This is a genomic window from Shewanella sp. (genome assembly GCF_013214165.1).
Lineage (GTDB): Bacteria > Pseudomonadota > Gammaproteobacteria > Enterobacterales > Shewanellaceae > Shewanella.
Map to the genome: position 1 here is coordinate 1 of NZ_JABSSM010000021.1, position 115343 is coordinate 115343.

General features: G+C 46.1%; 97 protein-coding genes, 1 pseudogene and 1 other annotated feature. Of the genes and pseudogenes, 37 read left to right on the forward strand and 61 right to left on the reverse strand.

From position 1 onward, the window contains the following. Window positions 1-82: 82 nt before the first annotated feature. Window positions 83-1063: a transposase gene (locus HRU42_RS07470; RefSeq protein ID WP_295029943.1), complete on the forward strand. Its 981-nt coding sequence runs from the start codon at window positions 83-85 to the stop codon at window positions 1061-1063. Between the two features lie 233 nt (window positions 1064-1296). Here HRU42_RS07470 and HRU42_RS07475 read toward each other — a convergent pair whose 3' ends face one another. Together HRU42_RS07475 and HRU42_RS07480 are read right to left on the reverse strand one after the other, a co-directional pair. Further along, window positions 1297-1752: a hypothetical protein gene (locus tag HRU42_RS07475; protein WP_295029945.1), complete on the reverse strand. Its 456-nt coding sequence runs from the start codon at window positions 1750-1752 to the stop codon at window positions 1297-1299. 999 nt (window positions 1753-2751) lie between these two features. Beyond that, window positions 2752-3279 carry an HPP family protein gene (locus tag HRU42_RS07480; RefSeq protein WP_295029946.1) on the reverse strand — a complete coding sequence of 176 codons (528 nt, stop codon included), beginning with the start codon at window positions 3277-3279 and terminating at the stop codon, window positions 2752-2754. 176 nt (window positions 3280-3455) lie between these two features. Here HRU42_RS07480 and HRU42_RS07485 point away from each other — a divergent pair, with 176 nt between their 5' ends. Continuing rightward, window positions 3456-4016 (forward strand): TetR/AcrR family transcriptional regulator, encoded by a 561-nt coding sequence (locus HRU42_RS07485; protein WP_295029947.1) that lies wholly within the window; start codon window positions 3456-3458, stop codon window positions 4014-4016. A gap of 302 nt (window positions 4017-4318) precedes the next feature. Here HRU42_RS07485 and HRU42_RS07490 read toward each other — a convergent pair whose 3' ends face one another. The 4 genes from HRU42_RS07490 to HRU42_RS07505 all read right to left on the reverse strand — a co-directional run bounded on the left by HRU42_RS07490 (window position 4319) and on the right by HRU42_RS07505 (window position 8700). After that, window positions 4319-4546 carry a hypothetical protein gene (locus HRU42_RS07490; RefSeq protein ID WP_295029949.1) on the reverse strand — a complete coding sequence of 76 codons (228 nt, stop codon included), beginning with the start codon at window positions 4544-4546 and terminating at the stop codon, window positions 4319-4321. Between the two features lie 114 nt (window positions 4547-4660). Then, window positions 4661-5050, reverse strand: a complete 390-nt coding sequence (locus HRU42_RS07495) for a hypothetical protein (protein WP_295029950.1) — start codon at window positions 5048-5050, stop codon at window positions 4661-4663. Window positions 5051-6356: 1306 nt separating this feature from the next. Continuing rightward, window positions 6357-7133 carry a peroxide stress protein YaaA gene (yaaA, locus tag HRU42_RS07500; protein ID WP_295029952.1) on the reverse strand — a complete coding sequence of 259 codons (777 nt, stop codon included), beginning with the start codon at window positions 7131-7133 and terminating at the stop codon, window positions 6357-6359. Between the two features lie 124 nt (window positions 7134-7257). Further along, a complete protein-coding gene (locus HRU42_RS07505; protein ID WP_295029953.1) occupies window positions 7258-8700 on the reverse strand; it encodes a sodium:alanine symporter family protein in 1443 nt (480 codons plus the stop codon). A gap of 425 nt (window positions 8701-9125) precedes the next feature. Between HRU42_RS07505 and HRU42_RS07510 the strand changes: the two genes are divergently transcribed. The 5 genes from HRU42_RS07510 to HRU42_RS07530 all read left to right on the forward strand — a co-directional run bounded on the left by HRU42_RS07510 (window position 9126) and on the right by HRU42_RS07530 (window position 16252). Continuing rightward, window positions 9126-11492, forward strand: coding sequence for a phosphoketolase family protein (locus HRU42_RS07510; protein WP_295029954.1), 2367 nt, complete (start codon window positions 9126-9128; stop codon window positions 11490-11492). 256 nt (window positions 11493-11748) lie between these two features. Continuing rightward, window positions 11749-12840, forward strand: coding sequence for an OmpA family protein (locus HRU42_RS07515; protein WP_295029955.1), 1092 nt, complete (start codon window positions 11749-11751; stop codon window positions 12838-12840). Between the two features lie 383 nt (window positions 12841-13223). Then, window positions 13224-14180, forward strand: coding sequence for a transaldolase (gene tal / locus HRU42_RS07520; protein WP_295029957.1), 957 nt, complete (start codon window positions 13224-13226; stop codon window positions 14178-14180). A 14-nt stretch (window positions 14181-14194) separates the two neighbouring features. After that, window positions 14195-15832 carry a glucose-6-phosphate isomerase gene (gene pgi / locus HRU42_RS07525; RefSeq protein WP_295029959.1) on the forward strand — a complete coding sequence of 546 codons (1638 nt, stop codon included), beginning with the start codon at window positions 14195-14197 and terminating at the stop codon, window positions 15830-15832. A 234-nt stretch (window positions 15833-16066) separates the two neighbouring features. Beyond that, window positions 16067-16252, forward strand: coding sequence for a DUF3545 family protein (locus tag HRU42_RS07530; protein WP_144047688.1), 186 nt, complete (start codon window positions 16067-16069; stop codon window positions 16250-16252). Window positions 16253-16442: 190 nt separating this feature from the next. Here HRU42_RS07530 and HRU42_RS07535 read toward each other — a convergent pair whose 3' ends face one another. The 7 genes from HRU42_RS07535 to thrA all read right to left on the reverse strand — a co-directional run bounded on the left by HRU42_RS07535 (window position 16443) and on the right by thrA (window position 26169). Continuing rightward, a complete protein-coding gene (locus HRU42_RS07535; protein ID WP_295029962.1) occupies window positions 16443-16979 on the reverse strand; it encodes a hemerythrin domain-containing protein in 537 nt (178 codons plus the stop codon). A 157-nt stretch (window positions 16980-17136) separates the two neighbouring features. After that, window positions 17137-18234: a response regulator transcription factor gene (locus HRU42_RS07540; RefSeq protein WP_295029964.1), complete on the reverse strand. Its 1098-nt coding sequence runs from the start codon at window positions 18232-18234 to the stop codon at window positions 17137-17139. Between the two features lie 122 nt (window positions 18235-18356). Further along, the gene (locus HRU42_RS07545; protein WP_295029966.1) at window positions 18357-20405 is read right to left on the reverse strand and encodes an ATP-binding protein; all 2049 of its coding nucleotides are present in this window, start codon (window positions 20403-20405) and stop codon (window positions 18357-18359) included. A gap of 368 nt (window positions 20406-20773) precedes the next feature. Beyond that, window positions 20774-21070 (reverse strand): hypothetical protein, encoded by a 297-nt coding sequence (locus HRU42_RS07550; RefSeq protein ID WP_295029967.1) that lies wholly within the window; start codon window positions 21068-21070, stop codon window positions 20774-20776. 260 nt (window positions 21071-21330) lie between these two features. Then, complete coding sequence (gene thrC, locus HRU42_RS07555) at window positions 21331-22611, reverse strand: threonine synthase (protein WP_295029969.1); 1281 nt, start codon at window positions 22609-22611, stop codon at window positions 21331-21333. Between the two features lie 11 nt (window positions 22612-22622). Continuing rightward, window positions 22623-23627, reverse strand: coding sequence for a homoserine kinase (gene thrB / locus HRU42_RS07560; protein WP_295029971.1), 1005 nt, complete (start codon window positions 23625-23627; stop codon window positions 22623-22625). Window positions 23628-23703: 76 nt separating this feature from the next. Further along, complete coding sequence (gene thrA, locus HRU42_RS07565; RefSeq protein ID WP_295029973.1) at window positions 23704-26169, reverse strand: bifunctional aspartate kinase/homoserine dehydrogenase I; 2466 nt, start codon at window positions 26167-26169, stop codon at window positions 23704-23706. A gap of 712 nt (window positions 26170-26881) precedes the next feature. Here thrA and slyD point away from each other — a divergent pair. After that, complete coding sequence (gene slyD / locus HRU42_RS07570) at window positions 26882-27499, forward strand: peptidylprolyl isomerase (protein WP_295029975.1); 618 nt, start codon at window positions 26882-26884, stop codon at window positions 27497-27499. A gap of 128 nt (window positions 27500-27627) precedes the next feature. After that, entirely contained in the window at window positions 27628-28014 is a 387-nt protein-coding gene (locus HRU42_RS07575; RefSeq protein ID WP_295029976.1) for a hypothetical protein, read from the forward strand. 11 nt (window positions 28015-28025) lie between these two features. Here HRU42_RS07575 and trpR read toward each other — a convergent pair whose 3' ends face one another. Then, window positions 28026-28304 (reverse strand): trp operon repressor, encoded by a 279-nt coding sequence (gene trpR, locus HRU42_RS07580; RefSeq protein ID WP_295029977.1) that lies wholly within the window; start codon window positions 28302-28304, stop codon window positions 28026-28028. Window positions 28305-28589: 285 nt separating this feature from the next. On the opposite strand from trpR, the gene HRU42_RS07585 reads away from it, so the two are divergent. Further along, window positions 28590-29051: a cytochrome c gene (locus HRU42_RS07585; RefSeq protein ID WP_295029978.1), complete on the forward strand. Its 462-nt coding sequence runs from the start codon at window positions 28590-28592 to the stop codon at window positions 29049-29051. A gap of 93 nt (window positions 29052-29144) precedes the next feature. Here HRU42_RS07585 and HRU42_RS07590 read toward each other — a convergent pair whose 3' ends face one another. Continuing rightward, entirely contained in the window at window positions 29145-29813 is a 669-nt protein-coding gene (locus HRU42_RS07590) for a cytochrome b/b6 domain-containing protein (protein ID WP_295029979.1), read from the reverse strand. Between the two features lie 301 nt (window positions 29814-30114). Here HRU42_RS07590 and raiA point away from each other — a divergent pair, with 301 nt between their 5' ends. Together raiA and HRU42_RS07600 are read left to right on the forward strand one after the other, a co-directional pair. Continuing rightward, complete coding sequence (gene raiA / locus HRU42_RS07595) at window positions 30115-30477, forward strand: ribosome-associated translation inhibitor RaiA (protein ID WP_295029980.1); 363 nt, start codon at window positions 30115-30117, stop codon at window positions 30475-30477. A gap of 1105 nt (window positions 30478-31582) precedes the next feature. Then, window positions 31583-31703, forward strand: a sequence feature (Phe leader region). A 33-nt stretch (window positions 31704-31736) separates the two neighbouring features. Beyond that, window positions 31737-33719 carry a chorismate mutase gene (locus tag HRU42_RS07600; protein WP_295029981.1) on the forward strand — a complete coding sequence of 661 codons (1983 nt, stop codon included), beginning with the start codon at window positions 31737-31739 and terminating at the stop codon, window positions 33717-33719. Window positions 33720-33807: 88 nt separating this feature from the next. Here the strand turns inward: HRU42_RS07600 and HRU42_RS07605 are convergent, their stop codons facing one another. The 10 genes from HRU42_RS07605 to ffh form a co-directional block, all read right to left on the reverse strand. After that, window positions 33808-34143 carry a hypothetical protein gene (locus HRU42_RS07605; RefSeq protein ID WP_295029983.1) on the reverse strand — a complete coding sequence of 112 codons (336 nt, stop codon included), beginning with the start codon at window positions 34141-34143 and terminating at the stop codon, window positions 33808-33810. 147 nt (window positions 34144-34290) lie between these two features. Then, window positions 34291-35394: a hybrid-cluster NAD(P)-dependent oxidoreductase gene (locus tag HRU42_RS07610; RefSeq protein ID WP_295029985.1), complete on the reverse strand. Its 1104-nt coding sequence runs from the start codon at window positions 35392-35394 to the stop codon at window positions 34291-34293. A gap of 75 nt (window positions 35395-35469) precedes the next feature. Then, window positions 35470-37128 (reverse strand): hydroxylamine reductase, encoded by a 1659-nt coding sequence (gene hcp / locus HRU42_RS07615; protein ID WP_295029987.1) that lies wholly within the window; start codon window positions 37126-37128, stop codon window positions 35470-35472. A gap of 225 nt (window positions 37129-37353) precedes the next feature. Next, window positions 37354-38493, reverse strand: a complete 1140-nt coding sequence (gene tyrA, locus HRU42_RS07620) for a bifunctional chorismate mutase/prephenate dehydrogenase (RefSeq protein WP_295029988.1) — start codon at window positions 38491-38493, stop codon at window positions 37354-37356. A gap of 74 nt (window positions 38494-38567) precedes the next feature. After that, entirely contained in the window at window positions 38568-39659 is a 1092-nt protein-coding gene (locus HRU42_RS07625) for a 3-deoxy-7-phosphoheptulonate synthase (RefSeq protein ID WP_295029989.1), read from the reverse strand. A gap of 495 nt (window positions 39660-40154) precedes the next feature. Then, window positions 40155-40508: a 50S ribosomal protein L19 gene (rplS, locus tag HRU42_RS07630; protein WP_013050241.1), complete on the reverse strand. Its 354-nt coding sequence runs from the start codon at window positions 40506-40508 to the stop codon at window positions 40155-40157. Window positions 40509-40561: 53 nt separating this feature from the next. Continuing rightward, on the reverse strand, window positions 40562-41290 hold the full coding sequence (gene trmD / locus HRU42_RS07635) for a tRNA (guanosine(37)-N1)-methyltransferase TrmD (protein WP_295029992.1): 729 nt from the start codon (window positions 41288-41290) through the stop codon (window positions 40562-40564). Window positions 41291-41305: 15 nt separating this feature from the next. Next, on the reverse strand, window positions 41306-41836 hold the full coding sequence (gene rimM / locus HRU42_RS07640) for a ribosome maturation factor RimM (protein ID WP_295029994.1): 531 nt from the start codon (window positions 41834-41836) through the stop codon (window positions 41306-41308). A gap of 20 nt (window positions 41837-41856) precedes the next feature. After that, entirely contained in the window at window positions 41857-42108 is a 252-nt protein-coding gene (gene rpsP / locus HRU42_RS07645; RefSeq protein ID WP_295029996.1) for a 30S ribosomal protein S16, read from the reverse strand. Between the two features lie 277 nt (window positions 42109-42385). Then, window positions 42386-43759, reverse strand: coding sequence for a signal recognition particle protein (gene ffh, locus HRU42_RS07650; protein ID WP_295029998.1), 1374 nt, complete (start codon window positions 43757-43759; stop codon window positions 42386-42388). A gap of 304 nt (window positions 43760-44063) precedes the next feature. On the opposite strand from ffh, the gene HRU42_RS07655 reads away from it, so the two are divergent. Both HRU42_RS07655 and HRU42_RS07660 read left to right on the forward strand, forming a co-directional pair. Then, window positions 44064-44852, forward strand: a complete 789-nt coding sequence (locus HRU42_RS07655) for an inner membrane protein YpjD (RefSeq protein ID WP_295030000.1) — start codon at window positions 44064-44066, stop codon at window positions 44850-44852. 220 nt (window positions 44853-45072) lie between these two features. After that, window positions 45073-46350 carry a CNNM domain-containing protein gene (locus HRU42_RS07660; protein WP_295030001.1) on the forward strand — a complete coding sequence of 426 codons (1278 nt, stop codon included), beginning with the start codon at window positions 45073-45075 and terminating at the stop codon, window positions 46348-46350. Window positions 46351-46525: 175 nt separating this feature from the next. Here HRU42_RS07660 and HRU42_RS07665 read toward each other — a convergent pair whose 3' ends face one another. After that, window positions 46526-47071, reverse strand: coding sequence for a DUF962 domain-containing protein (locus HRU42_RS07665; protein WP_295030003.1), 546 nt, complete (start codon window positions 47069-47071; stop codon window positions 46526-46528). A gap of 518 nt (window positions 47072-47589) precedes the next feature. On the opposite strand from HRU42_RS07665, the gene HRU42_RS07670 reads away from it, so the two are divergent. Further along, window positions 47590-48876 carry an acetyl-CoA hydrolase/transferase C-terminal domain-containing protein gene (locus HRU42_RS07670; RefSeq protein ID WP_295030005.1) on the forward strand — a complete coding sequence of 429 codons (1287 nt, stop codon included), beginning with the start codon at window positions 47590-47592 and terminating at the stop codon, window positions 48874-48876. Between the two features lie 299 nt (window positions 48877-49175). On the opposite strand, the gene dsdC is transcribed toward HRU42_RS07670, so the two are convergent. The 13 genes from dsdC to rpoE all read right to left on the reverse strand — a co-directional run bounded on the left by dsdC (window position 49176) and on the right by rpoE (window position 62197). Next, on the reverse strand, window positions 49176-50132 hold the full coding sequence (gene dsdC / locus HRU42_RS07675; RefSeq protein ID WP_295030007.1) for a DNA-binding transcriptional regulator DsdC: 957 nt from the start codon (window positions 50130-50132) through the stop codon (window positions 49176-49178). A gap of 48 nt (window positions 50133-50180) precedes the next feature. Continuing rightward, window positions 50181-51524, reverse strand: coding sequence for a D-serine ammonia-lyase (locus HRU42_RS07680; RefSeq protein ID WP_295030009.1), 1344 nt, complete (start codon window positions 51522-51524; stop codon window positions 50181-50183). 948 nt (window positions 51525-52472) lie between these two features. Next, window positions 52473-52871, reverse strand: a complete 399-nt coding sequence (gene acpS / locus HRU42_RS07685; protein WP_295030010.1) for a holo-ACP synthase — start codon at window positions 52869-52871, stop codon at window positions 52473-52475. Window positions 52872-52963: 92 nt separating this feature from the next. Then, window positions 52964-53701, reverse strand: a complete 738-nt coding sequence (gene pdxJ, locus HRU42_RS07690; protein WP_295030011.1) for a pyridoxine 5'-phosphate synthase — start codon at window positions 53699-53701, stop codon at window positions 52964-52966. A gap of 230 nt (window positions 53702-53931) precedes the next feature. After that, entirely contained in the window at window positions 53932-54624 is a 693-nt protein-coding gene (recO, locus tag HRU42_RS07695) for a DNA repair protein RecO (protein WP_295030013.1), read from the reverse strand. A 162-nt stretch (window positions 54625-54786) separates the two neighbouring features. Then, window positions 54787-55794, reverse strand: a complete 1008-nt coding sequence (era, locus tag HRU42_RS07700) for a GTPase Era (protein WP_295030015.1) — start codon at window positions 55792-55794, stop codon at window positions 54787-54789. Next, the gene (rnc, locus tag HRU42_RS07705) at window positions 55791-56468 is read right to left on the reverse strand and encodes a ribonuclease III (RefSeq protein WP_295030017.1); all 678 of its coding nucleotides are present in this window, start codon (window positions 56466-56468) and stop codon (window positions 55791-55793) included. The genes era and rnc overlap by 4 nt, the downstream gene beginning before the upstream one ends. A gap of 1 nt (window position 56469) precedes the next feature. Then, complete coding sequence (lepB, locus tag HRU42_RS07710) at window positions 56470-57387, reverse strand: signal peptidase I (RefSeq protein WP_295030018.1); 918 nt, start codon at window positions 57385-57387, stop codon at window positions 56470-56472. Window positions 57388-57543: 156 nt separating this feature from the next. After that, window positions 57544-59334: a translation elongation factor 4 gene (gene lepA, locus HRU42_RS07715; protein ID WP_295030109.1), complete on the reverse strand. Its 1791-nt coding sequence runs from the start codon at window positions 59332-59334 to the stop codon at window positions 57544-57546. A gap of 150 nt (window positions 59335-59484) precedes the next feature. Continuing rightward, window positions 59485-59940: a SoxR reducing system RseC family protein gene (locus HRU42_RS07720; RefSeq protein WP_295030020.1), complete on the reverse strand. Its 456-nt coding sequence runs from the start codon at window positions 59938-59940 to the stop codon at window positions 59485-59487. Window positions 59941-59992: 52 nt separating this feature from the next. Next, a complete protein-coding gene (locus HRU42_RS07725) occupies window positions 59993-60925 on the reverse strand; it encodes a MucB/RseB C-terminal domain-containing protein (protein WP_295030021.1) in 933 nt (310 codons plus the stop codon). A 31-nt stretch (window positions 60926-60956) separates the two neighbouring features. After that, on the reverse strand, window positions 60957-61568 hold the full coding sequence (locus tag HRU42_RS07730; RefSeq protein WP_295030023.1) for an anti sigma-E factor RseA C-terminal domain-containing protein: 612 nt from the start codon (window positions 61566-61568) through the stop codon (window positions 60957-60959). A gap of 50 nt (window positions 61569-61618) precedes the next feature. Then, window positions 61619-62197, reverse strand: a complete 579-nt coding sequence (gene rpoE / locus HRU42_RS07735; RefSeq protein ID WP_295030026.1) for an RNA polymerase sigma factor RpoE — start codon at window positions 62195-62197, stop codon at window positions 61619-61621. A gap of 200 nt (window positions 62198-62397) precedes the next feature. Between rpoE and nadB the strand changes: the two genes are divergently transcribed. Beyond that, window positions 62398-64011, forward strand: coding sequence for an L-aspartate oxidase (nadB, locus tag HRU42_RS07740; RefSeq protein WP_295030027.1), 1614 nt, complete (start codon window positions 62398-62400; stop codon window positions 64009-64011). A gap of 7 nt (window positions 64012-64018) precedes the next feature. Here nadB and HRU42_RS07745 read toward each other — a convergent pair whose 3' ends face one another. The 9 genes from HRU42_RS07745 to rppH form a co-directional block, all read right to left on the reverse strand. After that, the gene (locus HRU42_RS07745; RefSeq protein WP_295030029.1) at window positions 64019-64477 is read right to left on the reverse strand and encodes a protein YgfX; all 459 of its coding nucleotides are present in this window, start codon (window positions 64475-64477) and stop codon (window positions 64019-64021) included. Beyond that, window positions 64458-64697: a succinate dehydrogenase assembly factor 2 gene (locus HRU42_RS07750; protein ID WP_295030111.1), complete on the reverse strand. Its 240-nt coding sequence runs from the start codon at window positions 64695-64697 to the stop codon at window positions 64458-64460. Before HRU42_RS07750 ends, HRU42_RS07745 begins: the two co-directional genes overlap by 20 nt. A gap of 179 nt (window positions 64698-64876) precedes the next feature. Further along, window positions 64877-65788: a transcriptional activator NhaR gene (gene nhaR, locus HRU42_RS07755; protein ID WP_295030031.1), complete on the reverse strand. Its 912-nt coding sequence runs from the start codon at window positions 65786-65788 to the stop codon at window positions 64877-64879. A 52-nt stretch (window positions 65789-65840) separates the two neighbouring features. Further along, window positions 65841-66224 (reverse strand): hypothetical protein, encoded by a 384-nt coding sequence (locus HRU42_RS07760; RefSeq protein ID WP_295030033.1) that lies wholly within the window; start codon window positions 66222-66224, stop codon window positions 65841-65843. Between the two features lie 28 nt (window positions 66225-66252). Next, window positions 66253-67434, reverse strand: coding sequence for a Na+/H+ antiporter NhaA (nhaA, locus tag HRU42_RS07765; protein WP_295030035.1), 1182 nt, complete (start codon window positions 67432-67434; stop codon window positions 66253-66255). A 323-nt stretch (window positions 67435-67757) separates the two neighbouring features. Next, window positions 67758-68609 (reverse strand): thymidylate synthase, encoded by an 852-nt coding sequence (locus HRU42_RS07770; RefSeq protein WP_295030036.1) that lies wholly within the window; start codon window positions 68607-68609, stop codon window positions 67758-67760. A 100-nt stretch (window positions 68610-68709) separates the two neighbouring features. After that, complete coding sequence (locus HRU42_RS07775; protein ID WP_295030037.1) at window positions 68710-69513, reverse strand: sulfite exporter TauE/SafE family protein; 804 nt, start codon at window positions 69511-69513, stop codon at window positions 68710-68712. A gap of 118 nt (window positions 69514-69631) precedes the next feature. Beyond that, window positions 69632-71857 (reverse strand): phosphoenolpyruvate--protein phosphotransferase, encoded by a 2226-nt coding sequence (gene ptsP / locus HRU42_RS07780; protein WP_295030039.1) that lies wholly within the window; start codon window positions 71855-71857, stop codon window positions 69632-69634. 58 nt (window positions 71858-71915) lie between these two features. Next, window positions 71916-72452 (reverse strand): RNA pyrophosphohydrolase, encoded by a 537-nt coding sequence (gene rppH / locus HRU42_RS07785; RefSeq protein WP_295030041.1) that lies wholly within the window; start codon window positions 72450-72452, stop codon window positions 71916-71918. A 702-nt stretch (window positions 72453-73154) separates the two neighbouring features. Between rppH and mutH the strand changes: the two genes are divergently transcribed. Then, complete coding sequence (mutH, locus tag HRU42_RS07790) at window positions 73155-73829, forward strand: DNA mismatch repair endonuclease MutH (protein ID WP_295030043.1); 675 nt, start codon at window positions 73155-73157, stop codon at window positions 73827-73829. A 152-nt stretch (window positions 73830-73981) separates the two neighbouring features. Beyond that, the gene (locus tag HRU42_RS07795; RefSeq protein WP_295030045.1) at window positions 73982-75061 is read left to right on the forward strand and encodes an adenylate/guanylate cyclase domain-containing protein; all 1080 of its coding nucleotides are present in this window, start codon (window positions 73982-73984) and stop codon (window positions 75059-75061) included. A gap of 51 nt (window positions 75062-75112) precedes the next feature. Here HRU42_RS07795 and oxyR read toward each other — a convergent pair whose 3' ends face one another. After that, on the reverse strand, window positions 75113-76024 hold the full coding sequence (gene oxyR / locus HRU42_RS07800) for a hydrogen peroxide-inducible genes transcriptional activator OxyR (RefSeq protein ID WP_295030046.1): 912 nt from the start codon (window positions 76022-76024) through the stop codon (window positions 75113-75115). A gap of 555 nt (window positions 76025-76579) precedes the next feature. Then, entirely contained in the window at window positions 76580-76945 is a 366-nt protein-coding gene (locus tag HRU42_RS07805; RefSeq protein ID WP_005502146.1) for an Hpt domain-containing protein, read from the reverse strand. Window positions 76946-77847: 902 nt separating this feature from the next. Between HRU42_RS07805 and gltB the strand changes: the two genes are divergently transcribed. The 9 genes from gltB (at window position 77848) to HRU42_RS07850 (ending at window position 91388) form a co-directional block, all read left to right on the forward strand. Next, window positions 77848-82296 carry a glutamate synthase large subunit gene (gene gltB / locus HRU42_RS07810; protein ID WP_295030048.1) on the forward strand — a complete coding sequence of 1483 codons (4449 nt, stop codon included), beginning with the start codon at window positions 77848-77850 and terminating at the stop codon, window positions 82294-82296. Between the two features lie 85 nt (window positions 82297-82381). Beyond that, the gene (locus tag HRU42_RS07815) at window positions 82382-83788 is read left to right on the forward strand and encodes an FAD-dependent oxidoreductase (protein WP_295030050.1); all 1407 of its coding nucleotides are present in this window, start codon (window positions 82382-82384) and stop codon (window positions 83786-83788) included. A 577-nt stretch (window positions 83789-84365) separates the two neighbouring features. Continuing rightward, window positions 84366-85430: a hypothetical protein gene (locus HRU42_RS07820; RefSeq protein WP_295030051.1), complete on the forward strand. Its 1065-nt coding sequence runs from the start codon at window positions 84366-84368 to the stop codon at window positions 85428-85430. 346 nt (window positions 85431-85776) lie between these two features. Further along, complete coding sequence (mtnN, locus tag HRU42_RS07825) at window positions 85777-86469, forward strand: 5'-methylthioadenosine/S-adenosylhomocysteine nucleosidase (RefSeq protein WP_295030053.1); 693 nt, start codon at window positions 85777-85779, stop codon at window positions 86467-86469. Between the two features lie 67 nt (window positions 86470-86536). After that, window positions 86537-87520 carry a cobalamin biosynthesis protein gene (locus tag HRU42_RS07830; RefSeq protein ID WP_295030055.1) on the forward strand — a complete coding sequence of 328 codons (984 nt, stop codon included), beginning with the start codon at window positions 86537-86539 and terminating at the stop codon, window positions 87518-87520. A gap of 95 nt (window positions 87521-87615) precedes the next feature. Beyond that, on the forward strand, window positions 87616-87993 hold the full coding sequence (locus HRU42_RS07835) for a DUF2721 domain-containing protein (RefSeq protein ID WP_295030113.1): 378 nt from the start codon (window positions 87616-87618) through the stop codon (window positions 87991-87993). After that, entirely contained in the window at window positions 87990-88610 is a 621-nt protein-coding gene (locus tag HRU42_RS07840) for a trimeric intracellular cation channel family protein (protein WP_295030056.1), read from the forward strand. The genes HRU42_RS07835 and HRU42_RS07840 overlap by 4 nt, the downstream gene beginning before the upstream one ends. Window positions 88611-88621: 11 nt before the next feature. Beyond that, the gene (locus tag HRU42_RS07845; protein ID WP_295030058.1) at window positions 88622-89104 is read left to right on the forward strand and encodes a nuclear transport factor 2 family protein; all 483 of its coding nucleotides are present in this window, start codon (window positions 88622-88624) and stop codon (window positions 89102-89104) included. A 649-nt stretch (window positions 89105-89753) separates the two neighbouring features. Then, on the forward strand, window positions 89754-91388 hold the full coding sequence (locus tag HRU42_RS07850; protein WP_295030115.1) for a peptide MFS transporter: 1635 nt from the start codon (window positions 89754-89756) through the stop codon (window positions 91386-91388). Window positions 91389-91517: 129 nt separating this feature from the next. Here the strand turns inward: HRU42_RS07850 and tyrS are convergent, their stop codons facing one another. After that, window positions 91518-92714 carry a tyrosine--tRNA ligase gene (gene tyrS / locus HRU42_RS07855; RefSeq protein ID WP_295030060.1) on the reverse strand — a complete coding sequence of 399 codons (1197 nt, stop codon included), beginning with the start codon at window positions 92712-92714 and terminating at the stop codon, window positions 91518-91520. Window positions 92715-92851: 137 nt separating this feature from the next. Between tyrS and HRU42_RS07860 the strand changes: the two genes are divergently transcribed. From HRU42_RS07860 to HRU42_RS07875, 4 genes are all read left to right on the forward strand, one after another. Beyond that, on the forward strand, window positions 92852-94291 hold the full coding sequence (locus HRU42_RS07860) for a peptidoglycan DD-metalloendopeptidase family protein (RefSeq protein WP_295030061.1): 1440 nt from the start codon (window positions 92852-92854) through the stop codon (window positions 94289-94291). Window positions 94292-94380: 89 nt separating this feature from the next. Continuing rightward, window positions 94381-95502 carry an anhydro-N-acetylmuramic acid kinase gene (locus HRU42_RS07865; protein ID WP_295030063.1) on the forward strand — a complete coding sequence of 374 codons (1122 nt, stop codon included), beginning with the start codon at window positions 94381-94383 and terminating at the stop codon, window positions 95500-95502. A gap of 468 nt (window positions 95503-95970) precedes the next feature. Next, the gene (locus HRU42_RS07870) at window positions 95971-96342 is read left to right on the forward strand and encodes a DUF2750 domain-containing protein (protein ID WP_295030064.1); all 372 of its coding nucleotides are present in this window, start codon (window positions 95971-95973) and stop codon (window positions 96340-96342) included. Between the two features lie 142 nt (window positions 96343-96484). After that, window positions 96485-96898, forward strand: a complete 414-nt coding sequence (locus HRU42_RS07875) for a hypothetical protein (protein ID WP_295030117.1) — start codon at window positions 96485-96487, stop codon at window positions 96896-96898. Window positions 96899-97019: 121 nt separating this feature from the next. Here HRU42_RS07875 and erpA read toward each other — a convergent pair whose 3' ends face one another. Further along, a complete protein-coding gene (gene erpA, locus HRU42_RS07880; RefSeq protein ID WP_295030066.1) occupies window positions 97020-97391 on the reverse strand; it encodes an iron-sulfur cluster insertion protein ErpA in 372 nt (123 codons plus the stop codon). A 94-nt stretch (window positions 97392-97485) separates the two neighbouring features. Further along, on the reverse strand, window positions 97486-98268 hold the full coding sequence (locus HRU42_RS07885) for a DUF6776 family protein (protein ID WP_295030067.1): 783 nt from the start codon (window positions 98266-98268) through the stop codon (window positions 97486-97488). Between the two features lie 125 nt (window positions 98269-98393). Here HRU42_RS07885 and HRU42_RS07890 point away from each other — a divergent pair, with 125 nt between their 5' ends. From HRU42_RS07890 to HRU42_RS07900, 3 genes are all read left to right on the forward strand, one after another. Further along, a complete protein-coding gene (locus tag HRU42_RS07890; protein ID WP_295030119.1) occupies window positions 98394-100064 on the forward strand; it encodes a chloride channel protein in 1671 nt (556 codons plus the stop codon). 268 nt (window positions 100065-100332) lie between these two features. Beyond that, window positions 100333-100881 carry a hypothetical protein gene (locus tag HRU42_RS07895; RefSeq protein WP_295030068.1) on the forward strand — a complete coding sequence of 183 codons (549 nt, stop codon included), beginning with the start codon at window positions 100333-100335 and terminating at the stop codon, window positions 100879-100881. 698 nt (window positions 100882-101579) lie between these two features. Then, the gene (locus HRU42_RS07900; protein ID WP_295030070.1) at window positions 101580-101705 is read left to right on the forward strand and encodes a hypothetical protein; all 126 of its coding nucleotides are present in this window, start codon (window positions 101580-101582) and stop codon (window positions 101703-101705) included. 381 nt (window positions 101706-102086) lie between these two features. Here the strand turns inward: HRU42_RS07900 and HRU42_RS07905 are convergent, their stop codons facing one another. The 6 genes from HRU42_RS07905 to HRU42_RS07930 form a co-directional block, all read right to left on the reverse strand. Continuing rightward, the gene (locus HRU42_RS07905; RefSeq protein ID WP_295030072.1) at window positions 102087-102875 is read right to left on the reverse strand and encodes an SPOR domain-containing protein; all 789 of its coding nucleotides are present in this window, start codon (window positions 102873-102875) and stop codon (window positions 102087-102089) included. 214 nt (window positions 102876-103089) lie between these two features. Continuing rightward, window positions 103090-106092 carry a sporulation protein gene (locus HRU42_RS07910; RefSeq protein ID WP_295030073.1) on the reverse strand — a complete coding sequence of 1001 codons (3003 nt, stop codon included), beginning with the start codon at window positions 106090-106092 and terminating at the stop codon, window positions 103090-103092. Window positions 106093-106278: 186 nt separating this feature from the next. Next, a complete protein-coding gene (locus tag HRU42_RS07915; protein WP_295030074.1) occupies window positions 106279-107121 on the reverse strand; it encodes a molecular chaperone in 843 nt (280 codons plus the stop codon). Window positions 107122-107252: 131 nt separating this feature from the next. Beyond that, a complete protein-coding gene (locus HRU42_RS07920; RefSeq protein ID WP_295030075.1) occupies window positions 107253-107729 on the reverse strand; it encodes a DUF4402 domain-containing protein in 477 nt (158 codons plus the stop codon). Between the two features lie 71 nt (window positions 107730-107800). Next, window positions 107801-108421 carry a DUF4402 domain-containing protein gene (locus tag HRU42_RS07925; protein ID WP_295030076.1) on the reverse strand — a complete coding sequence of 207 codons (621 nt, stop codon included), beginning with the start codon at window positions 108419-108421 and terminating at the stop codon, window positions 107801-107803. 123 nt (window positions 108422-108544) lie between these two features. Then, window positions 108545-109303: an SPOR domain-containing protein gene (locus HRU42_RS07930; RefSeq protein WP_295030078.1), complete on the reverse strand. Its 759-nt coding sequence runs from the start codon at window positions 109301-109303 to the stop codon at window positions 108545-108547. A 700-nt stretch (window positions 109304-110003) separates the two neighbouring features. Here HRU42_RS07930 and HRU42_RS21160 point away from each other — a divergent pair. Further along, window positions 110004-110176, forward strand: a pseudogene (locus HRU42_RS21160) (aspartate carbamoyltransferase); the annotation flags it as partial. A gap of 108 nt (window positions 110177-110284) precedes the next feature. Beyond that, on the forward strand, window positions 110285-111571 hold the full coding sequence (hemL, locus tag HRU42_RS07935) for a glutamate-1-semialdehyde 2,1-aminomutase (protein WP_295030079.1): 1287 nt from the start codon (window positions 110285-110287) through the stop codon (window positions 111569-111571). 229 nt (window positions 111572-111800) lie between these two features. Here the strand turns inward: hemL and HRU42_RS07940 are convergent, their stop codons facing one another. Beyond that, entirely contained in the window at window positions 111801-112001 is a 201-nt protein-coding gene (locus HRU42_RS07940) for a hypothetical protein (RefSeq protein WP_295030081.1), read from the reverse strand. Window positions 112002-112535: 534 nt separating this feature from the next. On the opposite strand from HRU42_RS07940, the gene nhaD reads away from it, so the two are divergent. Further along, window positions 112536-113783 carry a sodium:proton antiporter NhaD gene (gene nhaD, locus HRU42_RS07945; protein ID WP_295030083.1) on the forward strand — a complete coding sequence of 416 codons (1248 nt, stop codon included), beginning with the start codon at window positions 112536-112538 and terminating at the stop codon, window positions 113781-113783. A gap of 345 nt (window positions 113784-114128) precedes the next feature. Here nhaD and HRU42_RS07950 read toward each other — a convergent pair whose 3' ends face one another. Next, complete coding sequence (locus tag HRU42_RS07950; RefSeq protein WP_295030085.1) at window positions 114129-115109, reverse strand: transposase; 981 nt, start codon at window positions 115107-115109, stop codon at window positions 114129-114131. Window positions 115110-115343: the final 234 nt, after the last annotated feature.

A 115343-nucleotide genomic window follows, 5' to 3' on the forward strand; every position in this document is an offset into this window, starting at 1 on the left:
TTAATGGTGCCAGCCATAGTAAAAGGCTAAAAATTTGTTCTCCTACTAAGCTTTAATTATTGGTTATAGTAGGAGAGCCGTTATGCCGCGTCCCAGAAGAACTCAAATCAGTATTGAAGACACTTCCTGGTACCATTGCTGCTCACGTGTTTGCCGGCGTGCATTGTTGATGGGAGATGATAATCTTACAGGAAAAAACTACGACCATCGACGTGCCTGGGTTGAATCACAACTGCTGACATTAACCAGTGCTTTTGCCATCGATGTTGCAGCCTATGCAGTGATGTCTAACCATTTACACCTTGTGTTGAATGTTGATATTTATCAGTCTAATCGTTGGACTGACAGAGAGGTTATTGAGCATTGGCATCAACTGTTTAAAGGGACTGAAATCACTCAAAAATTTGTGCAAGGTGAAATAATAGAAAGCGATGAAATCACCGCCCTCAAACATTCAATAGCCCAGTATCGCAGTCGATTAAGTGACATAAGTTGGTTTATGCGGGCATTAAACGAGCCCATAGCTAGAAAAGCCAATATCGAGGATAATTGTACGGGTCACTTCTGGGAGGGTAGGTTCAAGTCACAAGCCCTGCTCGATGAAGCGGCAGTGCTGGCCTGTATGGCCTATGTAGACCTTAATCCTATTCGAGCCAAAATGGCTGATACGCCAGAACAGTCAGATTACACCAGTCTTAAATTACGAGTAAAAGCGGCTTTAAAAGGCAAACAACCAAAAAGACTGCTGCCTTTTATTGGCAATGAATGCCTAAACCAACCTAAAGGCATCAACTTCTCACTAAAAGAGTACCTTGAATTAGTCGATGAAACTGGCCGAATAATTCGTAATGATAAACGAGGTGCTATCTCTTCGAATACGGCTAAGATATTAACCAGATTAAATATTCCCAGTGATATATGGATCAGAATCATCTCAGAATTTGGCAAGTTATTTCATGGGCCAGTGGGGACACTGCAAGAACTCACCAGCTACTGTGATCATTTAGAGAAACGACGACGGCATTTCTCTAGCTGTTGTCAGTATTTTCAAGCTGGCGAATAGTTCCAATCATTTATTTTGATAACGAGCTCAATATAAATTGGGTTAAATAGTGCCGTTTAAATTTCCTCATTTCCCCCATTAAATCCTCTTTTTGCAGCAATGCTGACTTTGAATATGTCATTCCCCTATGCGAATGGGTTTTTGGGTAAATATTATTGATTATTTATGCTCTAGACTGGATTTGTTATTGATTAGCAATGGGTGGCTATATTTTTTTGATTAGCAATGGGTGGCTATATTTTTTTATCAGCAAAATCACTATCGCCGAAGGTGGCTCGTCGATTAGCGGATAATTGGATGCTTCCTATCACAGGTTGCCCAGCTGTGGCACCAATAGCAATATCAAAATATTTAATGAAGACTCGGTCTAATCCCATATTATCTAACAGATCAGGATCACTGTTATCACCATGCTTATCGCCGTCGCTGTCTAGCCATTCTTGAGCATCATTCGGGAAGGCATCGCCGTTATTACCTTGCTTATCGCCGTCGCTATCAAGCCATTCTTGAGCATCATTCTGAAAGGCATCGTCGTTATCGCCATAGTTATCGCCGTCGCTATCAAGCCATTCTTTAGGCACAGCACTTGTATTTGAATCAGCACTTGAGTCAGTGCTTGAATCATTACAACCAAAGAGTGAAAACATGAGTAAAATCGCCGATAATAATTTATTAAATGTGTTGTGCATATAGAGAATGTATCCCAAGTTAAATCATCGCCACACTTTGACAATAATTTATCGATAATTGATGTTTTTGTTACTGCCAACAATTTGTTATTATAAGCGTTTTGAGCATTTACAATTTAAGAATTTCAATACTTGATGCCTCACTACTAATAGTGACCGTGTGTTGTACCGGCACCCGAAACCTAAACTAAAATCATGTTACTCAACAGCATTAACTACAATACAGTACAGAGTAATTTGTTAATTAGTGCATAAAAATTATTTATGACTAGTTAAGGCGCCAAGCAAAACATTATAGTCTTATAAGCAGTATGAAAAAAGAATTTTATTACATTTCCATATAAAAATACGGACCCAAACAATATCGATTGATAAAAACCAAAAGCCACAAGCTAAATAACAATGAATTACATAATATTATTTACAAACAATGAAACGACTTTAAATGACAAAATAAAGATCTTTATTGATAGAATACGCGTTAATAACTTAAGTAGATAACGACAAAATATTAATAAGTACTAAAATATAGATGGAGCACTACATTAAATGAAGTATACTGATATTCAATTTAGTTCTCTGCGGCTGCTGAAGGTGATCTTTGTCCAAATTCCATGACAAATTCTGTTATAAGATAGGCACAAGTCAAACAATCATCGGATCACTCACACCCCAACATTTCAATTTTCGCGTAATAAACAAACGGGCTAGCGGCCCTCTAAGATGACCCTTACCATTAACGAGTAGAGGGTCGCCTCATGAGTTTATCTATTTTACTCTTCAGTAGCTTCTGAGACTGAACACGAATAGCCTAGCGGCAGTGCGGCTTATCCAATACCGATTATAATGGGAAAAATTTATCTTAAACTAGGCAACTGTTACCAATCTGATGCGATTAAAAATAAAATTAAATCTTGGGATAAATAAATTGACAGCAGCTGTGATTTCATAAAGTAGCTAGGAAACCCTAGCTAATTCCCACACACTGCGGCATGGTGATTATTCTTTCTTACGACCGATGTCATACCAGTACATTGGCCAGCTATTTTGAGCACCCAAGTTATTGATCACTGAGGCGATCAAAACCAGCATAGTACTGCCGAGTAATACCGGCGTTATCAGATAGTCGAATCCCACTAGGCTCTGGCCCGCAAGAATTATCACCACAGGGTTGGCACCCGCTGGCGGATGTACCGCGCGAAAGTACTGCATCAACATAATGGACACACCGACGGCTAACGACATCACGATAATGGAGTCACCTAACGCGTGCAAGGCAATTAGGCCAACTGTTGAGGTGATTAAGTGACCCAAGATGACATTTCTAGGCTGCGCCAAGGGCGAAGTTGGCGCGGCAAAAAGCAGTACACAGGTGGCACCGAAAGGAGCCATCAGCCAAGGTACTCCGGTGGACAGCCCTAGTAAACTAAGCACCCAGATCCCGAGAAAGCCGCCGACCAGTCCTTTCATCAATTGAATAAATGTTGGTTTTGGTGGTAACGCGCCGCCAGCTCTTAGTTTGTTCATTATGTTATTTCCCTTAGAAAACGAGGCAATATCATGCAACCAATCGAGTTAGACTCGATCTGAGTTCTGCTAGATTTCGGCCTGAGTGTACAAGTCTGTACACTTTCATTTGAATAATACAGATCTGTACACAGAAAACAATATCCAATACCTTAAAAAGTGGATAACATATCCTGATGAATAAAAAAGAACATGTTATGGATATCGCCGAGGCCCTGTTTAACGACTTTGGCTATATCGCTGTTGGAGTAGATTTAATCCGCGATAAGGCGAGCGTCTCTAAAACGTCCATGTACCGATATTTCGGTTCAAAAAATAAATTGATTGAAGCCGTGCTGATACGCAGGCACCAGCGTTTTGAGGAAGAGCTAAACGCCACAGCACCAATCAAGGAAGACGCCAACAACAGGTTAGATGCGATCTTAGACTGGCACTTTAGCTGGTTCCGAAGCGTTAATTTTAAGGGATGCTTATTCATACACGCCTTAGCCGAATTCAAAGGAAAAGACGAGGCCATAGTACAGCAGGCATTACAGCATAAGGCTTGGCTTAAATCTAAGTTGTACTCTGTGTTCGAACCTGGACAAAAAGACATTGAAACTAAAACTGAAGCTATAATGACCTTTCTAGAAGGCATGATTATCAGGGCGGAATTTGGAGATGTTAGCGAGCACGAGGATATTTATAGGCAAGGAATCAAGGCTTTAGCCATAATTAATTTCCCGCACTCCCTCTAATATGGATGGCACTATCATTCTAATTTGAGAGGTTTAATCATGACTGGCACCATGCATTCGCTACGTTGAACTTGAGGGAAGTTAAAGTATCAAAAATCTTATGGGTGTCCACTTATCACGGTTACATCAAACTCATCGCCTTGATACTTTAAGTTAAAATAAATCATCGCCTTATATGCCATTTAGCACTCACAATGTCAGTACTGGCATGTGGTCAATGGCTTCATTTTTATGATGGGTGGCTCGATAAAGCCTTTGTGGTCAATGGCTTCATTTTTATGATGGGTGGCTCGATAAAGCCTTTATCCTAAAAAGGTATGAGCTTCCGCGACACCATATATATTATTAGATTTATCTAAATCTGTTAGAGCCTCCAACCCTAATTTCTCTGCTGCCAGCCCTCTACCTTCTGTATTCATTAGCTGATATGCATAATCAAGCTTTGTCATAGGATCACTGGTATAAGGGACTCCCGCGGCAGCACAGCCAAGTAAAAGAATAGAGATTAGTGAAATAACGGTTAGCTTCATGCTGGATTATCCTTAGGTGTATAACGTTCGCATATGGGGCGGATTATACGTAGTGAGGAACGAACGAAGTGTAAGCCGTCCCAGCAGCCGCAGGCTGCGATCATGATGCGCTTGTTAACTGCTTTTTTCATTCAGGACACCCATTTCTAATTCAAACCTATCAGCTGTAACAAACCACTCATACCATGGGATTGTCTCTTTAAAACCATCGAAGTGAAAAACTCCATTCTCGAATTTGGCATGCATAATTTCATCTAATGGCATATCCGGATCCGGATGTACTTTCGGTGATTTAGTATCATCCCAGAACTTTGCCTCTTCACCAGAAACACCAAGAAGCTTCAGAGTAGCAACATCAAAAGTCCAATCCTTTCCTTGTGACCACGGATGCTCTCGACTCACGAAAACACCGCATAGTTTAACGATAATACTATCGTTCTTTCTCTCGATGCTTTCGATACTCGCATCATGAAAGCTAAGATTCTCAAAATTTGTAGAAATCATAATAGGCAGCTAACAGCTTATTGATTAGCAGCAGGATAACGTTCCTGTCTGCTTATTAACTTTCCGCCAGCCTATCACCGCTAAGTGGTTGTTGTAAATTCGTTATTTCATAACTCACAGATAGAATACCGTAAATAATCAGATAAAAAAGATGCGCGGGTGTTTACGAGGTCTGCATAACGCTTTTCACCACATTATAACCTATTGATAAGGTTTGATTAATATTTTTACATTCGTGTTATCGATGCATTAACCCAGCGATTTATGCATCTTTTTTATAGTAATTATCTCAACCCCAGTTATACCTGAATATAAACACAGTAGACTAATGAGGTGACGACTATGGAGAAGTTAACATTTCTGGAGGCTATACGGACCGAGATCAGGGGGAGATAGGAAATGTCTAATGTATGTCTGGAACATACAAGACCCTGCACGGCACCACGGCAAGTGATAGATAGCCATGAAGGAGCGACCTCAAACGCACTCCTCAATACCAACTCAGCCAGAAGCTAAACCAGAAAATGTGATCCGCCTTCATTCCAAGTCCAGCACGCTTTGGGCCAGAAATGAGTTAGCTACCCTCCAACAAAACCTAAATCGAAGAGATGAATAAAAGGTGTGAACGCGGCTGTGACCTTCGACAGCAGGGTGAGGTTTCACTGCGTGAAACTATCCGAGCGAGAGATAGGGATAACGAACTGGCTGTTAAACACGGACGTTGTTTGATGTCGCAGAGGCTATAGGGACCCTTCCGTCAATTAGAGAGGGTGCCGTGTCACAGAAGTGTTTACATATTAGGGTCGTTCATTCACATCCATGTGAGCACGACATTGGTGCATCCTGCACGGCACCGCCGCAGGCTATAAATTACAATGAAGGAACGATCTCAAACACACTTCCCAATACCAAATAAGCCAAAAGATAAACCAAAAAATGTAATCTAGCTTCATTCCAAGGCTAGCCAAACCGCTGGATCCCCGCCCACACGCATTGCGGGAAAGACGAGTGTTGAATTGCTATCCCATATAGAGGTTCAACAAACAAATAACCTGCTTTGATAAATTCAGGTGTAGATGCGGCTACGAGCTTCGGTTTCAGGGATGAAATCGCAGAGCGTATAGGGATGACTCTTATAAAATCAAGAGCCGGCGTCTCGTAGAACCTTCTCAAAGTAAAGAGTGCACATTCGCCCAGGGCAGGCGATAGATAACCATGAAGGAACGACCTTCAAAAAATATCCCAATACCAACTCAGCCAGAAGCTAAACCACTTAAATGTAATCAAGCTTCATTCGAAGGCTTGCCTAAAGCTGTTCTTCGCGCAGGAAGACGGGAGAAGCATCGGTAGATTCAGCTTCACAGTAATGGTATCCCGCGCAGTCAAACTTGATCAGCTCAGCAAGGGTACTCACCTTGTGATCTAGGATATAGCGCACCATCATGCCGCGGGCTTTCTTAGCGAAGAAACTGATCACCTTGTACTGACCATTTTTACGATCTTTAAACACCGGCGTAATGATACTGCCCTTCACCAGCTTGGGCTTAACCGCCTTGAAGTATTCGTTCGAAGCCAGGTTGATAAGTATGTCATCGCCCTGCTCTTCCAGCGCTAGATTCACCTCATCGGTAATGGTGTTGCCCCAGAATTGATACAGGTTAGTGCCCTTGTCATTCGCTAAGCGGGTGCCCATCTCTAAACGATATGCCTGCATCAAGTCCAGAGGACGCAAGAGACCATATAAGCCTGAGAGTATTCTAAGATGCTTCTGTGCACGTGCGATGCCTTCTGCGGGCAAAGAGTCGGCATCTAGGCCGGTATACACATCACCGCGAAATGCATACAAGGCTTGTTTGGCATTTTCGGTAGTGAAGTGTGGGCTCCAGGTGCCGAAACGCGCCGCATTCAAACCAGCAATTTTATCACTCACCTTCATCAAGGAAGCGATTTCTGCCGGCGTCAATTTACGGCACTGTTCGATTAACTGAGCGCTGAAGTCGACAAGCTTAGGCAAGGTATATTCAGCCGTCCCTGCGGGGTTGTCATAGTCTAATGTTTTTGCTGGTGAAACTAAAACTAACATAGCCGATCCTTACACATCTTTGATGCGACCATCATACTGATGCACACATAAAAAAACCACGCTAATAAGCGTGGTTTTTTAGATTGTGCTAATTCATTCTAGCGAATCAATGCGCTCAAACAATTTATGCTTCTGACTCGGCCGCTTTCTTACCGCTCCACTCACTGGTTTCTATGCCATTAATTTCAGGGAATTTACTGGCATCGAAGGTGGGTGTCTGGCCTGCTTTAAGCTGACGTTCATAATCTTTAATTACCGCAAAGGCGACTTTCGATAACATGACAATGGCTGCTATGTTAACCAGTGCCATCAGTCCCATAGAGACATCGGCAAAGTTCCATACTAGCTGTAGCGATGCTACTGAGCCTGCCATCACCATGGCTAACACGGCGCCGCGGAAGATAAACAAGACCTTCTTACTCTTAGTAAGGAACATGATGTTGCTCTCTGCATAGCTATAGTTAGCAATGATTGAAGAGAAACAGAAAAGTAAAATAGCAAAAGAGATGAAATACGCTGACCAGCCACCTAACTCATTGGACAGAGCCAACTGTAACAGTCCAATCCCCTGCTGTTCCCCTGGGTTGTCTAACACACCAGATAGCAAGATAATCGCAGCCGATGCGGTACAGATCACAATCGTATCGACAAAAACGCCGATCATCTGCACGAAGCCTTGAGACGCAGGGTGGTTTGGATTGGGCGTGGCCGAAGCCGCAATATTGGCCGCGCTGCCCATGCCCGCTTCGTTAGAAAACAGACCGCGAGCGATACCCGCCATCATAGCGCCCATCGCGCCACCAGCAGCCTCTTCCCAACCAAATGCACTCTTAACGATCAAGCTCAATGCTGCGGGCACCTGGTCAATATTCAATACCAGCACAAGCATGGCAATCGATAGGTAAGCCACTGCCATCACAGGTACTATCAGCTCGGAAGCACGAGCGACCTTCTTAAGGCCACCACAGATGATATAAGCAGAGGCGAGTACGATACCGAGTCCGACAATCGTCTTATCGAAACCGAAGGCATTATTGAGGGCGTCAGTAATGGTATTGGCTTGAGCCGCATTGAACGCGAAGCCAAAAGCGATAATAAGTAAGATGGAGAACAAGGTGCCCATCCAACGCTTACCTAGGCCTTTTTCCATGTAATAGGCAGGACCGCCACGAAACTGACCTTCGCTGTCTTTTTCTTTATAGACTTGAGCTAAGGTTGACTCAATGAAGGATGTCGCCATGCCTAATAATGCGATTAACCACATCCAAAAAATAGCACCCGCACCACCCACTGTGATCGCGACGGCAACACCGGCCATATTTCCGGTACCGACACGAGCCGCCATCGAGGTACAGAAAACTTGGAATGACGAAATTCCATCGACCTTTTCACGGCCTTGAATGACCAGTTTTACACCATGGCCAAATAAACGAAACTGAATAAAACTCAGACGAAGTGTAAAAAATACACCCGCAGCGACCAGTACGTATATAAGCACGCTGCCCCATAACATGCCATTAATGGCATTCACTACAGATTCAACCGCACTAATTAATGATTCAAACATAATTATTACTCTATCCCTATGATAATCAAGTAGCTTATACTATCAGCCCCTAGACTAACGTGTTTTAGTTTTCTTCCATCTATTCGATAAAAATTGGTAACTTTCTTTTAGAGTTTTGCTTTCGTGAATATATTACATCACACTCACCAATTTTCCCTGCGGCAAAATAGCATACCATCAAAAATATCTCGCGTGACCCGGGTCACAATTAATCATTTACATAACACGAGTATCACACGCTAAAACGTATTCCAGTCAGCTTAGCAACCGTTCACACACGTTTTTCACCAGAAAATCGCAACAAAATTAAAATGTTATGACTTTACAAAAACAAGATGCAGGACACATTCTTGTAATAAAATTACAAATATAGTGGCTGGCATAAGCTTTGATTAAATTTTTGCCTACTATAGATGGGGTTATTTATGTCACAACAGCAAGAGATCGGCGCATTAAAGAAATTTGTAAGAGCGACTAATTTTCTAGCGACATCGCAAATTTATCTAAAGAAGAACGTACTGCATAAGCGTTCACTCGAACACACAGATATTAAGCCTAGGCTATTAGGCCACTGGGGCACTTGCCCGGGGATCAACTTTGTTTACGCTAACATCAACCGTCTTATCGTTAAAAACAACCGCTCATTCGTCTACCTTGTAGGCCCAGGTCACGGTTTCCCCGCAGTACAAGCCAACCTATTCATGGAAGGTTCTCTGAGTCACTATTACCCTGAAACTATTCCATACAATGAAGCTGGTATCACAGATATCTGTCAGAAGTTCTCAGCAGCTTATGGTTACCCTTCACACGCTAACCCGGAAGCACCCGGACAAATCCTTGAAGGTGGCGAACTCGGTTACTCACTTTCTGTGGCCTGGGGGGCAGTGTTAGATAATCCAGACCTTATTGCAGCATGTCTGATTGGCGATGGCGAATCAGAAACCGGTCCTCTGGCCGCTTCTTGGTATGCCAACCGTTTAGTAGACCCTGCCACTAACGGTGCGGTACTCCCCATCGTTCATATCAATGGTTACAAGATCTCGGGTCCGACGCGTATGGGCCGCATGAGCCACGAAGAGTTAGATCTTGAATTCCGTGGCCTAGGTTACCAGCCGATCATAGTTGACGATGAGCTCGAACAAGACGTCTATGTGCAGATGATTAACGCCATGGATAAGTCATATGAGATGATCACCGACATTCAGAAACGCGCCCGCAGCGGTGAAGATGTTGTTAAGCCACGCTGGCCTGTCATCTTGATGCGTACCGCTAAAGGTTGGACAGGTACTGCGCAGTACAACGGCAAGAAGCTTGAAGGTAACTGCGAATCTCATCAGGTTATCGTCAATAAGTGTGCTACCGATAAGGGACACCTAGATGCACTCGATACCTGGTTAGCCAGTTATAAGTTCAATGAGCTTTATTCGATTAACGATAAAGGCGAGCTCATCTTCGATGAAGCGATCCAGAGCCTACTCCCACCTAAGCAGCTAACTTGTGGTCAGCAACACTTAAGCTACGGTGGTGAGGTGGTTCGCGCACTGACTAACCCAGATCTAACTAAACTAGCCTACGGTCCAGAGACACCTCGTGGTACACGTGGTCACTCCATGTACAAGATGGGTGAATGGATGCGTGATGCGATGAAACTCAACCGCGATCAACGTAATCTGCGTATCTTTAGCCCTGATGAAACTTACTCGAACCAGCTTCAAGCCGTATTCGAAGAGACTGACAGAGCATGGCAGTGGCCCATCGAAGAGTGGGATACCGACATGGCCCGTGACGGTCGCGTCATCGAGCTATTATCCGAGAACTTGCTCTTCGGAATGATGCATGGATACACAGTGACGGGGCGTCACGCCATGTTCCCTACTTACGAGGCATTCTCACAAGTTGTCTCCTCGATGGCTGACCAATACTGTAAGTATGTCTATGCTAGCCAAAGCGTTCACTTCCGCAAGCCGGTGCCAGCTTGTAACGTGGTGCTCTCTTCGCTGCTAGAACGCCAAGATCACAACGGTTACTCGCATCAGAACCCTTCATTCTTAGGCGCCATGCTTGAGAAGCATCCGAAGATCATCTCAGCTTATCTGCCGGCAGATGGTAACACCACTCTGGTTTACACCGAGCGTGCCTACGCGGGTCGAGATAAGTTGAACATCATAGTTGCCGGCAAGAAAGACTTGCCACAATGGCTATCACTCGATGAAGCACGCGCACAGGCGAAAAATGGTGTCATGGTTTGGGACTTCGCTTCCGATGAAAACCCTGATGTCGTCCTGGTCGGTTGTGGTGATTACGTCACCCAAGAAGCCATGGCAGCTCTGGTATTGATCAGAGAAATCTTGCCTCGCGTTCGTATTCGTTTCGTCAGTGTCACCGAACTCACCAGTAGTGGTCTTGGTAGCTTAGACTTCCAGAGCAAGCCTTGGTTGATGGATGAAGTATTCACGGCCGATAAGGGCGTTATCTTTAACTACCATGGCTACCCGAACACCATCAAGAAACTGGTATTCGATTATAAAGGCAATGACAGATTCAGAATCAAGGGCTATGAAGAGGAAGGCTCTACCACGACACCATTCGATATGGGTGTCAGAAACGGGACCTCGCGTTACCATCTCGTTATCGACATGGCTTACAAGCTGTTCCAGCAAGGTGTTATCGATGAGACACAACATGTCACCATCACCACAGATATGCTCCAGCGTCTGGTGGAACACAGAAATTATATCAAGGAAAACGGTGTCGACCCCATCAGCCTAGATAACTGGATCTGGACCCGATAGCAACAACAAAATCAACATCTTAAAAATATATTAACCAGATAACTAGGTGCATTTTTTTTAGAATGCACCTTTTTTTATGCTTTAAAACTATAATTTGAATGTTCTAAATCATATTAATACCTAGGGACGCCTATAATTTAATCAACAATAATACCCGCTAGCGATTAAACCCCATATTTCCCTACAGAGGTGCTGGCACCGTTTCACCAAGAGGTGAAACACTATTAGGGAAAGGAACAGTCACTAAGGATTTGAAATGATGAACAATACATTGAAAGCTATTCTGTTGACTTCAATGCTCCCTTTCGCTGCTAACGCGGCTCAAGAACTCACCCCCTGGTATGTCGGCGGCGGTCTTGGCGTAAATAATTACCAGCCAAATTGCGACATGAAGACCATGAAGAGCTGTGGCAAAGATGATCCTTACGCATGGGATGTGTTTGCGGGTTACCTCTTCAACGACTATTTCGGTGTTGAATTAGGTTATCGCGATCTTGGCCGTGCCGAGTGGATAGATTATGCCAATAAAATGAATGATGTTGGCGCTAAAGGCTTGAGCTTGGGAGTCGTAGGTTTCTGGCCAATTGCTGACCGCTGGAGCCTATCGGCTGAAGCCGGTGCGATGAACTACACGCTGTCGAACAATAAAGAATATGGCAGTGAGTATTACAGTGACAGCGGTATTGCACCTTACATTGGGGCTGGTATTGGTTATAACATCACCGAAAATCTAAAGCTTCAGGCCAAATATCGTCGTTACGAAAACCTAGATGATGACAAGTGGAACACACTGGCTATGGAAAGCAACTACTGGGGCCTAGAGCTTAGCTATCGTTTCGGTACTCCAGCTACTGTTATTGTTGCCGCTGTTGTTGTCGATTCTGATAACGATGGCGTCACCGATGATATGGATCAGTGTCCAGACACTGCAGCCAATCACAAGGTTGATGCGAAAGGTTGTACTATCTATTCTGAGACTACCGAGCAGCGCGATATGGGCTCTATCCAGTTCGCGAATAACTCTGCAGTGGTAGAGACTGAGTCTTTCGAGCGTATTGAAAAGCTGGCAACTTACATGAACAAGAAGCCTGAATCGACAGTGTTGATCTCGGGTCACGCTTCAGATGTAGGTAAAGCGGACTACAACATGGCCTTATCAGACAAGCGTGCGAAAGCCGTGGCTAAGATTCTTGTCGAGAAGTATGGCATTAGCCAAGATCGCGTTGAAGCTAAAGGTTTCGGTATCACACAAGCTGTTATCCAAGGTAACAGCGCCGCAGCAAACAAGGCTAACCGTCGTATCGAAGCTCACGTCACCGGCGTAAAAAGAGAAGCCGTGATCAAGTAATCACTCTCTCTTGTCGATACATAAAAATCGCTGCCTGATGCAGCGATTTTATTTATGATGCGAGAACAAGCTAAATAATGGCACTCATGCCGATGGGGATAGCTCCCCATGTGTCATTCATTCTTATCCAGAGTGTAATCCCCCCTGTAATGGTAAAGATGGATTTTATCTATAGTCAAAATCAACTGACACGCTATACTCTCAGCTACCTATTTTTGATTAACATTGAGCGTGAACTGGCTATTAAAAAACGCTTTTACTGATATTTTACAACTTTTCTGTAAGTTTTACTCATTTACGGTTGGAAATATCATCAAAATCGCTTCTAATACTCTCAAGCAATCACAAACCTTAAGCTGCTTCTTAAGAAGGATGTTATTTATATGGCTAATACACTCGAGCAATTGAAATCTTTTACCACCATAGTCGCCGATACGGGTGACATTGAGGCCATCAAGCGTTACCAACCACAAGACGCGACCACCAATCCGTCTCTCATATTAAAAGCAGCCCAGATCCCAGATTATGGCCATCTAATCGACAACGCTATCACTTGGGCTCAATCACAAAGTGATGTAATTGAGCAACAGCTCGAAGATGCGGGTGACAAGCTTGCGGTCAATATTGGCGTAGAGATCTTAAAGATCGTTCCTGGTCGTATCTCCACCGAAGTCGACGCAAGACTCTCTTTCGACCAAGCTGGTTCGATCGAAAAAGCCCATAAACTGATTAAACTGTATCAAGAAGCTGGCATAGATAAGTCACGTATTCTGATCAAGCTAGCTTCCACATGGGAAGGCATCTGCGCCGCTAAGCAGCTAGAGCAAGAAGGCATTAACTGTAACCTAACTCTACTATTTAGCTTTGCTCAGGCCCGTGCTTGTGCAGAAGCCGGTGTTTATCTTATCTCACCGTTTGTCGGCAGGATCTTAGATTGGTATAAGAAAGACACAGGTCAGGACTACAGTGCTAGTGAAGACCCAGGTGTAGTTTCTGTTACCGAGATCTATAACTATTACAAATGTCATGGCTTCAACACAGTCGTCATGGGCGCCAGCTTCCGCAACACGGGTGAAATCCTCGAGCTTGCGGGCTGTGATCGTCTAACAATAGGCCCTGCACTACTCGAAGACATGGCAAATTCACAGGTTCAGGTTGTGCGTAAACTGGTGCCTGTTGAGCCATCTGTTGCAGCCGGCGAGCCACTGACAGAGGCACAATTTCGCTGGGAATTTAATGAAGACCCTATGGCGGTTGAAAAACTAGCCGAAGGCATCAGAAACTTCGCCATCGACCAAGCTAAGCTCGAAGTGATGCTGAAAGAGAAACTGACCTTTTGAAGGAGTAAGACGGGATGACTGAGCTAACCCAGAGTCAGACTTGGAATGAGCTAAAGGCTCACACCAAGACTTTGCCTCATATGAGAACGCTTTTTGAACAAGATAAACTCAGGTTCGACACTATGTCGACTTCGGCTTGTGGCCTGTTTTTGGATTACTCCAAAAACAGGGCAAATAATGAGACCTTATCTCTATTATTCAAGCTTGCAGACGAAACTAAGCTTGCGTCTAAAATCAAGGCTATGTTTGACGGTGATGCGATCAACACCACCGAAAAACGTGCGGTGCTACATACCGCACTGCGCGCAAAGCCTGAGCAAAAGATCTTTCTGGACGGTATCAATATTGTCGAAGAAGTTCAGCAGACTCAAGCTCAAATGGCGACATTTGTCACTGCAATCACTTCCGGAAACTGGAAAGGCTACACAGGCAAGTCGATCACAGATATCGTCAGTATCGGTATCGGCGGTTCCTTCTTAGGGCCTAAGATAGTGTCTCAAGCGCTCAGACCTTATTGGAATAAAGCGCTTAACTGTCACTTCGTTGGTAATGTGGATGGCACGTCCATCACCGAGAAGCTTAAGCCTCTCGATGCAGAAACGACCCTGTTTATCATGTCATCTAAGTCTTTCAGTACTCAAGAAACCTTGACTAACACCTTAAGCGCTAAAGATTGGTTCATAAGCAAGGGGGCGAGTCAAACGGATATCGCTCAGCATTTTGTTGCTGTCACCTCCAATGTAGCAAAAGCGACAGAGTTCGGTATCGATGCCGATAATATCTTCCCTATGTGGGATTGGGTTGGCGGTCGTTATTCACTCTGGTCAGCCATAGGCTTGCCCATAGCATTGATGATAGGCATGGATAACTTCCATGAACTGCTTGATGGTGCTCATAAGATGGATAAGCATTTTGCCAACACGCCGCTAGCAGAAAACATGCCGGTAATTATGGGACTATTTTCACTACTGTACGGCAACTTCCATAATGCTCAGTCCCATGTGGTATTGACCTATGATCATTATCTGAGAGGACTTCCCGCCTATTTCCAGCAGCTAGACATGGAGAGTAATGGTAAGTCGGTCACCTTAGATGGCACTGCCGTCGACTTCAGCACTGGGCCGGTTATCTGGGGCGGTGAAGGCACTAACGGTCAACACGCCTATCACCAGCTGTTGCATCAAGGCACGGCGCTCATTCCTGCCGATTTTATTATGCCTCTCAAGAGCCATAATCCCTTAGGAGAGCATCATATCCAACTGGCATCAAACTGTTTTGGTCAAACCCAGGCACTGATGCAAGGGCGCTCTTATGCAGAAGCCTTAGCCGAGCTTGAAGCCAGTGCGCTTTCGAATGATGAAAAAAGTACCTTAGCCAAGCATAAAGAGATGCAAGGTAACAAGCCAAGCAATACCCTATTAATGGACAAGCTGACGCCTGCAACTCTAGGTTCCCTAATCGCACTCTATGAGCACAGAACCTTCGTTCAGGGCGCAATTTGGAACATCAACTCATTCGATCAATGGGGCGTCGAGCTAGGTAAAACATTAGGTAATGATGTTTTAGCCAGACTCGGAGCTGAGCAAGATGCAAGTGAGCTGGACAGCTCGAGTAATGGTCTTATCAATATGTTCAGGCAAGGAGCTATCTAGATCACGCTGCAAATCCCCTGATGATAAAAAAGCCAGTTTACACTGGCTTTTTTTTATTCCTTAGCTCATATCCCTAAATATTGCCAATATTGTTTGTACTTAACGTAAAATAATCACCTTTAACGTCATAAAAGCATCACCTACTGTTAACATAAGGTAAACATTTTTGTTGCACACTATTAAAAAAGTGTGGTACTTATTTGATTGACAGAAATACAACAACAGGAGGTCACCATGAATCGACTCGATTATGGTAGTGCGCTAGATACAGTGATAGAAAGACCAAGCCGCTCGAGAAGCTCCAACAAGAAACGCAAATGGCGTGAAATTGAGGCACTGCAAGAGAAGCACCGTTTACTCAAAGAACTGCAAGATATAGATAGCAACTTCGATGGTGAATTAGACAACCTCCTGATGTAAAATAATCCAACAAAGAAGAGCGCTAACGCGCTCTTTTTTGTGTCTGGAACACTTATGTAAATTTCCCATGGGTCAAAGATGCTCCTGGCATCTAGATGACATTCCCTCCATCCATGGAGGTCATGGATAGAAATTTACTTTGTGTCTGGATTTCGCGTAATAAACACTTATGTCTATTTCCTAGGATCTTCTACTCATCTCTAGTGATGTAATCTCTTAGCTCCTCGAATAGCGCATTGTCATTATCACTAAATAGCGGATCATCGATGAGTTTCAGTGAGCAAAGGGCTTGTATCTCCTGCCAATCAGTTTGATCTAACACCTCCGCCCATCGCGGAAATATATCGCTTTCTTCAAACAACATATGATCTTCTTGCAAGATAACATATGCCTTAAGATCCAGTACCAACTGCTCTCTAGAGACGACGACATCACTTAATATGAGATTTAGTGATGCCATTAAAGCAGCCGAGGCCTCAATCAAGCCCTGATGTTGCTCAGCCAGCTTGTTAGTCCCCGTCTGAGTTATTTTCTTTAGATAGTAACTATAAATAATATCTTCTAAAGGGTGATGGCTATGCTCGGCATAACTCTGCATATACTCAACAACATCCCTGATAAGATTAAAGTTAACCGCTTCACCCTGAGCTAATCTGTTGTGTTTTACCTGCAGAATATTGAGTAATATCGCGATATGCTTATGATCATGATTAAGCCTTGTCAGCATACTTGTCTCCATCATCCGAATATCTTATATATACAATACTAGTAAATAGATGAAAAAACGCCCAATAGTTCAAAGGTGATTATTAAGGCGTTCTGATTAATAGCAATGAAGTAGGGAGGATTTAAATTAATTAAATCAAATGGTAATTATTATTTACCTATGAGGCAACACTGGATTCGACAAAATTCTTCACCGTCTTTAATGAGCCCTGTAAACGATAGAAGGCATCTCCAGCCGAATTGGCTTGCTTTAAGTTTCGCTCCAGCAGTGAGGCAAAATAATGCTCCTGCTCCTCGGTCATATCGAGTACATGGAAACTACTACGGATCTCTGTGGTCATTCCTGTTAATGCTGCACTGAACTTCTCATCATGTTCTAAGATTGCGCCGTTAATCTTACCAAGCAGGGCTTGTATCTCCACAAATACATGCTCAAGTGTCTGTTGACGACCGATATCCATCACCCTGGCCTCCAGCCCCTCGACAATAACGGCAATGATGTCCCTGAGCCGTCCATAGAGGACTTCATCATCCACCGGCATATTCTTTATCAAGAAGGAGACATGCTTGTCATTACAGATTGTGCGGCTGCCAAAATCATATAAACGTCCGTGCTTATCCAGTAACTCCAGAATATTCGCTTCAATCGGACTGATATCAGCATGCTGAGGAGCAAAGTAATGCACCTCAGTATCTCTTATCTCCAGGCAGGTATTAAGGTTGAGTTGTTGCATCAGGTCAAAGAAGGCATCGGCCAGACTCTGAAAATTTTGGCATAAAAAACATTGCCTAAAAAACTGTAACACGGCGCCGTATTGAGACGATTCGGTCATAGACTGAAACGCCATATTCCTCGACATAGATTCTGCCTGAACGAGTGAACGCCTCTTTGACTGATAGGAAGCCACAGCCTGAACTTTTGCCAGAAGTTCTTTTATCTCGAAAGGCTTGGCAATAAAATCCACAGCGCTAACATCATAGGCTCTGAGTCTCTCCTCTAACGTATTCATTCCAGAGACAAAAATAACCGCACTGTCTTTGCCTGACTCTGTGAGTTCCTGACAAAGTTCGATACCACTCACATCCGGTAAATTGATGTCCATCAACACAAGATCTGGGGTGATATCAATTAAAGATTCTCGATATGTACTCGCATCATGGAACACAGCAACCTGATAATGATCATTAAGCACTTCCTGGATCAGCGCACAATAATCTTCATCATCATCAACAATCCATACTAATATCTCTTCCATCACAAAATCCCTCTCGAATTGCAGCCATTGTTCGTTGCAATGACGTCCAAACAGTTAATACTCATTGATTCATGCCTATAACATCCTTGTGTTAGATCTAGATGGACTATATCCCCCCAGCATCATGTATCGAACTCTTTCTCTGTGCGCTGAGAAAAGTGAATACCAAGCTGTTGCAGTGCCCCAACCAAACCATCGATAGCGAACGGTTTATGCAACACCTGATAGGGCATATCCTCGTTACTGGTTAACCCTATATCACCAATAAATCCAGAGATAAGCAGTACCGGAATATCTGCCTTAGCACTGAGTTCCTTGGCCAACTCATAACCATTAATTCCACCAGGCATGAGTACATCGGTGATCAATAAATCAATGCCTTTAAGTCCTGCTTGATATTTTTCCCTTACCACTAAAGGCTCTGAATATGCTTCGACTTCCATACCCAAGATCTCACAATAATCTTGCAAGACATTCAACAAGTCCGCTTCATCATCGACAATCAAGACTTTAAGACTCTGAGATACCTTAGGAGCAGCGGGTCTCTCAACCACAGCTTGCACTTGCCGCCCCTTCTGTTTCGCCACGGGGAACCAGAGCCTGAATTCAGTGCCAGAACGATCCGACTTAATGACGCTCATATAGCCATTAGATCGCTTCACAAAACCATAAACCATAGAGAGTCCCAGTCCGGTGCCATCGCTCTTGTCTTTGGTGGTGAAGAAAGGTTCGAAGATTTTCTCTAATAGATGCGGAGCAATACCTGAGCCAGTATCTAATACCGACACTGTGATGTATTGGCCGGTTTCCACCATAGGGCGACCACATAAACCTGGCAGAACCCCTGTCAGAGACTCTATACCGCTACGTATGATTATCTTCCCTTCACCTCCCATGGCATCTCTTGCATTTAAGACAAGATTTAATAACGCATCCTCCAGATCGCCACGATCGACAAGAATCTCATCCAGTGCTTGCCCAGGCTCTAATATGAGGCAGATCTGGGAGGTTAAAGATTTACCTATCAGCTCCTCGATACCTTCAATAACATCATTGACCTGATATAGGTTGGCACTGAATTGCTCCTGCCTAGAAAACTGCAGTAGACGCCTAGTCAGATCAGTTCCCCTCTGGCATGCTTTGAAGGCTGTGGCAAGATGACGGGCTATTTTCTCCTCATTATTCTTAAGTCCCATTAACTCCAGATTGCCCTTCAATACTCCGAGAATATTATTAAAATCATGGGCTATGCCACCGACTAACTGTCCCATGGCCTGCATTTTTTGAGTCCGCGCCATGATCTGCTGCAGTTGCTTATGCTCGGTAATATCTCTGCCTACTAGCGCAAACAAGCTGCCATGTTGACTGCGTTCCTCCAACGCGACCAGATGCATATGTAGCACAGCCGTCTCATTATCGGCCTTACTACAGATAAGCTCTCCATCAAACTCTCGTCGCGCATTAATCGCTTGTAGCAGCTCACTCTCTTGGCCACCAGCCACGGATTGATTCAGCTCCTCTTGAAATAACAGAGTGATGGGTTTGCCTATGAGCTGACTGCGTGGATAGTGACTGATACTGGTCGCCGCCGCATTGGCGTACATGATACTGGGTACCCCAAATGGGGAGCGGCTAGCGACTAAAATCAGGTCTTCACTGTTACTGACTATAGATTGAAACATCTCGCTATCTACTGAGTTGACGGCTCTGTTTCTCTCTTGCCAACCAAGCGACTCTTGTAGCAACATCCCCATGATAATATCTGACAAAAGATCGCTTGAACTTAATAAAAATGACAACCATTGCTCGCTGGATGAATGAAAAAATATCTGTATATTGACTCGCTTTGCTGGCCAGATAACGAAAGACTGCCAACGATGAATTATAGGTTCCTGATTGGAAAACGGCCAAGCCTTAGCTTCTTTCCATAGGGTTAAATAGCGAACGGGATCTCGACACCAGCATGTGGCAGTAGCAGGCATATCGTCGCTGTCCAGTGTGTCTTTAGGAATAATCATTACCGCTTGAGATTGGCTGACTTCCGCTAATATGCGGCACAGGGGCAGGAGTATGTCTGCGCCATTGATGAAATTTGCTTGTAGTTTTCCTAGCTCGGCCAAGAGTCTGGGCCAAAGGGGGTTAATATCGGTTGGAGAGAATTCTTTAAACACTGTAGATTCCGTTCCCTATTATCCATGAAGTTATCGCAGCTGCATTTTATAAACATAGTTCAAATAGCAGAATTGAATAAAGCATAGTAAAGCTTGGATAATTCGCGACAATATTAGTGGCAAAGCTTGTAACTAATTCTTTCTTCTCGACGAAGAGGCCCAGTTAATGGCAGTAAGACGCCGCTGAACAGCAGAGTCAACACACATGAGTCGCTGGGATTGGGTCATATTGGCCAAGCCGGCTTTGGCTTTATCATGACCCCGACTGCGAAGAGAATCCAAATGGTGGTAGAGACGATTAACGCCGATATATGGCCTCGGGAGATAAACTGGCTACACAGTTTAACCCAAGGTGAGTGGGAGATTAGCTACAGCAGACATTTATAGACAACTGCAATCACCTTGGTCTCCTCTTCTTCATCGACCTGTAGCCAGACAATATGGGTGCCGCCAATCTCCTCGCCGTAACTTTTCGCCTGCATCTTTGCATCTTTTAATGCAAACTCGCCTCTTCCCTTACCTCTGGCCATGGCGAAACTATCGCAATGGGTGACTTCGAAATCGTAAGCTTCATTGATGCGGTAGTAAAACTCTTGTTGTTCCTCTGAAGTTGCGCAACCTAAAAGGAGGCAACTGGCAAGCAAAGCAGTTATAAATTTTAACACCGTATAAAACCTTTTGGATAAACTGTGGCGCAAGATATAAAAATTCACCCAGCATAAACGTGATCCAGATCACAGTAAAAATCAAGGGTAGGTTACAAGGTGATACAGAGGTAACGAGCAAGGGGCAGTAACTGCAAAAGCGGATCTGTAGTACATGTCAAAGCACTAAAAAACCACAATAAAAACATAAACAACACACTTGTGGTTCATAAAAAAAGAGGGTTAATACCCTCTTTAGTTTATGTTTCAGCGAGTCAGGTTTATAACACTTTAAATAGATGGGCCTTCAGCTCGGCAAAATTGTCATCTAAGGTGACAGACAAGATGTCTTTATCTGCGACTGCCGCTAACTCGGGGGGCAGAGGTAAATTGATGCCGAGTTCACGATCGACAACATCTTTAAATTTAGCCGGGTGAGCGGTCCCTAAAAAGATACCTTTCTCAGCTTCAGTCATGGTGATATTCAATGCCTGAGCGGCAATAGCCGCGTGGGGCTCCGACAGGTAACCGGCATCATTTAACTCTTGTAGTGCTGCCGAAGTATCTGATTCAGACAATGCCACACCAGAGATATCCGCCAGTGACCAGTTCATCTTCTCTATGATGGCCTCGACTCTGGGCCAGTTACTCGGCTCGGCAACATCCATGGCATTGGACATAGTCCCTACCGTCGCATGAGGTAACCAATCGCCCTTATCTAGATAACGTGGCACAGTGTCATTGCTGTTAGTGGCGGCAATAAAACGTTTAACGGGTAAGCCCATGGCTTGAGCAAACAGACCAGCAGTTAAGTTACCAAAGTTACCGCTAGGCACAGAGATAACAGGACTTTGATCATGTTGGCGCTTAAACTGAGCCACAGCTTCGAAGTAGTAGCAAATTTGAGCCAGAAGGCGACTGATATTGATCGAGTTAGCCGAATTGAGATGTAGGCCATCACGGATATCGCTATCTTCGAATGCGCGCTTTACCAGCGCCTGACAGGCATCAAAATCCGACTCCACTGCGACAGTATGTATGTTGTCACCTAAGGTGGTGAACATCTTCTCCTGCAATAGACTTATTTTTCCCTTGGGATAGAGTACAACAACCTTGATCTTGTCTAAGCCAAAGAAGGCATCGGCAACCGCCGCGCCGGTATCGCCGGAAGTTGCGGTCAGGATATTAATTTTATCGTCTGCTGCCAGCTCATTTAGACATTGAGCCATAAACCTGGCACCAAAGTCTTTGAAGGCTAAGGTAGGGCCATGGAATAGCTCTAAACAGTGTCTATTTTCGTCGACTTTAGCTAACGAGAGCTCGAAATTAAATGCATTTTCAACCAGTCTATCAACGGTATCTTGTCCAAGCTCAGAGGCTAGCCAGGCCCCCAATATTTTTTTACTCCTAGCCACAAACGGCAATGCCAGTAGTGAGTCGACATCATCCAATACCGGGATAGCGGTTGGGAAGAATAGTCCTCTGTCTCTGCCTAGTCCTAACTTAAGTGCCTGAGTAAAGCTCACCACCTGAGAAGGATGCTTTAAATTGTACAGTTCCATAATAGATAACCTTAATCCAGAATCTTAAAATTGTTTAACGAGTCGGTTCTGCGAGTCCCTAGGGCATCAATTTTACAGATATGTGAGAAGCCCCCCTGCTTAACATAGTTTTTATCAAGCCAGGCTTGCGCCTCTTGTGCCGTCTTTAAGTTATCGGTAATAGAGAAAAGTGTCGGGCCACTGCCTGAAATCCCACTGGTTAACATGCCTATCTCAGCCAGGGCTGCTCTGGACTCTTCATAGCCAGGAATAGCCGCCGCGCGGTAAGGCTCGGCCAACACATCTTTAAGTACTGAGATTGCCAAGTCAGGGTCTTTGTTATAGGAAGCATGGACAAAAGCACTTAAATATCGACCAAAATCGATCGCCACGGCCTTATCGTATTGCTTTGGCAAGAGATCGCGCATCTTGGCCGTCGAGAGTGAGATCCCCGGATAGGCAACAAGCCAATACCATTCATCGAATGTCGGAATCGCGTCGCACAGCCTAGATGGAGTATCCAGCATCAACTGCATGCCACCTAAATAACTGGGCGCAACATTATCATAATGAACCGAGCCGCTTATCTTACCCTCGAATTCCCCCATCAGACGCAGCAAGGCTTGCTCATCATAGGGCTTATCGAAATATTCATTGAGCGCATAAAGCGCCGCAACCACTGAGCTGGCACTAGAACCTAAGCCACTCCCCACCGGCAGGTTCTTCTCTAATACCAGTGCTAGGCCGTCCTGTCGATTGAGCTGCTTTAGAAAGAAGTCGGCGCATTGGTAGACGATATTTTCTTGCGGATCTTGGGGCAGTTTATCGGCCCAGTGACCCGCGAGAGACAGGTGTATGCCAGTATCTGCCGCACAGACACAGACTCTGTCCCCCAGTAAGCTGCCATCTATTGGCGCTAAAGCCGCGCCGAGCAGGTCAAACCCAACACCCACGTTGCCCATGGAAGCCGGCGCATATACAGTTACGCCGACACGATTGCCCATAGAAGCCGGTACACTATCAATATTCACACTCATGACATCACCTTAACCTGGTCAAACCCAACGCCGACACGATTGCCCATAGAAGCCGGTGCACTATCAATATTCACACTCATGCACTCATCTCCCGCGTCCAGTTCAGTGTCCTAAGCAGATCGGCAAAGACGCCAGCCGCGGTCACGTCTGTCCCCGCACCGTAACCTCTGAGCACGAAGGGAATGGGCTGATAATAACGGCTGTAGAAAGCCAAGGCATTCTCACCACCTTTTACGCTATATAAGGGGTCTTGAGAGTCCACTTCGGCTATTTTAACTCGGCAACCGTCATCATCTATCTGACCTAAATAACGCAATACCTTGCCTGAATTCTTGGCTTTCTCAACCCGTTGAGCGATATGCTGGTCCAACTTGGCTAGATTCGTCATAAAGGTTTCCACATCGCCGCTGGCATCGAATGACTCAGGTAATACAGACTCTATCTGAATATCTTCCAGCTCCAGTTCCATGCCGACTTCACGAGCCAAGATGAGTACTTTTCTGGCGACATCCATGCCACTAAGATCGTCACGAGGATCAGGCTCTGTGAAACATTTATCCCTGGCAATTACCGTCGCCTCAGACAGAGACATGCCCTCATCTAACATGCCGAAGATGTATGAAAGAGAGCCGGATAATATGCCATTAAACTTGAGTAATTTATCGCCGGCAAACAGGAGCTTCTTCAAGTTATCGATGACAGGCAGCCCGGCACCGACCGTGGTTTCATATAAAAACTGTCTACGCTGATTAAGCGCGGTTTCACGCAGCCCATGGTAAAAAGCGATATCTCGGGTATTCGCTTTCTTATTGGGCGTTACCACATGTAAACCCGCATTCATCACATCGATATAGCGATCTGATACGCGCTCGCTCGAAGTACAGTCGACCAAAACCGGATTTAACAGCTGCTCCTCTTTGGCCCATTCAAGCATCAGCTCAATATCCCATTGAGTCTGACTATCTGCGAGTAGCCCCTGCCACTCGTTAAGATTAACGCCCTTGGCATCGAGTAGCATATGTCGAGAGTTGGCAATGGCGCATACCCTGATACAGATATTCTCCTGCTTTAACATCTCTGTTTGTTGCTTAATCTGTTCCAGCAGCCCGGCGCCTACATTGCCACAGCCCACGAGGAATACATCCAGATAATGCTGCACATCGAAGAAGCTCTGATGACAGGCACTGATGGCATGCTTTGTCTTGCGCTGTTCTATTACCGTCGAGATAGAGCGCTCTGAGGAGCCCTGGGCGATAGCGATGATGTTCACCGTCGCCTGAGCTAGCGCCTGGAAGAATTTACCCGCTACGCCTTTATGGGTGCGCATGCCGTCACCAATGAGCGACACTATGGCTAAATCATGGCGCATCTCGATAGGCTCTAGAATGTCACTCTTAAGTTCCAGTTCAAACTCAAGCTCTAATGAATCCTTGGCTTTCTCTGCATCTTGAGTATTGACACAGAAGCTGATGCTGTATTCAGATGAGCTTTGGGTGATCAAGGAAATTGAAATTCCGGCTCGTGAGATAGCCCCTAAGGTGCGACTCGCCATACCCACCATGCCTTTCATCCCAGGTCCTGAGACATCAAACATGGTTTGATCGTCTAAATTAGAGATGGCTTTAACATTTAAGCCACTCTTATCGGCTTCATTTGAAACTAAGGTTCCCGGCGCTTTAGGATTGAAGCTATTACGGATAAAACAAGGAATGTGGTACTGAGCAATAGGAGAAATGGTCTTTGGATGCAGCACTTTAGCCCCAAAGTAAGATAACTCCATCGCCTCTTGGTAACTCAACTGAGACAGTAATTTAGCATCGCTGACCACACGGGGATCGGTATTGTACACGCCATCGACATCAGTCCAGATCTCGCAGCACGACGCATCGATACAGGCTGACAATACCGCAGCAGAGTAGTCTGAGCCGTTACGGCCTAGAATCACAGTGCGCCCCAGCTTATCGCCGGCGGTGAAACCCGGCATCACCCAAACCCTATGTTCATCTAAATTAATTTGACTGAAGCGCGCCTTACTCGACTCGATATCGACCAGTGATTCGAGCGGGTCTCCGGTCCCCAAAAGTAAGTCTTGAGGCACGAGTTGCTGTGAGCTAAGACCTTTCGTTTTCATCAACTGCACCATAAGCGCCGCAGACAACTTCTCCCCCCCCACTAAGACCTCAGCCCTCACAAAGTCTGGACACTCCTTGAGTAGGCTGATACCAAGCAGTTTATCTTCCCAGAAGCTAAGCTGCTCTGTCAGTTTCGACATAAGTGAATCAATCTGTGACGTTTGCAGTACAGCAGAGGCTTCTTGATAGAGTGCGCTAAACACAGACTCCACAGTAGCTAAAACAGAGGTAAAGTCTCCCCCCCGCACGGCAGCTTCGACCATCTCAAGTAGACCGTTAGTCACAGTCGCCGGAGCCGATAACACCACGGCTACCGCTTCTTCCTTTGCTGTATCGGCGACTATGTCGGCAGCGGTGTTAAATCGTTGCCAATTGGCCAGCGAGGTACCACCAAATTTCATCACTTTCATATCTTCTCCTTGTACCACGCTACCTTAGAAACAAAAAAGCCCGCTCCTTGGTATGGGAGCGGGCTGTTATTTACATTCTGTTAGAGTATGTTCAGCCTGCCCCCACGATAATAATCGTGGTGGTTGTAATTATGGTCGTTACGACTGAATTCAGGCTTGGCATTATAAAAACGTACTCATCAAATAAGTTTAAAATCTGTGCCTACAGAATTGCTTTTTTTAAAGGTGTGTGTCAACCCTTGATTAACAAGTTAGTCAAAAAAACACAGTTCGGTCCTACTCTCTGCTATTACCCACCAGATAAGCGCATTTTAGTAGAGTTTTGCCATGTTCAGGCTGGGTAACTTAATTTGGTGACGTTTACGACAAGGTAAACAAATCTTTTATTTAATTGTTAAATAAGGATTTAATTATACACTTAAGTCTAACCACTGAGTAAACCGGGTAAAATACACCTTCATCATAACGATTCTGATATAGCGAGTGAAATGGCAAGTTTCCCCTTATATTCTCGCCCAGGCCCACTATGAATTTTATCGCATAAAATATAACTAATTAGTCACTTTCGGTTCATTTGGCCTATCAGCCCCACCTTACCTTAAGCTAGCCCTGGCTGTTTTATTCGTGAGCTTGCTACCATAAGCTGATTCAAATCATCGCTAACTCATAAAAACCACGCTAGAATGCGCGCTCATTTTGAATTGGAGGCGATATGAAAATCACCCAACACAGCGCTGTTAGCATCCACTACCGTTTAACCAATGAAAAAGGTGAGTTACTTGAAGACTCCTTCGATGGCGAACCTATGCTCTATCTTCATGGTACCGAAAGCATGATCCCCGGGCTGGAAGCTGAACTTGAAGGTAAAGTTGCAGGCGACAAACTGGATATTACAGTTGATGCAGAAAATGGTTATGGTCCTTATCATGACGGACTGCGTCAGGAAGTGCCCTTGAGTGCATTCGGTGATACAGAAGATATCGTTCCTGGTATGCGTTTCATCGCTGAAACAGACATGGGACAACGTCCAGTTCAAGTCAAAGAAATTAAAGATGATGTCGTCGTTGTCGACGGCAACCACCCTTTAGCCGGTCAGTCACTGCATTTCAGCGTCGAAGTACTGGAAGTCCGTGAAGCGACAGCCGAAGAGATAGCCCACGGCCATATTCATGCCCACGGTAGCTGTGGATCTGAACATAAGCATAGCCACGAAGGCGGCTGCTGTGGCGGTTCTGATCACAGTAATGAAGCCGCTTGCTGTAGTGAGAAAAAAGATGAGCCTGCGAAAGAGGGTTGTGATGGCAACGGTGGCTGTGGCTGTAAGAGCTAATCTCGCGCTTATAAATAATTGATATGAACCTGTGACGCTTTAAACGGTGTTGCAGGTTTTTTTTGTTCTATACTAACCAATATTCAATTCGCGAAGGATTCGCAGCCATTCAAACAAAGGACTGTTATATGTTAACCAAGCCCATATACGAAATTCTCCCCGTTAGCTATATGCTCATAGGCGCTACCAGCCTACTCATGCTAGATCAGGGCTATGCTATCGTTTTTTCCCTCGTCATCTTTACTTTAGGGGCGAAGATTTACACTATGCGATCACAGAACAGACGTACAGATCCCCTGAAAAAACGTAAATCTGGCACACTTCCCAGATCAGTCTATGATGCCACTCCCTTCGTCTACCTCTTGCTTGCCACACTGGTGTTCAAACTGTTGCCATCCGGGATAGGCCCCGTCATAGGTATAGTGCTAATGACTTACTCTGTGTATATTTTAGCCAGACGTTCATCAAACAGGCACCACTGCGCACATTCTGCTCAAGAATATCCGAATATTTAACCTGTGCTGGACTATTCAAGGATTAACAATTTAATTCTCTCTCTTTGCTCTTCTGTCATGTTTTTCAGATAATTTGAGCAGCGAGTGACCGTCGCGATACTAATCTGAAATTCACCGGCGATCTGACGTTGACTCAAGTCACCCTTGAGGAGTGCCTGAAACACCTTGAGCCGACTGGCAATCGCACTACGCTCATCTTCTGTGAGTAACAGCTCAAACAGCTCCAACAGCGCATTATGATCGTGGTGATTCACCACCTTCTCTAACACCAATCCCCACTGTGCTCTCATACACTCTCCTATGTACTGTTCTACCATTACGATAGTGTATCAATAAATCCACCTAAGCCAAACCATTCCAACTAATTTACACAGAGATTTACTCGCAATAGAAGATGAGTCATAACTTGTTGCATCTATACCAGTTCCATTAAGTAAGTGATCATTGAGCGAGAAAAATTAATGGCATTAGTATTAGATGTAACGCGTTGAATTTAGTCATGGTATCTGAACATGAAAACGGAATACAATAGCGAGTGGAACATCACATAATCAGAACAATTTGAGAGCAATACAATGAACAAAAAATTAAAGATGACCGTTTTGGCATTAGTATCTAGTGCCATCTTATCTACCGTGGTACAGGCAAGTAATTTTAAAGAAGCTGATGATGCGATACATTACCGTCAATCAGCCTTCAGCTTGATGGCACATAACTTCGGTGATATGGGTGCCATGTTAAAAGGCAAGAAGCCGTTTGACTCAGAAATTTTTGCCATGCGTGCGGAGAATGTCGCCGCACTGTCTAAGCTTCCTCTGGAAGGGTTTATCCCAGGTTCAGATCAGGGAGAGACCGAAGCCTTAGCAAAGATCTGGACTGAAAAGTCAGACTTTGACGCCAAGATGAAAACACTACAGGACAATGCTGCGGCGCTGCTTCTTGCATCTGCATCTGACGATAAAAAATTATTGAAGCAATCTTTTATGCAGGTCGCTAAGAGCTGTAAAGGTTGTCATGACGTCTACAAGAAAGATTAATCGATAAGCTTGCTTATATTGAGCCAAAAAAGGCCAGAGTCTGATGAACTCTGGCCTTTTTTATGGCTGATTTATCAAACCAATATTTGAGTATCACAGCATCTGGACAATCGGCATGATGAGGTAATTCCCCACGACTCCAGCTAAAAACACAAAAAGCAATAGTGCGATAAAGAAAGATCTGAATGCGAGCCTGGCGCCAGATTGCTCCGCGACCTTCTTATAACCAGTGATCATAGGTAAAATAAGTTTATCGCCTTTCAACGTATGTACCAGCACAGCCAATACATGAATGGCTGCCAGCAATAAGATGAAATTGAATGTTTGTTTATGCAGCCAGGTCAACCACAAGGCTGTTTCATGTGAGACATAGGTATAGAGTGGCCCTTCGGTAAAGATATCGTCAGTCGCGAACAATCCTGTTGATAGCTGAAGCGTTAAAATACCAATTAAAGCCAACACCATATAACCCCCAAGCGGGTTATGGCCCAGACTAGGCGACACACCATGACGTTTGATGTTAGTGATATACTGCAACACCGTTTTGGGATGCTTGATAAAATGACTGAACCTAGCGGTATCACTGCCGACTATGCCCCAGATGAGTCGAAATACAATCAGTACCAGCATCGAATAAGCCATTACCTGGTGCCACACCAATTCTCCGGAATCTGCCGACCACCATAAGCCCGCTAGCACGCCTATCATTGCCCAATGAAATACTCTTGTTGGGATATCCCAAACTCTCACTCTATTATTCATTTTTGACCTAGTAAAAAACTAATGACTTAACACCCAGTGGCTGCTTAAAGGATACGTGGCAGATGATATTTGAAGACGGTTTTGGAGGCAAGAAAATATAAAGGACTCAAGTTATCCATTCAAATATGAGCCTGTTTCGATCCGTTTTCAAGGCTTTTTGAACAGATATTTTCTAAAAATGCCTGAGTGATCAAATTAAAAGCTAACGGCCAAAAACCACTACAAAAATGTGATCCAGATCACGACTTTTGCTGCTGAGCTTGGTAATCTGAATTCAAGGAAACAACAAGAGGTTCAATAAATGACAAAGATTACCAGTAAACACCTTGAAGTTACTCCACTAATACGTGAACGTATTCAGGCACGTTTAGAGAAACTTTCTAGACATGATATACAGCTTATCAATCCTCATGTGATCATCATTCAAGAGAAGCAACGGTTTAAAATTGAAGCGAATATCGGCATTCCCGGCCATAAGCTCTTCGCCCAAGCCAAACATGAAGATCTGTACTCCGCCATCAATGCCATGGGTCAGAAACTTGAGAAGCAGCTAAACCGACAGAGTCATAAGCCAGAGGCTCAGCGCTACACCTCGCTAAAAAGAGCTAAAACAGTGCTCGATGATGGTCTCGAAGGGGAATTTGAAGAGGAATATGCAGCCTGAGCCGTCAATGATTCAGCGCTTTTCAAACAAAAACAACCAGTGTTAAAAACGGTCGATTTACATTGTGAAAAAACGATTGTAAATCGGCCCTAATACAGAGCGAAACCCTTACACCATGCTACTATTAAGATATGGTGAAGATGAAAAAATGTTCTACAGCACTTCGGAGGTCAAAAGCATTTAACTTGCACGATAGGCGTAAAAATGTCATCTGGGATGCTTAGTAATTAGCAATAGATGATGACTGACTCAGTGTCAAACATTCGCCTAGTCATAAGAGGAGCATCTCCAACTGGGGCTGCGCATAAGGCCAAATAGTCTAACTTTCCACAACTTAGGTGGTGAAGTATCACTAAGGTCTACCATCAGAGTAAGATAATTAACGAGCTTGGGAAACTTAGCAAATGAGTTTGTAACAGGGATGGGCGACAGAGATGCCACTATGCAGCAATAGCTAACGACAATAGCGCCAGCAATGCATAAGGCCAATAAGCTAAAAACAGCTAACACGCCCTATTTTGTAAAGCACGCATCTCACTATCGCTTTTACTAGGTTAATGGCAGCAGTAAATTGAAAGATGTAAACCAAGAGACCATTGACCGGGGTGCGGTGAAATCAAGACTCCACTTTCTATCATAAATGGTAAAGTGAAAGACGAGATTTCCATTAGAAAGCAGAAGGTATATTGATACATAAAACGGTTATACGCGTGATGCTAGACGTAACATGGGTACGGGCGATGTAAAGTGCCACTATGCGGCAAATGCTAATGACAACAGCAACGCATTCGGCCATTGAGCTAAAAACAGCGATAAAGCCTGAACAGTTAACGATATCTGATCCATATTTTCTGTAGAGATATCGAGTGAAGCTAAGATCTCGCTTCCCTTATTTGAGGTTAAGAAGCGCAAGATTGAAGATTCAACCACCATTAGGAGGCATTCTCAGTTTGATTTTTTATTCGTTTCATCCTAAAGCGCACCTCAGGTGCGCTTTTTTAATGCTAAGTTTTAATCGGCAAAACGTTATCTTTAACTATAAATTTATAAATTATGCATAAATTTTCATTGACAGTGCAGAGCACGGGCTTTAATTTGTACAGATGAAAATATTCAACGATCACTTTTTTACTTTCTTTTTTATTCCCCCCACCTAGGGAGGCGGAATTTCGGTGTAAAAACGAAAGTGAAAATTCCAAAGCCTCCCTTAGGGAGGCTTTTTTGTAACCGATTTTTGTCGTAGCGACATTGAGGGCAACATGAGCAAACCACAAGCTTTGAACCAGACGCGTGAACAGATCACCGCATTAGATAAAGATCTATTATCACTCTTAGCTAAGCGGCGTAATTTAAGTCTGGATGTCGCCCGCAGTAAAGAGGTCGATATTCGCCCTATCCGCGATACTCAAAGAGAAAAAGAACTGTTGGCAAGACTGGTTAAAGAGGGGCGTGATCAAGGGCTAGATGCACATTACGTTATCTCTCTCTATCAGAATATCATCGAAGATTCTGTACTCAACCAACAAGCTTACCTTCAAGGCAGGGCCAACCCAGACAGTCAAAAGCAGCAATATTGTATCGCTTACCTTGGTGCGAGGGGGTCATACTCCTATTTAGCGGCGAGCCGCTATTGCGACAGACGTCAAGTCGATATGCAAGACCTGGGCTGTAAGAGTTTCGACGAGATCATTCAATCGGTAGAATCCGGCCACGCCGATTATGGCTTCCTCCCTATCGAAAATACCTCATCGGGTTCAATCAATGAAGTTTATGATGTGCTCCAGCACACCAGCCTTGCCATCGTTGGCGAGACAACCATAGAAGTCGATCACTGTCTGCTAGCCAAGAGCGGCGGCATGACCAAAGAGATAAAAACCGTCTATGCTCACCCACAGCCTATCAGTCAGTGTAGTCGTTATCTAAGTTTACACCCTGAATTTAAACTCGAATATTGCTCCAGCAGTGCCGAAGCCATGGACAAGGTGATGCAGAGCCATGATGCCAGTGTTGCCGCAATTGGCAGCGCTGAAGGCGGGGCCCTCTATCAGCTCGAAGCCATACAGAATGAGTTGGCCAACCAGAAAATTAACCAGAGCCGCTTCATCGTCGTTGCCCGAAAATCGATAGCCGTACCTGAGCAACTTCCGGCTAAAACGACGCTCATCATGGCGACCGGCCAGAAGCCTGGTGCCTTAGTCGAAGCCTTGTTAGTGCTCAAGGCGCATGACCTCAACATGAGTAAACTCGAATCCCGCCCCATTCCTGGCACGCCTTGGGAAGAGATGTTTTACCTAGATCTCGATGCAAATTTATCCAGTTCACAGATGCAATCCGCCCTCAAAGAACTGGAGCGCATTACCCGTTTCATTAAAGTTTTAGGCTGTTACCCCTGTGAAACAGTGAACCCGACGCAACTTACAAACAGTCAACTTATGATAGAGCCTAATACCAGCAGAGCACAAAACCTGGATCATAGCCGGGATAGGCAGGCCAACTCCCAGCGCTTACGCTCAAGTAAAGAGCATAAACAAGATGCCACTCAGATAAGTTCAGGCCAGTTACAAATTGGTGATGGGCAATTCGGTGCATTAGCACAGGTGTCATTGCCCCAAGAGAGTGAGCTGTTCAGTCAGAAAGCCAAGTCGCTGAAAGAGGCTGGGTTCCAAGCCGTGATCCTGGAAGGCTTATCACGCCAACACAAGGCCGAACACAATATCCTCGCCTTTAAAAAGTCTCTCTATCAGTTTGGCTTGGAGTGTATAATTTCTGTTGAACATGAAGTCGAGCTAAAGCTTGCTGCCGAGCATGGCAGCTTATTATTGATCACAGGTAAACAGATGCATAATCACAGCCTGCTGAAGCAAGTTGGCTGCCTGCATATGCCTGTCATTCTAGAGCGTAATACCATGGCCAGCGTCGAGGAATATATTGATGCGGCAGAAGTCATCTTAAGCCAGGGGAATCAACAGCTCATCTTGTGTGAATCTGGGATCAGAACCTTCAATGATTCGGTCAAACCCGTGCTCGACCTAGCCGCATTGGTGGAGTTAAAGGGACTATCTCACCTGCCAATCTTAGTGAATCCAAGCTACGCCTCTACGCCAACGACACTGGCGACACACGCAATAGCGGCCAAGCAACTGGCAGCCGATGGCCTGATACTCAACTTTTCATCGAATAATGACGATTTTGACACCGAGTTACAGCTTCGCGGTGAGATCCTAAGAAGGCTCTATCAGTAAACTCTCCATAAGAAAGAATAAATAAAACCGAGCACAAAAAAGAGGACCTTATGTCCTCTTTTTTTACTCGTCTGCCGCTACTCGTGTATTACACGGCGGCACCATCGGTGAGATTCAACCAGCCTTTGACAATTCTATGGCAAAACCAGAGTATCGCTATTGAGTAGACAATGGAGCTCAGCCATATTTGAGTTAACGATAAGCCGACTCCCCCCATCAACATAAAACCAATAATGGAATGTCTCTGCCAGCGGAGGTGCGACGATATCATCTCACCGGAACAGGAAGTCCTCTGGCCTAAATTGATAAAGAGCCCAACTAAAGTAGGCAGAAAGAAAATGGGAAATGCTGACATCAAGGCATAGAGCAAATGCGCCAAACTTGGATCGTCTATAGATACTCTCTCTGAGGTTGTCGATATCATAGATTGGCTCCACAAACAAAAAATTAAAGATAAAGCAGCGAGTTTCATCTTTAACAATACGTTGTCATAGGCTATAGCGCAAATTCAGTCTCATAAAAAATCACCGCTTTCACTTATCATCTGGATCATATCCGGCTCAGTTCATCGCTATAGCTGCAGTAAAACATCACTGGTTAACTTAGTAGAGCAAGCCAGTACATAACCCTGCGCAATCTCGTCCAGGGTCAATGTCATCTCACTGCTCGACTCGGTCTCACCCTCGACAACCTTACACTTACAGGCGCCGCACACACCCGCGCGGCAAGCAGCTATTATGGACAAGCCTTCGGCTTCGATACCCTCTAGCAGAGTCTCATCTTGTCCCATGGCACGTGAATGTTCACCGATACGCAGCATGAAGCCCGTTGCTGCATTCTCGACCTCAGTGATAACCGTTTTATCGTGCCCCGATGACTCAGTGCCGAAGCTCTCATAATGGTAGCGGCTCATATCGAAATTCAAAGATTCGAGTAGCGACTCGACTCCCTGCATAAATGGCTCAGGGCCACAGACAAAAATGGTCCTATCTTTATAATCTTCAACGAGTCTGGCGAGCAGTTCGGCATTGATGCGTCCCTCTCCACAACTAAGCCCTTGGGGAAGTCGCTCCGCGCCTGACTCCAGAATATAACTGAGATTAAAGGCCGAATGATTAAACCTTATTGTGTCCAGTTCAGTCCTAAAAATCATATCCTCCGGACTCTTGGCACAATTGAGAAAGGCAATATCGGCACCTACCTGAGTATCGGTTAACCATAGTGACATGGAAAACATGGGCGTGATGCCACTGCCGGCACTTAAAAACAGATATTTATCGGCCTTGATATCAACCAGATTAAATACGCCATCGGGCCCGCTGGCGTTAATAATGCCACCGACATTGAATGACTCGGCTAAGTAATTTGATACCCGTCCGCCCTCGATGCATTTGACAGTCACGACAATCGAGTAGGGACGAGATGGAGAGGAGGAGATAGTATAACTGCGATAGGTTTTGTTACCGTCGATGTCCATACTAAACGTAAGGAACTGCCCGGGCTTGAACTGAAATTTTACCGGCTCAACCCCCTGAAACCGATAACTGAACACATCATGGGTCTCTTGCCACTTGTCGACGCACAGGAGCGCTACTTGCCCATGTTGCCAGTCGTTGGATGCCAGTTGACGTTCATGATTGTGTCGCGAGGGCTGGGAAATAGTGTCAATACTCATGTAAAACCTTAGAGATCGAAAGTAAAAGTAACTGACCGGCTAATCAAGGAGCCGGTCAGTTATTCAAGGGGCAGATTAAGCGGCGTTTAAGATAGTGTTAAGATCTTCTTCGGCAGTTGTCGTGGTACGCAGACCAAATTTATCCTCTAAGATCTTGACTAGGTTAGCACTCAAGAAAGCAGGTGGAGTCGGGCCGGTACGGATATTCTTAACGCCTAATGACAACAAGGTCAGCAAGACGACAATCGCTTTTTGCTCGAACCATGAGAGTACTATGCTCAAAGGCAACTCATTGAGTTCGCAGTCGAATGCCTCAGATAGCGCGAGCGCGAGTTGGATGGCAGAGTAAGCATCGTTACACTGACCGATATCGAGCAGACGCGGGATACCATTGATGTCACCAAACTCGAGTTTGTTGAACTTATACTTGCCACAACCTAAGGTCATGATGATCGAATCTTTGGGAGCCTGAGTCGCTAAATCGGTGAAATAGCTACGCTCATTCTTATCGCCGTCACAGCCACCGATAAGGAAGAAATGCTTAATCGAGCCATTCTTCACATTCTCGACTACGGCTGGAGCCGCCGCCATCAATGCATTACGGGCGAAGCCTATGGTGATCATATGAGGAATTTCGTCATAGGCGAATCCTTCCAGCTTCAAGGCTTTGTCGATAACTAGGCTAAAATCTTCACCGCTAAGATGAGTAACACCTGGCCACCCCACGATACTGCGGGTGAAGATTCGATCCGAATAGTCACCAACATTGGGATCGATAATACAGTTAGAGGTCATCACCACGGCGCCGGGGAAGTTGGCGAATTCTTTCTGTTGATTCTGCCAGGCGCTGCCGTAGTTCCCTACTAGATGCGGGTATTTCTTAAATTCTGGGTAAGCCAGAGCCGGTAACATCTCACCATGGGTAAAGACGTTGATGCCCTTGCCCTCAGTCTGCTGCAGGATAAGCTCAAGATCGACCATATCATGGCCCGAGACTAAGATAGCCTTACCTTTCACCGCAACCGTATTGACTTGAGTCGGCTCAGGATGACCGAAGGCCATTGTTTCGCCTTTATCCAACATCTCCATGATGCGATAGTTTAACTTGCCTATCTCCATCGCCGTACCGAATAGCTTATCGCCATCTACCGAGTCTTCACCCAAGAAAGCCATGATCTCATGGAACTCAGCGGCGACTTCATCATTGGTCTGGCTGAGCACGCGTGCATGCTCCATATAAGCGGCCGCACCTTTGAGCCCGTATAAGCATAATAGACGCAGCCCAAGAATATCTTCGTGCACATCACCACGATTTGGCAGTGCAACCACGGCCTGAGCCAACATTTCCGGCTTAGATGCACCTAGGACTAGCTGAGCTGGCGCACTCAATTCCACAGGAGTCTGCCCCGCGGCCGCACATGCTGCTTCATAGGCCGTCTTTAAACGTGTACGCAATTCATTCGCATGCTCAACATAGCCGACAATTCGATCATCATCGAAGTTGACATTGGTCAGGGTGGCGAAGAAAGCTTTAGGCACGAAGGTATCGACTTCGCTGTCTATGATATCGAATTCACGAGCTTTAACCGCGTAGGCCGAGACCCCCTGAAGTAGATAAATGAGTAGATCTTGCAGATCCGAAGTCTCGGCAAGCTTGCCACACATGCCCTGGGCATAACTACAGCCATTTCCGACTGGCGTTCTCATTGTTTGTTCACACTGAATACAAAACATTACTGTTGCTCCTTAATCATGCTTTTTATTTACATGTTTAAGGCGAGTCTAAAGCCATAGTCTTGATAGAGGTAGGGGTTTCTATTTTAATAAAGATAATGATGCGCTAGATCAATTTAGCTTCTCTTCTATATAGAGAGGAGCTCTTCTAGAAATATAACTGCAGTAGAAGAAAACAAAAAAGGAGCCTAAGCTCCCATTTTATATCGATACAAATGATGTTAATTAATCGGTCTTCATATCATTGACGCTCTGTAGCATGACACGACTCTCGCGTTGGAACTGAGGTGCGAAATCACCAAACCACTGGGCAACGTCCTTGAACTGAGCGATAAACGCATCCCTATCGCCAGCCTGTAGAAGTGACAAGGCTTGAGAATAGTTATTCAGGTAGTCCCCTATGGCCTGCATGCTCTCTTTCTGCGCGAAGATAATATCGGCGTACAGCTCCGGACTCTGAGCAAATAAACGCCCCACCATGGCCAGCTCCAATCGGTAAATTGGCGAGCTAAACTGTAACAAGGTGTCAATATCGGCTTCTTCCTTGTAGAGGTTTAATCCATACACGAAGGATGAAAAATGGCGCATGGCCTGAACCAGCTGCATGGCTTTATCATGCCTTTCAGGCTCTGCTTCGACGAGACGAGCCCCCCAGATCTGGATCTGTTCCAGCAGCCATTGATACTTATCACTATCTCGACCATGACAGACCACAACCACCTGCTTAGCTAAACTGCCAACATCTGGGCCAAACATGGGATGAAGTCCCACCACAGGACCGCTATGAGCCGCAAGCATGGCCTTAACGGGCTCAGTCTTAACAGAGGTCAAATCGGCTAAGATACAGTCGCTTGGCAAGGAAGACAGCTTATCTCTAATCAGTTCACAGGTAATAGAGATAGGCACAGTGACTATGACCAGGCCTGCGCCTTCGAACGTCTGCGCCGCGCTGGCCCAGTCATCTTTATCCAATACTTTAACCTGGTAACCTGACAAAGTGAGCATCTGCAAGAATAAGCCGCCTAGCTTACCCTCGCCGCCCACGATCACGACATCACCGAGGTTTTTATTTATTTGCTTAAAGCCAACATCTTTCTCGTTGAGATAAGATTCACGCATCAGGCGACGCAGGATGTCTTCAATCAACTGAGGAGAGACGTTCATCTTCTGGGCTTCGTCACGGCGTTTGGCCAACATAGCGGCCTCTCGCTGAGGAGCATAGATAGGAAGTCCTGCGCCATGTTTAACCGCGCCGACCTGAGCCACAAGGTCGAGACGCTTTCTTAAAAGGTGGATCAATTGCTGGTCCACGCCATCGATCAGACCTCTGAGATTCTCAAGATCCGATGTTGTTTTTTCATTCATCTATATTCTGTCCATCAAGAAAACGTAAAATCGATTGCTCAACGATTAACTGTCAAACTAGCTAACCGCTAAATTCAGGCATTGACGACTTTAAGCATATCAAATCGAGACGGTAGTACGTGAGCTAATAATGCCGAACCCTCACGTAAAATCTGCTCTGTGGTTGCCCAATCCATACAGGCATCCGTGACAGAAACCCCATAAGCCAATTCACTCATGGGCTTATCGCTGCTTTGGCGCCCTTCGTTGAGATGGCTCTCGAGCATAACACCTATGATAGATTTATTGCCCTGCAAAATCTGAGAAAACACATCTTCACAGACCCCTTGCTGTTTTCTATGATCTTTCAAGGAGTTGCCGTGGCTACAATCGACAATCAGGCGAGCATTAAGCTTAGCTGCATGTAACTGACGCTCACATTCGGCAACGCTCTGGGCATCATAATTAGGTGCCTTACCACCACGTAAGATCACGTGACCATCCGGGTTACCCGCCGTTTGCAGTAACGCCACCTGCCCCTTTTGGTTAATTCCCATAAATCGGTGGCCGCTCGCCGCAGATTCAAGTGCGTTGATGGCAACCCCAAGCTTGCCATCGGTGCCATTCTTAAAGCCCACCGGCATAGACAAACCCGATGCCATCTCTCTATGAGTCTGGGATTCGGTCGTACGCGCACCTATGGCAGACCAGGTGACTAACTCAGACATGTATTGTGGGCTGATAGGGTCTAATGCCTCGGTTGCCACCGGAAGGCCGAGTTCAGCAAGCCAGATCATCAGCTCACGCGCCTGCCTAAGGCCCTTCTCCACATCGAATGATTCGTTCATATCTGGATCGTTGATCATGCCTTTCCAGCCCACTGTGGTTCTGGGCTTCTCGAAATAGACTCGCATCAGGATGTAGAATTCATCACTCAATTCATCATGTAGCTTCTTTAGCCTGAGGGCATACTCTTTGGCCGACTCGATATCATGAATAGAACAAGGTCCGGTCACGATCAACACGCGACTATCACGCTTATGCACGATATCGGCAACGGTCTTACGGGCATTAAGCACGTAATGATATGCAGCCTGAGACAGAGGAATTTCACGCTTCAACTCCTCTGGAGTCACCAATACTTTCTCTGAACTGATATGAACGTTGTTAATCGTATCTTGCTGCATACTACCCACCTAAGGTCTATCGTTATAAATCGATTAAGTTATTAATCGATCGTGTCTTCAATGCTATTTGTAAGGCATGATTGCGACATAAACCGTATCGCCGTACTGTTACACCATTACGCTTGTGGACTCACTATGCCTGTTGATTAAAATAAGATCAAGCAAGATCGGTAAACTAAATAAAAAATCATCGGATGGGGGAAAAGTTCCTAGGAAACTAGCAAGGAAGCTTGAAACTTTCTTGCCTACAGCGATTTGAACTCCCGCTGAATGATCAGATACTTACTCGCAATGGTATAAGAACAGGATCCCGGCCACAAGCATGCCGGAAAGACAGAGGCTCGATGAATGTGCGAAACTTTCTCAGCCTTGTCTCGAGACTTACCGCTTAAAACTTATAGCTCGAAAATTTTCTCTGCCCCTAGATCACAAAAACCCGCCATAAGGCGGGTTATTGTGCGAACACTGCATCTTTTCTTACTGCGTACTACTAAATTACTTAGTAGTTAGCTTCTCACGGATACGTGCAGACTTGCCTGAACGATCACGTAGGTAGTAAAGCTTAGCACGACGAACACGGCCGCGACGCTTAACTTCGATGCTAGAGATGATTGGGCTGTGAATCTGGAACGCACGCTCAACACCTTCACCATTAGAGATCTTACGTACTGTGAATGCAGAGTGAACGCCACGGTTACGCTTAGCGATTACAACGCCTTCGAACGCCTGTAGACGCTCTTTACCGCCTTCTACAACACGTACTTTAACAACTACTGTGTCACCTGCACCAAACTCTGGTACATCTTGCTTCATTTGCTCTTCGTTGAGCATTTTAATGATGTTATTCATGAAATAAACTCCATACTAGAAATAACTGATCGTAACTATCCGCTTGAGTTCGTTTATTCAACAAACTCATTTAACAGCTTCGTTTGCTCGTCAGTCAGAGCTAGATTTTCTAATAAATCTGGTCGTCGTAACAAAGTTCTTCCGAGACTTTGTTGCAGACGCCAGCGTCTAATATGTTCGTGGTTGCCACTTAACAAGACTGCCGGTACATCTAAACCATCCAAGCTTTCAGGGCGAGTATAGTGGGGACAATCCAATAATCCGTCAGAGAAGGAATCCTGCTCCGCCGAGGCCTTTTTTCCCAGAACACCAGGAACCAGCCGTGATACTGAATCAATCAAAGCCATCGCAGGAAGTTCACCGCCCGAAAGCACGTAATCTCCGATTGACCACTCTTCATCCACTTCAGTCTGAATAATGCGCTCATCAATACCTTCGTATCGACCACACACTAAAACCAAACTGTCTGATTTAGCTAACTCTTCGACGCCTTGCTGTGTCAGCTTGCGTCCCTGAGGAGAGAGATAAATCACCTTCACACTGTCACCAATAGCAGCTTTCGCTGCATGGATAGCGTCGCGCAATGGCTGCACCATCATCAACATGCCAGGGCCACCACCGTAAGGGCGGTCATCCACTGTATTATGTTTATCATGGGTGAAATCACGAGGATTCCACGTTTGCAACTCCAGCAGGCCATTCTTAACGGCCCGACCCGTTACTCCAAAGTCTGTTACGGCGCGAAACATCTCAGGAAACAGGGTTACTACCCCTAACCGCATATGTTCTACCTCGACTTAAAAGTCCGGATCCCAATCCACTATGATCTGTTTTTCCGTCAAGTTCACCTCTATGATGAACTGTTCGGTGACAAAGGGGATCATACGTTCCGCTTTGCCGAAGCCATCTTTCGCGTTGGCTTTAACTAAGAGCACGTCATTCGATCCTGTTTCCACGATCTCCTGCACCTTGCCCATGTTGTAACCTTTGGTATTAACCACTTCACAACCGATAAGATCTCGCCAGTAGAATTCATCTTCCGGTAAGGTCTCTATCTGCTGCGGGGTGACCGCAATCTCACAATTTGTGAGCATTTGCGCCTGGTCCCGAGTTTCTACCCCTTCAAGAGAAGCGACAACCGCTTTCCCCTGAAAGCGCCACTGCAGCACCTTAACCTCGCGCCATTCACCTTGCTCTTTAATCAACCAAGGAGAATAGTCAAAAATACCTTCAACAGAATCGGTATAGGTAGTGATCTTCAACCAACCCTTAATGCCATGACTGGATCCTAATTTCCCCAGTACGACAGGTTCTTGTTTACTACTCATCAATCTATACCTTAACGCTATTAAGCAGCAGCTTTACGTGCGTCTTTGATCAACTTAGCTACACGATCAGATGTAGTAGCACCAGTAGCAACCCAGTGATCAACGCGAGCTAGGTCTAAACGTAGAGTTTCTTCCTGGCCACGAGCCATTGGGTTGAAGAAACCAACACGTTCGATGAAACGACCGTCACGAGCCTTACGGCTATCAGCAACTACGATGTTGTAAAATGGACGCTTTTTTGCGCCGCCACGAGCTAAACGAATGGTAACCATGCGTCTTTTATCCTCTAATGATTTGCTTCTCAAGAAGCAAAAATAAAAACTGGAACTCCGTGTTCGCGAAGAGCCCAGATAGAAAGCCGCACGATTTTACCTTACTCGTCGGCGAATGCAACCCAATATAGCAATTCTGATTAAATTCCACTCTCATTAATCAAAATGCCTATTAATGATTTTTACATCTAACGCTTACTTAGAAGTCGATGTAAATAAAAAACCCACAGGCAAGAATACTCGTATCTGTGGGTTATTAAACTGATTAAACAGGGACTTAACGACCCGGCATCTTCATGCCTGGTGGTAACATGCCACTCATGCCGCGCATCATCTTCTTCATGCCGCCTTTAGCTGACATCTTCTTCATCATCTTCTGCATCTGAGTGAACTGCTTAAGCAAACGGTTCACATCTTGGATCTGAGTACCCGAACCTAAGGCGATTCTGCGCTTACGTGACCCTTTAATGATATCGGGACGCTTACGTTCACCCGCTGTCATAGAGTTGATGATGGCTTCCATCTGATTAGTCATCTTACCGCTCTGCACCTGAGCCAGCGCTTCAGGCGGAAGTTGGCCGACGCCAGGCAGTTTTTCAATCATGCCCATCATGCCGCCCATGTTCTTCATCTGCTGCAACTGCTCACGGAAATCTTCGAGATCGAAACTACCGCCCTTCTTCACTTTAGCAGCAAGCTTCATCGCCTTGTCTTTATCGACGCCGCGCTCCACTTCTTCGATAAGTGACAGCACATCACCCATGCCTAAGATACGTGAAGCGACACGATCCGGATGGAATGCCTCTAAGGCATCGGTTTTCTCGCCGACACCTAAGAATTTAATTGGCTTGCCGGTAATATGGCGAATAGACAGAGCCGCACCGCCGCGGGCATCACCGTCGACTTTAGTCAGTATTACGCCGGTTAAGGGTAACGCTTCATTGAAAGCCTTAGCCGTGTTAGCCGCATCTTGACCCGTCATGGCATCGACAACAAACAGAGTCTCGACAGGATTAACCGCTGCATGCAACGCCTTAATCTCATCCATCATGCTCTCATCGACATGCAGACGACCCGCGGTATCGATAATCACCACATCGATGAACTTAAGCTTGGCATGTGCCAGCGCCGCGTTAACAATATCGATAGGCTTCTGGCTGACATCCGATGGGAAGAATTGCACATCGACTTCGATAGCCAAGGTTTCCAGCTGTTTAATCGCCGCAGGACGGTATACGTCGGCGCTCACAACCAATACAGATTTCTTCTCACGCTCGCGGAGGAACTTACCCAGCTTTGCAACACTGGTGGTCTTACCCGCACCTTGAAGACCCGCCATCATGATCACTGCCGGCGGCTGCGCCGAGAGGTCCAGACCTTCGTTGGCCTCGCCCATGGCGTTTTCAAGTTCACTCTGGACTATCTTGATGAATGCTTGACCCGGACTCAAACTCTTAGAGACCTCCTGACCAACGGCGCGCTCTTTAACGCTGTTGACGAAGGTTCGTACAACAGGCAAGGCAACATCGGCCTCAAGCAGCGCCATACGCACTTCTCTTAGGGTGTCCTTAACATTATCTTCTGTTAAGCGACCACGACCGCTAATATTTTTTAGCGTGCGTGACAATCTATCCGTTAGGTTCTCAAACATTATCGCGTTCTTACCATTTAGAATTCATATTAATAGACAGTATTATAGCGATGCCCAGATAATATGCTACTGCTAAGGTGCAAGTTAACCCGTCCCCCTAGGCCACAAATTCCACACCAAAGTATAAAAAATTGCTCTAACGATCACAAAGCACTAACTTTTGTCACGCAGCGACTGCACAAGTCACCTTAGCTCGTGTTACTCTAGGAGTAAGATTAAGAAGAAGGCGTTGCTTGCTCCTCACCCTTGGCATTTGTGGTGAGTTAAGCTGTCCATAGCAAACAAAACGATAGGTCAATATTAAATGGTTTTATTTTCCGCTTCAGCCATGTTTTTTTATTCCATAGCCTTAGTGTTGGTGGCCGGCCGCCTATTTCATGCCCAAGGACCTAATCGCCGTCTGGTCGCAGGCTTTGCCGCGATAGGAGTGGTGCTTCATGCCGCGGCATTATCTCAGGCTATCCTGACAAGCGACGGACAAAATTTCAGCCTGACCAATGTCATCTCTATGGTGAATTGGATCATTGCCTTCAGCTTCACCGTCTTATTATTCAGACTCAAGATGATTGTGGTCGTGCCCGTCGTGTATGCCTGCTCCGTCATTTCGGTGGCACTACTCTGGCTAGTACCACCGCAATACATCACTCACTTTGAGATCCATCCCGACATATTGGTGCATGTGGTCCTGTCATTAATGGCCTATAGCGCCCTGATGATCGCCGCACTTTACGCCATACAGCTGGCGATAATTCAACATAGATTGAAGAGTAAGAAGCTGATGCTGAGCCCGTCAATGCCACCTCTGATGACAGTTGAAAAACAACTTTATCATCTGGTGATTGTTGGCGTTATCTTATTGAGTCTCTCCCTCGCCACCGGTTTTATCTTCCTCGATGACATGTTCGAAGATGGCAAGGGCCACAAGGCTGTACTGTCTATCTTGGCCTGGTTTACTTATATCGCCATGCTAGCTCAGCAATATTGGGTAGGCTGTAGAATAAGAACCGCGGTGGTTTATACCCTCACGGGAGCCACCATGCTATCCTTGGCCTACTTTGGCGCCAGAATAGTAAAAGAGCTAATATTATCTTAATACTTTCAACGACTAACTCTCTATATGCGCTGCGTTTCCCCCTGCGCATATAGACGGGCTAACTTGACACCAAACTCAAACCAATGTAATTACTATTCTTTGAATAAATTCTAAATACAGACATAGCCGAAATTCAGATAAGCTAACAGATATAGCGATAACTGAATTGCGGATGTCGTGGTCAATTTCAGCTATCTTAGCCAACTAATGGAGCTCCTTCTTGGACGCCATCTCAACCAGCGCACTGCTCATCATCCTTGTCGTATTACTCATCATCTCAGCCTATTTTTCGGGCTCAGAAACCGCCATGATGACACTGAACCGCTATCGGCTTAAGCACCTAGCCTCCAGCGGTCATAAGGGGGCAAAACGCGCGATGACATTACTCGACCGGCCAGACAGACTCATAGGCCTGATCCTCATTGGCAATAACCTGGTCAACATCCTCGCCTCAGCTATCGCGACTATTATAGGTATGCGCTTGTTTGGCGATATGGGCTTGGCCATCTCGACCGGCGTACTCACCTTAGTGGTGCTGGTCTTCGCCGAGGTGACGCCGAAAACCATAGCGGCGCTGCACCCAGAGCGCGTCGCCTTCCCATCTAGCCTACTGCTTAAATGGTTGCTAGTTATCCTCTTACCCCTGGTCAAAGCAGTCAACTTGTTCACCTCAGGATTTCTGCATTTGCTGGGAATACGTTCCGTTAAAACCTCAGATGCCCTAAGCAAAGAGGAACTCAGAACCGTGGTTCACGAGGCGGGCGCACTCATTCCCAGGCGTCATCAGGAGATGTTGCTGTCGATAATGGACCTTGAAAAAGTGACCGTAGAAGACATCATGATCCCCCGCTCTGAGCTGTTCGCCATCAATATCAATGATGATTTCAAGAGCATCACCAAGCAGATGATCCAGAGCCCTCACACGCGGGTTCTGCTATTCAGAGACAATATCGACGATGCCGTCGGCTTCGTGCATCTGCGCGATGCACTGCGTCTGCAGTCTAAGAATCAGTTCAGCAAGTCGTCCTTGCTTAGAGCGGTCAAAGAGCTCTACTTCATCCCAGAAGGGACGCCGCTCAATGTGCAACTGGGCAACTTCCAGCAGAACAAGGAACGTATCGGCTTAGTCGTAGATGAATACGGTGATATTCAGGGGTTAGTCACCCTCGAAGACATACTTGAAGAGATAGTGGGCGATTTTACCACCTCATCGGAACCCACCCCGAGTGAAGAGATAAGCCAGCAACAAGATGGTAGCTTCGTTATCGAAGCCTGCATCAATATTCGGGAACTCAATAAAGAGATGAAATGGGACTTCCCCACCAACGGACCTAAGACCCTCAACGGTCTGATCATCGAGTATCTGGAAGATATTCCCACCCCCAATACCAGCATGCGTATTTCAGGCTACCCCATCGAAGTCATCGACGTGGCCGAAAATATGATTAAAACTGTACGCATCATACCCCATCATTACGAACTTCCAAAGAAGGCATAAAGGACTGTAGTGACTGTACTGGTGTAAAGAGTGCCGATGCAAAAGCACTGGTATTATAAAAAGTACTCACAGAAAAGGCGCATAATGCGCCTTTTTCATTAATAGCATTCCATGTAAGTATCTGGTCAGTTCAGATACTTACTCGCAATGGTATAACAGATACATCCGAGTTAGTCTAAAGTCTCGACTTCCGGCGCAGAGCCTCCAGCGCGCGGCGCTTTTCTACCGCCATGGGGGTTACCCGCTTATCTAACGCTTTCTCCAGCCCTAACATAAAATACAATTCTGCCATCAGGAAAAATGGCCCTATCAAGAGCTGGTTAAGATCATCGACAAACGCAGGCTTGGCCTTTTCATATTTATGGCCAATAAGCTGGAACACCCAGCCCACGGCAAACACGGCTATAGCTATCCACACTGCGCCTTGCACCTCGGTAACCAGATGGGAGGTATAGAGTACAGGCAGAATGAACAAGGTTAAGCCAATCGCCAGGCGGGCATGTAGTTTGAAATAATAGCTAAGCACACCAATAGCAAAAGCCGACGCCATATTGATGCTAATAGCGGGATCATCCCAGGCGAAAAAATTAACCGGGATAAGGTTTAGCAGTAAAAATATAGACCAGATGATCAAGGGCACCCCAACGAAGTGAGTCCTGATATTCTTCGGATTCAGGTGCACACTCTTATAAGTCGATAACTGCTCTTCGGCGGATTTCATCTGCTCTTCTCCCAAGATAATCATATTTAATTATAGTGATTAAACTTTTCGCTTTTATTTAGATCGCCACTAGCTTGTAGTGTATGCAGCGACTAAGTGTGACGTTCGTCTCATTTAACACGATCCTAACCTAATGGATTTCGCCCTGTTTTAATAGCGTAAAAGGTCAAAAACTTGCTGACTTAACGGATAACAAGTTTCTGAAATATCCTTTGAATAGGGTTCATTGGGCTTAATTGTTATTTGATTAGTTTGCTAAGTACCAATATTGCATTGTTATCTACCGCCTGTCCGGCGAGGAATGTGCGCTCTTTATTTTGACAAGGCTCTAATTCGCTACGACCCCTTTATCTGACATTGACCGCCATCACCGCCAGCAGTGTCAATATTTATGAACATCTGTGCGGCAATTGTTTTAGGTCTCAGCTATCAGTTTTCGGCCTGATCGATATTGCATTTCATCCGGCCTTGCTAGTATTTCGGTAGCTAACAATTAAAAAATACCCAGGGAAATATCAATGGCACCAATAGTATGTACTAGTGCGCTCGAAGCTGTCTCTCTGATCCAGAGTGGTGAAACCCTCTGGACCCATTCCATGGGAGCCACCCCCAGGCTGCTACTGGATGCCTTGGCGGAGCATGCCTTGAGCCGACAAGATCTAACTCTGCTGCAACTCCACACCGAGGGCGCCGAGTCACTGAGTAATGACAATCTCAAGGGGCACCTGCGCCATCGCTGCTTCTTCGGCGGCTTGCCGACACGGCGACTGCTGCAACAGGGAGACGCAGATTATGTGCCTATCTTCCTCTCCGAAGTGCCGAAATTGTTCCGCTCGGGGGAGCAGAAGATCGATACCGCAATCATTCAGGTCTCACCGCCGGACAAGCATGGCATCTGCTCGCTGGGGATCTCGGTGGAAGCCACGCTGGCGGCCTGTCAGGTGGCGGGCAAGATCATCGCCCATATCAACCCGCAGATGCCCCGCACCCACGGAGACGGTTTCATTCACTACAGTAAATTTGCCGCTGTCTATGAGGAGAGTTCAGCACTGCCACAACATCCGTTAGCCGCCAGCGATGCAGTCAGCTTGGCGATAGGCAATAACGTGGCCGAGCTGGTCAGAGACGGTGATTGTCTGCAGATGGGCATAGGCGCCATTCCCGATGCTGTACTCAGCTGTTTAGGGGGCCATAAAGACCTAGGGATCCATACCGAACTCTTCTCCGACGGGGTGCTCAATCTGGTTGAGCTTGGGGCTGTCAACAACAGCAAGAAGAAGGTCTATCCAGGTAAGACAGTGACAGGCTTTGCCCTGGGCAGTCAACGCCTGTATGACTATGTCGATGATAACCCCTCGGTAATATTCATGGATATCGAGCAGGTTAATGACACCGCCATCATTCGCAAAAACCCCAATGTCATGGCGATCAACTCGGCGCTGCAAATCGATATATCGGGCCAGATTTGTGCCGATTCCCTGGGCACTAAGATCTACTCTGGCGTAGGTGGCCAGATGGACTTTATTCGTGGTGCCGGCCTGTCCGAAGGTGGCCGCTCTGTGATTGCCCTGCCGAGCACCGCATCAGGGGGCAAGGTGTCGAGGATTGCCACCGTACTCTCACCCGGCGCTGGGGTGGTAACCACCCGAGCCCATGTCCACTATATCGTCACCGAATACGGCTGCGTAAACCTGCGGGGGCGCTCACTCATAGAGCGAGCCAGGGCACTTATCGATATTGCCCATCCTGACTTCAGGGAGCAGCTGTGTAGAGAGACCTTCGACATGTGGGGACTCAGTGTCTAGTGGCCATCTATACATATGAAGAAAAAATAAAATAAAAACTTTACTATCAATAGCTTGATATTAATAGAGTATATTATTAGTTAACTATAACTAGGTTTATTTCTCTGCTAGTAATATAAAGGAAATCATCAGTAACAATTCGTTGGTGAAATAGGCTAGGCTGCCTTTACAACTGGTTTTTGCCAGAACAGGGCATCGCTATTTTTTATGTTTAATTGATAGAGTTCGAAGCCATATTTTCTGTAGGCATTCTGTGCAGTTTTATTGCCTTCTTGGACTTTTAAGCTGACTTTTCAAACTCATAAACTGTCACACCTATTGGCGACAGTACCCTCACCGGCCTGCAGTTTTAGCCAGTTGAGGAAGGCCTGGACTCTCGGGTTTGGCTCTGCATCGGCGCTATAAACCGCATGATACTGGTAGCTGGCGGGAGTACTTAATGAGGTGAAAGGCGCGATTAGTTCACCGCTTCGTAGGCGTTTATCCACCAAGCGCTTACGGCCTATGGCGAGTCCCGCATTGTTCATGGCGGCAATAACGGCCAAATCAGAACGATCGAAGCTTAAGCTGCGACTATTGTCTATGCCCGTAATTTGATGATGCTTCGCCCACTCTAACCACTCGGCATTATAGGCCGCCTGTGGCCAAGCTTTGCAATCATGCAGCAAGGTGCATTGACTCAAGTTGTGTGGTTTACCGATAAGATCGAACCGCTCGGCATAACTTGGGCTACATACTGGCGTCACTGCTTCAGACATCAGCTCTATGCTGGCTAGGCCAGGAAAGGGCCCACTGGCATAATAGAGGGCCACATCGATAAATTGGGTGCGAAAGTTAACATCTTGGTTCCCCGTAAGAATATCGAGCTGAATAGCGGGATAAGCTTGATGAAAATCATGAATACGCGGCACCAGCCAACACTGAGTGATAGAAGGGCGAGCATAGATAGTGAGCCTGCCCGATAATTCGTTGGTTCGAATCTCATTAAGCTCTTCATCTAACTGGGAGAATAATAAGGTACAACTGCGAAATAGCCGCGCTCCTTCTTCGGTCAATTTAAGTTGCTTATGTAAACGATGAAACAGCTTAAAGCCAAGCTCTTGCTCAAGCTTGCCAATTCTATGGCTGACCGCACTGGGTGTCAGACACAGAACCTCAGCAGTCTGGGTAAAAGACAGGTGCTGCGCCGCATTAACGAAGGTATTGAGGTTCGCCAATTGACTCGCGCCCAGTTGTGCATGCCTGCCTTGATACATAAGCTCTTGTTCCCCTCAAATTAATCGATACGCATCACGGTACGAGTATTACTTCTGCCTTAATAATTCCTCAGCACGTTCGAGATACTTATTCATCTCATCCGTTGGCACCATGCCGCCGCCAGTCGCCCACACCAAGTGAGTCGCATTGGCCAATTTACCTTTAAAGCCCATTCTATCGAGGTAAGCATCATTGGCAAGCACATGGACGATACCGGGTACGCCAGCAAGGGCTGATGGCTCAAGCTTAAATTGCTCAGTTTTGTACATCATCCCCAATAATGTATACATCTCATCGTCTTTGATGGTGATATAACCATCAAGCATTCGCTCCATCGCCCTACCGACAAATCCTGATGCACGTCCCACAGCCAAACCGTCAGCAGCGGTAATGTTATCTATGCCTAAGTCTTGCACCGAAATATTATCATGTAAGCCGGTGTGCACGCCTAGCAACATGCAGGGAGACTGAGTCGGCTCGGCGAAGATACAATGAACATTGTCGCCAAAAGTCTGCTTAAGGCCAAATGCCACGCCGCCAGGGCCGCCGCCAACACCACATGGAAGATACACAAATAGCGGATGCTCAGCATCAACCAATATCCCCTGATCGATAAACTGTTGTTGCAGGCGCTCACCGGCAACGGCGTAACCTAAGAACAAGGACGTAGAGTTTTCATCATCGACAAAGTGGCAGAAAGGGTCTTTGAGTGCTTCTTCACGACCACGTTCAACGGCAATGCTATAGTCAAATTCATACTCGACCACATTAACCCCATGACTACGCAATTTATCCTTTTTCCACTGTCGAGCGTCAGATGACATATGCACGCTCACCTTAAAGCCTAGCGTTGCACTCATGATACCGATAGATAGACCTAAGTTGCCTGTAGAGCCCACGGCTATTTTATATTTGCCGAAGAAGGCTCTAAATTCATCTGAGTCTACCTTGCTGTAATCATCATCAAGACTGAGTAGGCCAGCTTCTAGTGCCAATTTCTCGGCGTGTTCTAGTACTTCATGAATGCCACCTCTAGCCTTAATTGAACCAGAAATAGGCAGTAACGCATCAAGCTTGATCATCATTTTACCCGGCAGCTCACACTCATAGCGCTCAGCCAACGCAGCTTGCATGGCAGGAATGGCCTGTAATGGTGACTCGATTATGCCATTCGTCCCGCGAGTATCTGCAAAAGTACGACAAAAGAAAGGCGCGAATCGTTGTAAACGTTCGCTGGCATCTTGCACATCTTTATCGGTCAAGCCTACATAAGGCAGCGCCGTGGCGTGATCGGTAATATTTGGGTTAAACCAGCTCAGAGGCTCAAGGTTAATCAGCTTCTGCAGTAATGGAAACTCGTTGAGCAATTGTTCAATTTGTTGTTTATTCATAATCGGCTCTTCTATACAAGTTGAGATAATAAGATCCCGCCAAGGGAGACAAGTGATGCCAATACGGTAGCGGCGGTGAAATACTTGAAGGTGTGTTGAATTGTATTAATTTAAAATGATTCAAGCTCACGGTGATAGCCTACGCTCCTTTGTGGATGGCAAGTATGGGGCAGCCTAAAAAAATAGACAAAGTATGAATATTTTTGCATTGGTTGAACCTGATTCACCCTAAACCTCGGCAACAAATAGACAGTAAAGCACTAACAGAGCACTAAAAATTGGCTAAAAAAGGACTAGAAAAGAACGGAGATTGTTAATGGCTGAATTTAGAGGGCGAAACATGGTTAAGCATCCCAGAAAATACGCTTGGTCACGACAAGTTTAGAGCCAGCATCCAAGCACATTTAACTGTAAGATTTGGCCTCCTAGCCTAAAACATCCAACCAATAGACAATGCGATATTAGGTTGAGCACGGTAAAACCTGCCGTACCTTGTAGGAGCGACTTTAGCCGCGAAAAACACAACATACACAGGGGCCATCGCTGATTAAATATGCTTCAAAATACGGTTCTAAATATCAGTAAGATGTAATCGAAGAAGGAAGATAACTCAGTGTAGATACGGCTGCGAGCTTCCAAAACAGGGACGTTTTGGCAGAGCCCACATGGAAGTGTTCACGGCGTCTCGCAGAAGTAGCTGCACATTAAGCGAGCCGCAGGCTATAGGTAAAATGACACTATAACCTTCAACTATCTGTCCAATACCAATGAAGTAAAAGAGAAAATGCAATCCACCTTCATTCGAAGGTAACTAAGTTTTCGGTGACTCGCAGAACCTTCTCAAAATATAGAGTGCACATCCCCCGCCGGAGGCGATAGGTTACAATGAAGGTACGACCTTCAAAATATTACCAAGTACCAACTTAAAGGGATAACCAAGTCTTATCCTTAAGACTCCAGAATTACTGTTGCAGTAGCGTAGTGCTGCTCATCGGCTATAGATATGTGCCCTCTCACACCACCAAGCAGCGCGAGTCTTTCAGCCGCGCCGCCACTGAAACTCACCAAGGGTGCGCCATTGGCGTCATTGCTTATCTCGATATGCTGAAACGAGACGCCGCGGCCAATACCAGTGCCTAAGGCTTTGGCGGCAGCTTCTTTGGCGGCGAAACGCTTCGCCAGATAACGTCCGGGTTTCGATGAAGCGATAAAAATCGCCATCTCCAATTCGGTAAGTACACGCTTGGCTAAACGGCACTGAGCCAGGCCGTCAAGATCTCCTGCGGCTGGCACTTTTTGCTCGATACGTTCAATCTCGGCGATATCGGTACCTAGACCAACAATCATATATATCCTTAAAATCTGATAAGTATCGAGTTCCTAGGTACTAGGATTTTGAGCCTAGGATCTAGGAACTCGCACCTGGAAACTTACTGTATTTATTCGCCTCTGCGACCTTCGTTCATCAGTTGCTTCATGTCTCTGACCGCTTTATCTAAGCCATCGATGACGGCGCGGGCTATGATGGCGTGACCTATGTTCAGCTCATACAGCTCTGGGATGGCGGCGATTGGCTTAACGTTGTGATAGTGAAGTCCATGGCCTGCATTGACGATTAAGCCCTTAGAATGAGCGTAAGTAGCCATTTCCTTGATGCGTGCAAGCTCCTTGGCTTCTTCCACTTCGTCTGCGGCATCGGCGTAGCAACCTGTGTGGATCTCAATCAGAGGTGCCTTCACGGCAACGGCGGCATCGATCTGAGCCTTATCGGCATCGATAAATAGCGAGACCTTAACCCCTACATCATCCAGACGTTGTATTGCAGCGGCTATCTTGCCCATCTGGCCCGCGACATCTAAGCCGCCTTCCGTGGTGAGTTCTTCACGTTTCTCGGGCACCAGACACACGTATGTCGGTTTAACTTCACAGGCGATATCGAGCATCTCATCGGTGACCGCCATCTCGAAATTCATCCGAGTCTTAAGCGTTTTCGCCAACAGATAGATGTCTCTGTCTATGATATGACGTCTGTCTTCTCGCAAGTGCACTGTGATGCCTTCGGCGCCAGCATGCTCTGCGACTGCGGCGGCATGAACGGGATCGGGATACGAGGTCCCACGGGCCTGACGTAGAGTGGCAATGTGATCGATATTAACGCCAAGTAAGATGCGGCTCATTGAGTATCCTCAGAAAAATAGGGTAAGTTTGCGGCGACTTACGCGTCGTCAAACGGATGGGAGTATTGTACTCAGGTTATATGGAAAGGTGAAACGGCAAAACACTTGCGACAACAGATAGTATGCATAAATACCATCTAAAGATTCAAGATAACAAGGGATTTAACGGGTTTTCGTTTTCACAATTTGAAATTAAGCGGTTTCAGTGGCTCTGATTTAAGTCGCTCAAACTATTTAGTCAGCGGGGATGCCATCTTATATCTAAAGAGTGCGCGGGATTTAAGTGGCTTATCCCCCAAACAAGGTGCCAACATCAGGCGCATCAGGTATTTGGCTTGCCTTAGATGTGAAGCCTCTAACCTATGTTCATCCAATGCCAGTAACATCTCGCCGCTATAGTGGGATGTCTTGGGACCTAAGGCATTGACGAAGCCTTCGTCGGGTAATAAACGATAATAGTAATCTGCCTCTATGGGATCTTGAGAAAGATCGGTTCTGAGGGTCGGCATAAGCCCTAACTCTTTGAGCAGGCTTAATTCAAAATATCGTAACTGGCTCTCACAGAAACCTGCCGCCATGGCCATTAAGGTCTTGTGGTAGGTAAAGAATAGCGACTCGGCGCCATGATCGACGGCGATGCAGCGGACCAATAATTCATTGAGATAAAAACCGGCAAAACTGACGTCACCCGAGAGAGGAATAGCCGGGCTCCCAGCCTCTACACTGTTCATATTTCTCAGCGAGGTACGGCCAGATAGCTGAAAAATCAGCGGTTGAAACGGTTGCAGTATGCTCTTTATGGAAGTCTTGCCGCTACCCAGGCGAGCGACACAATCGACTCGTCCATGACCATCGACCAGCATATTGACTAACACACTGGAGTCTTTGAAGGGGCGTGTATGGAGCACGTAGCCGCGCTCCATTAATCTATACCTAAGTTGTTACTCACCACTAGCACTCCAACATAAACGACACTCGTTTAACTGTGATCATGATTCAGAACTCAACGTCTTATTTATAGATAAAATACAGCGAAGCTGCAGCAATTAAGCTGGCAGCTTCACGAACTGAAAGGGTCAGCTTTATTAATCTTCGCCATAGCCTAAGCTGCGAAGTGCACGCTCATCATCGGCCCAACCTGACTTGACCTTGACCCACATCTCGAGGAAAACCTTGTTATCGAACATGACTTCCATATCGACGCGAGCGGCAGAGCTGATCTTCTTCATACGATCGCCCTTGTTGCCTATGACCATACGCTTCTGGGTCTCGCGTTCAACCAGCACTAAGGCATTGATCTGATAGACACCATTTTCCATCATCTTAAACTGCTCGATCTCGACGGTACAATCATATGGCAGCTCGTCCCCTAAGAAACGCATCAGTTTTTCGCGAACAATTTCTGACGCCATAAACTTCTGAGATCTGTCGGTAACATAGTCTTCCGGGAAAAAATGCGGCGCTTCGGGCAGAGAATCGATAGACATGTCTAAGATACGCTGCACATTGGTGCCCTTAGTCGCCGAGATAGGTAAGATCTCATCGAACGGAAACTTCTTCGATAACGCCTCAAGATAAGGGAATAGCTCCTCCTTATTTTTGATGTTATCGACCTTGTTTACCGCAAGTACCGTTTTACGACCGTCATCACGGCTCTGTAGTTTACGCAAAACCAGGTCGTCATCTTCGGTCCAGGTCATGCCATCGACGACGAAGACAACCAAACTCACTTCGGCTAATGAGCTCGCTGCGGCGCGGTTCATCAAACGGTTGATGGCGCGTTTCTCTTCCATATGCAGACCCGGCGTGTCGATAAACACGACTTGGCGCTCGGCTACAGTATGGATCCCCATGATGCGATGGCGGGTGGTCTGCGGCTTCTTCGAGGTGATACTGATCTTCTGACCCAGTAGCTTATTCAGCAGCGTCGATTTACCGACATTCGGGCGGCCAACAATGGCGACCATGCCACAATAGGTGACATCGTATTTCGCTGCGGATGAAGGGTTATTCATCTGTGCTAACAGGTCGTCTAAGTTAGGCTCGTTACTTGAAGCCGCTTCATTGGCTGTTGGCGCTTTGTGCTTACTCATTTTTTAATTAACTCCAAAACCTGTGCAGCGGCAATCTGCTCAGCTTTTCTGCGGGAACTTGCAACCCCAACAAGGGGTTTCTTCAACTCTTCTACATGGCACTCGACCGTAAAGGTCTGTGCATGGGCCTCACCTTTGATGTCAGTCACCTTGTAAACTGGCAGAGGCTTCTTAAAACCTTGCAACAACTCTTGTAGCAAGGTCTTGGGATCTTTCTGATTGATTGGCTCTATGATTGCCAAGCGAGACTCATACCAGCTCAGGACTCTAGCTCGGCAAGTCTCCAAATCGGCATCGAGATAGATTGCGCCTATGATGGCCTCTACCCCATCGGCAATGATCGACTCACGTCTGAAACCACCGCTTTTCAATTCACCCGGGCCTAACTTGAGATAATCTCCGAGTTTGAACTCGAAACCAATTTCCGCCAGCATCTTGCCGCACACTAAGGTGGCTCGCATGCGACTAAGGTCACCTTCGGTCACCTTGGGAAATTGGTGATATAGGGCATCTGATATAATAATAGACAAGATCGAATCACCCAGAAACTCCAGGCGTTCATTATGCTTGCTAGAGGCACTTCTATGGGTCAGAGCCTGATCCAGATGCGCTTGTTGGTTAAATTGGTAGCCTAACGTGCGGCACAGACGCGGGATATTTTTAATCGGTTCCATCTTAAGTAATTCCACCTACGCGGTTGAAACGGACACCCGTTGGGATCCATGTCGGTAATAAGTCGGCCTTAGTCCTGTCAAACTCGAAGCTTATCCAGATTGCTACGGCTTTACCGACCAGGTTCTCTTCGGGAACGAAGCCCCAGAAGCGGCTGTCGGTACTGTTATCTCGGTTGTCACCCATCATGAAATAATGACCTTCAGGCACAATAAACTCACCCACAGGTAACTTACCTTCACGGTAATAATAGCCGATAGGATCCGGGCGCTGAGGGTTGATCAAGATGTCATGGCTCACTTCACCTAGTTTCTCGGTGTAACGAGTCAGTGGGACACCATTTTGTGAGTATTCACCTTGGTTTACCCCGACGCGAGCCACAGGCTTAAGCTCTGGGCAAGTCTTCTCGCCCTCGACGCATGCAGGCTGTAGATAGAGTTGCTTGTTTCGATAGACTATCCTGTCACCAGGCAAACCAACAACACGTTTGATGTAGTCGATGCGTGGGTCTTCCGGATACTTAAACACGGCCGAATCGCCTCGTTCAGGCTTGCCTGTTTCGACTAACTGGCTGCGCCAGACTGGATCTTTCAAGCCATAGCTAAACTTTTCTACCAGGATGAAATCACCCACCAACAAGGTTGGCATCATGGACCCCGATGGGATCTGAAAAGGCTCATAGATAAATGAGCGTAAAATGAGGACGAATGCGATCACCGGGAAAATAGAGCGAGACGTTTCGACAAACGCCGACTCACGGGTGATTTTTTCGGCATTTTCCTCACTAATATCCGCGTCGACGGCTTGGGCCATAGCGAGTTTCTCTCGACGCTTAGGTGCGAGAAACAAGGCATCGGCCATCCACACTAAGCCGCTACACAAGGTGACCAACACCAAGATGAGGGAAAAATTAGCTGCCATACTTTATGAACTCCTGCTTGCAAACAAAAATACTGTTATCACTGCGCGTCTAATCTGACTCGTCAACTGTGATGTATAGGTCAGTTATACGTGAGTAACGAAAGCGCCGCAAACTGCGGCGCTAGATATTGCTCACGATTAACAATTCTTAACGGTTTAGTCGTTGAGCTTAAGCACAGCCAGGAAGGCTTCCTGTGGCACTTCAACATTGCCCACCTGCTTCATGCGCTTCTTACCCTCTTTCTGCTTCTGCAGCAGCTTCTTCTTACGGGAGACATCGCCGCCATAACACTTGGCGGTCACATCTTTACGCATGGCCTTGATCGAAGAGCGAGCGATGACTTGTGTTCCCACAGCGGCCTGAATAGCGATGTCGAACATCTGTCTTGGAATCAGCTCTTTCATCTTATTCACCAGGGCCAGACCCTTTTGACGAATGAGCCCCTTATGGATGATCATAGCCAAGGCATCGACTCTGTCGCCATTGATGAGGATGTCGAGACGCACCATATCGGCTGGCTCGAAGCGGGAGAAGTTATACTCCAGAGACGCATAGCCACGACTGGTGGATTTAAGACGGTCGAAGAAGTCCATCACCACTTCAGCCATCGGCATGTCATAGGTGATCGCGACCTGATTGCCGTGATAGACCATATTGGTCTGCATGCCACGCTTCTCGACACACAAGGTGATGACGTTACCCAGATACTCTTTCGGTACCAAAATATTGGTCTCGACGATGGGCTCTCGCATCTCGGTAATATTATTGATTGCCGGCAGATCAGATGGATTATCGACATAGATGGTCTCGCCATCTGTCTTGATGATTTCATACACTACGGTTGGCGCCGTGGTGATCAGATCCAGATTGTACTCACGCTCCAAACGCTCCTGAATGATCTCCATGTGTAGCAGGCCTAAGAAGCCTATCCGGAAACCAAAACCCAGTGCCGATGAGGTCTCAGGTTCGAAGAACAAGGATGCATCGTTGAGGCTAAGCTTGTTTAGCGCATCACGGAAACTCTCATAATCGTCGGTAGAGATAGGGAAAACACCGGCATAAACCTGAGGCTTAACCTTCTTAAAACCGCTTAAGGGCTCGGTGGCGCCATTTTTAGCATGGGTTAAGGTATCACCTACGGGCGCGCCGTGGATCTCCTTTATGCCAGCGATAACATAGCCCACTTCACCGGTTCTAATTGCTGTGGTATCGGTCTGCTTAGGAGTAAAGATACCCACTCTATCGGCAGTGTGATTCACCCCGGTAGACATGACCTTAAATTTGTCACCCTTCTTGAGCACACCATGCTTGACTCGAACCAGGGAGACAACACCCAGATAGCTATCGAACCAGGAATCTATGATCAAGGCCTGCAATGGCCCCGCTTCATTTCCTTCAGGTGGAGGAACTTGCGCTACTATGACTTCGAGTACGTCCTCGATACCGATACCTGTCTTAGCCGAACAGCGGACCGCATCGGCCGCTTCGATGCCGACTATGTCTTCGATCTCTTCGGCAACACGATCAGGATCGGCCTGAGGTAGATCGATCTTGTTTAGAACCGGTACCACCTCCATGTCCATCTCGAGCGCAGTGTAACAGTTAGCCAGCGTCTGGGCCTCTACACCTTGTCCAGCATCTACGACCAGCAAGGCACCTTCACAGGCCGCCAGAGAGCGGGAGACTTCATAGGAGAAATCCACGTGACCTGGGGTATCGATGAAGTTTAACTGATAGGTTTCACCGTCTTTGGCCGTGTAGTTTAGCGTAACACTCTGAGCCTTGATGGTAATACCACGCTCGCGCTCAATATCCATTGTGTCCAATACTTGGGACGCCATCTCACGATCTGAAAGACCACCGCAAAACTGAATTAAGCGGTCTGAGAGTGTTGATTTGCCATGATCGATATGGGCAATAATCGAAAAGTTTCTAATGTGCTTCATGATGCGAAATGACTGACTCAAAGTTGGAATTATCTAAAAGTGCGGAATTGTACCCGATCGGCTCCCCAATACCAATCTAAACCGCTCTTCATCGTCATCAAGACAATGAAAAACAGGGAGAGTAAACCGAATACCCGTGAATAAAAAATATTAAAGAGATTGGCCTAAATGGGCAAGGATAACGGGTTGACTCGTATGCTCCATCTTCTTTGCCTCTCTTCTGGCATATAGCCAAGCTAGGAAGGCGCCCATGAGTGCTACTGGGATCACTTGCAGATCGCTGACTTCGACCTGCAATTGAGACAAGACAAGCGTCGCTAAGCCGGCACCCACAAAGAGCCCAAGTAAGGGAAGCAAGTAGATAAGAGCCGCCGCCTTAAGAATCACACTTTCGGGCAAACCGAGTCTGAGAAGTTGCCCCGGCTCATATTGATTGTCAGACGGGATAGAGAATACTTGCACCTTAGGGGAGAAGGCCGACGCCACGGCTGAGGTGCCACAAGACTCACTGTTATCACAATGACTACAGGCATTTTTAACCTGAACCTCTACGGTTACCCAGCCCTTATCATCACACTTTATGACTTTCGCCATCTCTTCCATCATAGAAGAATACCCTTAACAAAATAAAATAAATAGCCATGCCGCTCGAGCATCATTATCGAATACTGATGCTCTTAGCGACGCGAGTTAAGGTTTCAGTCGGAACCTTACCAACCGCCACGACTTCGAAATTACCGACGACTTCCGTCGCCAAAGATAGGCCATTTCTAGTCACTAACTCTTCGGGCATCTTAGTATCCCCAACTCGAGCGACATAAACAGAGATGTTAGCCATGCCATCACTGAGCGCGATATACTCTACCGCCTCATGACTCCCCATGAGTCTATGACTGTCTTTAACTAAGATTTCAAAACCTTCAGGTAACCAGTTAAATGTCCAGTTATCACCGGCATCTCTTTTAGACTGGGAGGCTACTGCGGGCCACTCCTGTTTATAAGCTTCAGATAAAATAGCCGGAGGCGCATCTAATACCAGCAGCTCGACCACTAAGATCTGCTCGAGTAACTGCTTATCTTGAGTCAACATGTCATAGCGTAGTGGGAGGTAAGACTCCATATCTAGCCAGACTTGATAACCGTAGCGAAAATCATCGTTAGGAATGATACGCACCAACTGGCTAGGGCGGCCCGCTAAACGACTACGACCACCCAAGACGAATTGATAGCCAGATTCCAGTTTAGAGATATCGGCGGCGAATGCTGGGGGAAGTATCCCCTGAATGCGATTGGCCCGTACACTATAAGCAGGTTGATCATGCTCGATAAACGTCACCGTATTGCCGAGTCTTACCGCGTTTTTTGGCGGGCCATTGAGGTGTTCCAGAAAGGCAACTTCTTGATCTTCAATCTTGCCATGAATATAGACTAAAGGACGAATGTGATCCGCCTGTAGCTGGATCAGAGACATCTTGAATTCTTGCTCCCGCAAGGCCTGGCTCATATTTTCAAGCCAAGCCTTAGCGGACAGTTCTTCCTGCGCCATCACAGGAAAATTAAAAACTAACAGGGCCAACAGGATAAGACGCAAGCTAACTCCTTAACGTATATAGCTTAGAACACTATTGATCCGCAGAACTCGAATCAAGTTTGTTATTGTCATCTATTTCGGTGCCATTATTCAATCTTTGTTGCAACATATGATCTTGTATATAGGCATTGATGCGTTGACGTTGCTCCATCACCTGAACGTTAGTGAAGCTTTGACTCGCTTGTATCGGCCCAGTCTGTAGGCTCACAGGAGTCACACTACCCACCAATGGACGGGTATTAAGCACAGGTAACGGCGATGCATCGATGGCGCTCTGCTGACTGTAATTTTGTACTCCGATGACTGCGAATAAGGCCACACTTGCCGCGATGGCATATTGACCGAACTGCTTAAACATAGGGATCACATTCGCGGATCCGCCTATGGCATCTGCTGGTTTTTTACTATCGACGCGCCGCACCGGCGCCATAATTGTTGGCTCTTTATCGATAGCATCTGCAATACTGGCACTGAGGTCTAAGTTAATTGACTTAGGCAGCTCACCACGTATGGCATCGCCTATCATATGATAATCACGCCACTGCTGATGCGAACCCTCATCGGCTGCCAATTCAGCCAATGCATGCTCGTCGGTTTCACCATCGACGGCAGCGGATACCCATTCCTGACCTAATTTATCCATTTATCACCTGTATTGGTACTCATATGAATACCTGTATTAGTAAAAGGCTACTATTCTTCCAGCAAAGGCTGAAGTTTCTTATCGATCGCTTCCCGGGCCCTGAAGATACGAGATCTTACCGTGCCTACGGGGCAATCCATAACACTCGCTATCTCCTCGTAGCTCATACCATCGAGCTCTCGTAATGAGATAGCCATTTTTAATTCTTCTGGTAATGAATCTAGCGCATCGAAAACCACTTTTTGAATATCGTCGGCCATTAACAAACGTTCGGGAGAAGCAAACTCCTTTAACGCATCGCTGCCATCGTAATATTCGGCTTCCTCTACATCGACATCATTTGCAGGAGCGCGTCGCCCCTGAGCAACCAGATGATTCTTGGCGGTGTTTACCGCAATTCGGTACAACCAGGTATAAAATGCACTCTCACCGCGAAAGTTTGGTAACGCTCGATAAGCTTTAATAAACGCTTCCTGAGCGACATCGGCGACGTCGGCCTGATTTCGTACATAACGTGAAATCAGGTTCATTACCTTGTTCTGATACTTGAGCACCAAGAGATTAAATGCATTTTTATCACCCTGCTGAACACGCTCAACTAGTTGTTGATCACTTATTTGTCCACTCATTCGAGCCGACTACTCCTAAATCTAAAATGCTGATTTTTCAGTCGCTCGAATCATATGCACATATGTAGACTAACGAACTTCGAAAAAGTTCTAAAAAAATAGCATCGAAATGAATTTATTTTCTGTTAACTAACAATCTATCCAAAAAAGCTCGCTTGGTTTACCATAGCTAAACCTCACAGAACATACCATGATACCTGATGAAACAAGTAGTTGAACACCAATCTGACGTTTTGGTTATCGGTAGCGGCGCTGCTGGTTTAACATTAGCACTGCATCTTGCTGAAAAGTCTAAAGTTATTTTACTCTCAAAAGGTCCACTGAGTGAAGGTTCGACCTACTATGCTCAGGGCGGCATAGCGTCAGTCTTCGATAAAGATGACACCATAGAGTCCCATGTGGCCGATACCTTGGTCGCGGGGGCCGGACTTTGCGATGAAGCCGTCGTTAAATTTACCGCCGAAAACGCCAAGGGCGCGATGGAGTGGTTAATCGAGTGCGGGGTGGCTTTCGATAAAGAAGAAACCAGTGACGGTGATAGCGCGAATGCTCCCTATCACTTAACCCGAGAAGGCGGACACAGCCACAGACGCATACTGCATGCGGCCGATGCCACGGGTAAAGAGGTCCAGGTCACGCTACAGGACAGAGCCAGATCCCATCCCAATATCCAGGTATTAGAACGTTACAACGCCATCGACCTCATCACGTCCCGCAAATTAAATTTATCGGGAAACCGAGTCTTAGGGGCCTATGTTTGGAATAGGGATGTCGAGCAAGTTGAGACCGTCAAGGCTAGATTTGTCGCCCTGGCAACCGGTGGAAGTTCTAAAGTTTATCAATACACCTCCAATCCTGACATAGCTTCGGGTGACGGTATTGCCATGGCCTGGCGCTCCGGTTGTCGGGTCGCCAACATGGAGTTCAATCAATTTCACCCAACTTGTCTCTATCATGCCGATGCCAGAAATTTTCTCCTCACCGAGGCATTGCGCGGTGAGGGCGCCTATCTTAGACGCCCCGATGGCACTCGTTTCATGCCTGAATTTGACGAGCGTGCCGAGCTGGCACCCAGAGACATAGTCGCACGAGCCATAGATTTCGAGATGAAGAGGCTAGGATCGGATTGCGTGTATTTAGATATTACCCATAAGCCAGCAGAGTTTGTCATTAAGCATTTTCCGACGATCCATAAGCGTTGCTTAGAATATGGTATCGATATCACCACAGACCCTATACCTGTGGTTCCGGCCGCCCACTATACCTGTGGTGGCGTGATGACAGACCTTCACGGACAGACAGATCTCAACGGCTTATATGCCATCGGCGAAGTCGCATATACGGGTCTGCACGGTGCCAATCGACTCGCCAGTAACTCCTTGCTCGAGTGTTTAGTCTTCGCCAGGGCCGCCGGTGAAGATATCGAAGGGCAACTGCATAAAATCCCTATGCCGGGCATATTACCTGCATGGGATGAAAGTAAGGTAGCGAACTCGGATGAGGAAGTTGTCATCGCCCACAACTGGCATGAACTGCGTCTATTCATGTGGGATTACGTCGGCATCGTTCGCTCAGACAAACGTCTGGAGAGAGCCCGCCGTCGATGCGACATGCTACAGCAAGAGATCCAGGAATATTACAGCAACTTCAGAGTGAGTAATAATCTACTGGAACTGAGAAACCTAGTGCAGGTCGCTGAGCTTATCATCCGCTGCGCCATGGAGAGAAAAGAGAGTATCGGCCTACATTACAACATAGATCATCCTGAATCTTCGGCTAATCCCACTCCAACCATACTTCAGCCTGATAGCTAATGTAGATCTAATTAGCGAGGAGCAGACGACACAGGTGCCGATAACTTGTGTCGTCTAGCATGTCCGCCCAAACGATCACTAAACGCCTGTGCCCAACACTCATATCTTGGGTGTGGACATAGAAAAAAACCACTAATGGTGTGACGATGGGATTCATGACTAGGGTGAACTTTTCCATACTGGTTTCATCCACAGACGCGAGTCGACGCTTGACACCCCAAGCTATCTGGCCTTCGCCGTCACGACCCAAGCTGAATCGACAGTGCCAATATGATAATTGCCAAAACTGATAAGAGAAAAATACGAGCGTTACGCCGGCTGCGCAGTATTTAATCATCAGGTAGATAAGATTATCTAAGCGAGGCCAGGCGAGAAATGAGCATAAGCAAACACTCGCCAGGACGACCAGCGCGAGACGCTGGTCGAAGGATGAAGTCAGTCTGAAACTATGGCGCTGGTCTGCCACGGACAAGTACGACCATAGCGGCCAACTCAGGATCGGGACACTGTTCATGACCCATAAACCAGGCAAATAATTCAGGATCTTCGCCTTCGAGAAGTCGGACAAAAATCCCTTTGTTTTTAACCGATAACAGCTCGTAATGATTGTCGACGAAAGGTTGGAAAATAACATCCAATTCCAGCATACCTCGTCGGCATGCCCATCTTACTCTCGATATTTTCATTGGTTCAGACACGCAGCTTGCTCCTAGATCTCGTTATGGGGCTAGTGTAACCTTAGTTGTGGCTTGAGTCGATGAAATCACCCCGACCACGCGGATTTTAACAGTTCAACTTGGGCATTGAGCCTCATGAGGCTGCCACACAAAGCAGCTAAAACGGTTAGTCACAGTCCAACCTCAGGCTATAGCAAGCGCTGAACCTGAGCATCCCGGCCTGCAAACAGCTCGGTGAAATCCGTTTCTAACAGGCGTTTCACCGCCGGATGTTGGATCATGCGCTCGGCAAACATCACATGATAGACCTCTTTGATATCTGTAGTTTCACCTAACAGATGCATATCATGGGACAAGATATCTTGTTTGTAGATAGAGGGAGCCACGAAGATCCCCTGCTTGAAATAGCCGAAGGCCTTCATCATGGCCGCATCATCGAACTCGCCGAGTATAGTGACATTTAAACCATTTTCATCGAACCAGTGGTGCAGCTGTTGGCCGAGGGACGTTCGCTTCCCAGGAATGAGTAACTTACCTTGCTCTAAACACTCGGGAAACGGCTTGTCGTACTTCTCGGCGGAGAAGAAGGCTATGCCACACTCACCTAACTTCTTAGATAAGATCTCAGGATATTTAAGCGACTCTCCTGCACAATCAGATAAAATCATATCCAGCTTATGCTCTCTTAAGCGTGTCATCAGGCTTTCGTGTGTCGCCTCGAAGCAGGCCAGATGCATGGAGCCATCGCTGGGTACAACAGAGAGTAACACTCTACTCGCCAAGGCTTTAGACAAGGCATCAGCAATGCCTACCTCGAACAGAATATTCTCATCTTTTTGATAGTTGAGCAGATCCAGCATCTCATAGCTGAGGCTAAACATCTTATCGGCATAGCGAAATACCAGTTCTCCCAGCTCGGTAGGCTCGAGGGAGCGACCCACTCGCTTGAATAGGCTGCCCTTAAAACGTGTTTCCAGCACCCTTATCTGCCCCGTCACCGTTTGCGGCGCGAGACACAAGGCCTCGGCAGCTTTCGCTACCGAGCCCTTTTTATGTACCATCCAAAAATAATAGAGGTGGTTATAGTTCAGATGTGACATACATTTTTTAACCCGAAGTCGGACCCGTTATTAGTGATGATGGTGAATATTCTCACTCGAGTCTCTGACAATCCATCAGACTATGCATCACAGTATTGAGTGACTCGATATTCTGAATCATTCCGGCTGAAAAGGCATCTGCTAGCCCAGTGACTAACACATGCCTATCCGGAATACGGCTCTCACAATAGGTACGGTTAGCCTCTTGAAAGCGTTTGCCGCTTCGGTATTTAAGTGCCCTGGACTCGTAGCTATCAGTTTCAAGACGCGCGCCACTCGCATTGGGCTTATACATCATGGCGCCATCGACGACGCCTTCGAGATAGTACTGACACACTATACTCTCGACATCTTGATTACAGGCCTGCAATTGCTCGGCTTGAGCCGTTCCTACGAAACCAAGACTGAGTACAGATGCTAGAAAGATGATTCTCATAATGTATTCTCCTTAACCAAATATCTTGTTATTGAGCGTTCTTCGCTGGTGTTTTGGGTAACACTTTATCTAACCAGAAATAACCGATAACAGCAGACAGCAGAGATCCGACTAAGATGCCCAGTCTGGCAAAATCACCATGGACGGCCCCCTCTCCCACAAACGCCAGAGATGAGATAAACATAGACATGGTAAAACCGATACCACACATCACGGCAACTGGGGCAATATGTCTCCAGCCCATGCCTTCAGGAAGCACGGCCCATCTAAGTTTTACCGCAATATAACTGAAGAACAGCACACCCAATGGCTTACCCACCAGCAAACCTAAGGCGATACCTACAGGCACAGGTGAGAATAGGTCGCCAAAGCTCATACCAGCGAGACTGACACCCGCATTAGCGAAGGCAAAAATAGGCAAGATGATGAAGGTGCTCCAGGGGTGCAGGCTATGCTCCAGACTCTCGGATGGAGAGCTGCCATCTTTCGCCCTCAATGGGATACAAAAAGCGATGATCACACCGGCCAATGTGGCATGCACACCTGATTTTAATACGGCTATCCATAGGATTATACCCAGTACGCCATATGGACCTAAGGCTGTCACCCCTCGCCTGTTTAAACCGATTAAACCTAATATGGCGACAGCGGCAACCACCAGACTCACCATAGACAAGTCTGTGCTATAGAAGATTGCAATGATCACCACAACACCCAGATCGTCGATAATCGCGAGCGCGAGTAAGAAGACTTTCAACGCCACCGGCACTCTACTGCCTAATAGCGCCATGATCCCCAGTGCAAACGCGATATCTGTCGCCGCAGGTATCGCCCAACCAACTTGAGTGAGAGGGTCGCCATAGTTAAACAGCAGATAAACGCCGGCCGGAAAGGCCATGCCGCCAATAGCGGCGAAGGTAGGCAAAGATGCCTGTGCCCTGCTCGAGAGCGCTCCTTCGAGCAGCTCTCGTTTGACTTCTAAGCCAATCAACATGAAGAAGATCGCCATCAAGCCGTCGTTGATCCAATGAATCAGCGTCTTGTCAATATCCAGGCTACCGACTCTGATCTGCATCTCGGTATCTAAAAAGCCTTGATATAAACCTGACAGAGGCGAGTTTGCCATTACCATGGCCAGCACAACCGCTACCATGAGCAGGATCCCACCCGCCGATTCTTGGCTTAAAAAATTCTTTATCGCCTTTTCCATAATTCGCTCCAATAAAACTTAATGACTTGAGTGTAGCCGAATACATTTATATTGAATATTCGCTTCCATCTGCTGTATACATCGGAAATACCGCGCTATTTATTGTAACCAGTGAATGACTAGTTATCAACTGCTCGATTAACCAGCGCTAATAAATAAACAAGAGAAACAAGTTAGTGACGCTAATGACATAGGTATCAGCGCGACAGGTTGATGATAATTTATGCAGGTAAAACGTATAACGAGTCTAGAAATGGGAATAAATCTACACTCGTTAACTCTGATAATTCAGTGAATTAAACCAAATTTATCCCTGCGGTCTATTACACTGAAAAAGGATATTTGATGGCATCATGGTGTTGATAATTTGATACTTCAAAGTCATCCAAGGTCACCCAGGTCTCAAGATCTTCGAGGGATTTGATATCTGGATTGATAGACAAGGAAGCTGCCCCGAAGGGCTCTCGTTGCAACTGAACATCGCGCATCAGCTCCAATTGATCTTCATAAATGTGAGCATTAACGATTTTATGGTAAGCCTGTCCCGGTTTTTTACCGGTAATTTGCGCAATTAATGCCAAAAGAGTGAACACCTGAACCTGATTAAAATTCAATCCCAGAGGCACATCACAAGAGCGCTGAAAACTATTGAGGTATAATGTGTCCCCTAACAGAGAGAAATTATGGGTGTGCATACACGGGCGTAAACAGCCCATATGAAATTCACCCGGGTTATAGAAACTGAGGATCTCGCCACGATCGTCGACCCCTTTCTTGAGGTTATCGACAATTTTCTTCAGCTGATCTATGCTGCCACCGTCGGGTTTACTCCATGCCCTTCCCTGCACGCCATATACACGGCCCATGTCATCCTCTCCTTTACGATGAGGATTATTCAACCAGGCCTGATTGTCATTGGAATTAGCATCCCAGGTCTTAGCACCCAGTTTACGAAAGTCGGCAGCATTATCGAAGCCACGAATATATCCCAGCATCTCGGCGATGGCCGCTTTCCAAAAACTTTTACGGGTGGTAATTAGCGGGAACTCATTCTTGTCTACGTTATAGACAAGATCGGCATTGATGACAGTGAGACACCTCTTACCGGTACGTTCATTTTCGATCCAGGTGCCTTCATCGATGATTCGATTACAGAGTTCTAAATATTGTTTCATTGCAATTGACCTTAATCTGGCACACTAAAATTTCTATTATCTGTGCTAAGCACATAAATAACACTATTCACTATTGCGGTGATCCCTAGATGATATCGACTCAAGCCATAGCCAGCTTAATTCCCACCACGATGAGCAGGAGCGCAAATATCCGCTTCAATACTTTAGTCGGCCAGATGCTCGCTGCCTTCACGCCCAAGGGGGCACTCAAGACTGATGTCATCACGATACCTAGCAGGGCCGGCAAATACACATAACCTAAGGTCCACTCCGGTAACCCCGATACGTTCCAGCCTGAAAGCACATAACTGACACTGCCAAATAGCGCGATAAACACTCCCGATGCGGAGGAGAAACCTATGGCATTTCTCATCTGTAATCCACACCAACTCAGGAAGGGAATAAGTAAAACCCCACCGCCAATCCCCATTAATGCCGCGATAATAGCAATCACCGCCGATGCCGCAAATAATATCGGCATCGAAGGCATCTGTTTATCAACCAGGTTCACTCGATAGGGAAACATCATCTTAGCCGCCATGCAGATCACAAACACGGCGAAGCTCGTCTGCAGCAATGCGGCGCTAAGGAAACTTGAAATAAAGCCGGCGCTTAAGGAGCCCAAAATGAGTCCTGGCAACACAGATTTAAGCAGAGGCCAGGGAATATTACCTAGCTTGTGATGAGCGAGAGCCGAAGACATGGAGGTTAAGATAATGGCGGCTAAGGAGGTCGCGATGGCAACATGGGGAAGAACGGCCTCATCGAAACCAACCGATGGCAACAGATACAAGAGTACAGGGACGGCGACTATGCCACCACCTATGCCTAATAACCCTGCCATGAAACCGATCAAACCACCGAGAAGCAGACAGCTTAAGAAGAGTGAGAATAGACTATCCATTAGTATTGAATAGACTCAGGCCACATAAAATATTGTTTGTGTTCGACAGACTGATCATATTATCCGGGATAAAATCTATATTGAAAATATGCGCCCTAGTTTAACCCAAAAACTGAGATTAGTTAACAATGGCACCGAGCTCTCTGGACTCGAAGTACTCCCTCACCAACTCCCTCACTTCCTGACCACTGCTCAGCGTCAAAGCCATCTCGAGTAACTCGCTTAGATCCGAATGGGACACACGGCGCAGCAGGTAATTAATCCGAGCCAGACTGCCCTGATTCATACTCAGTTGATCATAACCCATAGCCACCAGCAATATCACTCCAATAGGTTCACCCGCCAACTCACCACAGACACTCACGGGAAGGTGATACTGCCAACAATCGAATCTGACGCGCTTCAAGGCCCTGAGGATCCCCGGGTGATAACAATCATAGAGTGTACTGACCCTAGGATTATTTCTATCTACTGCCAACATATATTGAGTCAGGTCGTTAGAGCCTACAGAGACAAAGTCGACCCGTTTAGCCACTTCCGCCAGCTGATATAATAAGGCAGGAACTTCAATCATGATGCCGAGTTTAGGTCTGACAATATCTTTGCCCAGATCACTTTTCAACTCGAAGTACGCCTGCTCCAGATAGGTGATAGCCTGGTCTATTTCATTTAAATTACTGACCATGGGCAGGAGAATATGTAACTGGTCACTCTCGGCTCCCGCTTGGATCATGGCTCTGAGTTGTACTAAGAAAAGCTCGGGATGATCCAAAGATAATCTTATTCCGCGCCAGCCTAAGAATGGATTTTCCTCGTTGATAGGAAAATAGGATAACGGCTTATCTCCACCAACATCGAGTGTTCTCATCACCACAGGCTTACCCCGTGCGATTTCAAGCACCTCACGATATACTTTCACCTGCTCGGATTCACTGGGAAACCTTTGATGCAACATAAACGGAATTTCGGTTCTGTATAAACCGACGCCGTCGGATCCTTCTGCAATCTCAGACTCTAGACTGCTCAGTAGACCCGCGTTTAGATAGAGATGTATTCGTTTGCCATCTAAGGTTTCAGCAGGTAGCTTTAATTCTTGTGCATATCTGTTCTGTAAGGCTTTTTCAGCCGAGATCAGATTTCTGTATTCGGCGATAAGTGCCGGGGCCGGTGAAACCAGTAGTTGTCCCCGATTTGCATTGATGATCAATAACTTCTTATCGATACCTGCGGTGAGTACCCCTTCAACGCCTATGATGGCAGGGACCCCTAATGCACGAGCTAAAATCGCGGCATGGGAATTAACCCCGCCCTGCTCTGTCACTATGCCGACCAGCTTATGACGCGGAAACTCGGCTAACATGGTCGCATCGGCTTCTTTGGTGACTAAGATCACCGGCACATCGGGTTCGAAACCCATTCTTTCCGGTTCAATGAGCAGACGTAATACCCGCAGACCCAGATCACGAATATCTCCGGCTCGCTCTTTTAAGTAGAGATCTTTCATCTGGGTAAACTCTTCTATATAACGCAAAGAGACCCGACTCACAGCCGAAACGGCGCTCCAGCCCTCGCCTACCTCCTTGATATATTCGCCACCGAGACTGGCGTTATCGAGCAGTGACTGCAGGGCTGAAAATATTGAGACAACTTCATGGTCTTCTTCTAGCTCGAAGCGTTGAGACAAGGATGAAATCATGTCTTTACACGCCTCTATAGCAATGTTCAAACGACACACCTCAGCCTTGCTGTCGGTCACTTTTACGTCCGCTTGGGCTAACTCTATCTGACCGCCTATGACCAAAGCATGTGCTATGGCAATGCCGTTTGCCGCAGAAGTGCCAGTAAAGTGCAATAGATCCGGTGCTTCGGCTTTCTTGCGCAGGTTTCTTATCGCCATAGCGAGTTGAGCCGCCAGAGTCATTAAGAACGCTTCCTCCCCCTCACTGAACAGACGGGTATCGGCTTGCTGAACGACCAAGACACCTAAAATTCGTTTCTGATAGATGATGGGAGCGGCGAGAAATGCCCTAAAACTTGTCTCCTCGGCTTCTTCAAACTGCTTAAATCTAGGATGTTGCTGTGCATCGGCCAGGTTAATCGGCTCTTCTCGCTCGGCAACCAGGCCCACCAAGCCTTCTGAGAGTGACATCTTTACCTTGCCTACGGCGCTGCGCAATAAGCCATCTGTAGCACTGAGCACCAGTTGCTCACCCTCTAACAGATATATAGAACAACACTGAGTTGCCATCGCGGTCTTAGTACGAAAAACGAGCATATCTAACGCTGTGTGGAGATCTTGCGCCCCAGCCACAGCTTGTGTGATATCTCTTAGCATCTTAAGCACTTAGTCACTCCCTATTACGCCACTTAATTAGTTTCTGGCCAGGTTATTTATACAAGCGTTAACGCCGTCTGTTTCTTCTTTTATTGCTGTGATTGTTACTGTAATGGGATTCTCGCGATTGAAATGGCAATGCCGTCGGCGCAAATTCCTTCATCGCTTTCCTATATACATCCCGCTTAAAGGACACAACTTGCCTAACCGGGTACCAGTAACTGACCCAACGCCAGTCATCGAACTCGGGGTGACCACAAGCATTGAGATTGATTGCACTCTCACTACTTTTCAACTGAAGTAAGAACCACTTTTGTTTCTGCCCAATACAGACAGGTTTACTATCTTGCCGAATCAAACGTTTAGGTAATCTGTAACGCAACCAAGAGCGAGTCGACGTTAAAATCTGAACATGTTCAGGTTTTAACCCCACCTCTTCATAGAGCTCTCTATACATCGCCTCTTCAGGCGTTTCACCTTCATCAACTCCCCCTTGAGGAAATTGCCAGGAATGTTGGCCAAACCTTCTGGCCCACATTACCTGCCCAAAGAGATTACAGATAATGATGCCCACATTTGCGCGAAAGCCGTCACTATCAATCACATGGACTCCGTATTTAACAATTTCAATGTCACGATTGTTTCACAAAGCCGAGGCTGCGGCAAATGACATATACCTGATTAACTTTGGATAAAAAAGCCAAATGTTCACTTTTATCAACAGAAACCGATAACCAACCCCAATGATATCCACAAAATCTGTGGATATCTCTGTTCTTAACTTATATATATGCCTTAAACAGTCAATAAAAAAGCAGGTTGCAATGTGTATTACCATTTAACCAACAGATAAAATAACGATAAATACCAATCAGTTACAGTCAAAAACAACTTACCAACCTAGTACGCACCTCATTAGAGAGCGTTTTTTAACCATAGTGGCTTTTTGAATAACTCATAGCAACATTTTATTTGTTTATTCACAGGCTATGATAAAAGTCGGCTCATTATGATGAAAAATAGCTGTATTTATTGTTTGGCAAGCAATATTTTCCGACTTGGGTGACTAAAAAGTTGAGTTATCCAATTAATCTGTGGATAACTATGTTGGAAAAGTAGGGGCAAGAATAATGTAATCTAAAAATTGATGATCAAGGGCAAAAAATACAGACAAATATATCAATTTTTTTAGTGACTTAAGTAAATATCCTGCGCAATAGTTATTAACAGCCCCCAGCGGGTACACTTATTAACCAGATCTTTAAACTAACTGGTATTATCTAATATCTTAGGTAAAATCCATTAAATGAAAACAACACCCCCCTCTCCCAAAACAATAGAAGAACTGATGCAACGAGCCAACAGCATGGCAGGCCTGACTCTAGGCCAAGTTGCCGATTCTCACGGATTCACCACTCCAGCCGATCTTAAAAGAGATAAGGGCTGGGTGGGTCAGTTGATCGAATATGAACTCGGGGCACTTGCAGGTTCTAGACCTGAGCAGGATTTTCTGCATCTAGGGGTAGAGTTAAAGACGATCCCAATCGATGACAAGGGGAAACCCCTCGAGACCACCTATGTGACTGTTGCCCCCTTAGTCGGTATACAAGGCCTGACTTGGGAAAAAAGTATTGTCTATCATAAATTGCAGACCGTACTCTGGGTTCCGGTACAAGGAAACCGAAACATTCCGGTGGCCCAAAGACAGATAGGCACGCCCATCTTATGGTCTCCAGCACCAGATGAACTCGCGCTGCTGCAGCAAGATTGGGAAGAAATAATGGAATTCATTGCCATGGGGCAGGTACAAGAACTCACTGCCAGGCATGGTGAAGTGCTACAACTTAGGCCCAAAGGCGCAAATAGTCGCTCAGTAACCCAGAGCATAGGTAAAGACGGAGCCAAGAGATTGACCAACCCTAGAGGCTTTTATCTTAAAATCCCCTTCACGCAATCGATACTTAAGCGTTTTTTTAACTAAATATCATCCGATATCAACCGATATCAACCGATATCAACCGATATCATCTTCATTTGACCAAGATCACAAATACTACTGGAAATCATAGGGTCATTTTCTATAGACTAGCGCATCCTGAACCAATAGACCTACGTTAGGAATAACTAGATACCGTGAGAGCACGTATACAAGCAAAAAAACTTATTTTTGCGATTACCGCCTGGTCAATAGCCATGGTCGCGTTTGTGTTTTTTAGGTATGCCCAAGCTCCGGATCTTCCTCAATGGGCGGTAGGAAGCGCAGATCTCGCCACACTCGCTATTTATATGGGGATCATATTTGGTAGCCTACATTGGTTGTCTAACCTGATTGCCGACTTCAGTGCTATTAACAGGCTTCCATACATATTCTCGGTTATTTTTAAAGGCCTATTTCTACTGCTTGGTGCCACTACGCTCGCTTATATGACCCAGTTTTTGAACATGTGGGCCATAGAAAACCATATGTCGACATTGAGGCAGATGTTGACTGCGCATATTCTTTACAGCCCCTCGTTCCAGGCTTTGATCGTCTACCTGGTCGTTGTCAGAGTCAGTTTAGCCTTTATCGAACAGATGGCACTCCTAGTCGGGCCCAGAGTATTGCTCAATATTGGTCTGGGTAAATACCATAAACCCAGATATGAACAGAGATTATTTCTTTATTTAGACATGGTTGCCTCAACGACTCATGCCGAGACTTTAGGCGATTATCGCTTTAGTCGCTTGATCCAAGACAGCTTCAGCCTACTTTCTGACACTGTTGTCAACAATGAAGCCGAAATTTATCGATATATGGGCGATGCAGTCCTGATCCATTGGCCCTTAGAATACGGCGTTCAGAAAGACCGCAGCTTCAATATCTACTATGAATTCAGTCAGCAGCTTAAATGGCAACGGAAATATTTTGAAGAGCAATATGGATTTGTGCCTAAATTTAAGTGTGCGGCTCATTGTGGTCAGGTTGTGGCTGCCGTCGTTGGCGTGCAGAAGCAAGAGATAAGCTTCTTCAGTGATGTATTAAACACCTTAGCCAGACTACAAGATCAATGTAATCCTTTAGGGCAAAGAATGTTGATATCGGGCTCTCTCGCGTCCCGAGTAGATATGGATTCCAGCCAATATGAAATTACCAGCTTAGGACCCATCAAGCTCAAGGGTAAGCAGCACTCTACTGAAGTATTCAGTGTCGTGCCTAAATCCGATCTTGCTTAAGGATTAACAAGACGAGTGCCATCAAGCAACCCAGTCAGATGGCGATATAAATTAGTTATCTTTCTGTTCCAATATATTTTGAATCGCTAAGCCTAAGGTTCTAAAGGTCAAGATACGACTCGATGTCTGACGCCACACCAGACCAATCTCTCTGTAAGGGGCTTCACCCGGAGGCTGCATCACTCTCAATTCAGTATCATTTAAGATCCCGGCATCGATAGCCATCTGAGGCAGAAAAGTCGTTCCAAGCTTACTGTTCACCATCTGCACTAAGGTATGCAGACTCGTTGCGGCAAACGGATTGACCTTAGCGCTATTAGCTAGCTCACAGGCGCTCACGGCATGACCGGTAATACAGTGCTCAGCCTGTAGCAAAAAAATACTCTGATCGGGCAGAGATTTATAATCCAGGGGTTCGTGTATGACATCCGTCAGCTCCTCATGAACAACAAGCTTAAACGGGTCTATCCCCACCTTCATACTATGAAAGCCACTGGTATCCACGGGTAGAGCCAGCAGTAACAGGTCTAACTCGCCCTTCCCCAAGGCATCCAACAAACGCTCAGTGGTATCCTCTTTCAAGAATAAGGTTAAATCAGCATAGGTACTCTGACAATGCTTAACCACCTTACTCAACAAGAAGGGTGCTATCGTTGGAATACAACCGAGTCGGATATCTCCGGTCATAGGCTCGCCCTGATGTTTCACAAGCTCTACCAGATCGTCTACATCGGTCAGTAATTTTCTCGAACGCTGTACGACTTCCTCTCCAATGGCGGTGAAGATAAATGACTTATGATCACGCTCAATCAACTGATGCCCGAGTTGCTCTTCTAAATTTTGAATACCACTCGAAAGCGTTGATTGGCTGACATGACTCACCTTGGCAGCTCTATTAAAATTCTGTTCTTGATGCAAATTAACCAAATAGAAAAGGTTTTTCAAACTGGGTAAATGTTTCATAAAATCGATTACCAATCACAATGTATATCCAAAATATCAATTTAACTTTACCACATAGGCCAAGTAAAGCGACTAAGCCTTAGCTCAAATATGTGAACAGAATCGACTTAAACCGTTAAAAAGAGGCCAAAATGTGATGCCACCTGTCGATACGATGGTGAAGAGTTCGACATCTTACTGCCTAATACCTATATACAGGGAGCGGCACATGTTGCCCACCAGCTCAGCATGGCTGATAAGCAGCAAGCCCATTCTAACTTATATAGGTGTCAGCATAAGCCAAGGGGTAGCCTACGTTTAGTACCAGGTGGTTTTTGAAGAGATGAAGCTTAGCGGATAAAGCCCTGTATCGAGCCAAAACTTAGGTCGTGATAGATTCGAACGCACAACATTGAAGCCTCTCATATAAAAAGAGCAAGCCGAGTTCAATATTCTACGCCATCAGGATTGGTACCCAGGACAAAAAAAGCCCCGATGACCCAGTCTGTATCTCGGGTCATCGGGGCTCTTTTTTACCCCATACTTTAGCAAGAGGTAAGAATGCTTATTTAATGATTAAGCTTTAGACTCTAAGTATTGCTTAAGCTCGGCTAAGTCTTGGCTAGCATGATCGACGATGGCTTGTAACCAGACATCATGTTCAGTAGCCCAAGCAGCCTCTTCACCGTGTTGGAGTAACTGAGCAAATTGCTGTATTCGCTTTAGACCGACAGAACCCGCAGCCCCTTTAAATTTATGAGCTTCTGAGCATAATGTATCTTTATCTTGGGCTTCTTTGGCATTAACCAGATTACCAACATATTCTGGCATGAGTTGCTCAAATAACACGACACTCTTCAACAAGGTACCAGCACCTATGGCACTACAGTATTGTTCTAGTGTATTAAGATCCAAAATTGATTCTATTTCAGCTGTTGCCATCTTCAGGCACCTCTCAAAAATTTTGACTAGATTAAAGACGATTTACCACATAATACCCGCTATAATTACTGGTGCAACTAATTGAGTGATATGTCAGTAAAAACCAATACTTTTTAACCATTCATTAACAGGTTGTTAATTAAATCTATTATTTAACTGTAACTTCTTAGATTTAGAGGCGAGTTTATCTTAAAAGTTAAATAGCGGCCTTGTTCCCCCTTTGCTCTCAAGTCATTCACGATCGCCACCAGCCAATCCCAACGAAATGCACACCATTGAGGGGCCTTTCGCATCTAAGATTAATTTTTTAAGCTTGCCACCAAATTGCTTCTTGCAAGTAACACCTAAGGTATTGACCTAACGATCCAGTCCCACTCTTGACTCTATTATCCAAGAAAACAATCACCATATTTTAAGGCATTCACCCATAGCAAACATTGTGTTATATCAAACTCCTGACAGTCGAAAAGTTTTACTGTCAAACTTTTCGATTTAACTAAAAATAATGAGCTCGAGTTCCAAGTCAGGTTCACAATGTTACTTAAAGCACTCGTTATGCATAAGTAATCACGCGATGAATTTAAGAATAATTCACTGCACATGCAAAAAAAATCACTTTCAATAAAATAATATATGAGCTTAGTTTTGTTAAAATTTAGTAAAGCAAAAACAAGAAAAAGCTAAAATTCTTTTTATTCATAACGTTATACAGCAACTTCCACAGTTTACGTTAACGTAAAGTGATTATCAAACCTGTATCTAACTGGCGGCAACTACCATATTTTATGCAATCATTTGGTTTGACCTTTGCAGTATCTAGGGGTAATTTGAATGGTTCGGGTGCATATATATAACAAAAAATTCCCCGAGTAGTATTTTAGTTATAGTTTATGGAGTCGTGTATGAGCTTGTATCACCCCAGTTTCGAGCGAGACAATTGCGGTTTTGGCCTAATAGCCCAGATGGACGGTGAACCCAGCCACCGCATAGTAAGAACAGCAATTCAGGGGCTGGATCGTATGAAGCACCGCGGTGGTATTGCATCCGACGGTCGCACAGGTGATGGCTGTGGCTTACTCATGCAAATGCCCGTTAAGTTCTTTGAAGCGGTTGCCGCAGAGAATGATTGGCATTTGAGTCGGAAATTTGCGGTCGGTGTATTTTTCCTCAATCAAGATGACAAATTAGCTCAAGCAGCCAAAGAACTTCTTGAGCGTGAGCTAGAAAAAGAAACTTTAAGTGTTGCCGGCTGGAGAAAGGTCCCCGTCAACCCTGAGGTGTTAGGTCCTATAGGTAAAGCGAGCCAGCCACAAATTTACCAGGCACTGATTAACTCCCCCATAGGTTGGCGGGAGAAGGATTTAGAACGTCGTCTTTATATGGCCAGACGACGTTTGGAGCAGCAACTGACTCACGATGAAGAGTTTTACGTTGCAAGTTTATCTGGTCAGGTAATCGTCTATAAAGGCTTGATGATGCCGGCGGATCTACCGGAATTTTACCTCGACTTAGCCGATATCCGTCTCCAAAGCTCTATCTGTCTATTCCACCAGAGATTTTCCACTAATACATCACCTAAATGGCCCTTGGCTCAGCCTTTTAGATATCTGGCCCACAACGGCGAGATCAACACCATAACCTGTAACCGTCAATGGGCACGTGCACGAGCCTACAAGTTCAATGCGCCTCTCTTGCCTGATCTTCAGCAAGCGGCGCCCTTCGTCAATGAAACGGGATCGGACTCCTCTTCTCTGGATAACATGCTGGAGATGTTACTCGCCGGCGGCATGGACCTATATAGAGCCATGCGCTTGTTGATCCCACCAGCATGGCAAAGTAACCCGGAAATGGATGAAGAGCTCAAAGCCTTCTACGATTTCAACTCCATGCATATGGAGCCTTGGGATGGACCCGCTGGGATAGTGATGACTAACGGTAGGCATGTGGCCTGCGCGGTCGATCGCAATGGCCTGCGCCCATCACGCTATGTGATTACCAAGGATAGAATACTCACATTGGCCTCCGAAGTCGGAATATGGGACTACGCTCCAGACGAAGTCGTCGAAAAGGGTCGAGTCGGCCCAGGTGAGCTACTGGTGCTCGATACACTCAATGGTCAGCTGTATTCTTCATTTGAGATAGATAACGACCTTAAACGTCGCCACCCATACAAGGAATGGATGGCCAAAAACAGTCGCACCCTGACACCTGCAGAAGATTTACCCAATGAGGCACAGGGAGTGAGTGAATTCAGCGATGAACAACTGCTGCAATATCACAAGCAATTTGGCTATTCGCGGGAAGAGTTGCAAGATGTCATCTGGGTCCTCGCCCAAAAAGGCGAAGAGGCCACGGGATCTATGGGTGACGATACGCCTATGGCCGTATTGTCGAAGAAATCCCGTACTATATACGACTATTTCAGACAAAAATTCGCCCAAGTCACTAACCCTCCCATAGATCCATTGAGAGAGAAGCACGTGATGTCTCTCACCACATGCGTCGGCAGAGAGCAGAACTTATTTAATGAGACGACTGGGCATGCCTATCGTGTCATGTTTAACTCACCGGTATTACTTTACAGTGATTTCAATCAGCTCATGGCCTTGGACTCTATGTATTATCGTGCCAACACCATAGATCTGAACTATGACTTGAGTGAAGGATTAGAGCAGGCAATCACTCGAGTCTGTGACGAATCCGAGAGACTGGCCAGAACAGGAACCACCCTACTCATCTTATCCGACAGAGCCACCGACAAGTCTAAACAGGTTATTCCTGCTGCCATGGCCGTAGGGGCCATACAGCACGTACTCGTCAACAAGAGTCTACGTTGTGACACCAATATCGTGGTTGAAACCGCGACCACGAGAGATCCGCATCATTTTGCCGTGCTGCTCGGATTCGGTGCCACAGCCATCTACCCCTATCTGGCCTATGAATCTATCTGCGCCCTTGCGAGGAAGAGCAATATTGCCGACACTCGCAAATTGATGCTCAATTTCCGTCAGGGCATCGATAAGGGTCTGAGAAAGATCATGTCGAAAATGGGCATTAGCACAGTTGCCTCATACCGTTGTAGTCAACAATTTGAGGCCATAGGCCTGGCAAGCGAAGTTGTTGATCTCTGTTTCAATGGCGTGATAAGCCGTATCCAAGGGGCCAGCTTTGACCTGCTTGAGCAAGATCAGGTCAAGCTGCATAAAATCGCGTTCCAGGCACATCAGCCTCTCAGCCAAGGGGGATTGTTAAAATATGTCGCAGGGGGCGAGTATCACAGCTTCAACCCAGATGTAGTCAACACGCTTCAGGCTTGCTTGAAAGACAAGGATTACCCCACTTATAAGCGCTTCACCGAGCTGGTAGACCAGCGTCCGGTCGCGACACTAAGAGATCTCATCGAAGTTAAGGGAGAGCTGCCAGCGGTCGCACTAGACAGTGTCGAGCCGGCCACTAATTTATTCACCAGATTTGACAGTGCGGCCATGAGTATTGGCGCACTCAGCCCTGAGGCGCACGAAGCGCTCGCTGTTGCGATGAATCGACTCGGCGGCCGTTCTAACTCGGGTGAAGGCGGAGAAGATCCACGTCGTTTCAACACCGAAGGCAACTCCAAGATCAAGCAAATAGCCTCTGGGCGCTTCGGTGTCACGGCCCATTATTTGGTTAATGCCGAAGTGTTACAGATCAAGATCGCCCAAGGGGCAAAACCCGGTGAAGGCGGTCAGCTCCCCGGTGATAAGGTGAGCGTCGAGATCGCGGGTCTGCGTAACGCCAAACCAGGAGTCACATTAATATCGCCACCACCGCACCATGATATTTACTCGATTGAAGACTTAGCCCAGCTGATTTTCGATCTTAAACAGATTAATCCTAAGGCGCTGATCTCGGTTAAGTTGGTTTCAGAGCCTGGTGTTGGCACCATAGCCACTGGAGTGGCCAAGGCTTACGCCGATATGATCACCATCTCAGGTTACGATGGTGGTACCGGTGCCAGCCCAATCACTTCCGTTAAATATGCCGGCAGCCCGTGGGAGCTAGGACTTGCCGAAGTGCATCAGTCTCTGGTGAAGAATGGATTGCGGCATAAGATCCGCCTCCAGGTCGATGGGGGGTTAAAGTCGGGCAGAGACGTCATCAAGGCAGCCTTATTAGGCGCGGAAAGCTTCGGTTTCGGTACTGTGCCTATGATAGCCCTAGGATGTAAATACCTGCGTATTTGTCACCTCAACAACTGTGCCACAGGCATAGCAACTCAGAATAAACAACTCAGAAACGAGCATTATCACGGCCTTCCCGAGCGTGTGATGACCTATTTCGAGTTCGTTGCCAGAGAGATTCGCGAAGAGATGGCGGCCTTAGGCGTCACCGAATTTGAGCAACTAGTGGGTCGCAGCGACTGGTTACATGCACTAGAAGGCGAGACTCCCAAGCAACAAGGTCTCGACTTAAGCCCTATCTTGTACACCCCAGAGGTCCCAGAGGGCAGCGCTGTCACCTGGAAAGAACTCAATCCACCCACAGATATTGGTAAGCTAAACCAAGAGATCTTAGCCAAGTGCAGAGACGCCGTTGAACAAGGCGAGTCATTCTCGGCTCGCTTCGAAATAGGCAATATAGACCGCTCTGTTGGCGCTGCACTGTCGGGATTCGTGGCCACCACTATGGGTAAAGAGGGAGCTAAGGCCCCCATTCGCCTGCAATTTAATGGCAGCGCGGGCCAGAGCTTCGGTGTTTGGAACAGTCCTGGCATAGAGCTAACTGTCTGTGGCGATGCCAACGATTATGTCGGTAAGGGCATGTCTGGCGGTAAGATCACCATACACCCTCCTCTGGGTAGCAACTTCCAGAGTGAGCGCTCATCGATCATAGGTAACACTTGTCTCTATGGCGCTTCTGGCGGCAAGTTATTTGCGGCCGGTATCGCCGGTGAACGCTTCGCGGTAAGAAACTCAGGAGCACTTGCAGTCGTTGAAGGCCTAGGCGATAACGGTTGTGAATATATGACTGGCGGAATTGTCCTGGTGCTGGGTAAGACAGGAGTTAACTTTGGCGCGGGTATGACAGGAGGTTTTGCCTATGTCTTCGACCGTTTTGGCCGCTTTAACCGCAGAGTCAACACCGAACTGGTCGATACTCAAAAACTCGACTCCCCCATACATCAACAGCACCTGAAGGGTCTCATAGAGGAACACCTGGCAGAAACGGGCAGTGAACACGCAAAAATGCTGTTGAATGATTTCGAAAATTGGCTCGACTGCTTCGTGTTAGTCAAGCCTAAGAATATCCCGGTCTCGGATCTATTGAGACTCGAGCAGCAACAACCTGAACTAAAAGTGATCGCGGGGTAAATAATATGATGAAAAATGAGGTTGAATTTATCGTGATCAGGCATAAGCAAACAGAATTACACGTTACTGCTGGGGAAATAACGCGATGAGCAATGATTTTCAATTTATCGAAGTCGATCGTATCGATCCGGTGAAGCACCCGGTAAAGCAGCGCGCCACTCAATTTATTGAGATTTATCAGCCGTTCGCTCAAAGCCAGGTAAAAGAGCAATCGGATCGCTGTCTCGATTGTGGTAACCCTTATTGTGAATGGAAATGCCCACTGCACAACTATATCCCTAACTGGCTGAAACTGGCTAAAGAGGGACGTATATTAGAAGCAGCAGATCTGGTACATGAGACTAACACCTTGCCTGAGATTTGTGGCCGAGTCTGCCCACAGGACAGATTATGTGAGGGCGCCTGTACGCTCAACGAAGAGTTTGGCGCCGTGACTATCGGCAACGTAGAAAAGTACATCACAGATACCGCCATCGAACAGGGCTGGCGTCCAGACTTGAGTAAAGTCGTGGCCAGAAAAGAGCGCGTCGCCATAGTCGGAGCCGGACCGGCAGGACTGGGCTGCGCCGACATCCTCGCCCGCAACGGTGTCCAGGCCGTGGTATTCGACAAGAATCCTGAGATTGGCGGCCTGCTCACCTACGGTATCCCGGCTTTTAAACTAGACAAGGCCGTGATGGCGACTCGCCGCACGATAATGCAAGGCATGGGCATCGAATTCAAGCTGGGGGTGACCATAGGTAAAGACCTGCCATTCGACGACTTAATCAATGATTATGACGCCGTGTTCATCGGCATGGGAACCTACACAGCCATGAAGGCAGGCCTGCCTGGAGAAGACGCCCAAGGTGTCCATCAAGCGCTGCCTTACCTGATAGGCAATACCCATCACATCATGGGTACCCAAGATGCTCAATCACCTTACTTGAGCCTTGAAGGCAAGCGGGTCGTGGTACTCGGTGGTGGTGACACTGCCATGGATTGTGTCCGCACCGCGATTCGTCAGGGGGCCAAGGAGGTCACTTGTGCCTATCGCCGTGATGAAGCCAACATGCCGGGTTCTCGCCGCGAGGTGCAAAATGCAAAAGAGGAAGGCGTCAATTTCCTCTTCAACAGACAGCCTGTATCTATCGAGACCCAAGATGGAAAAGTGACCGGTATCACCTGCGTCAAAACCCAGATGGGCGCAGCCGATGCCAGTGGACGCCGCCGCGCCGAGGCAGTAGCTGGCAGTGAAGCCTTACTCGAAGCCGACGCCATCATCATCGCCTTTGGTTTCCAGCCCAGTCCAGCTAGCTGGCTCAAAGATCATAATGTTGACCTCGACCAATGGGGACGTGTGCTGGCACCCAAAGCTGCCGATAATCCATTCCAAACGACGAACCCTAAGGTGTTTGCCGGCGGTGATATGGTGCGCGGATCAGACTTAGTCGTGACCGCTATCGCCGAGGGGCGAGATGCGGCACTGGGGATCCTCAATACCTTTGAATGAAGTAAAATATAGCAACATAACCTAATGTAATACCGATGGGTATTAACAAAGCTTTGCTTGTGATTTGCACATCGATTGATGTGCTTTTTTTTGCCTTTCAAAAAGTGAGTGTTTTACATTATTAATGCGGTGGCTATCAACAAGCAACTAGCTATGGCTCCTCACTACCTAGCAGGTATAAAACTAAAGCAACAGCTTACGCGTAATTATCATCCGCTAATTTAATCGTTATTTTCAAATACTGGCTTTATGAGTAATATCTATAGATCGCCATCTAAATAACACTCAAGCAGTATTTGAGTAACCCGTTCATCAGGATGGTTACATCTAGCCTGATAAGAAAACAAAATCAAAACAGTAACTCCCTCAGCTACCATTATATGTAGCGTGTACCAGATGACTCGATAACAATGTAGAGCGAATTAATTTAAAATTCACTATTTTATAATCTTTTTCCCGGGTAAAAATCGCATACTGCATATGATGACTCAAGTTTGAAGTCATTATCGATTAGGGTTTGATCGGCTTATAGAAGAGGGATTTTAATCAGAGAACAATTAAGGTATCAATAAAGTTTATGACTACAAAAACAGCAACGAGTGCAGCAATTCTACTCTTCATATCGACTAACGCTTTTTCACATAATCATGATAAACCAAACCTAGATCCGATTGAACAGCTTCAAAAGAGGCTTCAATTCTGTGCTAATGTGCCACTGGAAAAAAAATGTTTACAAGCTTGTGATGGTGCCCGAGGCACTGATTCTGAAGCAATCATGTGCGATGTGATAGATGACTTGATGGCCGATGGAGAAAACTCCAGCGGAGGCTCTCTCGATATTTTAAGATATACCATTAAAGGATTGGAGATATATCAAAAAGATGAACAGACATCCCCTAACCTTGCTGTAGGCAGCCACAGACGCCTGTATGTAGAAGGCACCTTCATGGACCGTTCTAAGAGGGATATTTCTAAAGCAGTAACATGGACATCATCGGATAGTATTTTAATAGTGGATGCCCCTTTAACAGGGAAAGACCTATATATGACTCATATCAGTACTATGCGTGCTGTTCGTCCAGATGCCGATGCATGGGTTGAAGCAAAATGGGGGAATAAATCTCAGAGGTATTTCCTTGAAATATTACCTGTTAATCTAGGTGCCGAATGCGCCACTTTGCAAGTACAAACCGATATTGAAGGAGTTATCACGACGTTTGCTTGTCCTGAGACTTTTGAATTTGGAACTTCAGGCCAAGGAGATGGTTACAAATACTACAGAAATGAATCGATCAATAAATACACCAGCATCTATCTGATGACAACCAAGCGCATGGACTTAACCACGGCCAACGAGTACTGCGCTGCACAGGGTTATCGTCTGCCGACAAGAACCGAGCTTACCACACTCGCAGATGAGATGACGACCCCAGGCTACTTCAATGTTACTAGTAGCGTTTACGAAGCCGAATCTACCTTGGGTCCCACTGTGAATTATGGTTGGTCGGTAGATGAATTTTATTGGTCAAGTACGCCATCGCCACTAGATGATGGTGATTTTATGACAGTGGGTTTACAGCTGGGTGGAGGTATGAAAACGGCGCCATCAGATCTCAGAGAAGTGACTTGTGTCATTGATTAGTTCTGATTGATAATTATTATTTAAGTATCAGTCAATTCCCTCTCACCTAGTCTGGGGGTTGACTGAATTGAGACCTACCTCCAACCGATTCACCTAGCCTAATACCATATAATTTCTCCAATTCATTTGTTAATATTGATCTTAAGTTTTCAAACTTAACCGAGTCTGGCTAAAATTAAGGCCTAACCTAGGAATGTATTAATGTTTGTTCACTCAATTTCATTACCCCATGTTATATTGGCGCCCATTAACTTCCCAACGTCAACATAAATTAAGGTCATTCAATGAAATTTGGTATTTATACTAGCCTACATCGAATTTGGCTTAACGAATTTAAGGTTACTCAATGAAAATCGGTATTATCGGCGCAATGGAGCCAGAGGTTGTTCATCTTATCGCTGCTATGTCGTCTGCACAGTCACAGACGATTGCGGGCATCGAGTTTATCCAAGGTACGCTAGATGGCACCGAGGTGATCGTCACCCGCTCCGGCATAGGAAAAGTCGCCGCCAGCATCGCCACCACCTTACTCATCGAGAAATATGCTCCCGATGCCGTGATCAATACCGGCTCAGCCGGTGGTTTCGTCGATGAACTGGCTATCGGTGATATCGTTATCTCCACGGAGGTCAGGCACCATGATGTTGATGTCACCGCATTTGGCTATGAGATAGGCCAGATGGCCAGCCAACCCGCCGCTTTCGTTGCCGATGAGAAATTAATACACGCAGCTAACAAGGCGGTTGCCAGTCTTGACGATGTGAAAGCCATCCAAGGTTTGATCTGTACCGGTGACAGCTTCATCTGTGATCCTGAGCGTACTAAGACCATGCTCAGCCATTTTCCGACCATGGCAGCTTGTGAAATGGAAGCTGCCGCCATAGCTCAAGTCTGCCACCAGTTTAAGGTGCCTTTTGTGGTCATTCGCTCACTGTCAGATAATGCCAATAATGACTCTCCGGTCGATTTTGACGCTTATCTAGTCAAGGCGGGCCGCCAGTCAGCCTTGATGGTGATGGCTTTACTGAAACAATTATAAATACGAGTGTTTATGACTAATGTTTTTAGAGTTTAGTCATTACTAAAAATCCAGCAAGGTCATTATCATGGTTCCAGAGTTTGCCCAACTGCTGCTCAACGACAGTGTGTTTTATCAAGGAGCCATGATCCTTCTTGTCAGTTTATTACTGTCTCGCCTAGCCTCACTGCCCAGAGAATTTCAGCCCATAGCCTGGTTCGGCTTGCTTGCTAAGGAATTAGCAAAAAAAGTGGCCCACAGTAACCGGTCGCCCTCTCAACAAGTTATTGCCGGCACCATGGCGACAATTCTCTTGATATTGCCTTTCTGGGCCATCATCTACTTCTTGTTACAACTTGCCGCCTTCCCCTGGTTTTTCGAATTTATCATTCTCTATATCTGCTTAAATGATGACAATTTTAAACAGGTCGCCGCTGAGGTGAGGCAGGCATTGAGCAGAGAAGATAAAACTGGCGCCAGACAGTTACTCACTGTGTGGTTAAATCGGGATACTCAACAATTAAGCAGTGTTGGCATAAGCAAGGCGACCATAGAAAAATTGGTCACAACACCGGTTTACGGCACAGTTTCAACGATAATGTTTTTTAGCATCGGCGGTGCGCCTCTGGTACTCGCCACACGAATGATAAAGAAGCTTGAGCTATGTTGGCCGGCGATTAACCCTAAATTTAAGCATTTCGGTCAACCGATTTACCTGCTTAGCACCGCCTTGTTTATCGTCCCTAGCTGGCTGTGGAATTTCACCCTGGCGATTCAAGGTGGTCCTAACAGCATACTTTTGCTGTTTAAACCCTTATCTAATAAGGGCTCACTCTATAACTGCACTAACACCTGTACGATAGCCGCATCCGTGCTTAAGGTCGAGCTGGGAGGGCCGATGAAGTTTAACAAGCAGCGTATCGAAGTCACCAAGCTGGTTTATGGCCCGAAACCCGACAGCCAGACTATCTCTGCAGCCATAAAATTAGCCAGCACTGGGTATACGCTCTGGCTCAGTTTTTTGATCCTCATCCCACTGATTTGGGCTACACTGCGCTATTTGCAGACTTAAGTGCCCTGCAGTCTAGACATATATTTATCCATAGGTATCATTCCTAGCATAGACTCAACACACTCCGACATAGGCCATAAGATTTGTTCGACAATATTCATGTATCTTTAACGACTCCCGCTTTGCTATTCCCGGCAATTTCCTTGCTGTTGCTGGCCTACACCAACCGATTCTTTGCCCTAGCGGCCCTGATAAGAAGCTTGAGCAGTGACGGCAAGCCAGTTCATAGTGAGCAGTTAAGAAACTTACGTCGGCGCATCAGTATCATCAGACGCATGCAAGAGGCCGGTGTCATGAGTTTCGCCCTGTGTGTACTCTGCATGATCTTCATCTATGTCGGACTCAATAAAACCGGGTCTTTTGTCTTCGGTTCTAGCTTACTCTTACTGCTCTATTCACTGCTGCTGTCAGTGATTGAGATCCGCATCTCGGTCGATGCGCTTAACTTACACCTGAAAGAGATGGACACATGATTGAGTGGCTCTACGTCTTCGATTTGTGCGGCACCGCCGTTTTTGCCCTCTCGGGTGCGCTAGCCGCGGGGCGACACCGCATGGACCCTTTCGGAGTCATAGTACTGGCCTCAGTCACCGCCGTCGGTGGCGGTAGCATACGCGATGCCCTCTTGGGGGCGACGCCGGTATTTTGGATCCGCGATCCCAACTATATCATCGTCATCTTGATCACAGTGATATTGACCTTGCTTCTGGTGCGAAGGCCTAAGAAGGTTCCACAGCAAACGCTGCCCATAGCCGATGCTCTGGGCTTGGCTCTATTTACTGTCATTGGCGCAGAGAAAGCGCTAAACCTGGAGTTAGGTGGCATGATTGCCGTAGTAATGGGCTTGATAACTGGCGTGGGAGGAGGCATTATTCGAGACTTGCTATGCCGTCAGGTCCCCATGATATTGAGAACCGAGATCTATGCTACCGCATCTATCTTAGGTGGGATCTGTTACAGCGTCGGCATCTATTTAGGTGTCGATAATATGCATGCGGTGCTAGTCGCCATGACGGTGGCGCTTTGCATCAGACTCGCCGCCATTAGATGGCACCTGTCTCTGCCTGCATTCGATTTGAAGAAAAACTGAAAGAATTAACTATGACGATCTTACGCTACCTTTGCCTTGTTCTTGCTTTTATCTGCTTACCTTCGGTAGCCAACACTGGAGAGATGCCACTCGAACAACAATTGGCGGTAAAGTATATTCGAGCCGTCACAGATCACGATTACAAGGCATTATACGCCTTCTATGACAGAGATAGCGTCTTCAAAGACAGAACCGCAAGCAAGACCTATACAGGCCGCAGGTATATCATTAACTTTCTGAGACGCGCCCATCAGGGCGTGCTCGAATACGGCTTTAATATCGAACATATGTTTAACTCTGGCTCTCTGGTCGTGATGATAGGCAGCTATCACTACAAGGGACCCGGAGATCAATTTGGTAAACCCGGTAAGATTATCGAGTTGGCAATCCCGGGTGTCACCACGGTCAAACTCGATATGGATAATCACAGGGTCGAGGAACATGAAGACCTGATGGATTATCAAACCATGGCCGATCAGCTCGCAGTGCAGTAGATCCGATTATCATAAGGCTCGGCGATTAACCCAGTTTAATCCTGCCGAGCCTAGACTAGCCCCTATGCTCAGCATGCTTCTAAGCTCGCTTTTCATCCCAATTCACGTGTTCAAACCCACCAGGAAAGTTAACTGGTCATATTCACCCAGCCTCTCGATCGGAGAGTTTCATTGAGTGAAACCTCGCCCTTTTTTGCAAGCTCGCAGCCGCATCTACACCCGCTGTGACTTCGAGAAAATTATCTGTTCGATTTAGCTTTGCTAATTGTCGAGACCTAAGGTTCGGCATTGCCGCAATTCAATACTTGTCCAGTTGCTTGGGCGAGTCTTCGAATGAAGACAGATTACATTTTCTGTTTTAGCTTCTGGCTGAGTGGGTATTGGCCAGTGTTTTGAAGGTCGTACCTTCATTGTTATCTATAGCCTGCAGTGAGTGCAGGGTCTTGTATGTTCCAGGCATACAGGAGTCAGATGAGCAGTCCCCCTTGCCCGATTCTCAGCAACACAAGGGGGCAGGCTCTGGACTTTCACTCAAGCCTAGCTTCTGCTGGGTTTTCGTATGACAGCAAAATATGGGATCGACAATGAAAATCCCCTCCATGTACTAGTATTGATACCAAACAATGCGCAAAAGTTGTGGGGTCGATTTATGGAGCCAACTCAAGATTCGCCAAGCAAGGTACCGTTAATCAACGATGATTTTTTAGGCCACCCTAAAGGATTATATGTCTGCTTCGCCACCGAGATGTGGGAGCGATTCTCCTTCTATGGCATGAAATACCTGCTACTTCTTTACCTGACTAAATATCATCTGTTCGCCGACGGTGCGGGGCTGGAAGTATTAGGTTCTTACGCAGGCCTGGTCTATTCACTTCCTGTCATAGGTGGACTGTTGGCCGACAGGTACCTAGGCATGCGCAAGGCGGTCATATTCGGTGGTATTCTCCTGTGCATGGGACACTTCTTGATGGCAGTAGAAGGACACCAAGCGGTACAGTACGCCGCAGGGAGTCAACTTAGCGCCGATATCACCCTCAATGACGGTAGCGTCTTACTCGCAGGTACTGTGCTGTCCGAAACCGTCCAGATCCGCGATCTGGCCGCACTCAATGTTTTTTATCTGGCGCTGGCATTGATCGTCGTCGGCGTCGGCTTCCTCAAGCCCAACATCTCCACTATCGTCGGTCAGCTCTATGATAAGGATGATCCCCGTCGAGAGTCCGGCTTCACCATCTTCTACATGGGGATCAATATCGGCGCCTTCGCCGCAACGATCATCTGCGTCTACCTGGGGGAAAACTTCGGCTGGGGTTACGGCTTCGGCGCAGCCGGGGTCGGCATGTTGCTAGGCCTGTTTACCTTCCTCAAGGGACAGAAACACCTCAGAGGCCTGGCAGAGCCGAACGATCCTAGCCTGCTTAGGGAGAAGGTGATATGGCGCTTGAGCCGGGAACACCTCATCTATCTGACCGCCCTGCTCAGCTTATCCATGTTCTGGTTTATCATCCAACATGAGCCCGTTGTATTCGCCGCCCAGCAGGTATTATTACTAGTTTCAGGCGCCGGCCTGATTGGCTACGCCGTCTTAAGAGGCACCAAGGAGGAAATGCACCAGATGATTGTATTGATGGTCCTCATCGGCTCCACCATAGTATTTTGGGCCTTATTCGAACAGGCTGCAGGCTCCATGACCCTGTACGCCGATCGCGTGGTCGACAGAAATCTGGGGGGCATAGAGATAGCCGCGGGGCAATTTGGCTCCCTCAATGCCGGCTTTATCATGCTGCTGGCCCTGCCCTTCGCCGCATTATGGGTCTGGTTGGATAAACACCAGTTAAACCCCAATATCCCGGTCAAGTTCGGCCTGGGGATCATTCAGGCGGGTCTAGGTTTCGGCGCTCTGGTCATAGGAGCCTGGTACCCTAACGAGGCTGGGCAAATCAGTCTCTGGTGGTTGGTGCTGGCATACCTGCTCCACACCACAGGCGAGCTCTGCCTGTCACCGGTCGGCCTGTCTGCCGTGACTAAACTGGCCATTCACCGAGTCGTGGGCCTGTCCATGGGAGTCTGGTTTCTGGCCACGGCCCTGTCTGAAACCGTCGCCATGCGCTTGGGGAAACTGGCCGCCATAGACACATCCGAGCCTCAAAATATGGACATAAGTCAGGCCGTCAGCACTTACACTCAACTGTTCGAATTCTTGATGTGGACGGGTATAGGTTGCGGTATCTTGATGCTGCTCATCTCTCCTATCTTGAAGAAATACATGCACGGGGTGCGTTAAGCAAGAGGCGAGGGATGGATCGAGAAAGACGAGCGCTAATGCAGCAGCCTAGGCTAGGCTAGGGGCGGACAGGGTTCTAAATGGCATTAGCAAAAGCCTCTAGCACCTGAGTCCTAGAGGCTAATAAGGTTAAACCAAGGTCACCTTGGCAAACTTACGTTTACCGACCTGGAAGACACCGCTCGTACCGGCAGTTAACTGCAGGCGTGTGTCTTCAATCTTCACGCCGTCTATCTTGGCCGCGCCCTGCTTGATCATACGCATGGCGTCCGAGGTCGACTTGACGAAACCTAGCTCCTTGAGCAAGTTGGCGATGGCGATACCTTCACCCACACTCAGTTCAACCTCTTCAATATCATCCGGGATGGCGCCCTTCTGAAAACGATTGATGAACTCCTGATGGGCAGCTTCGGCAGCGGCTTCATCATGGAAACGAGCGATGATCTCTTTCGCCAAGGCTATCTTGATATCACGGGGATTGGCTCCGGCTTCGATATCGGCCTTAAACTGCTCAATTTCACCGAGAGGGCGGAATGACAACAGCTCGAAGTAACGCCACATGAGCACATCTGAGATAGACATGATCTTACCAAACATCTCACCGGCAGGCTCACTCACACCAATATAGTTGTTTGCAGACTTGGACATCTTCTTTACGCCGTCCAGGCCTTCAAGCAGTGGCATCATGATAACGGTCTGAGGCTTTTGTCCCTCAGATTTCTGTAACTCGCGTCCCATCAGCAAGTTAAACTTCTGATCGGTACCACCCAGTTCGACGTCAGCTTCCAAGGCTACCGAGTCATAACCCTGTAGCAAGGGATACATAAACTCATGAATGGCTATCGACTGACCCGAAGCATAACGCTTCTTAAAGTCATCACGTTCCATCATACGCGCAACCGTTTGCTTAGACGCGAGACGGATCATGCCCGCCGCGCCCAATGGTTCTAGCCAGGTCGAGTTAAACACTATGCGCGTCTTGGCAGGATCCAAAATCTTATAGACCTGCTCCTTATAGGTTTCAGCGTTAGCGAGTACTTGCTCGCGAGTCAGTGGAGGACGAGTGCTATTCTTACCACTGGGATCGCCCACCATGCCGGTGAAATCGCCGATCAGGAAGATCACTTCGTGACCTAGCTCCTGAAAAGTGCGCATCTTATTTAAGATCACTGTGTGACCAAGATGAATATCCGGCGCGGTTGGATCGGCTCCAAGCTTAATACGTAAGGGACGTCCCTCTTTCAATTTTTCCAGCAGATCCGCCTCGAGTAATATCTCATCGGTACCGCGTTTAATCTCTGCAAATGCTTGGTCTAAATCAGCCATCTCGCCAACTACTCCTAGGAGCTCATTCAAAAATAAAGAGTCATGTTACTTGTTAGCCAGCACAATTGAAAGTGTGTACACTAAGGGGATCACCATAAGCAAAAAAATTGCGACTGCGCTCAACAGGAAAATGTTCGATGGGAAAGGTTATAACGCTGTTAAAATTACTGCCGAAAATGCACCAAATACTCTTGTGTTTCTTAGTGTTAGTGACCTTAATCATAGTTATTTTACCTTCCGGTGATCCCCATGCATCTAAGGATGCTAACTCCAAGCTTTCCGGCACCATTAAGCTAGGCAATGGCGACCAAAGTGACAGCTCAAATATGAGTGCCGATAAGTTAGCCCAGCTTAAGGCGCCTCTCTCTTTTCGCACACCGACGCCGCCCGCGGATCTTTTGCGAGTCGAGCGAAAGAGTAGCGACCCGACTCCCCAGATAGAGCCTCAAGCCGAGAGCTCCATCGACGAATTAACGCGTCAACCAGCCCAGAAGAAGCACGTTAAGCATTTCAAGGTAAAGAGTGGTGATACCTTAGCGGCGCTGTTTAATCGCGCCGGATTAAGCTCTCGGGATGTCTATGAGATAACCCAACTGCCAAAAGCCAAGAAAAACCTGCTGAAGATCCTACCAGGTGAAGAGATCATCATAGTGAAAGATGACGCCGGCGAACTCTTGCAGCTCAGTTATCATATCGACCCCATCTCTACCCTAGTCATAGACAGAGACCCCAAGGGCTATTTTGAACATATTTCACAGAAGAAAGTTGACAGCCGCAATAAATTTTCCAGCGCGACCATTAACAATAACTTCTGGAATGCAGGCGTGAGCGCAGGGTTAACCCCAAACCAGATCATGCAGCTAGCGACTATCTTCGGTTGGGATATCGATTTTGCCCTGGACATCAGACGCGGAGATAATTTCTCCATCATCTTCGAAGAGGAATATGCCGATGGTGAATTTCTCAGAAATGGTAATATCTTAGCCGCAGAATTTAGTAACCAGGGTGATCGCTACACAGCAGTTCGCTACACGGATGGCAACTATTACTCGGAAGATGGACGTAGCATGCGCAAGGCCTTCCTGCGCTCCCCCGTCGATTTCAAATATGTTAGCTCAAGCTTCAACCCTAAGCGCTTACACCCGGTCACAGGTCAAGTCAGAGCCCATAGAGGGGTCGATTATGTGGCCGCGGTAGGAACCCCCATTAAAGCCGCGGGTAAGGGCCGAGTGATAAAGTCAGCCTACAACCAATACAATGGTAACTATGTCTTTATCAAACATAACGACACCTATACCACTAAATACTTGCACCTGAAGAAGCGTAAGGTAAGGCAAGGAGCCACAGTTAAACAGGGACAGATAATCGGCACCCTAGGTTCTACGGGACGTGTCACAGGTGCGCATCTGCACTATGAATTTATCGTCAATGGCAGCCACAGAAACCCGAGAACGGTCAAGCTGCCAAAATCATTGCCCATCGCCAAGTCAGAAAAATCTAAATTTTTGGCTCTAAGTAAGCAGATCATGGCTAAACTTCAACAGGACAAGCAGATCCGGCTAGCCTCAATACAATAAGCGTACAGCATTGACACACCCCCTAGCCTAGCCCCGGCAATGACTGATATTCCCGGCTTCTTGTTCGCTACAAAAATGGAAATATTACAATGAGCAGAGACTTGTATATTGGCTTGATGTCGGGTACCAGCATGGATGGTGTCGATGCCGTCTTAGTCGACTTTGGCAAGCAACAACCCAGACTCGTAGCCAAGCATAGTGAGGCTATTCCAAAACATACCTTAAATGGTTTACAGCGCCTCTGCCTCCCGGGCAATGACGAAATAAATCTACTAGGACAACTCGATCGTAGCGTTGGACAGTTATTCGCTGTGGCCGTCAACGCCCTACTGGCCAAGGCCGGTATTACCAAAGAGCAAGTGATCGCCATTGGCAGCCATGGTCAGACCGTCAGACATATGCCCAATCTAGATATGGGATTCACCCTGCAAATCGGCGATCCCAACACCATAGCAGTATCTACCGGTATCGATGTCATCGCCGATTTCAGACGCAAAGACATCGCCTTAGGAGGGCAAGGGGCTCCCTTAGTGCCAGCCTTTCATCAAGAGATCTTTGCCACCACAGACACGCCAAGGATCATTCTCAACATAGGCGGCATCTCCAACATCACCTTCTTCCCGTCAAACAAACCTGCTGATGACCGTCAGGTCATAGGCTTCGATACCGGCCCGGGAAATACCTTGATAGATGCCTGGTGCCAACAGGCGTTACAACAAGCCTACGACGAGAACGGCGCATGGGCTGCAACTGGAACCACGGATGAGAAGCTGCTCAAGCATCTGCTATCTCACTCATACTTCTCTCAACACTTCCCCAAAAGCACAGGACGAGAGCTGTTCAATCAAGCCTGGCTCGAGCAGCAGACTGCGGCGTTTGGTTATCTAAACGAAGCCGATATCCAGTCGACTCTGCTCGATGTAACCTGCCATAGCATAGCCAAAGATACCTTAGCCTTATCCCAGAGTGGAGAGCTGTTTGTCTGCGGCGGCGGCGCATTCAACGGTGAGATGATGGCACGTCTGGCTAAACTCTTGCCTAATTACACCATGAGTACCACATCTGAGCTGGGGATTGACCCACAATGGGTCGAAGGCATCGCTTTCGCCTGGCTTGCCATGCGCTTCCACAACAGGCTGCCAGGGAATCTCCCTGCTGTCACAGGAGCCAGTCGAACGGCGGTGTTAGGCGCGTTATTTCCAGCAGCCTAGCTCATAAGTTTTTCAACACAAAAGACTAATACCATTCCGAGTAAGTATCTGAACATTCAGCGGGAGTTCAAAGCCCTGTAGGCAAGGCGAATGTTTGAAGCTAATAGTTATTCTATATCGAGAACATTCAACGTAGCATAAAGGGCTTTGAAACCCGCACTGCGTGAGGCTCTCAGTGTTTCCACTTCTGTGTTACATTGACTTAAAAGAGAATAACCATTTCCTCATCAATGTGCCTTGAATTGAAAAAACTGAGAGTCTCTGAACTGACCAGATACTTATATGGAATGGTATAACTAAGCCTAATGGCCGCGCCGTACTCGACTCGTTCGAGTCGGTGCACTTTTTCATTTATCATTCTTTTCCCCCACAGATAAAAATCTACTCTATATCCTCCCTGCGAAATGATATGATCGCCCGATAAATGCGTGCTACCAGATTACGTAAACCCAATAAATGAGAGATACCATGAGTAAAAGTGCCAAAGATGCAAGCCAGATGACTCCAGAAGCTCGCTACGACTACTTTGTTGAGCAAGTAAAGTCTGAAGAGACACTATGGACCCTTCAGGATGATGACGGCTGCGTAATGCTAACGACAGAAGAGGAAGATTGTATTCCTATGTGGCCTAGCGAAGAGGCGGCTAAATCTTGGGCTGTCGATGATTGGGAAAACTGCATCCCGCTCGCAATCCCGGTATCTGAATGGTTGGAACGTTGGGTTCCGGGCATGCAGGATGATGATCTATTTGTTGCTGTATACCCAGTGCAAGATGACCTAGGTGTCGTTATTCCTCCCTATGAGTTAGAGCAGCGTCTAACACCGAAGCAGCGTCACTAATTTAGCCCTCGCTAACAGGAGATCCAGCTTGAAAAATGACACCTCAGATCCTTCAATCGATAATGGCGACGACTTAGATGCAGTCACAAATGGTGAAATTGACAAGGATGAAGCTCTCCAAACACAAGCTAAATCGGCTGCTATACCGGTATTAAAACACGCTCTGCCTAAAAGGCTTGCCGCCCTATGCGCTTTCTTTGCCATCGCCTCAATTAGCGGTCTCATAGCAAAACAAGGCGAACTGTTTTGCATACTGACCATAATCATGGTGATTGCCATACTTGGGCGTCAGCGAACGGCTATGTACTTCCTGCAAGGTTATACGGTACTCCAACTTGCTCTCGTCAGTATGTTGCCTGTCTACCTGTATGATCCAGATAATTTACTCGTCGGCAATCCTTCGACATTTAAGCTAGGTGAACTACAAACAAAGGTACCCGACTTCGTTATCTTCGGCATCATAATTGTGCTGGCTATGGTTCAAGTCTGGGTCGCGTTTACCCCTAAGGTTAAAGCCTATTTCAATACCAAGATAAACATGAACATCATGAGTTAAGTTCTTAGGTTCTAGGTTCTTAGGTTCTAGGTTCTTAGGTTCTTAGGTTCTTAGGTTCTAGGACACAAAAAAGCCAGTTGCAATGCAACTGGCTTTTTTTAAATCTTTGTTAGTCTCAGGATTATACTGAGAAGCTCGCTCCACAACCGCAGGTTGTCGTGGCATTGGGGTTCTTCACGAAGAAGCGTGAACCTTCAAGACCCGAAGTGTAATCGACTTCACCACCTACCAGGTACTGTAGGCTCATAGGGTCGACAACTAACTGGACTCCCTGCTTCTCGACGGTGAAATCACCCTCATTAACCTTCTCATCGAAGGTGAAGCCATACTGAAAACCAGAACATCCGCCACCCGTGACGTAGACTCGTAGCTTTAATGCATCATTTTCTTCTTCATCCAGAAGCGTTTTTACCTTTGAGGCAGCCGCATCGGTAAATCGGATAGGCAAAGCATCGTCCGTTTCTGTCACTTGTTCAGCAGTTTGTTCAGTCATGAGTACCTCTGGATCTAATTACAATGCGAGATTATCTAATACCTGACCAATTTGTTCAAGTAATACCCCGCCGTATTTCGTTTCTATGAATTAATCATAACACCGGCTCAGTCGAGTGTTGAACTGGTTTCTCGATTTTGTCTGTCGCTACCCGCTTCGTTCCAGAAAGTAGATCGAGGGCAGAAAACTCCATTTCAGTCTGTGAGCCTTTGGCCCAACGACTCGACTGGACTATGACCTTAGCTATGATTCTGGACAGTTTAAAGCGCTCCGGTAAAGTGACCTCAGTCTCCAACACCTGAAAATATCGAAACCTAAAATTCAAACTCTGGTCACCCGTGAGTGTCGCTAGGCTAAGTTCGGCAATTTTGCCATCCTGAACCCCCACAAATGTAAATTCGGCTCTGCCCTTCAGAGGCTGCTTACGCTTCTGCAACTGAGTTAGGATGAGCTTGAGTCGATACTGGTTCGGCAACAGATTAGGGGTAAACTCTAATCCGTGAATGGCCACGCCATCGGCAATACTCTCTGGCGCCATGATACTGCGATAGAATGCCAGCTCCCTGAGCAAGTCTTTCTCTTTAGCGTGTTGCTCGGCGAACAAGTCCTGCATCTTAACGTTAGTTTCTCTGGATAAAGCCAGTTCCAGATTTCTGGCCGCTAAAGTTTGAGCCTGAATATTCAGCTGCTTAGTCAATTTACCTAACTGTTCTGTGTTACTCTCCAGCGCGGGGCGATTATGGTCAGACCATAAATTATAACTCAGTCCCCCCAAGACAAAGGCGACCGATACCAGTAGCAGTAAGTAAACACTCGATGGTCGAACTTTTCGCTCTAACACTTGAATACGATCGAGCCAACGATGGTAATTTGCCATTAACTAACAACCTCTTAATATAACTTATGTGTAAATAATTTCACCGCCAACATGATGGCAGGCAATGTAAATCCAGGAAGGCTCAGGTGCAAAACAGAATAAAAAAAACCTACACGCGATGCCAGATGTACCTGAGAACAGATCTGCAAGACAAGCTATCTCAGGCTAAGCTCAGTCTGCAACTGTGTATGTTAGCCCTGTTCTTTGCCCTCATCGCCTCTGGTGTCATCATTCTATTTAGGCTGTTACTCCTCTGGCTAAACAATTACACCCAAACCAGCGAGATCGAGTTTACTGAGATACTTGGCGACTGGCGAGTGCTTTTACCCATATTGGGCGCACTTTTAATCTGGCTAGTGGCTCAAATGGGCTCGAAACGCTATAAGCGTATGGGCATCGCCTATGTACTCCACAGAGTGAAGCTTCACTATGGCAAGGTCCCCCTGCAATCGGCCCCGGGTCAATTTTTTCAGGCACTATTCGCGCTCGCCACTAACTTCTCCGTCGGTCGGGAAGGTCCAGCCATACATCTGGGGGCTGTCAGTGCCAGCGTCTTGGCTGAAAAATTTAATCTGCCCGACAACAGCGTCCGTATCATGTGTTCCGGAGGGATTGCCGCAGGCATAGCCGCAACCTTCAACGCGCCGCTGGCCGGTGTGTTTTTCGTATTCGAGGTCATATTACGGGAATATAAGCTGCATTACTTCTTTCCAATCATGATATCGGCCACCTGCGGCGCGGTATCGAGCCAGCTGGTTTTCGGTAATATTCATGAGTATGAACAAATTGGTTTCATTCGCATTCCACTGTCCCAATACCCGATCCTGGCTATCACGGGAGTGATCATAGGGTGTGTCGCCGCCCTGTTTAACACCTCACTGTTGAGAGTCACCGCCAAGGGACAAGACTGGCCCTTGATTTACCGTCTGCTCTTGGCTGGTGTGGTCACCACCCTGGTCGGTGTATTCTTACCGGAAGCCTTAGGCAGTGGCGATCTAGCCATCGAGCGGGCAATCAGTGAACACCCAAGCTTACTCTTTCTCACGGCTCTGCTCATCGGAAAAATCATTGCCACCATAGCCGCTCTCGGCCTGGGTATTCCCGGTGGGATCATAGGCCCGCTATTTGGTATAGGCGCTCTGCTCGGTGCCATACTGGCGCTCATAGGTGCCGCGGCGTTCCCTTCCATGGCGCCCTATATCGGCCTCTATACCATAATTGGCATGACGGCCATGATGGGCGTCTGCCTGGGCGCACCTTTGGCCGCACTCATTGCGCTGCTCGAATTAACCAACAATGCCTCGATGATCTTACCCGCCATGTTTGTCAGTATCCCGGCATTCCTGGTCGCTCACCAAGGATTTAATTCGAAATCATTATTTTATAAGCAACTTGAGATCATGGGCCTCGATTATAAAGTTTCACCTGTCAGGCAAGGGCTGATGAAAACTGGCGTGCGCGCCTTGATGAATAGACGCTTGGTTATCGTCAAAGATGACGAGAAATTATTGCTAGAAGTATTAAAACGAGCAGCAGGGCGCTCTGTGCTTGTCCGCAATGCACTGGGGCAGATGGAGATGCTACAACTAGAAATGCAGCGCTATGACTGTGATAGCGCCCTGACTAGGCATCCTATCGAGGGCTTACCCGATACGGCGACGCTGAATGAAGTCTACCAAATACTTTGCCGAGAACGCCGCGGTGAGGTCTATGTCTATCAAGACAACAGTGAAAACATCGTCGGCGTGATCAGCTGGGCATCATTGCAACAAGAGATACAGTCTGGACAGGTATAACTTAAACAATATAACAAATTTAAAACCGCAATAAGCCAAGTAGACAGCGCTTACATTTTTCAAACAAAATGAGCATTCTGTCACCCCTTTAATATAAATTGCGACTCCCCACTCCCTTTAGAAATTAAATGTTTGAAAGCGCAACAAAAAATCTATATAACAACAACTTAAGCTACCACTTGGTCAGCAAGTTAGTTTAAACATCTCAACTTATAATACTGACTCACGGAAAGTTATCGACTTCAATCAAACATAAAGGAATATTACTGTGAAAAAATTCATCTCAGTCGGAATTGCATTATCACTTAGCGTCTGCTTTTCTCCTGCTAGCTTTGCAGAAACTTGGACACACAGTTTAGGAAATTGCATAACGCAAGCGAACCGCAGCACCATTGTCGAATCCGACAAATTACGCAATATGATCACAGTCAAAGATGACCTATACAAGGGCGCATCTTTCACTTGCTTGCTTGACCTGCGTAGTGATAAAGCGATCACTAAGGTTCAAATCGATTTCGATACTGATTCTGCTATCGCTGTCAGAGACAAGCCCGTTGACCATCCTGACATTCCGTCCCACCTGCCACATTGTGAGCTTACACTTAACTACTCGCCTGGAGGAAGAATCGATTATTTTAAATTAATACCGACCAGAACGACATTGTTGTATGGAGATTACAGGCATCTCACACTTGAAAATCCAAGAGTACAACATGCAGGTACAGGCCATTTACGAGCAGGATATCTGAACTGCAGCACAACATGGTTCGGAAATGAAACCCGGTTCTACGGTCTGCGAATTAGCTACGAAGATTAAGTGAATAATGCCAAAGGCAGAATAACACCTGCCTTTTGTTAAACACCGATAAATGTAGGACATAGGCATCACAAACGATAAACATGCTCGCCAGTCGCTGGCGTCGATAAACTAAGCTCTCGACGCTGTTACACAAGCCTTAACTCCACTTCTATTCATACGCAAGTTATCCGTACCGTTGCACTTGACTAGAATATATCTAAGGAGGATTGGGCTCAGAACTCGCTTCACAGTGATGTTAACGGAAAACTAGAGGGAGTCTTCGCTGGTTTTTTACCTCCACAGACATGGCTCGATTGCTCAGAGTGTGAACGAACGCAATATCTTCGGCTTATAAAGCTGACCATTTCGGTTATCATCCCAGCTAAGCCAGCAACCATTCAATACAGAGGACGTTCATGAGTAAAATCGTCGTAATTTCAGGTCATCCTAATCTTAATTAGTCGATGGCAAATTCAAAAATCATCCATATACTCGGCTCATTAAATAAAACTCATGTACATTGACTCGATGAGTTATATCAGATTACAAGATTGATATTGCAACGGAGCAGGCCGCGCTGATAGACGCCAATCTGGTGATTTTCAATTCCCTCTCTACTGGTCGACTTATCCGGCCATAATGAAAAATGGTTCGATGATGTATTCACCTATAACTTCGCCTTCGGTCCATAGGGAGATAAGTTAAAGAACAAGAAAGTGATACTGTCAATCACGGCTAGCGCAACGGCAGAGTCTTATAGCGAAGGAGATTTTAACTTTATGCCTCTGGACGACTATCTGGAATCGGCACTTCACCCACTCAAGCAGCCCAAGCAAACATAATCGATAGCATAGTAAGCTTTAACATGAACTCAGACATCAATGAAGGCGGCAGTATCGTATACCGTCAACCGCCTTGTCGTCGAACTCGCAGATAGAGTTAAGGCGAACATATCACAAACGATTAATAGCTGATCCTGTCAATTTTGGCAACACGAAAGTAGAAACAAGCAGTCTAAGCGTCGCGGGTAGATGGCCCACCACGATGGGCGTTAAGCACTCGCTAACTTAAAAATGCAGCGATTGATTAACGGATCAGGAACGGGTTATGACCCGGATGTGACCAGATAATAAAATCTGAAGTGACTGATTATATCTAAGCCACTTCAAAATGCTCGTTTCAGAGCTAGCGTAGGATAGCTGAACAAGGCAGAGTTTGAAAAATTAGAGATCCTTTATGTTGAGCTGCTGATAGGTCACGCCATTATTCAGGGTAACCACACAAGAACCGCCAATGTTTTTAAGCTGAGCACACGCCTGCGTGGCCTGCTTTTTCTTGCTGAACTGACCGACTTTTATTCTAAAGTAAGTTTTGCCCTTTACACTAGCCCGTTCATAGGTAGGCGTTACCCCTTCTAGCGCTGACGCATACTTTTTTTGTAACTTAAGCCAAAATGATTCAATCACCCATGGATTGGTAACCGAAGATAATTGCAGCGCATATTTACCACCTAGATGGCCGTTGGCAAGAAAGCCATTCTTGGATGCCAAGCTTACCTCAATGGGTTGCTCGGGCGCCGAAGGGTATGCCGCTGCCGTTTGCACCTTAGGCTGCTGCGAGGCGGGCTCACTCACGGCGATGACATCTGGAGTAGGTTCTTGGGCCTGCTTAACATCAATCAACACAGGTTTTTCAACGGCCTGCATCATCTCGACTGCAGGCTCTAATTCAGGCTCTAATGCAGGAGCTAATTCAGGGTCTTCGACCATGGCACCAAGTTGAACGATCAACTCTTTCAAGTCGCTCTCGATCACCACCAAACGAGCCACGCTGGGCTGCATCAATTGCCATTCGGCCATGCCTTTCTCAAGGCTATCGACCCTAGTCACTATCTCTTGTTGCTGAGTATCTAGCCTTTGGGTGTCGTCGGCCTGCTTAGTTGAGCTGACACACCCCGTCAAAGTGATGAACAAGCTCAAAAGCAATATGAAATTTGTACTCGCAATATTCATGTTAAATAGAATCACCCAAAACTCATCATGTTAAGCAAAGCTTCCGTTACCTGATACAACATCAGGACCAGAAACTAATATCCATTAAGCCTGTAAAAATAGTCCCTAGTAACAACATAGGGTTAAAGCACGCTACATCATAAATGAAATGGACAAGCTATTATAGTGATACGGCTGGCATTAATGCTCTGTCAGTGGAAATCGCCACTCACCCCTAGAGCTCAAATTCGAAGGCCTCAACATTACAATAAAGTCCGGCAGCGGCTAGGCTTTGGCAACTATTTTGAGCTTGAACAGACTCTTTATAAAATGCCACATTTAGCATATATTTTTCGTTAGCTTCATTGAAAACATAAAAAGCCTCATATGTAAGTACGTTATCAGGGTTTCGGCGTACAATTCCCCAGTAGGTTTTAAGAATATCTAACGAGTGAAAATCACCAAGATTAACCACATAGCCTTTGGCAAACTGTATCTGATCTAGGGTAAAATCGGCGCCATTAATAATATCACCGCTCGCCTTAAAACTCAGCTCAAGCTCATCAGCCCCATGTAGCTTTTTACGACTGATATAGCTGGAATCGATGGACGCACGATAGTGTCCCGGCAAGAGATCGGTAAACAGATAGTAACCATCAAATTCAGTTTCTGCCGTAGCAATAAGTTTATCATTGTCATCTACAAGATTGACTGTCACGTAGGCGGCAGGCTTCTCGGTACCCATAGCATTCTTAACATATACGGTCCCTTCCAGTTCACTGGCGGTTACTACCGGGAAATCCATCACCTCAATGGATCCTTTGCGCGGGGTAATAGAAATCCCTGGAATCGCCGGCAGTAAGAAGGGATCATCAAAGCTATCTCGATCGAGAACAATATCGGTAGTCAAGTTATTCTGCATACCTTGGAGCATGGCTACCCCATTTTCATTACTCAAGGCCTGCCGATGGCTCTGCAACCCTTTAACCTTAGCACCTTCTACAATTGGCTCACCCTCATCAAACACACCATTAGCATTTTCATCTTCGAATACCCTTACCATCATGGATCCCTGATTGGCAAGTGAGTGACGGCTAGTAAAGAATTGACTTGTGATAGGTTCATAGCCAAAGCTGAATCGATAATTAACGGCTATTGACCAGTCACCATCATCGTCATAGTTAATATTACTATTAAGGCTGTATTTTTCTTCGTGCCAAGTAAGCCCAAGCTCGGTGTTGTACTTGTCCGTAATGGGGAAAAAGTCTAGGCTTAACTCTGATTGCAACTGTGATGTTATCGGGATGTAAGAATCCAAACTTAGTATAGTGAGCTCACTCTCAGGGCTTAATCGGTAACCGGCACTGAAACGGGTTGATACGCGTCCAAAGCTTCTTTGCAAGCGTAAGTTGCCTGTAATCCTTTCATTTTCATCTAATTGACTCACACTCTGATACCAAGACAGCTTATTATTAACCAACATGCCATAAGAGTTAAACGTCACTTGCTGAGTTACCGAATCTCGACGTGTGCCAGTGTTCGACAGAAAGTGATTCCAATTAGTTTGGTAGCTGAGAGGCAGAGCTGAGTCAGCAAATAATCGTCCTGACAAATTTAAATCATATTGATTGGTTTCTGAATCCTGCAAAATATTATCGGGTAAATTTGTTTGTCGCCAGTTATAACGTAAACCTAAAGAATGATCGCCAATACGAGTTCGTGCCGAGAACAATCCCTGCTGAACAGCATCTGGTTCAATTTCATAACTGGCTTGTAATAGCAAATTATCAAACAGACTCATATTACTACCTAATGAATAACTCTGCTTATCATCCCCATCTTTAGCGAGCATACTGGCATGACCCAAGCTAAAAGAAAGCCAATCAGTGACCCCCTGTTGGTATAATCCGGATACCAACCAGCCTTGATGTCCTACTTTGCCGAGCCCTGAAATACCAAATAGGCTCTTCCCCACCTCAGTGACAGACACACCATAATTACTCTCTTTGGACGTTAAAGCATTGCTATTCACAAATACCTGTTTGCTCTTGGTCTCCACCTGCCCCTGGGGGCCGTAAAAAATCATCTCAAACTGGTTATCACCAAATAATAACTCGATGTCGTTAAATTCATAACGGCCATTTTTCAAACTGAGCTGACTCGCTATAAATAGTCCATTTCGGTATAACTCTATGTCCCATCCAGGCTGAATATCACCGTTTAGATTTATTTTGTCATGATCAACAACACGGCCGATATCATAATTAGAAAAACGTCCTCCACGACTTAAGCCGCCGGTATTGCCAATGCCAGCGTTTACCGGCGTGATATCGCCTAATTGATATTGTGTTGCACGCAATGGCCCTAATAAATCTGCTTTAGTAGATTCTTTTGTCAATTTCAAGCGAAGATCGGATATAATATCCGCATCATTACCCCCCATATAGTATTCGGCATTTAGGTAAGCTAAATCCTGACTTCCCAGTACAGAATAACCTCCGACCAGGCCATTATTAGAGGTACTGCCATAGAGTTGAACATCAACCAAGGGATGGGAGTATGCCTGATAGGTAGACTCACGCCAGGGGAGTACGGCTATGTTGCTATACGTTGAGCGTGTAGAGCTTTTTCTATTTTTTCTTGCCCAGCGCCGCTGTACGGGTAAAGGTGTTTCCGGATGTAATTTTAAGGTAAGGTCAACAAAATCGAATTCCATGCCAATGCCAAACCAGTCTGAGAGTATATCGGCGTCTATATATAAGTCATCGCTTTCAGAACGTAAACTCTGGCTACTGATCACACTAGATTGACCATTGATTATGACCTGTGCAGGTGCAGTCTCAGAACTCAGCTCTTCGGGCCAGGTAAGCAGGAAATGTCGATCCTCACTGATAAACCACCCCTCAGCTCTGCGTTGCTCAAGGTCTACCTCAATAGGAAAATCAAGTAACTCAAGTAGCCCCATAAGCCCCAGTTGAGCATCTTCAGCACTCTTAAAGGCAAAGACTTCAGATAGTGCAATCTTGTCCACAGATAAAGACAGTAATAGTTCTTCACCAACGGGAATACGCACCACCGACTCAGAGGCAACAGCAACTTCCGATAGGATGATTTCATCAGTACGCTGATATTGCAAACCGATACGTTTTAGCAGTAACTGAACCTTAGGGTTGGTGAGTTTATTAGCAACTGAACTATCGACTGCGGCCTGCAGTGGCCCATGGGTTACTGTTGCCAAGAACAAAATCCCAAAAGCCAACATTTTAAACATCAAAACGCTGGAAGCTGAAATAGCAATAAACGCTTTGGACCTAGCCCGGAAGGCATGGGTGACCAAGGTCTTGACCCAAGGCTGGGTCAAGACATAAAACCGAAGAGGTAAAGCGCCGATTCGCATAAAAAATCTAACTCGAAAATTTATTCATTATGGCACTGTCTTTATAGAATCCAGAGTCACCAGTATCGATTTTTCAGCCAGCAGCACACCATTAAACTCTTTTACGCCCTCAAAGGCCAAGCGTAAGTTCCCTCTCGCTGGAGTATAATCAGGCCAAGTTAACTGTATTTTATGCTGTGTAAGCTCAGGGTAAACTGTATAGCCGTGAACTCTTGCAACGATTTGTTCAGGAGCATCTTGAGACGGCTGCCAGTATGCAATAATATTACCGGTCACGGAATTACGGCCGCTATGGTTAAGCAGCGCCGTAATGGTTGCACGGGGGAATGTTTTCTCTTTTGCCAGCGTTACACTAGTTAAAGCCACGCTCGCATCAATTTCGCCTTGGCGCACTATAATGGGGAGCGAGTAACTCATGACGACATTGAGTTTGATTCTGATTCCATTGACATTACTAGACTCTGGTGATTTGGGCGGTAATGCTTTTAGTAATAAATGGGAGCGATACTCGCCATCTGCTAAGCCCTTTGGACGACGCACCGCAAGTCTAATGGTTTGGCGCTCATCGGGTTTGAGAGTCACCTGCTTAGGGCTAAAACGAATCATGCCGCTGGCCGTCGGAAAAGTCTTAGCTTCTTCCTCGGTTAGGTTATGATAACTACCATTTTCTAGTACTGATTTTTGCTGCCAGCTCAATCGATAAGTACGGGTTTCTTGGCCGGTATTAATTAAGACTAACGACGTGGAACGCTCGCGGTCGTTAAGAGTAACCTGTGTTGGGGAAATAAGCAGGCTCGCCTGCAAGTAGCCCGAATGGCAACATATCAATATTAGCGAACACTTTATTACTCGAAATAACAGACTATTCATCTCTTCCTCTTAAATTGGCAAAGTAGCTACCGCAAACATGACTTAAAATATATTAATATCAACAGATTAATGTCGACATTTAAAATAATCATATGGTAATTAATGTAGGAGTAATTACATTATAATCATGGTTAATAATCGATGGTCATTAGCAAACGTGCCTGATATTCAGTATCAATATAATGGCCACGGGGATCTCCCGAGGACTGCAATGTGCCACCAATAAACACACTTGCCATACCATTACTATCGGTAACAACCGACGTGTCGGTTTTGACACTGACCAAAGTGAACTGCTGTGTACCGAGCCCCGATGCAACCTGAGTCTGGGCCTGCATAACAGCAGCACCAATGGATAACATCTTATAGCTTGGATACTGGCTTAATGTGAACTCAGCGGCATGCCCTAGTGTTAACACCCGAAAATGTCGGCTAAAATCGATTTTGCCACTTGGTGTAACACTGATAGTGCCCACTGAAGAATTATCTATTATCACTATGGTACCGAAGTCAAGAGCCTGTTCGAGCTCCACGGCTGCTTGAGCCGAAGATACAAATAAACAGATTCCAAACAATAACTTTATATTAGTGATTCGTATAAAATGCATTCAGCTCTCTTATGGTACGTAGAAGGCGTCGGTATACAAACCTGCCTTCTACATACGAAGTTCATTACAGGTTAGTACGATACGACGACATCAAAAGTACCAGTATAATCACCATCAACATAAGCAGTAATAGCCCCCTCAGTACCACGTTTGTCGGTTTTCAAGGTTGCACCAACCGAAAAGGTAACATTACCTTCTGAATCAGCGGCTAGATTCTTAGCTGCATAGGCTTTTCCTTTGTTTGCACCAGATGTGATATAAGCCTCAAAACCACTTAAAAGAAAATTAGATGTTTCACTTGGCGCTGAAGCAGCCTTAAGTGTGACGGCATCATCAGCTGGAAGCGTAAGCTCCAGTTTTGAGAATGGTGCGACTTTAGCTATGGTATAAGTCGCTGCAGCACCATCAACAATAACCTGTGCCGAAGCCTTTACTTTACTGTCAGCTGAAGGGCTATCGCCATTCGCATAGATTGTAACCGTAGCAACTTCAGCAGTAGCAGTAGCAGTGCCGATATCTGAAGTGACACGAATAGTACCGAAGTCAATTCCAGTTACTTGCGCCAGATCAAAAGCATTTTGGACTTTTACAGTCGCCGTAGAGGGCGCAGTTTCTTCAGCTGTAGCTTGAGTTGAACCCGCCGCTAACAAAGCAATGGCAATAACTTTAGATAATGTTTTTACGTTAGTCATAATTTTATTCCGTATATGAATTTATATTCTGTCGACAATTTTCTTTACGTTAAAATCCATCTCTAATGAGACTTACTTTGTTATCGACACGATAATACACAACTTTAATATTTATTTCTCTTATTAGTAATATTTTATCATTGACTCTCCATTATATTTAACTGCTCGACAATATTGATTAGATTTTTTCAGACCAGCACAGACTTCTTGAGCATGTTTTTTTGACTTAAAGACTCCGGCTAACAGCCTGCGATATCGAGTTTCACCCTTTATAATATCTGTTGAATATGGCAATAGGTCTTTCAATAGTCCCGGATATCTAGCTTGATAACTCAACCAACTAGACTGTACATTTTTCAGCCTAACAAATGATGCTAAATGAATCGAAAATTGTTCGCCCTGCTCTACATTTGTCATTCGTGAGTCAATAAATGATTTAACATTAGTAACAACTAAATTATTTTCTGCTGCTTCATTTTGTGAAACTGACTTTTTTACAGATAGTTTAGATTGGCCATTAACTGTTTCTTTATTGACCACGAATATATCTTTTTCATTATTCAACTGTTCGGCTGTCGGGTTAGCCTTGAGCTTAGACATCTTGCTTAACTCAGTGATCAAAAACTCTAAATCAGCCTCACTACTCACTAACCGTTTAATGGCAGGGCGCAACTCTTTCCACTCTTCCCACTCTTTCAAGTGTTGCTCAAACTTCAAAGAAAGCGCTTCAAACCTTTGATTATCATATCTTTGAAGCGATACATCATCAGCAAAACAGTTGGAAAAACAGAAGCTGGCCAGCATAAACGCTGATAAACGCAAGCAGTGAAGATCAAACTGCTTAAATAATATTCGCTTAATGTTCTGGCTCATGTTAGCCATCTCTGCGCCCTCTAAAATCAACAAATAAAAATAGTTCAATATTCAAACAGAAAAGCCACCATTAAAACTTAACCTTCTCAAAACAAGCTTCACCACTCATCAAGATAATGCCAAAATGATGCCAACTTATTTATATAACCACGTAACACATGTATCATTGATACAAATTGTGATAAGCATCACAAAGACGCAGTAAATTAAACAGAATTTTTAATAATCAGTAACTATTAACTTGCTTATAATGATTTAACCTGACCTCATAGCGTTTAAAATACCAGCAAAACCTCGTATTAAAGTAATACATCATTAATTTTAAGTGCTCGAATGTATATTTATTAATCGGCTAACATGTCAAAAAATAATCGTTACCGCTTATTATTTATATCCCGAAGTCATTTTCATGACAGATATATAAAAGTTTATTAGGTGGCGGGAAACAATTACCACTTATAAATTAAATCTAATATTTAGATCGAACAAACAGAAATCAAACCTTCATCACAAAGATGTTTTAAAATTAAATGTTTAAATAAATTTGAGAAACAAACAGCAACAATAAACAGTAAGCTCATAAAGACGATTTATAAATTCTGTCGGGTATAGGGTTGTCAATATAGGCTCCATCAATAGCCCTGCGGATATTCCACAGCCACACTGTTTTTGCTATAGTGCCAGCCATTCTAGATGAGAGGCTTTAGACACGGTTCGCTCCCTGTTGTGCCGACTCTGCATGTATTAAAATGTCAGTTTCACGCTCGTCTCCCCCAAGCGCTTGCCTATGCCTGATTTTATGATCGGGTGCATAGAAATGCTGGGCATAAGATCACAATAACTGATCAACTTGAAGGCAATTTAGGCTGGGCTGATATACTCTAGCGAACACGCATTCAGGCAGAGCCTTTTCCTTCACGCGAAGCAACCTATGAATTGGTATTCACGAAAGCCTAATTTTAATCAGATGACTGACTTTAAGGATTGATTATGACCCGCTCCGAAACGCTATTTGCACAGGCTAAAAAAACGATCCCCGGTGGCGTTAACTCGCCAGTACGTGCTTTCAATGGCGTAGGTGGCTCGCCACTCTTCATCGAGAAAGCCGATGGCGCCTATATCTATGATGCCGACGGTAAGGCATATATCGATTATGTCGGTTCTTGGGGACCGATGATCTTAGGTCATAACCACCCTAAGATCCGTCAAGCCGTTTTAGACGCGGTTGAAAATGGTCTATCTTTCGGTGCCCCGACTGAGCTTGAAGTCAAAATGGCGGAGAAGGTCATCGAGATGGTGCCTTCCATGGAACAGGTGCGTATGGTGAGTTCAGGTACCGAAGCCACCATGAGTGCGATTCGTTTGGCACGAGGCTTCACTAACCGTGACAAGATCTTGAAATTTGAAGGCTGTTACCACGGCCACGCCGACTGCTTATTGGTTAAAGCTGGATCCGGTGCTCTGACTCTGGGTCAGCCAAGCTCTCCTGGGATCCCTGAAGATTTCGCTAAGCACACACTGACAGCCAGCTATAATGAGCTTGATTCAGTCAAGGCACTGTTCGAGCAATATCCAGAAGAGATCTCTTGCATCATACTCGAGCCTGTTGCCGGCAACATGAACTGTATCCCACCAGTAAAAGGTTTCTTAGAAGGCCTGCGTACTCTCTGTGATCAGTACGGTGCCTTGCTTGTTATCGATGAGGTAATGACAGGTTTCCGTGTATCTAAGGGCGGCGCTCAAGGCCACTACGGCATCACACCTGATCTAACGACTCTTGGTAAAGTGATCGGTGGCGGCATGCCTGTTGGCGCATTCGGCGGGCGTAAGGACGTGATGCAGTTTATCGCACCTACGGGGCCGGTATATCAGGCGGGCACACTATCGGGTAACCCAATTGCCATGTCTGCTGGCCTTGCTCAACTGGATGCACTCTGTGAAGACGGCGTCTACGAAGAGCTTGCCGCTAAGACTAAGCGTATCGCAGAGGGCTTCAAGGCTGCGGCGAACAAGCACGGCATCCCTATGTCCATCAACTATGTGGGTGGCATGTTCGGTTTATTCTTCACCGAAGAAGAGAAGGTAACAACATTCGCTCAAGTCACTAAATGTGATGCCGACAAGTTCCCCATCTTCTATCACGGCATGTTAGATGAAGGTGTTTACTTAGCACCGAGTGCTTATGAAGCAGGTTTCCTGTCGATGGCTCACGGTGAGAAAGAGATCGAAGCGACACTGGCAGCTGCCGATCGTGTCTTTGCTAAGATGGCTAAATAAGTTAACTAAATTTACTAGTACAGAAAAGGACGCTTCAAGCGTCCTTTTTTATTGCCAGATTCATATTGGCAGAAGCCAGCTTACCTATCTACAACTCACAGCGAGAAAGAGATAGTGGCGATATTGGCAGCTGCCGATCGCGTATTCGCTAAGATGACTAAGTAACTCGTTAACTCAATAGCGAGGTCAAATTCCCAAGGAATACCAAGGCAATAGTGAATATTTAAGACTAGAAACCATCTCGGTTTCTCTTTGAGCCCCAAGTCGAGCGTAGGATAAACAAAGCGATAACGCCTTGAATAAGCAGTGGGCTATTATCCATGGCAATAGAAGGCTTGTTCACAATGCCTAAATTAACGAGCTGTATAGCACAAATCACCAGCCAAACTAAGGAGCCTAACAGCAACACGGCTCGAAATATAAACTTCATACGCCCCCAACAAAACACTTCTGCTCTAGGTTTTATCTGCACTCAGGAATTAGAGCCTAAAATGCTAGACCTAGTGGCTATAATAAGTACAAGATACTGATTATTTATTGAGCGGTCAATTATTTGACTCTGTCACAAAAAATGACGGGCATACTGATTTTTCAGTTAACTGCATTGGATATCAAACCAATATCGATAAGCCATTGAACCCAAGTCTTTTATTGGATTACAAATACCATCTAATGATAAGAAATCATTTCACACTTTTCTAAACTTACTCACGTTACTCAAATGTTCATATCAAATGAACAGGATTTAATAAATTAAAAATCAGGCTCAAATTTCGGCTTAACTAGCCTAATGCAAGATGCTCCGCTGCACAAAAACACCGGAAAACAGAGCCAGTTAACACTTGTGTTATTAACATCTGTGTGGCCTAATCCGCCCGCTCGACACACCAAGCTTAAATAAACCTTAATTCTGGATATTGCTTGCCCGCACCAGGCAATAAAAATCTTCTGTAGGAACTGATGTATGCTCAACATATTCCTGATATCCCTCGCTGTTTTAGCCCTATTAAGTATCATTTTCGAAGAGGTCACGCACCTCAATAAAACCAAGACAACCCTATTCTTCGGGTGTATCTCATGGATCGTACTATTTATCTCGGCCGGAGATGCTAGCCATGAGAAACTCGTCGAAGCTGAACTCAACGAAAACCTACTCGAGATAGCAAGCCTCTGGCTGTTCCTCATGTCGACCATGACATTTGTGGCCTATCTCAACGCGAAAGGCATGATCCAAATACTGGTACAGAAGCTTTTCCCCCAACGAGTATCCGTACGTTTACTCATGATACAAGTCGCTTTCTTCTCGCTGGTACTGTCCGCTATCTGTGACAACGTCACCGCGACTCTGGTCTCACTGGGCTTGTTAACCACCTTTAAGCTCGATAGCCAGATGCGTCGCCGCATGGCGGTGTTAATCATTTTTGCCGTAAACTCAGGCGGGGTTGCCTTGATCACGGGTGATGTCACTACCTTGATGATCTTTCTCGGTGGCCATGTGCAGATGTCCGAACTCATAGTGCTCTTCATACCTGCAACCGTCAGTGTGATGTTGCTAGCCGTGCTCTTCTCTCTCAAGGCTGAAGGACATGTCAGCACCACGCCGATCACGCGGAGTTTTCAAAGGGTCGATGTGATAATTGCCATCATATTCTTCTCTACCATAGTGGCGACCATGGCACTGAATGTCTTGTTTGGCATCCCGCCGGTGCTGACCTTCTTAACCGGTTTATCTATCATGTTCCTAGTGGGCACCACCTCGCGCACCAATAAAGAAGAGCTACAGATCCTCGAATATATCAGGCAAGTTGAATATGATACCTTGTTATTTTTCCTCGGTATCTTGCTGTTAGTAGGCATGCTAAAGGAGATTGGTGCCTTAGATCTACTCACTCAGGTCTACGCTCAATTTGATCCAAATATCTCTAATTTTGTAGCGGGTATAGGCTCGGCATTACTCGATAATGTGCCGCTAACTGCGGCGCTGTTAAAAGCCCAGCCAGTACTCAGCACCCCAGAGTGGCTAGGATTAACATACTCGGTTGGTGTGGGAGGTTCACTGCTCGTCATAGGATCGGCGGCAGGCATCATTGCCATGAGCAAGGTAAAGGAACTCACCTTTGTCAGTTACCTTAAATATGTACCTGCGCTGCTATTGTGCTATAGCGTGGGTTACGGGCTAACCCTATTCCTATCATATAAATTTTTCGGTTAAGCCAGCTCAACCGAGCAGACCAAAAGAGGGCGCCAATCGGCGCCCTCTTTTATCTGTAAAATCAGAGCCTAAAATCAGAGCCAGCCATTATAAATCAATAACATAATCCATAAAATCAGAGCCAGCCATTATAAATCAATAACATAATCCAAACTCAACAGAAATTGGCATCAACTTTAAACTCGACTTGATTAAACGTTGGGTATTCCCGATAGCGTCACATATTTTTCAGTGAAACTCTAGCGATAGGAGGATTTCAAACAAAATAGCGATTTTCAGGCAGGACTTGTGGCCTCAAGTTATTGAGGAGGGAAAAGGGAGATAGAGTCTGTTGATGCAGTCTAGTTATCTGCTAGTTTCTAGATATTGACAGCACTTAGCAAAGTGCCGTCGTCGCTTATCTAAATGTTCACAATAGCTGGTGAGCTCTTGCAAGGTTCCTACTGGGCCATGAAATAATTTACCAAATTCAGAAGTCAGTTTTATCCAGTTATCTGCTGAGATATTGATTCTAGTTAATATCTTAGATGCACTTGAAGATATAGCCCCACGCTTGTCATCACGGATTATCCTGCCAGTTTCATCGACCAGCTCTAGATACTCTTTGAGTGAGAAGTTTATGCCTTTAGCTTGGTTCAGTTGTTCATTTCCAATAAAAGGCAGGAGTTTTTCTGGTTGTTTACCTTTTAAAGCGGCGTTAACTCGCAATTGGAGACTCGTATGGTCAGAGTCTTCCGGGGTTTTAGCCATTTTTGCCCTAATAGGATTGAGCTCTACATATGCCATACAAGCCAGCACTGCGGTTTCATCGAGTAAAGCTTGGCTCTTGAACCGCCCTTCCCAGAAATGCCCCGTGCAGTTATCCTCTTTATTCGCCATCCTCGCGATTGGCTCATTGAGACAGCGCATAAACCAACTTATGTCACTTAATCTGCCTCGATATACGGCTATTGAATGTTTGAGGGCGATGATTTCATGGCTTTCAATTATCTCACATTTTACAAATTTCTGAGTGATTTCAGTCCCTTTAAACAGTTGATGCCACTGCTCTACCACCTCTCTGTCACTCCACCTATTGGCAAGTTCGATATCAATACGCAGCACCAAGTGAAGATGATTACTCATTACCGCATAAGCCGCCACATCAATAGCAAACACGCCCGCTAAATTTAATATCTGATTTTCAATCCATCCACGCCGATGCTCATAAGATTTCCCTGTAAAATCATCCACTCCCGCAATGAAGGTTTGTCGGACTGTTCGGCTGCAGCAATGGTAGAATAAAGTGTCTTCAATACTAATTTGAGTATTTCGTGGACGGGGCATAGCCACCTCCTACATCAACCAATGTTTAAAGCTTAGTAGGTGGCCCTTGATTCATCAATTAACAATCCCTCTCTCAAGTTTTGCCAATTAATAATGCCTGTCTCTATTTTTTAATGGCTGTCTCTATTTTTTTTATGCCTGTCTCTATTTCTTGATTAACAATCCCTGTCTCTATTTTTTTTATGGCTGTCTCTATTTTTTTTCTGTCTCTATTTTTTTTATGGCTGTCTCTAT

What these genes read in the sequence shown, in the direction of transcription:
- HRU42_RS07470 (WP_295029943.1), top strand. Translation starts at nt 83, where the DNA reads ATGCCGCGTCCCAGAAGAACTCAAATCAGTATTGAAGACACTTCCTGG.
- HRU42_RS07475 (WP_295029945.1), bottom strand. Translation starts at nt 1,752, where the DNA reads ATGCACAACACATTTAATAAATTATTATCGGCGATTTTACTCATGTTT.
- HRU42_RS07480 (WP_295029946.1), bottom strand. Translation starts at nt 3,279, where the DNA reads ATGAACAAACTAAGAGCTGGCGGCGCGTTACCACCAAAACCAACATTT.
- HRU42_RS07485 (WP_295029947.1), top strand. Translation starts at nt 3,456, where the DNA reads ATGAATAAAAAAGAACATGTTATGGATATCGCCGAGGCCCTGTTTAAC.
- HRU42_RS07490 (WP_295029949.1), bottom strand. Translation starts at nt 4,546, where the DNA reads ATGAAGCTAACCGTTATTTCACTAATCTCTATTCTTTTACTTGGCTGT.
- HRU42_RS07495 (WP_295029950.1), bottom strand. Translation starts at nt 5,050, where the DNA reads ATGATTTCTACAAATTTTGAGAATCTTAGCTTTCATGATGCGAGTATC.
- yaaA (WP_295029952.1), bottom strand. Translation starts at nt 7,133, where the DNA reads ATGTTAGTTTTAGTTTCACCAGCAAAAACATTAGACTATGACAACCCC.
- HRU42_RS07505 (WP_295029953.1), bottom strand. Translation starts at nt 8,700, where the DNA reads ATGTTTGAATCATTAATTAGTGCGGTTGAATCTGTAGTGAATGCCATT.
- HRU42_RS07510 (WP_295029954.1), top strand. Translation starts at nt 9,126, where the DNA reads ATGTCACAACAGCAAGAGATCGGCGCATTAAAGAAATTTGTAAGAGCG.
- HRU42_RS07515 (WP_295029955.1), top strand. Translation starts at nt 11,749, where the DNA reads ATGATGAACAATACATTGAAAGCTATTCTGTTGACTTCAATGCTCCCT.
- tal (WP_295029957.1), top strand. Translation starts at nt 13,224, where the DNA reads ATGGCTAATACACTCGAGCAATTGAAATCTTTTACCACCATAGTCGCC.
- pgi (WP_295029959.1), top strand. Translation starts at nt 14,195, where the DNA reads ATGACTGAGCTAACCCAGAGTCAGACTTGGAATGAGCTAAAGGCTCAC.
- HRU42_RS07530 (WP_144047688.1), top strand. Translation starts at nt 16,067, where the DNA reads ATGAATCGACTCGATTATGGTAGTGCGCTAGATACAGTGATAGAAAGA.
- HRU42_RS07535 (WP_295029962.1), bottom strand. Translation starts at nt 16,979, where the DNA reads ATGCTGACAAGGCTTAATCATGATCATAAGCATATCGCGATATTACTC.
- HRU42_RS07540 (WP_295029964.1), bottom strand. Translation starts at nt 18,234, where the DNA reads ATGGAAGAGATATTAGTATGGATTGTTGATGATGATGAAGATTATTGT.
- thrC (WP_295029969.1), bottom strand. Translation starts at nt 22,611, where the DNA reads ATGGAACTGTACAATTTAAAGCATCCTTCTCAGGTGGTGAGCTTTACT.
- thrB (WP_295029971.1), bottom strand. Translation starts at nt 23,627, where the DNA reads ATGAGTGTGAATATTGATAGTGTACCGGCTTCTATGGGCAATCGTGTC.
- thrA (WP_295029973.1), bottom strand. Translation starts at nt 26,169, where the DNA reads ATGAAAGTGATGAAATTTGGTGGTACCTCGCTGGCCAATTGGCAACGA.
- slyD (WP_295029975.1), top strand. Translation starts at nt 26,882, where the DNA reads ATGAAAATCACCCAACACAGCGCTGTTAGCATCCACTACCGTTTAACC.
- HRU42_RS07575 (WP_295029976.1), top strand. Translation starts at nt 27,628, where the DNA reads ATGTTAACCAAGCCCATATACGAAATTCTCCCCGTTAGCTATATGCTC.
- trpR (WP_295029977.1), bottom strand. Translation starts at nt 28,304, where the DNA reads ATGAGAGCACAGTGGGGATTGGTGTTAGAGAAGGTGGTGAATCACCAC.
- HRU42_RS07585 (WP_295029978.1), top strand. Translation starts at nt 28,590, where the DNA reads ATGAACAAAAAATTAAAGATGACCGTTTTGGCATTAGTATCTAGTGCC.
- HRU42_RS07590 (WP_295029979.1), bottom strand. Translation starts at nt 29,813, where the DNA reads ATGAATAATAGAGTGAGAGTTTGGGATATCCCAACAAGAGTATTTCAT.
- raiA (WP_295029980.1), top strand. Translation starts at nt 30,115, where the DNA reads ATGACAAAGATTACCAGTAAACACCTTGAAGTTACTCCACTAATACGT.
- HRU42_RS07600 (WP_295029981.1), top strand. Translation starts at nt 31,737, where the DNA reads ATGAGCAAACCACAAGCTTTGAACCAGACGCGTGAACAGATCACCGCA.
- HRU42_RS07605 (WP_295029983.1), bottom strand. Translation starts at nt 34,143, where the DNA reads ATGATATCGACAACCTCAGAGAGAGTATCTATAGACGATCCAAGTTTG.
- HRU42_RS07610 (WP_295029985.1), bottom strand. Translation starts at nt 35,394, where the DNA reads ATGAGTATTGACACTATTTCCCAGCCCTCGCGACACAATCATGAACGT.
- hcp (WP_295029987.1), bottom strand. Translation starts at nt 37,128, where the DNA reads ATGTTTTGTATTCAGTGTGAACAAACAATGAGAACGCCAGTCGGAAAT.
- tyrA (WP_295029988.1), bottom strand. Translation starts at nt 38,493, where the DNA reads ATGAATGAAAAAACAACATCGGATCTTGAGAATCTCAGAGGTCTGATC.
- HRU42_RS07625 (WP_295029989.1), bottom strand. Translation starts at nt 39,659, where the DNA reads ATGCAGCAAGATACGATTAACAACGTTCATATCAGTTCAGAGAAAGTA.
- rplS (WP_013050241.1), bottom strand. Translation starts at nt 40,508, where the DNA reads ATGAATAACATCATTAAAATGCTCAACGAAGAGCAAATGAAGCAAGAT.
- trmD (WP_295029992.1), bottom strand. Translation starts at nt 41,290, where the DNA reads ATGCGGTTAGGGGTAGTAACCCTGTTTCCTGAGATGTTTCGCGCCGTA.
- rimM (WP_295029994.1), bottom strand. Translation starts at nt 41,836, where the DNA reads ATGAGTAGTAAACAAGAACCTGTCGTACTGGGGAAATTAGGATCCAGT.
- rpsP (WP_295029996.1), bottom strand. Translation starts at nt 42,108, where the DNA reads ATGGTTACCATTCGTTTAGCTCGTGGCGGCGCAAAAAAGCGTCCATTT.
- ffh (WP_295029998.1), bottom strand. Translation starts at nt 43,759, where the DNA reads ATGTTTGAGAACCTAACGGATAGATTGTCACGCACGCTAAAAAATATT.
- HRU42_RS07655 (WP_295030000.1), top strand. Translation starts at nt 44,064, where the DNA reads ATGGTTTTATTTTCCGCTTCAGCCATGTTTTTTTATTCCATAGCCTTA.
- HRU42_RS07665 (WP_295030003.1), bottom strand. Translation starts at nt 47,071, where the DNA reads ATGAAATCCGCCGAAGAGCAGTTATCGACTTATAAGAGTGTGCACCTG.
- HRU42_RS07670 (WP_295030005.1), top strand. Translation starts at nt 47,590, where the DNA reads ATGGCACCAATAGTATGTACTAGTGCGCTCGAAGCTGTCTCTCTGATC.
- dsdC (WP_295030007.1), bottom strand. Translation starts at nt 50,132, where the DNA reads ATGTATCAAGGCAGGCATGCACAACTGGGCGCGAGTCAATTGGCGAAC.
- HRU42_RS07680 (WP_295030009.1), bottom strand. Translation starts at nt 51,524, where the DNA reads ATGAATAAACAACAAATTGAACAATTGCTCAACGAGTTTCCATTACTG.
- acpS (WP_295030010.1), bottom strand. Translation starts at nt 52,871, where the DNA reads ATGATTGTTGGTCTAGGTACCGATATCGCCGAGATTGAACGTATCGAG.
- pdxJ (WP_295030011.1), bottom strand. Translation starts at nt 53,701, where the DNA reads ATGAGCCGCATCTTACTTGGCGTTAATATCGATCACATTGCCACTCTA.
- recO (WP_295030013.1), bottom strand. Translation starts at nt 54,624, where the DNA reads ATGGAGCGCGGCTACGTGCTCCATACACGCCCCTTCAAAGACTCCAGT.
- era (WP_295030015.1), bottom strand. Translation starts at nt 55,794, where the DNA reads ATGAGTAAGCACAAAGCGCCAACAGCCAATGAAGCGGCTTCAAGTAAC.
- rnc (WP_295030017.1), bottom strand. Translation starts at nt 56,468, where the DNA reads ATGGAACCGATTAAAAATATCCCGCGTCTGTGCCGCACGTTAGGCTAC.
- lepB (WP_295030018.1), bottom strand. Translation starts at nt 57,387, where the DNA reads ATGGCAGCTAATTTTTCCCTCATCTTGGTGTTGGTCACCTTGTGTAGC.
- lepA (WP_295030109.1), bottom strand. Translation starts at nt 59,334, where the DNA reads ATGAAGCACATTAGAAACTTTTCGATTATTGCCCATATCGATCATGGC.
- HRU42_RS07720 (WP_295030020.1), bottom strand. Translation starts at nt 59,940, where the DNA reads ATGATGGAAGAGATGGCGAAAGTCATAAAGTGTGATGATAAGGGCTGG.
- HRU42_RS07730 (WP_295030023.1), bottom strand. Translation starts at nt 61,568, where the DNA reads ATGGATAAATTAGGTCAGGAATGGGTATCCGCTGCCGTCGATGGTGAA.
- rpoE (WP_295030026.1), bottom strand. Translation starts at nt 62,197, where the DNA reads ATGAGTGGACAAATAAGTGATCAACAACTAGTTGAGCGTGTTCAGCAG.
- nadB (WP_295030027.1), top strand. Translation starts at nt 62,398, where the DNA reads ATGAAACAAGTAGTTGAACACCAATCTGACGTTTTGGTTATCGGTAGC.
- HRU42_RS07750 (WP_295030111.1), bottom strand. Translation starts at nt 64,697, where the DNA reads ATGAAAATATCGAGAGTAAGATGGGCATGCCGACGAGGTATGCTGGAA.
- nhaR (WP_295030031.1), bottom strand. Translation starts at nt 65,788, where the DNA reads ATGTCACATCTGAACTATAACCACCTCTATTATTTTTGGATGGTACAT.
- HRU42_RS07760 (WP_295030033.1), bottom strand. Translation starts at nt 66,224, where the DNA reads ATGAGAATCATCTTTCTAGCATCTGTACTCAGTCTTGGTTTCGTAGGA.
- nhaA (WP_295030035.1), bottom strand. Translation starts at nt 67,434, where the DNA reads ATGGAAAAGGCGATAAAGAATTTTTTAAGCCAAGAATCGGCGGGTGGG.
- HRU42_RS07770 (WP_295030036.1), bottom strand. Translation starts at nt 68,609, where the DNA reads ATGAAACAATATTTAGAACTCTGTAATCGAATCATCGATGAAGGCACC.
- HRU42_RS07775 (WP_295030037.1), bottom strand. Translation starts at nt 69,513, where the DNA reads ATGGATAGTCTATTCTCACTCTTCTTAAGCTGTCTGCTTCTCGGTGGT.
- mutH (WP_295030043.1), top strand. Translation starts at nt 73,155, where the DNA reads ATGAAAACAACACCCCCCTCTCCCAAAACAATAGAAGAACTGATGCAA.
- oxyR (WP_295030046.1), bottom strand. Translation starts at nt 76,024, where the DNA reads ATGAAACATTTACCCAGTTTGAAAAACCTTTTCTATTTGGTTAATTTG.
- HRU42_RS07805 (WP_005502146.1), bottom strand. Translation starts at nt 76,945, where the DNA reads ATGGCAACAGCTGAAATAGAATCAATTTTGGATCTTAATACACTAGAA.
- gltB (WP_295030048.1), top strand. Translation starts at nt 77,848, where the DNA reads ATGAGCTTGTATCACCCCAGTTTCGAGCGAGACAATTGCGGTTTTGGC.
- HRU42_RS07815 (WP_295030050.1), top strand. Translation starts at nt 82,382, where the DNA reads ATGAGCAATGATTTTCAATTTATCGAAGTCGATCGTATCGATCCGGTG.
- HRU42_RS07820 (WP_295030051.1), top strand. Translation starts at nt 84,366, where the DNA reads ATGACTACAAAAACAGCAACGAGTGCAGCAATTCTACTCTTCATATCG.
- mtnN (WP_295030053.1), top strand. Translation starts at nt 85,777, where the DNA reads ATGAAAATCGGTATTATCGGCGCAATGGAGCCAGAGGTTGTTCATCTT.
- HRU42_RS07830 (WP_295030055.1), top strand. Translation starts at nt 86,537, where the DNA reads ATGGTTCCAGAGTTTGCCCAACTGCTGCTCAACGACAGTGTGTTTTAT.
- HRU42_RS07840 (WP_295030056.1), top strand. Translation starts at nt 87,990, where the DNA reads ATGATTGAGTGGCTCTACGTCTTCGATTTGTGCGGCACCGCCGTTTTT.
- HRU42_RS07845 (WP_295030058.1), top strand. Translation starts at nt 88,622, where the DNA reads ATGACGATCTTACGCTACCTTTGCCTTGTTCTTGCTTTTATCTGCTTA.
- HRU42_RS07850 (WP_295030115.1), top strand. Translation starts at nt 89,754, where the DNA reads ATGGAGCCAACTCAAGATTCGCCAAGCAAGGTACCGTTAATCAACGAT.
- tyrS (WP_295030060.1), bottom strand. Translation starts at nt 92,714, where the DNA reads ATGGCTGATTTAGACCAAGCATTTGCAGAGATTAAACGCGGTACCGAT.
- HRU42_RS07860 (WP_295030061.1), top strand. Translation starts at nt 92,852, where the DNA reads ATGGGAAAGGTTATAACGCTGTTAAAATTACTGCCGAAAATGCACCAA.
- HRU42_RS07865 (WP_295030063.1), top strand. Translation starts at nt 94,381, where the DNA reads ATGAGCAGAGACTTGTATATTGGCTTGATGTCGGGTACCAGCATGGAT.
- HRU42_RS07870 (WP_295030064.1), top strand. Translation starts at nt 95,971, where the DNA reads ATGAGTAAAAGTGCCAAAGATGCAAGCCAGATGACTCCAGAAGCTCGC.
- erpA (WP_295030066.1), bottom strand. Translation starts at nt 97,391, where the DNA reads ATGACTGAACAAACTGCTGAACAAGTGACAGAAACGGACGATGCTTTG.
- HRU42_RS07885 (WP_295030067.1), bottom strand. Translation starts at nt 98,268, where the DNA reads ATGGCAAATTACCATCGTTGGCTCGATCGTATTCAAGTGTTAGAGCGA.
- HRU42_RS07890 (WP_295030119.1), top strand. Translation starts at nt 98,394, where the DNA reads ATGTACCTGAGAACAGATCTGCAAGACAAGCTATCTCAGGCTAAGCTC.
- HRU42_RS07905 (WP_295030072.1), bottom strand. Translation starts at nt 102,875, where the DNA reads ATGAATATTGCGAGTACAAATTTCATATTGCTTTTGAGCTTGTTCATC.
- HRU42_RS07915 (WP_295030074.1), bottom strand. Translation starts at nt 107,121, where the DNA reads ATGAATAGTCTGTTATTTCGAGTAATAAAGTGTTCGCTAATATTGATA.
- HRU42_RS07920 (WP_295030075.1), bottom strand. Translation starts at nt 107,729, where the DNA reads ATGCATTTTATACGAATCACTAATATAAAGTTATTGTTTGGAATCTGT.
- HRU42_RS07925 (WP_295030076.1), bottom strand. Translation starts at nt 108,421, where the DNA reads ATGACTAACGTAAAAACATTATCTAAAGTTATTGCCATTGCTTTGTTA.
- HRU42_RS07930 (WP_295030078.1), bottom strand. Translation starts at nt 109,303, where the DNA reads ATGGCTAACATGAGCCAGAACATTAAGCGAATATTATTTAAGCAGTTT.
- hemL (WP_295030079.1), top strand. Translation starts at nt 110,285, where the DNA reads ATGACCCGCTCCGAAACGCTATTTGCACAGGCTAAAAAAACGATCCCC.
- HRU42_RS07940 (WP_295030081.1), bottom strand. Translation starts at nt 112,001, where the DNA reads ATGAAGTTTATATTTCGAGCCGTGTTGCTGTTAGGCTCCTTAGTTTGG.
- nhaD (WP_295030083.1), top strand. Translation starts at nt 112,536, where the DNA reads ATGCTCAACATATTCCTGATATCCCTCGCTGTTTTAGCCCTATTAAGT.
- HRU42_RS07950 (WP_295030085.1), bottom strand. Translation starts at nt 115,109, where the DNA reads ATGCCCCGTCCACGAAATACTCAAATTAGTATTGAAGACACTTTATTC.